Source organism: Peteryoungia wuzhouensis (assembly GCF_003205195.1).
Classification (GTDB): Bacteria; Pseudomonadota; Alphaproteobacteria; order Rhizobiales; family Rhizobiaceae; genus Allorhizobium; species Allorhizobium wuzhouense.
This window is the reverse complement of the sequence record NZ_QJRY01000002.1, coordinates 57,032-168,540: the sequence shown is the minus strand read 5'-3', so window position 1 is coordinate 168,540 and position 111,509 is coordinate 57,032. Positions and strand designations below refer to the sequence as shown.

The following is a 111,509-nucleotide window of genomic DNA, read 5'->3' as shown; positions in this document are numbered from 1 at the left end:
CCACCCGCTGACCCGGGCCGTGATAGGTGTATTCGCCGCCCCGACCGGTCGCGAAGACCGGAAACCGATCCGGCTCGATGAGATCCTTCGCATCGGCACTGGTGCCAGCCGTATAAAGCGGGGGGTGTTCGACCAGCCAGACCAGTTCGTCGGCCTGTCCATCCGCGATCAAGCCCACCTGCCGCTCCATCTCCGCGACCGCGTCCTCGTAAGCCACGAGTCCATCCGACACCCGCCAGCGAATGGGGGGACAGCCCTCGCGGGCGAACATGTGGTGGTCGAGCTCGGTGCGCTGCATGGGAAAACCCGCCTTCACGGACAAAGGGCGAAAAGCCTTGTTTTCCTTTTACTTGGCAAGAAACAGCCGGCAGTTCAAGGGTGTCTGACCAGCGCCCTCCCTGGGGTTATCCACCGCCCCTGACGAATTTTCAAAAATCTGTCATGGCGGGCTTGTGGACCCGGAATCCTTTTGCTACATGCACCCCCGCCGGAGCAATTCGGCAACTACCACGATGCGGTCGTGGCGGAATTGGTAGACGCGCAGCGTTGAGGTCGCTGTGGGGCAACCCGTGGAAGTTCGAGTCTTCTCGACCGCACCAAAAAAACCCGGCGCTTGCGTCGGGTTTTTTGTTTTTGCTCAGCATTTTGCTTCGATCCCTCAATCCCCGTCGTCAGGAATGTGGCTATCCACGCCGAGCGTCGTGATGAAGTTCTTCACTTTGCTCACACCTGCGACGCCGAGCACCTTGAGCTCGATCGCGCGGCTTTCCTCCGGTGTGTCGACGGCGCCGAGAAGCGTGACGGTGTGGCCGTCGACATGGATGTCGAGGCCGTTGAGGAGATCGTCGTCGAAGGTTTCCAGGGCGGTGGCGATATCCGATTCGAGCTGGTCGTCGTCCTCGCGGCCATCCGTGGTGGGGAGCACCGGATTTGCCGGCTGCGGTTCGAAACCGTCTGCATTGACCTCGTCGACGCGAAAGCCACCATTGCGCTCCTGATCGAAATTGGCGCTCGTCTCGCCATAGCCGCGATTGCCAACGGGAGCGGCTGTTGCGCCTTCGCCGTCGGCATAAGGCCAGCCGTCAACGATATTGCGCTGATCGTCGTCGCGGAATTCTTCTTCGGTGGAAAAATTGGTCTTGCGGTCGTCCTTGGCCATGGAATGGCTCCTTCATCATCAAAGATGCAGGTCAACGCCTTGGCCGGAGTTTTGTTCGCTTGGAGGCGAGGCTCAGCGGCCGGCCTTGTCCCATTTCTTTAGCAGGCGCTCGCGTTTCATGCGGGACAGCCGCTGGATCCAGAAGATGCCGTTCAACTGGTCGACTTCGTGCTGCAGGCAGATGGCGGCAAATCCGTCGAAGTTCTCGGTGAGCAGGCTCCCGTCGGCCGTCTGGTAGCGCAGCGTAATCCGGCGCGGGCGAGTCACCTCTTCGGTGAAGCCCGGCATGGAAACGCTGCCTTCGACATGGGTCATGGTCTCCTCGGACGCCTGCAGGATCTCCGGATTGACGAAATCGCGCCGTCCGCCGAGCTCCGGCAGGTCGAGCACCACGAGGCGGTCGAACATGCCGCAATGGGCCGCCGTGATGCCGACGCCCGGGGCTGCTTTCATCGTTTGGTAGAGATCGTCGAGCTTCGCTGTCAACGCTTCATCGAAGGTCGTGACAGGGGCGCAGGGCGTCTTGAGGGCGGGGTCGGGATATCTGCGGATGGCGAGCAATGTCACGTTTCAGGCTTTCGGCGGTTGGCTCTGCCCGGTCGGCTGGACCGGCTGCATGTCTCACGCTATCAGCAAGCGGCGGGCTTTGCACAGGCATTGCGTCTTTCGGCTATCTGATTGTTGACATGAGTATTTTTGCCGCCATTCTCCCGAACGGCGAACCGAGGCTTCAAAGCAGGCGAGGGCGGGCAGATGACTGAGACCGAAGGGGATATCCTCGACCGCCCGGTGGCCGATGAGGTCCAGGCCGACATTTATGACGACGAAGGCTATATCCGTCACGACTTCCTGACGATGGTCGGAGCGGCAATTGCCGATCGCGACGTGCTGTTTCTGCGGCAGCACGTGTCGAAGCTGCACGAATCGGAACTCGGTGACCTGATCGAGGCGATCCAGCCGGACCAGCGTCTGGCGATGATCCGCCTGCTCGGCGACGATTTCGACATGACGGCGCTGACCGAGGTCGACGAAGCGATCCGCATGCAGATCGTCGACCAGATGCCGAACGAGCAGATCGCCGCTGCCATCGGCGATCTCGATTCGGACGATGCCGTCTACATTCTCGAAGACCTCGACGACGAGGACCGGGAAGAGATCCTCGCGCAGCTGCCGTTTACCGAGCGGGTGCGCCTGCGCCGTGCGCTCGACTATCCGGAAAGCTCCGCCGGTCGCCGCATGCAGACGGAATTCGTCGCGGTGCCACCGTTCTGGACGGTCGGCCAGACGATCGACTACATGCGCGACGAAGAGGATCTGCCGGAGAGTTTTACCCAGATCTTCGTCATCGATCCGACCTTCAAGCTGCTCGGGGCGGTAAAGCTCGATGCCATCCTGCGCACCAAGCGGCAGGTGAAGATCGAGTCGATCATGCACGAGACGAACCACCCGATCCCGGCCGAAATGGACCAGGAGGAGGCGGCGCAGGTCTTCGAGCAATACGACCTTCTGTCAGCTGCGGTCGTTGATGAAAACGAACGCCTCGTCGGCGTACTCACCATCGACGACGTGGTCGACGTGATCCAGGAAGAGGCGGAGGAAGACTTGCTGCGCCTCGGTGGCGTCGGTGACGAAGAGCTGTCGGACAGCGTGTTCGCGATCTCGCGTTCGCGCGTGCCATGGCTTGCCATCAACCTTGTCACGGCCTTCATGGCGGCCTCGGTCATCTCGCTGTTCGAGGCGACCATCGAGCAGATCGTCGCCCTTGCGATCCTGATGCCGATTGTCGCCGGCATGGGGGGCAATGCCGGCTCGCAGACCATGACCGTCACCGTCAGGGCGCTTGCCACCCGCGATCTCGACATTCACAACGCGTTTCGCGTCGTGCGCCGCGAAGCGGGTGTCGGTCTGATCAACGGCATCCTGTTCGGCTGTACGGTCGGCCTGGTCGCGGGTCTCTGGTTTCAGGACGTCTCGATCGGCGGGCTGATCACCACGGCTATGCTCATCAATATGTTCGCAGCCGCCATGGCCGGCATCACGATCCCGATGATCCTGAGCCGCGCCGGCGCGGATCCGGCCGTGTCTTCAGCGGTCTTCGTCACGGCCATCACGGACACCACGGGCTTCTTCTCGTTCCTTGGTCTGGCCACCTGGTGGTTCATGTAACCACGGCTAAAATTGACTTGTACGTAAAAGTCAATAATATGTCCCCTCGCATAGGGACGGACGAGACGTGAAGAAGTATTATAGCATTACAGAACTGACACGGGAATTCGGCGTTTCCACGCGCACGCTCCGCTTCTACGAAGACGAAGGTCTCATTCATCCGGAGCGGCGCGGCCGCACGCGTCTCTACCGGGCCGCCGACCGGCGCCTGCTGCAGGAAATCCTGCGTGGCCGACGTATCGGCTTCACGATCAACGAAATCCGCGAGATCGTCCACGTCTACAAGGAGCCGCCCGGCGAGATCGGTCAGCTCAAGCTGATGATGAAGAAGATCGATGAGAAGCGCGAAGACCTGCGTCAGAAGCGCCGCGACATCGACGAAACCCTGACCGAACTCGACCAGGCCGAAGAAGCGTGTCTGACGCGGCTTGTCGAAATCGGCGTCGGCACCTGACCCTGGCGACCGGATGCTGACGCGTGTGCGTCAGATCCAGCGGCGCGTCCGCTTGCAATAACACTCGTAGTCGAAACCGAAGCGTTGTTCGAGGTGCTGTTCCTCGCAACGGATGATCGACCATTGTGCCGTCATTGCCGCGATAAGGGCTGCGGGCAGGAACCAGGCGCTGGAGATGATCAGGCCGAGCGACAGCGTCAGCAGCGTATATCCGAGATAGATCGGATTGCGCGAGAAGCGGAACGGCCCGCAGGTGACCAGGTGACGGGCACAGCCCGTGCCGAGCACCGCCGTCTGTCGCTCCATCAGCGTCTTCACCGCCCAGATGTCGAGGCTGACGGCCAGCAGCGCCAAGGCGAAACCGATGATCGGCAGAAGCACCGGGTTGGGCGCGACGAGTGGCATCGGTGCCACCAGCCGGTCTGCGGCCAGGGCCAGGGCGATGGCGGCGCCGTAGATCAGCGGCGGCCAGGGATAACGTAGTGGTTTCGCACGGTAGGCATTCATGATGAATTTCCCCGTCACGGTGTGGTCTGGACCTTGGCCGTGCATTCGGAGGCCAGTGCCAGGATACGTTCATCCTGATCCGGCAAGATTGCGCCAGACTGGAGCGGATCGAGGAGGTTCTGGCTCTGCAGCTTGTCCAGTGTGCAGGCGCAGAAGGCCTGGCAGATGGCAGCCGTGTTGCCCTGTTGCCGGCAGGCTGGTTCGCAGCTGCCGATATAGGATTCGATCGGATCCGGCGCCGGCGGCGGAATGATGTGGCTCGCAGCAAAGACCAATGCGATCAGCACCGGCTGGTGCAGCAGATAGACGGTCAGCGAATGCCGACCGGCCCAACGCAGCCAGGCGGGACCATCCGGCAGGCGCGACAGGCGCGGCAGCAGGCCCTGATCGACCAGCAGACGGGCAATCGCAATCCCGATCAGCAGCGCCCCGATCCAGGGAAAGAGCGGGACATAATCATTCGAACGCGGCAAATTCTCCGACAAGCCTGCAAACCAGAGGAACGGTGTGTCGAAGGCTGTCGACCGGAAGAAACCCGGCAGCAGCAGTGCTGCCCCTGCGACAAGCAGTGTCACGATCACCGGAAGTCTCAGGAACAAGAGCCCGATAAGGCTTGCGAGCGCGATGCAATGCAGGATGCCGAAGAAAATCCATCCCTCCGGCGTGAACCAAAAAGTGGCTGCGGAAATCGCGAGAGCCGCACCGAGGATGACCGCGAAGCGGCGCAGGAAAGCGTTCAGCCGCAGCGTTGGATAATGGGCAAGCACCAGGCTGAAGCCCGCCAGAAAGAGGAATGTCGAAGCGATCGAGCGGGCGTAGATCCGCAAGAAGCCTTCGGTCGATGTGCCCGGCGCCAGATAGCCGAAGAATTCAAGATCCCAGCTGAAGTGATAGGTCGCCATGGCGATGAGCGCCAGACCACGCAAGGCGTCGAGCCAGAGCAAGCGATGCTTCGGGCGAGGGCTGTCCGAGGCTGGAGTGGCGTTGTCCGGAATGCTGTCTGGCACGCGTCATCCTCTCTGGTCGTCGGTCGCCGCGTCTGATGCGGGCTGCGTTCGAGGCGGTGCCTCATCGCCAAAGGCGGCGATTTCATGGCCGCAAAGCCATTGTCCCCGTTCTCCCCAGCAGGCTTACCCTCTCAATCGGCTGGGTCGGCCAGCAGCGCGAGGCGAGCCTCGGAGAAGAACTGGCGTCTGATCAGCACGACAAAGACGGTGGCCGATGACAGCATGAAGATCCACGGGCTGACGAACCAGCCGAGATAACCGATCGAGTAGAAGATCGCCCGCAGTCCCATGTTGAAATGGCTGGCTGCGATGATGTTCATCCGGATGGTGCGTTCTGCTGCGGCGCGCGCGCGGGCGGGATGCTGGCGGGCCTCTTCCGCCATCGGGATCGCACCGAATAGAATGGTGCAATAGTTGAACAGCCGGTAGGACCAGCCGAACTTGAAGAAGGAATAGGCAAAGAGCGCGATCAGACCGCAGACCTTGAGTTCGAAGATCGCCCGACCGCCCTGCATGATGAAGGGGATGTCCTTGAGGATCGCGTCCACCTGTTCGGTCGCGCGCAGCAGGGCAAAGCAGCCGCCAATGGCGAAGATGGTGGTCGAGGCGAAAAATGCCGTGCCGTTCTGCAATCCGCCCATGATCTGTGTGTCGATCATTTTCAGGTCGCGGTTAAGCGAATTGAGGATCCATTCCTGTCGCCGCTCTGCCATGGCTTTGGTCAGGCTGGTGCGCGACAGGATGCGTCGGCTGCCGGTGATCCAGGAATAGGAGATCCACAGCAGGGCAAACAGCGCCAAGGCGGCATAGTCGGCGACGGTCATGGAAACGAATCCCCTTTCTGATCGTAGGCGGCATTATCCCGTCCTTCTCCCAGTCCACAACGGAAATTAACCAAGGCCCAAGGCTTTGGACCGAATTGGGGCGGGGTGGGGCGTGTTGCTGTTAACATTTGGCAGCGTTATCCCATTGAAATATCACATATCCATGCGCACAGCGCATGCCTGGGTCGCAATATGCGCCATGCTTTTGCCATTTTTGCAGTTGCGAAGCCGGCCGAATTTTAATAGATGATGGGCCATAAAGCGGTCGGGGGACGGCTTTAAACACCACGTGGCTTCATCTGGAGTTTCCATGGAAAGCAGTTTCCAGAAGTCGTGTTGGGGTGTCACATTTCGTGCTCTGATGGGGTTCGCCGGCGTTCTTTGCCTGGCCTATCTGTTCGGCAGCATCTGATACCTCGCATGCAAGAATCCCAAACAGCGCGATCGTCTCGGTCGCGCTGTTTGCGTTTGAGGACCACCGACACCATCTCAGTCATGTCGCGGCCATGAAAGCCGATGTCGATTGCAAGGCGCATTCGTGCTAGGCGATGCTCTAGCCTTTGCGCTTTCATGACCGCATGCGAGGAGCCCCATGTTTCTTTCGGTTTTCGACGTGTTCAAGATCGGCGTCGGCCCCTCGAGTTCCCACACCATGGGTCCGATGACGGCCGCCAACCGGTTTCTCGACCTGATCCTCTCCGACCAGTGGCCGCGCCCGGCGGGTGCCCATGTGGCGGCGCTGAAAGCCAGCCTGCACGGCTCGCTTGCCTATACCGGCATTGGCCACGGAACCGGCAATGCGGTGATCATCGGGCTGATGGGGGAGGCGCCCGACAGCATCGATCCCGATCGCATGGACGGCATCATCGCCGAGGTCGAACGTTCAGGCCGCGTCACGCCATCAGGCCATCCCGCCTATCACTTCCAGCCGAAAGACGATCTCGTCTACGACAAGAAGACGCCGCTCTCCGGCCATGCCAACGGCATGCGGCTCTCGGCGCTCGACAAGGACGGCCGCGTCCTGCTCACCCAGATCTACTATTCGATCGGCGGCGGTTTCGTGGTGACGGACACCGAATTGCTGGCCCTGCAGAAGCAGAAGAAGCAGGCGTCGAGCCAGAAGGTGCCCTATCCCTTCGCTTCGGCGAAGGAAATGCTGGCCATGGCCGCATCCTCTGGCCTGACCATCGCCCAGATGAAACGGGCGAACGAGGAAGCCGTGCGCTCGCGCGAAGAACTCGATGCCGGTCTCGACCGGATCTGGGATGCGATGCTGAGCTGCATCGACCGGGGCCTGCGCCAGGACGGCCAGCTTCCGGGTGGGTTGAAGGTGCGCCGCCGCGCCAAGTCGATCCACGACCAGCTGCAGGAGGAATGGCGCTCCAACCGGCTCAATCCGGTTCTCGCCAATGACTGGCTGTCTGTCTATGCCATGGCCGTCAACGAGGAAAATGCGGCCGGTGGCCGTGTCGTGACTTCGCCGACCAATGGAGCGGCCGGCGTCGTACCTGCCACCATCCGCTATTATCTGCATTTCCATCCCGATGCCGATCAACAAGGCATTCGCGACTACCTGCTGACGGCCGCCGCCATCGGCGGGATCATCAAGCACAATGCCTCGATTTCGGGTGCGGAAGTCGGCTGTCAGGGTGAGGTGGGCTCGGCCTCGGCCATGGCCGCCGCCGGTCTCGCCGCCGTCATGGGCGGCACGCCGGAGCAGATCGAGAATGCCGCGGAAATCGCGCTTGAGCACCATCTCGGCATGACCTGCGATCCGGTCGCCGGCCTCGTCCAGGTGCCGTGTATCGAGCGCAACGCGCTCGGCGCCGTGAAAGCCGTCACCGCCGCCTCGCTGGCGCTGAAGGGGGACGGCCAGCATTTCGTGCCGCTCGACGCCGCCATCGAGACCATGCGCCAGACCGGCAATGACATGAACGAGAAATACAAGGAAACCTCGCTCGGCGGGCTGGCCGTCAACGTCGTGGAGTGTTGACGCGGGCAGGGGCTTTGCACCTGTCCTGAAACGCCTCCGTCGTCATCCTCGGGCTTGTCCCGAGGATCTACAGCGTCGGCCACTGGCTCGACGTCGGACGTCGCATACCCAGCCGTCGTCCTGCGAATGGCCGCCCTCCGCGGATCCTCGGGACAAGCCCGAGGATGACGAACAGCCGCCCTTTCTCCCTCTAAACTGTTGAGCACCGCTCGCCTGCGACACCCTTGCCCTTGACCCTGAGGTCAGACCCGCTATCCCGGAGGGCATGGCATTGCATCTCCTCAAGCTCTGTGTCGGAGCCGACTCCATCGACGACCTGCGCGACTGGGTCGCCGAACGCTGCCTCGTCGCGGTTGCGGCGGGCATGGAGCCGCATTCCTCGCATGTCACCCGCATGGTGCCGAAGCGCATGGACGAATTGCTCGATGGCGGTTCGCTCTACTGGATCATCAAGGGCCAGCTCTCTGCTCGGCAGAAGCTCCTCGACATCAAGACCTTCACCGGCGGCGACGGCATCTCGCGTTGCGAGCTTATCCTCGGCCCCGAGGTCATCGAAGTGGCGCCTGCACCGCGTCGGCCCTTCCAGGGCTGGCGTTATCTCGATGCCGATGTCGCCCCGCGCGACCTCTCGGCGTCGGGCGCCAATATCGAGGATATGCCCGACGACCTGAAGCGGGAACTGGCCGAACTCGGACTGCTGTGAGTTCACACACACGCGGTCCGCTCCGGCACATCGTGTGATGCGCCAGCCTCCGGGGCTACCGTCTCAGGACCTCGGGGGGGATCGCAGACAGATACACTGCTGTTGTGTTCCTTCTGTAGCGTCTTGCCGGCCGCTGTCGTTTGCAGCGGCTGAGGGCGGCCTTTGCAGATAAGTGGGTCGGGCCATCGGCCATCGAAAGGTCCGAATTCAGCGTCATGGCCGATCGCGGGAGAGGCTGTTGGGGTGTTGGGGATTTTGATGGGCAGACGTGACGATATTGGCCAGACCGCCGAGGGATCCGTGCGGCCGCGGCCGCGCTGGCAAAAGATCGTGTTGCGCGTCGGTCTTTCGGTCGCCGGTGCTGCCGCTCTCTTTGGCGCCTATGTCGGCATTCTCATTTTCTCGGGCAATTTTCACGAAGTCATCCCAGGGCGCTTCTACCGGTCTGCCCAGCTGTCTGGCGCGCGCCTGGGCGAGGAGATCGACCGCTACAAGATCAAGACTGTGATCAACCTGCGCGGCGCAAGCACGGGCAAGAGCTGGTATGACGACGAATTGCGGGCGACCGAAGCGCATGGCGCGACGCATGTCGATTTCGGCATGTCGGCGCGCAAGGACCTGACGCCGGAGCGGACCCAGGAGCTGCTGACTTTGCTCAAGACCGCCGAGCAGCCGATCCTCGTCCACTGCATGTCCGGCGCCGATCGCACCGGTCTCGCCTCCGTCATCTTTTTGCAGCAGGTCGCGGGTGTCGACGAGGAGGTGGCCGAATGGCAGCTCTCGCCGATCTACGGCCACATCAATCTCCCCTTCCTCGCGGCGTATGCGATGGACGACACCTGGGAGAGGCTGGAAAAGGTCATCGGCCTGGACAGTTGATCAGGAGATCTGCGCTTTTCAGCTGGCAAGTCCTGCGGTTCGCACTCCGATGTCTTTTTCCGGCAAAGCCTGGATTTGGCCCGGCCATGACGACAAGTCGCGTCACGGATCCATGCCGTCAAACCATCTCTTTTAGTTTCGCGGACAAAACGACCGCAGCCATCCGAATATCCTCTTCGATGTAGGTTCGAACAGCGAATCCGTCGCCTTGCTCCAGTGCTGCAACGATTTTGCGATGCGCGTCATTCGATTGCGGGATGTAGGCATCGGATTGCATCAGCAAGTTCAGGTATGGCCCGACACGGCCCCAGAGATCCTGGATGATGTTGAGCATGATCGGCGCTTTGGCATGGTTGTAAATGGCGAAATGAAAGGCTTCGTTCATCGCCAGGTAAGACGCGGAATCACCGGCTCTCACGGCGCGATCCATTCCCGACAGCAAGACTTGAATTTCTGCCAGACCCGCCGCCGGCATGCGAGAGGCCGCTCTTTCGCCGGCGGTGCCCTCGACCGCGATGCGGAGATCGGTCAGTTCGCCAAAGGCGGCGTCAGAAAGCAGGGGCACGATAATCGAGCGATTGTCTTTCATCTCGAGCGCACGCTCTGCAACCAGCCGCTGCAAGGCCTCCCGAATCGGCGTTGTCGAGATCCCGTACAGGTCTGCCAGTTTTCGGATCACCAGCGTTTGCCCGGGATTGAAGGTTCCCGAGATCAGCCCCTGCCGTAGCGCGGCATACGCCCTGTCGTTCAGTGTTTCGTGGGTGAGTTTCAGCATTCAGTTCTTCCGACGAGACCCAAAAGAGGGACAACTTGAACTAAAGATGCCGGTCCATCAACTCCGAAGAGTTCAATCCATGGCATACGGAGCGAACCAGCCGGAGAACTTTGGCCGACACAGGTCGATCCGTTCATCGTCTCCGGCCGGCATGTCCGTGATCGACATGGCCCAAACCCGCATTTTCTAAGCGACTGGTATGGTCTGGAGGACGCTGTCAAGCGTGCTGAGCAACAGGTCGGCCTCGGCAATACCGAATGGCAGAGGTGGCCGGATTTTCAAGACATTGGCATTGGGCCCCGATGCGCTGATCAGAATGTTGCGCTCCCTGAGGCCGTTCACCACGGCCGCTGTCTCCTGCGAGGCGGGCCTGTCGAAGGCACCGCCCCGAAGCAATTCGACGCCAATGAAAAGACCTGCGCCGCGAACTGAACCTATGATCGGATGGCTCTGCGACAAGGCGATGAGCCCGTTGCGGAGATGGTCTCCTGTTGTCCTGGCGTTTTCCACCAGTCCTTCATCCCGGATAATGTCAAGAACCGCCGTGGCTGCGGCCATCGCGACGTTGCTGCCGCCAAAGGTGTTGAAGTAGCGCGACTTTTTGCCGAAATCGTCCAGCAGGTCGCGGCGCGACACCATGGCTGCGACAGGATATCCATTTCCCATCGGCTTGCCCATCGTGACGATATCCGGGGTTAGTTCGTGGCGCTGAAAGCCCCAGAAACGGTCGCCGGTTCGGCCAAAACCCGCCTGAACTTCGTCGGCGATGAAGAGGCCCCCCGCCTCACGAAACAGCTGGACTGCCGGGGCGAGGAAGCCCGGCGGGTCCGAGAATATGCCGTCGCTGGAAAAGATGGTGTCAACCAAAAGCGCCGCAGGGCGCACGCCCTGGCGCCGCATCTCGGCCAGGGCACCTTCCACGCCCAAGGCAAAGGCTGCGGCGACATCGCCGCCTTGCCGCGGATCAAGGGGAGCGTCGACTGCAAAGACATCACGACCGGGCGGCACGCCCGACCCGAGAGACGGCGACAGGCCGGCGATCGTTTCGGTGACCCCATGGTAGGCCAACCGGGTGATGATGATGCCGCTGCCGCCTGTGGCACTCTTGGCGACACGAATGGCCAGATCATTTGCCTCGCTTCCGGTGCAGGTGAACATGACCCTGTCGAGCGCTGAGGGGAAGAGATCCAGAAGCCGTTCGGCAAAGTCCAGAACGCCGTCACTGAGATAACGCGTATGCGTGTTCAGGATCGACATCTGCTTCGTCACGGCCTCGATCACGCGGGTGTGGCAGTGTCCGACGGACGGCACATTGTTGTAGGCGTCGAGAAAGCGCCGACCTTCCGCATCGTGCAGCCAGACCCCTTGCGCAGAAACCGGGTGAAATGGCTGGTCGTAGAAGAGGCGGTACGAAGGCCCGAGCAGCCTGTCCCGTTTCTCGACGGTTTCGCGGTCACGGTCATCCAGCCTTTCGGCCTTCGACGGGTCGAATGCATTGATCATTGCTTGAGATCCACTCATGCCAGTTCTCCCTGTGACGCGCGCTGGAATTTCTCATCGACCTGATCGGCGGGCAGGGCGGCGAGAGCCAGCAGACCCGCCACAGCGCTTTTCTGGTTTCGCAAGATATAGTCCCGGTTTTCGGGGTATTGGGAGGCGCGCCAGTTTGTGATGATGACCGTCATCGCCAGGCGGGTTGCAAGCAGCACAGGAAGCGCTGCAACCTCGTCTGGGCGCAGGGGCATCACCGACCGGTAGGCGGCCAGAAACCGGCACAACGGCGCAAGTGGTTCGGAGCCGTTCGCAAAAAGATAGGAACACGCTACCGCGATATCGCAGGCCAGCGGGCTCTCTACCATGTCACCGAAATCGATCACGCCCGCGATGGCGCCCGTTTCGGGCGAGACGAGCACATTGTGCGGATTGAGGTCATTGTGAATGACCTGGTGACGGAGTGGAGCGAGCGCGATCGACTCAAAACGATCAAGCGCGTCGGAGGCGAGGCTCCGGTGGAGGGGGTCTTCGGTCATAGGGAGATAGGCACGCAATTTCGCCGCGTGTTTGAGGTCCCAGAGCAATTCGTGGCCGGCGCCCGGGTGGCGGAAGCCGGACAGCGCCTGGCCCATCTTCGCGGCCGTCAGGCCCAGGCCGGTCTGCTGTTCGGCGCTTGTCACATCCCCGGTCATGGGGACGCCGTCGAGATAACTCAGCATGTAGCAAAAGCGTGTTTGACCCTCGACATCGCTCCACGGGAAAATATCTGTTCCGTCAAGGGTGCGGATGACCCGCTGGATCGGAAGGTCGGGCGCGACCTGTTCCAGGTGTCGCATGGCGCCGACGCGGAAGTCGATTGTGGATCGGGCTTCGGCCGCATTGGCGACCTTGAGCAGAAATTTCGGGCGACCATCGATCATCAGCATAAAGTTCTGATCTCGTTCGCTTTTGAGCGCCTTGGCGGCAACCTTGAGGCCGTAATGCTCTGAACTGACGGAAACCGCTTCGTCGAGGGTCATCGCAACGGATGTGGTTGTCAGAGAGTCCCTGGGACGCAACACGCGCTCAAGGTCATTCATGTTTCGTACTCCTGTCTCTGGGTGAACCAATCGTCAAGTAAAGATGATATATCATATATCATGACACACCTGCAAGGCGGCCTGTATGGCGCCCGTTTGGGTGTCGCGATGGAGTAAAACCACCAAAAAGGTTAGGGTGAAGTCATCGGCAAAGGCAGTTGACGCCCGACGGAAATTATGTTCGGTATACCATATCACAAAATAAGCTGCTCGAAATTAACGGCGGCACGCAGACTCTTGGGGATCTTATGCAGGGAATTCATTCCGAACCTGGAAGTGCAGTGGGAGCGTCAGCGGCGGTTGCGGCGCAGGCTGGTCAGTCAGTGCCAATGCGTCGTGAGGGGCAGGCTCCGGGCAAAGGGGCAGAGCTTGTTCGGCTCGTCGACGTCTCGAAGACCTTTGGCACGAAGGAGGCGTCTCATACGGTCCTTCAGGACGTGAACTTCAGCATCGTCTCGGGAGAATTCTTCATTCTCCTCGGTCCGTCCGGTTGCGGCAAGACGACCCTGCTGCGTTTGCTTGGGGGCTTTGAATATCCCACAACAGGTATCATCGCCCTTGACGGGGTTGATCTATCGAATGTGGCGCCGCATCGGCGACCGATCAACACGGTATTCCAGTCTTACGCGCTCTTTCCGCACATGACGGTCCGCCAGAACGTTGCCTATGGGCTGCGTATGCTGAAGTGGCCGACCGACAAGCTGAATGCCAGGGTCAGCGAGGTGTTGGAACTCGTGCGGCTCAGTCAATTTGAAGGCCGGCGACCGGCGCAGTTGTCGGGTGGCCAGCAGCAGCGCGTTGCACTCGCACGGGCTCTTGCGCCTTCGCCGCGGCTGCTTCTGCTCGACGAGCCGCTGTCTGCTCTGGATCTGAAGCTTCGCAAGGGAATGCAGGCTGAGCTGAAGCGGCTGCAGCGCGAGACGGGGATCACGTTTGTCCTCGTGACGCATGACCAGGAAGAAGCGCTGGCGATGGCGGATCGTGTCGCCGTCGTGGATGGTGGTCGGGTTCTGCAAATCGGGCCCCCTGAAGACGTCTATACCAAGCCAACGAACCCGTTCGTCGCTGATTTCATCGGGGAAGCAAACCTCGTTGCCGGCGAGCTGTTTGGTCGCCCGGGCATGGTTCTCGCGCTGCGGCAGGAAAGCCTGACCTTCTCGCCCGGTCCGGGTCGGATGCGTGGTGTCGTGTCTGCGATTACTTTCCTCGGCAGCGATATCCTGTACGAGGTGAAGGTCGGCGAGGGGCAGACCGATTTGCGCATGCGTGGACGTCGGGAAACCACGCCAAAGCTGGATGTCGGCGCGGAAGTTTTTGTCGATTGGGCCGAGGCATCTGAGTGGTGGATGTCCAAATGAGCCTCATTCGTCCTCGATCTGCCGCGCTGCTTCTCGCCCCTGCGGTTCTTGCGATTGTCGTTTTCATGGCGCTGCCATTGTTGCTGGCGCTCGCGGTATCCTTCATGACGGCGGATACCTATGGTGGCGCCCATCTTCCCCTGACATTCTCCGCCTATGTGCAATTGTTGTTCGAACAGGATTTTGATGAGTCGTGGGCATTCACGGCGAGTTATCTTCAGATTTTCGTCCGTTCGACACTGCTTGCCATCGCCGCCACATTGCTGACGTTGCTGTTTGCGCTACCGGTCGCATGGCACATCGTTTGCCAAAGACCTGAAGTCCGAAGCTTGATGCTCTTTGCGATCACGCTTCCCTTCTGGACCAATCTTCTGATCCGGACGTATTGCTGGGTCCTGATTTTGCGCGACCACGGGCTTGTCAACCAATTGCTTGTCGGAAGCGGTGTCGTGTCGGCGCCTGTCGCCCTTTTGTACAATAATGGCGCTGTCTTGCTGGGGCTGGTCTATTCATTCCTGCCCTTCATGGTCTTGCCGATTTACTCGACGCTCGAGCGCATGGACACCCGCCTCATCGAGGCATCTCACGATCTCTATGCCGGCAGGATCCAGACACTTCTAAACGTGGTCTGGCCGGCCGCAAAACCTGGCGCAGCAGCCGGCGCCATCTTGGTCTTCGCCCCCGCCCTCGGCGCATTTGTCACGCCGGACCTGCTCGGTGGCGGCAAGGTGATGTTGATCGGAAATCTCATCCAAAACCAGTTTTCCTCGGCCCGAAACTGGCCGTTCGGAGCGGCGGTGGCGATCATTTTGACGGCAATCGTGCTTGCCGCAATTTGGGTACAGACAAAGCGCGAAAGCCGCATGGGGGAGGAAAGAACATGAGTGCGGGCGATAATGTCCTCCAGGCAAAGGCGCTTTTGGCCAAGACCTCGACCAAAGCTCCGTTTGATTGGCGTCGAACGCCGGGCCTTGGCGTGGCAACCGGTTCTGTTTTCGCGTTCCTTTATCTGCCGTTGATCGTCCTTTCGATCTATTCCTTCAACGGCGGTGACCAGGTGACGGTTTGGAGCCATGTCAGTTTGCGCTGGTTTCGGGAGATCTTTCGAAATGACGCCATTCAGCTGGCGACCTGGAACAGCCTGATCGTCGCGACGGCGGCGACAATCATCAGCACGATTTGTGCAATCTGCGCGGCGATGGCTCTTGAGCGCGGTGCGCGCTTGGCGGGGCGGAACCTGTCGATTTCCCTCATTGCGATGCCGCTCGTGGTCCCGGAAATTGTGACCGCGGTGGCGACGCTGATCTTCTTCACGTCCATTGGGCTGAAACTGGGCATCGGCAACCTGATCGTCGCCCATACGGTTTTCTGCATTCCGTTCGCGATGCTGCCCATCCGGGCCCGGTTGCGGGAGATGGGTGAGGCCGCAGAAACGGCAGCGCGCGATCTTTACGCCAGTGAGTGGAAGGTCTTTTGGACCGTCACGCTGCCGCTTCTTATGCCGGCCGTTCTTTCCGGCGTCATGCTCGCATTCGTCACCTCGCTGGATGACTTCATTATCAGTCAGATGGTTGCCGATCCCGGCATGACGACTTTGCCAATGTACATCTACGGGATGATTAGGCTTGGCGTGAAGCCGGAGGTCAATGCGGTGTCGACGCTTCTCCTGCTGGCGTCCATGACGCTGGTCGGCGGTGCCTATCTGCTTTCGAAATACAAAAAATAACCAACATAAAAGGAGAACGCGATGAAATTGGGATTTGTAGTCAAGTCGGCAGCAGCACTGTTTCTGCTGTCTACAACGGCAGCTTTTGCGCAGGAGGAGCTGTATTTCTTCAACTGGTCCAATGCGACCTCGCCCGAACTGCTGGAGAAATTCGAGAAGGAAACCGGGATCAAGGTGATTGTCGATGTCTTCGACAATAACGAAACGGCACTTGCAAAACTGAAGTCCGGCACTGGCGGCTACGACGTCCTTGACGCCACCAGCGATTTCCTTCCGATCTACATCAAGGAAGGCTTGCTTCGGGAAATCGACGTCGCGGGCATGCCAGGCTTCGACAACATTGATGACAAGTGGAAGAAACCTGTCTGGGACCCGGAGGCCAAGTACTCGCTCAGCTGGTATTGGGGCACCACCTCGTTTGCGGTCGACACAGCCGTTTATAAAGGACCGACTGACAGCCTGTCGATTTTGTTCGAGCCCCCGGCAGAACTCGTCGGTAAAATCGGGATGTTTTCATCGCCCACCGAGGTGATGTCGCTGGCGCTGACCTATCTTGGCAAGGATCAGTGCAACACCAATCCGGCTGACCTGAAGGAGCTGCAGGCCTTGCTTGAGAAGCAGAGGCCAGCTGTCAAACTCTACAACTCAGACGCCGTTGTCGAGCGGATGTCTTCGGGCGAGACGGCTGCAAGCCAGGACTGGAACGGGGACGCGATGCGCGGGCGCCTGGCGCGTCCGACGGTCAAATTCGTTTACCCGAAAGAGGGGATGGTCGCCTGGGCTGAGACGCTGTCGATCCCGAAGACCGCCCCGCATCCGGAAAATGCAATGAAGTTCATCCAGTTTCTGATGAAGCCGGAGAACTCGGCCTTGCAGGCGAACTTTGTCCGGTATGCCAGCACCATCAAGGGAGCCGAACAATACTACATTCCCGAACTGCAAGGTGCCCCTGAACTGACCATTCCGGAAGGAACCCGGCTTGTGTTCTCCGAGCCCTGCGGTGAGCAGGCGATCAAGTACTACGACAAGATCTGGACCAAGCTGAAGAACTGACGCGAAAGTGCTGCCGCGACCGGCCCGCCACTCCCGAGGCCGGTCGCGACTGCCTGCTTGAGCAGTATTTTGCGGGGACGCAATCGACGCAATTGCATCGAAAGCCTGAGAGCCTGCCCCCGACGAACTCTCGATACGCAGTGCCCGAGGCCAACCGTTTCCCCAGATCAAGGGGAACCGGAGCGGCGCGCTGTGCGCAAACCATGAACGGAGGCATTCGAATGCACCCCCATCTGTCTAACGCGTCATCCTCGCTGCTTGACAATCTTCAGCCCCCCGCTGTGCCGCTTGACGTCCTCATGTCTTTCGCCAAGTCCCACTATGGCTTAAGCGGGACCTGGAGTGAGCTGTCTGGCGAGCGTGACCAGAACTTCCGCGTCAGCGATGACCAGGGTGGCGTCTGGCTCTTCAAGCTCTGCAGTCCGCGAGAAGCCGATGGGGTGTTCGAGGGCCAAGTCCTGGCACTGGAACATATCGCGCGCACAGACCCCGGCCTTCCGGTTCCGCGCGTCAGGCACACCAATGATGGCTTGTTATTGGCAAAGCTCCATCATGCCGGCTTGGATCATTGCGTGATCGTGCTGTCTTATCTGCCAGGCAGCGTTTTGGGAGCAGCACCGCTTTCGAGCGAGCGGCTGTATGAGGTGGGCCAGCTGGTGGCGCGGTTGGGCCGGGCCTTGCGCGGTTTCATTCATGCTGGTCCGGCGACGCGCCATCTGGCTTGGGATCATCGCCACCTGGCAGATCTGTTGCCCCATGTGGGCGTGTTGCCTAAGGAGCAACAGGCCCGTTCGGCACGGCTCATCTCCGCATTCTGCAAAGACCGGTTGCCGATCCTCGAAACACTGCGCTCCCAGATTATCCATGGTGACGCGCATCCCTTCAATACCTTGACGGATGGGGAAGGCATCGTTGGCGTGATTGATTTCGGCGACATGATTGCCGGTGCACTCATTCAGGATCTGTCCAACACCCTTGCGGACTATCTGATACCCGGCGCCGACAATCAGCGCATCATGTTGGAAATTACCAAGGGCTATCATTCGATTACGCCCCTCGAAGAGCAGGAGCTGGAGGTCTTGCTGCCCCTGGTGGAAACCAGGATCTTGATGAACCCATTGATCCTGGGTCTTCGTTCACAAGGTGGGGCCCCGGAGTCGATCTTCGAGGATTACTGCCGACGCGCATTTCCCTTGCTGGATGAACTTGAAGCTCAGCGCACGGTGTTTGTGAATGTCCTGCGGCGCGGTGCTGCCCTTCCGCCCCTTTCGACCTTGGTTTCGGACAGCGTCGAGGGCATGCTGGAACGTCGCAAGAGTGTGATGGGCAAGAAGCTCTACATGTTCTACGACACGCCGCTGCATCTGGTGAAGGGGCAGGGCGTTTGGCTGACGGCCAAAGACGGAAAGTCCTACCTCGACTGCTACAACAACGTGCCGCATGTTGGCCATTGCCACCCCTATGTGATCGGGGCAATCGAGCGCCAGATGCGCCAACTGAACACCAATACGCGTTATCTGTCTGAGCAGTCGATCGCCTATGCCGAACGGTTGACGGCCACGCTGGATAAAAGCCTGAGTGCCGTCATCTACGTCAATTCCGGCAGCGAAGCGAATGACATTGCGTGGCGCATGGCGAAGGCGTGGACGGGACGCTCCGGCGGCCTGGCGATGGATTTTGCCTATCACGGCGTCACCGACGCCATTGATCCCTTTTCCCCGTCCAATGACATGGAAAACTGGAAGTTCCCGCATATGCGGGTCATCACACCGCCGGACGACTATCGGGGGCCGTTCAAGCGGGGAGACAATAACATCGCTCAGCGCTATGCCGATCTGGCGGATGCGCCGATCAGCGACCTTGCGCAATCCTCCTATGGTGTCGCCGCCGGCATGGTCGATTCAGCCTTCATGACCAATGGCATGCTGGATGTGCCACAGGGCTATCTCTCTGCGGTTGCCAGCAAGATCAGGGCCGCAGGCGGACTGTTTATCGCTGATGAGGTTCAGTCCGGCTTTGGACGCATGGGGACGGCCATGTGGGGCCATCAGCACCACGGTGTCGTGCCGGATTTCGTGACGATCGGAAAACCTGCGGGCAACGGGCATCCCATCGGAGTCCTTATCACCCGGCCGGAGATCCTCGACCACTTCACGAAAACGGCTCCCTTCTTCTCCACCTTCGGGGGAAACAACGTTTCATGTGCCGCGGGCATCGCGGTCTTGGATGTCATCCGGGACGAGAATCTGGTCGAGAACTGCAAGACCACCGGTGCCTATATGAAGGCGCGCTTGCTTGAGTTGAAAAACAAGTTCGATCTGATTGGCGATGTGCGCGGGGTCGGTTTGGCGCTGGGCGTCGAACTTGTTCGCGATCGGCACACTCTGGAGCCGGCCAAGGCAGAAACCAAGCGCGTGGTGGACTTGATGCGCGAGCAAGGCGTTCTGATCGGTTCAGAAGGTGTGCTTGGCAACATTCTGAAGATCAGGCCGCCTGCCGTGCTCCAGCCCGCCCATGTCGACATCGCCGTGGCAGCGCTGGAACAGGCACTGCTCAAAATCTAGCAATCGGAAAAGGGTCTGGTCCGGCAAGACCGCTGGGCAGGCCTTGCCGCGATCATCACGCTGAGCCTCACCATAAGGGCTGCCTTTGACGTGTTGATCATTTCAATGGCCGAAAGGCGCAGCAGAATACTCAATGACCAACGAGATTGGATGGCATGACATGAAAGCGGACTTGATCATTCTCGACGGAAACGTCCTGACGATGGATGACGAAGCTCCGAGAGCCGAGGCTGTGGCCGTGGCAAACGGCAAGATTGTCGCTGTCGGTTCGAATGCCGACATCGGCGCGTGGCAGACACAGTCGACCAGAGTGATCTCGGCGCGCGGCGGAACTGTCTTGCCCGGGTTCGTCGAGGCCCATATGCATCTCTTTGGCGGAGGCTCCCAGCTGGCGCATCTTGACCTGTCGGGTGTGCTCGGATTCGAAAACGTCGCTGCAGCAGTCAGAGATTATGCTGCGAAAAATCCAGAGACGAAGCTCCTGACCTGCAAGATGGCCAGCTACATGATGTTGGGGGAGGGGATCCGTCTCGACAGACACCATTTGGATCGGATCCTTCCGGATCGGCCACTTGCCTTCATCTCGTTCGACAATCACACCATGTGGGGCAACACGCTCGCGCTTGAAAAGGCAGGGTTGCTGCACGGTCTCAAGCTGAGCCCTGGCAATTCCGTCGTCATGGGTGACGATGGCCTCGCCAATGGCGAGCTCAATGAAGCGGAAGCCTATGGGCCGCTTCTTGTCTTCGGCGGTCTTGACAGAGCGATGCTCGGCTTGACCACCGGCGGCGAACCCGATCCGAAGCCGAGCGCGGCCGAGTTCGCCGCCGATGTCCGAACGGTGAAGGAGGCGTTGAAATGGTGTGCCCAGCACGGGATCACATCGATCCACAACATGGATGGCAACCTTTACACCTTCGAGATCCTCGAGGAAATTCAGCGTGATGGCGATCTCCTGTGCCGTGTGAAAGTGCCGTTCCACTACAAGAACTTCATGAAACTGGATGACCTCAAAAAGGCGTCATTCATGACGGAGCGTTACAACTCCGAATGGCTGTCCAGCGGTCTTGTGAAAATGTTCTATGACGGCATTCTGGATGGGCACACGGCCTATATGGTTGACGGATATGCCGATCAGCCTAGTTTCAAGGGCGAACCGCTTTTCTCGCAGGAACAGTTCAACGAGGTCGCGATCGAGGCTGACAGACTGGGGCTGCAAATTGCCGTCCACGCCGTCGGCAGCGGGGCGGTTCACTCTGTGCTGAACGGCTATGAAGCCGTTGCTCGCGCCAACGGACCCAGAGACCGGCGTCATCGGGTAGAACATATCGAGGTCATCCATCCTGACGACCTGCCCCGTATTGCAGAACTCGGCGCGATCGCCTCGGTGCAGCCGCCGCATCCGCCCGGCGTCATGGGCATTCCGTTGGAACCAACGCTCACGGTGGTTGGTGAGGATCGGTGGGAGTATTTCTACGCCTTCCGCACCATCAAGGAGACAGGGGCGCACGTTGTCTTTTCCTCAGACTGGCCTGTTGCCGATCTGAATGTGATGCGGGGAGTGCACGCCTCCATGGATCGCACGCCCTATCTCCCGCATTTGCCTGACCAGCGTTTCTCGCTTCATGAGGCACTTCGGGGCTATACCGTCGAGGGTGCCTATGCGGAACACGCTGAAGATCTCAAAGGCAAGCTCAAGGCTGGCATGCTTGCCGATATCGTCGTGCTGTCTGCCGATATTGAGGCTGTGGCGAAAAATGACATTCCCGCCATTCGGCCCCTTGTTACTATATGCGGTGGAAGGATAACCTTCGAGGCCACGCAGTAGTGCCTATGTCGTCACGGGGCGCTCGAAAGGGCGGCCATCAAATTGCTGGCTTTATCGGGTCGGACATCTGTTTCTGCCCTAAGTTGATCAAGAGGGGAATCGTTTGCGCTACATTCGTCCGAGTTCATTAGAAGATGCCATAGGGCTGTTGAATGAGGCCCCGGGCAAGGCCGCCATTCTGGCCGGCGGAAGCGATCTGCTGGTGAGAATGAAAGGCGGCTTTACCGAGCCCGACCTTATCATCGACATCAAGAGCATCGATGGATTGAGCCGCATCACGGAAGGCGACGATGGTTTCGTCATCGGTGCCGCAGTCTCCTGCGCAGTCCTCGGCGAGACTGTCGGTCTTCGGCGCGCGTGGCCCGGCGTTGTCGAAGGGGCGAACCTGATCGGCTCCAAGCAGGTGCAGGGACGTTGCACGATCGTCGGCAACCTCTGCAATGCATCACCTGCGGCCGACAGTGTGCCGGCGCTGGTGGCGGCCGGTGCCAAGGCCCTGATCAGGGGACCAGCCGGCTCCCGCACGATCCCGGTCGAACAGGTGCCCGTGGCCCCTGGCAGGACGTCGCTCGCCAAGGGCGAGATCATCGAAGCCATTTTGCTTGGCAAGCGCCAGCCGAATTCAGGCGATGCCTACCAGCGGTTCACGCCGCGCACGGAGATGGACATCGCTGTTGTCAGTGCTGCCGTCAACCTGACACTCGACGATCAGGGTGTGGTCCAGTTTGCGCGCGTCGCCCTTGGGGCTGCGGCACCGACCGTGCTTCTCGTCGAAGCGGCAGCCGAGATTCTTGTCGGTTCGCGTGTCGATGAGGAGACGTTGGAGCGCCTCGCCGAGACGTGCTCTGCCGCCTGTCGCCCGATCGACGACAAGCGTGGCACGATCGAATTCCGGAAAAAAGTTGCGGGTGTGCTGGCCAAGCGGGTCGCGCTCACCGCCTATCAACGTGCGGGACAGAAGTGATGGCAGGCATAGCAGTTTCCACGACAATCAATGGCGACAACGCCGAATTCCTCTGTCATCCCGACGAAACGCTCCTTGACGTGTTGCGTGATCGCCTGGGCCTCATGGGGGTGAAGGAAGGATGCGGCACCGGCGATTGCGGCGCTTGCAGCGTCATTCTCGATGACCGTCTGGTCTGTTCCTGTCTGGTGCTTGGCGCCGAGGCAGAAGGCCGGAAAATCGAGACCGTCGAGGGCATGGCCCAGGGTGACAAGCTCCATCCGCTGCAGCAGAAATTCCTCGAGCATGCCGCGCTTCAATGCGGGATCTGCACACCGGGCTTTCTGATTGCGGCGAAGGATCTTCTCGCCAAGAACCCGGATCCGACGGAAGAGGAAATCCGGTTCGGCCTTGCCGGAAATCTCTGCCGTTGCACCGGCTATGACAAGATCGTGCGCGCCGTCCAGGACGCCGCCAGCGTGATGAGAGGAGCATGACCATGGATTTTGATCCCAGCCACGCCAAACGCAGCTTCTCCTCCGTTGGCACCCGCCCCATCCGACCGGATGGGGTCGACAAGGTGACGGGCCGCGCCCGCTATGGCGCAGATTTCAATATGCCGGGTCAACTGGTCGGGCGCATCCTGCGCAGCCCCCATGCCCATGCGATCATTCGCAAGATCGACACATCGAAGGCCGAGCAGCTTGCCGGCGTCAAGGCTGTGCTGACAGCGGCGGATCTGCCCGACTTCACCGATGGTGACGCGGCGATGTATGACATTCTCGACAACTGCATGGCCCGCAGGAAGGCGCTCTACGACGGGCATGCCGTCGCCGCCGTGGCCGCAGTCGATGCGCGCGTCGCCAAACAGGCGCTCAAGCTGATCGAGATCGAATACGAAATCCTGCCGCATGTCACCGACGTTGACGAAGCGTTTGCGGATGGCGCCCCTCTGATCAATGACACGATCATAACCGCGGGTGTTGAGCCCAGGCCCGAGCGCGCGTCGAATGTCTCGATGCGAAGCCAGTTCGGCCACGGCGATGTCGATGCCGGCATGGCAAAGGCCGACGTCGTGGTTGAGCGGACCTTCAAGACCGAACAGACGCATCAGGGCTATATCGAGCCGCACGCCTGCGTCGCCAATTTCAACGCCGATGGCACGGCGGAACTCTGGGTTTGTACGCAGGGGCACTTCGTCTATCGCCAGCATTGCGCCCAGTTGCTGGGGATCGCGGCCTCCAAGCTGCGCGTGACGTCGTCCGAAATCGGCGGTGGCTTTGGCGGCAAGACCCATGTCTGGGCCGAACCGGTCGCGCTGGCGCTTTCGCGCAAGGCTGGCAGGCCGGTCAAGCTGGTCATGACGCGCGACGAGGTGTTTCGCGCATCGGGTCCCACGAGTGCCACGTCGATCGACGTGAAAATCGGCGCCATGAAGGACGGAACGATTGTGGCTGCCGACGCGACGCTCCGCTATTCTTGCGGTCCCTATACCGGCGCCTGGGCCGAGACCGGGGCGATGACGGCATTTGCCTGCTACAAACTCGAAAATGTCCGGACGGTCGGCTACGAAGTGCTGGTCAACCGGCCAAAGACCGCCGCCTACCGCGCACCGTCAGCGCCGATGGCAGCTTTCGCGGTGGAAAGCGCCATCGACGAACTTGCCAAGAAACTCGGCATGGATGCGGTCGACTTCCGGATCCAGAACGCGGCAAAGGAAGGGACCAGGTCGTCTTACGGCCCGGTTTACGGCCCGATCGGAATCGGCCCGACGCTGGAGGCGGTGAAGAACCACCCGCATATGAAGGCACCCCTGGGCGAGAACCAGGGGCGTGGCATGGCCTGTGGCTTCTGGTTCAACTTTGGCGGCCAGACCTGCGTTGATCTCAACATCGGCATGGACGGCACGGTTTCGCTGGCGGTTGGCACTGTCGATGTCGGCGGCTCGCGCGCCTCGCTGTCGCTGGTCGCGGCAGAAGAACTCGGGATCGATTACGGTCAGGTCAGAGCGGTGATCGCCGACACGTCCAGTCTCGGCTACAATGACATGACCGACGGCAGCCGGGGAACCTTCTCATCCTCGATGGCCACCATTTCCGCCGCGCGCAACGCCATGAAGACCCTGCGCGAGCGCGCCGCGCAAATGTGGGATATTCCCGTCGAGGAGGTGGCCTGGGAACGCGGGCATGCGGTCGCCACGGGGAGCAGTCACGGCAATCTTCCGCCTCTCTCCCTCAAGGAGATTGCAGCGGCCTCCGGCAACACGGGTGGGCCAATCGCCGGTCACAGCGAACTCGTGGCCGATGGCGCCGGCGTGTCCTTTGCCACGCACATCTGCGATGTCGAGGTCGACCCCGAAACGGGCGGCACCAGGGTCCTGCGTTACACCGTGGTGCAGGATGCCGGCAAAGCCGTGCATCCGACCTATGTCGAAGGACAGTATCAGGGCGGCGCGGCGCAAGGCATCGGCTGGGCGCTCAACGAGGAATATATCTACGGCAAGGACGGCAGGCTGCAGAATGCCGGCTTCCTTGACTATCGTATTCCCGTCTGCTCGGATCTGCCCATGATCGATACGCAAATTCTGGAGATCCCCAATCCCAACCATCCCTATGGGGTTCGCGGCGTCGGGGAGACCTCCATCGTCCCGCCGCTCGCAGCGGTGGCCAATGCCGTGTCCAACGCCGTGGGTGTGCGAATGGAGCATATTCCAATGTCGCCGCCGCGGATCCTGGCGGCGCTCGATGCCTGAGGAGGCCAGATGGTCGAGGTAACGTTGTGGGGCTCGCTCGCGGCAGCGGCCGACAACAACAGCAAGGTCGAGATCGAGGCAAGAAATATCCGGGAACTGTTCAAACGGTTGGCTGAACGGTTCCCGGCGCTCGAACCTCTCATGGACCGAGGCATCGCGGTGGCCATCGACGGAACGATCTATCGCGACACCTGGTCGAAGGAACTGCCGACGGGAGTGGAAATCTATCTGCTGCCAAGGCTGGCCGGCGGCTGAGGGTTCGCCGCGCTTTGATCGGCAAGCAGCACCCTTCACCAGCTTGCTGTTCTGATGTAGACGGGTTGGCAATTGCGGATCAAGGCGGATCGCTGTACGCGATACCAAGTGTCGGTAGCCGGTGGAGCGCATTGCCCGGATTGCGCGTGAGGCGCGTGACAAGTCACGCCATCCCGCCTGACCCGTCCTTGCGCCAATCAACCGTCCTTGCGCTTGCGTGCTGCATTATGGAAAACGATATTTGGGACGTTGCGCCAAGTCTGGTGCCAAAATCGGCGAAACTGGTGCCGACCAAGCGTAAAACGAGGCGAAGCAGAGAGTGCCGGAAGTGTCTGTTAAGCAGAAAAATGCCAATTATTTCAGAGCTCCGGTGTTTGCTGTCGCGCCGATGATCGACTGGACGGATCGGCATTGCCGGTATTTTCATCGCCAGCTGTCTTCCAACGCGCTGCTCTACACCGAGATGGTGGTGGCGGATGCGATCATTCATGGGCCGCGTGAGAAGCTGCTGTCGTTCAATGAGGCAGAGCATCCGGTCGCGCTGCAGCTTGGCGGGTCGGATCCGGGAAAGCTGGTCGAGGCGGTCCGGATCGCTTCGGATTACGGCTATGACGAGATCAACCTCAACGTCGGCTGTCCCTCGGACCGGGTGCAGTCGGGGACGTTCGGGGCCTGTCTGATGCAGACGCCCGAGGTGGTCGAGGCCTGTGTTGCCGCGATGAAACAGGTGGCGACGGTGCCGGTTACCGTCAAGTGCCGGATCGGGGTGGATGATCAGGAGCCGGCCGAGGTGCTTCCCGATTTCCTCGCCCGGATGGTCGGGGCAGGGGCCGACGCGATCTGGATCCATGCGCGGAAGGCCTGGCTGAAGGGCCTGTCGCCGAAGGAGAACCGGGAAATTCCGCCGCTGGATTATGAGCTGGTCTACCGGATGAAGCGGGAGAACCCTGATGTCTTTCTCGGGATCAATGGCGGGATTTCCGACCTGGATCAGGCACTTGCGCATCTCTCCGTGATGGATGGCGTCATGCTTGGGCGGGCGGGTTATCACAATGCCACCCTGCTCACCGAGGTCGACCGGCGGATCTATGGCGACGCGTCCAATCCGGTCGACTGGGACCGGGTGCGGGATGTCATGATCGCCTATGCCGAGCGGGTGATCGCGTCGGGCGGGCGGCTCAACCATGTCACGCGGCATATGGTCGGGCTGTTCCAGGGCTTTGCCGGCGCCCGGCGTTACCGGCAGATCCTGTCGTCGGAGGCTACGAAGCCGGGTGTTTCGCCGGACCTGATCGCCGAGGCCTTTGCGGCGGTCGACATATCCGGTGGGCCGAAGACACAGGGCGCATCCGGTAGCTCCGAAGCTGCGGAATAAGCTAGCGCGGCATCCTGGCGTTTTTCGGGCCGGCGTATTTCAGAGCGGGTTTTTCAGGCCCCAAAAGCGAGAATGGCGCCCCGGGGGACGCCATTCGAAACTTTTGATCAGGCAGCCTGGATGTTGACGGCCTTGGGGCCCTTGCCCATGCGATCCGGCTCGGTGTCGAAGGTGACCTGCTGGCCATCCTGCAGGGTCTGCAGGCCCGAGGCCTGGAGCGCGGAGATGTGGACGAACACGTCCTTTGCGCCGCCTTCCGGGGTGATGAAGCCGAAGCCCTTGTCCTGGTTGAAGAATTTAACAGTGCCCTTGGTGGCCATGGGGATAGTCCTTGTTCCCGTGTTGTCGTCTGCGCCACGGCCGGCGAACCGGAAGCGGCAGGGTTGAAGTTCCGCCGAAACGGAACCGTCGAGGGATCGCGATAACGGGGAAAGAACGTCTACCGGCGGGAGAAAGCCCCCAAGGACCGCCTGGGCGGTCGATACAAATCGGTCCAGTCTCCGGGATCATTGCTGCCCGAACGCCAAAAGAGGTAGGGGCATTTCCGAACCTTGGCAAGTACGAAAAGTCACACTTGCGCGCGCAAATTTTTGTCAACGGCCTGAATTCCTTGAGATTTGATGGGTGGTAACGATGCCATGTCAGCGCTTGCCGTCCGGCCGAGCGCCGCCGGGCGGCTGCGTCACGACCGGGGACGACGCGGTGTTCCGTCTTGAAGCGGCCTCCATCCGGGTTTAGGGGAAGGGGGATCGGGCCTGGGGCGGGGCCGGTCGGACGCGGGAGTGAATGAGTATGGCGAAAACGGGTGCCGCGGTGATCGATCCTTACGAGCTTCTGGGCGTGGCGCGCGATGCCGACGATGCCGCGATCAAGGCGGCCTATCGCAAGGTGGCAAAGACCGCCCATCCGGATGCCGGCGGCGATGCCGAGGCCTTTGCGAAAATCTCCGTCTGCTACGAACTGCTGAAGGATCCCGTGCGCCGCCGCGTGTTCGACGATACCGGCTACGATCCGCAGCTTGCCGAGCCCGCCGACCTCAAGGGTCTGATCGTCTTGGAAACGCTGATCAACGACATGATCCTCGACGAGCGGGAGCCCGGCAGTTTCGATCCGGTCGCGGGGCTGCGCCGCAAGCTCACCGACGACATCCTGAAATGCCGCTTCCATATTCTCGAGCTGGAGCGCCACCGGGCGCGGGTGCGCAAACATCTCGACCGGCTTGGCCGGCGGCCCGACACCGACGTGCTCGGCTCGATGCTCAGGGCGCGGGCGCAATCGATCACCGATGCCATCAAGGCGTCGGAGGTGCAGATCGGCGCGATCGAGCGGGCCTATTCCATGCTCGAGGGCTATTCCTATGAGATGGAGCCGCTGGCGCCCGAAGTCGAGGCCGAGGATCTGCCGAAGGCGGCGGAGTAGGGGCTCCGTCTTTCCCCTCCCAAACCCTCCCCACAAGGGGGAGGGCTTGACCCGGCGGCACTGTCCGCAGGTGTCCTTGCCTGCGGCATACCCCCCTCTGTCGGCTGCGCCGACATCTCCCCCACAGGTGGGGAGAGTGGAGGTCGGGGCCTCGTGCTTCGAGGGGCGCAATCGCGCCCACCTCAGCATGAGGGGGTGCGTGACGGGGCGCATTTTCTGCACGGCGGGGAGAAGGTGGCGCGACAGCGCCGGATGCGGGGGCCACCCTCCCCTTGAGGGGGAGGGTCGGACCGCAGGTCCGGGGTGGGGTGTCCGCTTCTCCGGATATCTGCTGGCGACCAGCCTGGTGTCACCCCTACCCGCCGCTCTGCGGCGACCTCCCCCCTCAAGGGGGAGGTGGGTGGGCGCCCTCATGCCGCGGTGCCCGGACTGGCGGAGGGGCGTTTTTCCGGTTTTATGTGGTGCCAGCCGCAGCGGTAAAGGGCAGTGGCCTGCGGGTTGGGATCGCTGGCAGCCCAGGCGGCGAGGGCGGCCCGTTCGTGTTCCGGATGTGGGCCGGGGCGGGTGTGGATGCGGTGGAGCCTGGCGAGCGCCAGTCGAAGCTTGGCGGCTGCCTCCGCGTCTTCGGGCCATTGGCGGGGCTCGATTCCGGGGCTGACATGCGGGTGCAGCTGGCCGGCCATGTCCCGGAGCTCCTGGTGCACGATGGGTTTGGCCTTTGCCGCGCAGGGCGGGAGAGATACGCCCGAGGCCAGCGGCAGATGCGCGCGAGGCGCCTGACCGCTGCAGTGCCGGCTGCGCCGGCATTGGCGCCGCGGGCAGCGGAGTGGGGTTGCGTGTTCGTCGAGAAGGTCGCGCAGCAGGCGCAGTTCCAGCGGTTCGGGGACGGGGGCTTCGGTGGTCTGATGGTCTGGCATGTCGGGCTCCTTTCTGTGTTTTGGCAATTCGCGAAATTGGGAGGGCGAGGGCGGGGCGCTGATGCGACGTCCTCATGCTGAGGTGCCCGCGTGAAGCGCGGGCCTCGAAGCATCCCTCTTGGTTGCTGTATCGGTGGCCTCGCCCTTCGAGGCCGGGCGTTGCCCGGCACCTCAGGATGAGGGGAAATCATCTGGCCAAGCTTCGCCGCCGGTCGGGATCATCTCCCTCCGGGTGGGCTGAAACTTGTCTCGGACGAGGCGCCAGAAGCAACCTGTCTAAGTAGTTTTATGTGGCTCCTTCCGGCGCCTCGTTCGGCGTCTATTCCCGCTGCATGCGTCTCTCTGGCAAGGCGGCGACGGTCCTCGTCATCCTCGGGCTTGACCCGAGGACCGAGGATTGACCGGGCGCGGGTCCGGCTGCGGCGGCACACGAGGTGCCGCTTCAGCCTGGCCGGTGGCCCGGGAGGTTCCCGCCGGATGGTGCACCATTCCGACCGGGACCCTCGCCCGGGGGATGATCGTCTGGCCATTTGCGGCTTAGGCCGTCATCCCCGCCGTTTGTTTCGCCCCGCTGTCTGGGTGTTCGCGACAGCGCGGGCGCCTTGTCTGTGTGCCTCTGAGGCACGTCCTTCCGATCAGGGTATCCAGGCTTTGGGGCATCCAACCCCATCACCCTCGTCAAGCCCTTCGTCCGGAGGGAGACCGTTGCAGCGGGCCGGGGATTTGTGCCTGCGACAGCACTCGCCCCCGGCGCCGGCCCCGCCTCGCCTGACATCGCATCGTCAGGTGTATCCGAGGGCGGGACGGGGATGAGTCTACGGGAGGAAAAAGGGTGGGGGATGAAAAAATGTTTCGGGGTTTGATTTTGTTGGGAAATCGCTGCGGGGCATCCCCCTTTTTTCGGCAGTTAGCTGAGGTTGAGTTGGCGAGCCATTCTTTCGCGGGTGCTATCAACAAGTGATCGCCGTGCATTTAGCAGTCAACGTCAACGGTACACTGGTAGCCGATCCGATCAGGGGTTGTCATCTTTATGAATTGCACTCTAATATTCAAAATAGTAGCGACTTCAGCCAGGGTATTTCATGCGAAGATTGAATAATCAGTGGCCAAATACAGATAACGCCAAGCTGTATAAATTCTTTGCGGAAATTTGTCTTGAACTTGTCGATGATCGCTCATGGGAGAGTTACAAGGCGTATAGTCTTTCGACGATATCCAAACTTATCGAGTTATCGAAAGCTTGTGAATCTGTAAAATCTGGTTCCTTTGGCAAGCCGGCTTTAAAAGTGATGATCGAGGAGTGCAATGAGTCACTCCACAGTGATCCTATTGCATCATCGATAGTTTCGAAAAACATGAGAGTTATTCCAAGCTTCGAGCTTTCATACGACTCAACCTTGGAGGAAATTCGTTCGAATTGTAGGATGTTGATATCCATCCTAGAGCCAGAATTTAAGAAAAAAGCTGAAGCACTTATAACTGAAGAGATCGCATCTGGTGGAAGCAAAATAAAAATATTCAAATATACAAAATTATATATATCGCACCTGGTTAATTCAGGTAATAGCAAGAAATACGTCCGTAGCTGCTTGGAGCGGATTTTCTTAGATCGCGACATACAGCGATGCAGCTCCTCTCTGTTGTTAGGCCTTTTTCAAAATTTCTCTGAAACTGAGTTCAGCTACAGCGTCTATTGTTCGGTGAATTCAAATTTTGCTCGCATGGTTTCCCGTAGTTTATCGGCAGAAATTCTTTCTCTAAATGGTGGGGAATACAAAAAGATTGAGATTCATCTTCCTGTTGCATTCAATACGACTAAGAACTCTTCCATTATACGTTTTGATAAAGTACCCGGTAATAACCCCTATGCAGCAGCGGAACTAATCTTCAATGTCTTGCGGCAGTTAGAGTCAATAGTTTTCCTTTATCCTGGTGCAGTGCGTGCTCATTGGGCCTCGGACGCTTACGTGGTTCAAAGCAAACAAAATCGGGGTGTCATCTGCTCGGCAGATTCAAGCTTTCTTAGTCACCGTCGAAATGTTGCTTCAGTGCGCAAGACGACCACATATGTGGAGAACCTGTTTGAGGTTATGTATAAACACGTGAGGCGTCGAGATTCTTTTGCTCCTAAACTATTTAGATCCATAACTACGGCTGCACTGGCTGAAAAAACAGAAAGCAAACAAGCGCAACTCGTAACAATATGGGCTGGATTTGAAGCAATTCTTCCTGAGCTTGTTTCTGAAGATAGCGTAAGAATAAATCACTTCATAAAATACATTGTCCCATCTGTTGTTTTAAGTTATCCTATTGACAATATAATAGAGTGCTATTCGAATTTCGGAAAGATATTTGGTAGGCAGTTCAGGGATTTTGTTTCGGATAACGGAGTCGGCAGCGATCAAGCGTCGAAGTTTTTATCGATCATAGTTCTTGGTTCCCCTGTGATGAAGAAGGATATGTGTGAGCTAGTCTCGACTAGTCCACTTGCGTTGAACAGGCTCTGGTTTCTTGAGTCTAAATTCAGCGACCCAAAAACCTTCTCAGAATACATATTTTCCCATGAACGCCGGGTCTCATGGCAGATTCACCGGATTTACAGGGAACGCAATTTGATTGTGCATTCTGGAGCAACCAGTCCTTTTCTTGGGCCACTCACAGAGAATGCCTATAACTATTACTCGAAGATGATAAGTTCAATTGAATCAGCGTCAACTATTTTTAATAACTTGGGCGTGCAGGAACGCCTGACTCTCATCCGTCATTTCAAAGACGAGAATGATAGATTGCTGAAGGTTGGAATAAATACGCAAAGCTCGGAAGCTAAAAAGAAGTTTGTTTTTGAATATGTTCAAAATCGTAGATTTATCAATTCGAAATAGTTTTGAGGGGCGCCTAAATTTATATAATCCAAGTGCAGCCCCTCTCTTGGAATTTCTAGCACTTAGCTGCGCTAAGATGCTGAAATTCCGTTCTCCCCCGCAAGGGGGGAGATAACGTCACCGCCCCGGTCTCCCCGTTTTCCCCTTCGTCCTGGCCTTGCGCTTGCCGTCTGCCGGATCCTCGTAGGAGCCGGCGCCAGCGCGGGCGCGGATGATCGGGCGGGGGTCGTCGGGATTCCCCTCCCCAACCCTCCCCACAGGGGGGAGGGAGCTGGTTGTGCCTGCCGGTTTCTCCGGCAACTTTCCCGTCACCGGCTTTTCGGTGCGGCCGACGGTCATTTCGTCGAGGGTGTTTTTGCGGAAATAGGAGCTTTCCGGGCCGGATTTCGGCAGGGGGACGGCGCCGTCGGTGCCGGGGCCCATGTCGTCGATATGGGGTTTGGAGAAATAGCTGCCCTTGCCCTGCGGGGTGCCGGATTTGTTGCGGCCGGAGGGGGAGATGCGGGGTTGGGTTGAGTCTGGGGTACCCCCCTCTGTCGCCTGCGGCGACATCTCCCCCACAGGGGGGGAGAGTGGGCCGCTGCTGCTTCGGCTCTTGCCGCTCTTCGGGCTTTCGCCGGCCTCCTGCCTCGCCATCGGATCGTCCATGGTGGCGAGTTCGGCGGCCTTCAGGCGTTTGATTTCGTCGCGGAGGCGCGCGGCTTTTTCGAAGTCGAGGTCGGCGGCGGCGTCGCGCATGCTCTTTTCCAGCGCGTTGAGATGGGCCTGGAGATTGTTGCCGACGAGGTGGCCGCCGTCTGCGAAACCCTTGCCGCCGGTTGCGCCCGAGATGTCGGCGCGGACGTGGTCGCGTTCGTAGACCGAGTCGAGGATGTCGGAGATGCGGGCCTTGACGGATTCGGGCGTGATGCCGTGTTCGATGTTGTAGGCCATCTGCTTTTCGCGGCGGCGGGACGTCTCGTCCATGGCGCGCTGCATCGAGCCGGTGATCTGGTCGGCATAGAGGATGACCTTGCCGTCGACGTTTCGGGCCGCACGTCCAATTGTCTGAACAAGGGACGTTTCCGAGCGCAAAAAGCCTTCCTTGTCGGCATCGAGGATGGCGACGAAGCCGCATTCGGGGATGTCGAGGCCTTCGCGCAGCAGGTTGATGCCGACGAGCACGTCGAAGGCGCCGAGGCGCAGATCGCGGATGATCTCGATGCGCTCCAGCGTGTCGATGTCCGAGTGCATGTAGCGGACGCGCACGCCCTGTTCATGCAGGTATTCGGTGAGGTCTTCGGCCATGCGCTTGGTGAGCACGGTGACGAGGGTGCGGTAGCCCTTTTGCGCGGTTTCGCGGATCTCGCCGAGCACGTCGTCGACCTGGGATTTGGCCGGGCGGATTTCGACCGGCGGGTCGATGAGGCCGGTGGGTCGGATGACCTGTTCGGCGAAGACGCCGCCGGATTCTTCCATTTCCCAGCTGCCGGGGGTGGCGGAGACGGCGATGGTCTGGGGGCGCATGGCGTCCCATTCCTCGAAGCGCAGCGGACGGTTGTCCATGCAGGAGGGCAGGCGGAAGCCGTATTCGGCCAGCGTCGCCTTGCGGCGGAAGTCGCCCCGGTACATGCCGCCGATCTGGGAGACGGAGACGTGGCTCTCGTCGATGAAGAGCAGGGCGTTGTCGGGGATGTATTCGAAGAGCGTCGGTGGCGGTTCGCCGGGCTTGCGGCCGGTGAGGTAGCGCGAATAGTTCTCGATGCCGGCGCAGGAGCCGGTGGCTTCGAGCATTTCGATGTCGTAGCGGGTGCGCTGTTCCAGGCGCTGCGCTTCGAGCAGGCGGCCGCCCTTTTCGAGCTCGGCGAGGCGGGTCTTCAGCTCTTCCTTGATCGACTTGATGGCGCCGTTGAGGGCGGGGCGCGGCGTGACATAGTGGCTGTTGGCGTAGATCTTGACCGACTTCATGTCGCCGGTCTTCTTGCCGGTGAGCGGGTCGAATTCGGTGATGCTCTCGATCTCGTCACCGAAGAGGGTGATGCGCCAGGCGGCATCTTCCAGGTGGGCGGGGAAGAGTTCGATCGTGTCGCCGCGGACGCGGAACGAGCCGCGGACGAAGTTGATGTCCTGGCGCTTGTATTGCTGGGCGACGAGGTCGGCCAGGAGCTGGCGCTGGTCGATGCGGTCGCCGACCGACATCTGGAAGGTCATGGCGGTGTAGGTTTCGACCGAGCCGATACCGTAAATGCAGGAGACGGAGGCGACGATGATGCAGTCGTCGCGCTCGAGGATGGCGCGGGTGGCGGCGTGGCGCATGCGGTCGATCTGTTCGTTGATCGACGATTCCTTCTCGATGAAGGTATCCGAGCGCGGCACATAGGCTTCCGGCTGGTAGTAGTCGTAATAGGAGACGAAATATTCGACGGCGTTGTCGGGGAAGAAGTTCTTGAACTCGGAATAGAGCTGCGCAGCGAGCGTCTTGTTCGGCGCGAGGATGACGGCGGGGCGCTGGGTCGCCTCGATCACCTTGGCCATCGTAAACGTCTTGCCGGAGCCGGTGACACCGAGCAGGACCTGGGTGCGGTCGTCGCTCTTCAGGCCTTCGACGAGGTCCTTGATGGCGGTCGGCTGGTCGCCGGCGGGTTCGAAATCGGAGGCCATGCGGATCGGCACGCCGCCTTCGGATTTCGCCGGGCGGGCCGGGCGGTGGGGCATCCAGAGTTCGCCGTTCTTGAACAGCGGGTTGCCGCTTTCGATCAGGGCGGAGAGGGCCTCGACGGTGGCCGTGACGGCGCCAGGGGCGAGGGATTCGGCTTCCTCGAGCGAGACATCCATGCCGGCGATCGGATTGAGGCCGGCAGCGGCGCGGGTCTTCGGATCGGAGGAGGCGCCTATCGAGACGCCGCGGGAGGTTTTGGTCGAGGTGGTGTTCTTGGCGGTGACTTGTTTTGCGCTCACGCTGTCGTCGCTTTGCGACTTCGCTCCGCGGGGGCCTCGCATTGGCTCGGACGCCCGTTCGGGCTTGCGGCCTGCGGCCGACTGCTGCGCCTTTTCCAGCGCCACCTTTTCGGCGTGGCGGCGGGCTTCCACCTCGATCTTCTTGCGGTGCTTGCCGGCCTTGGAGGCGAGCTCCCGCTGGCTTTCGACCGTCGAGGCTTCCGCCTCGGCCTCCAGCTGCTTCACCCAGTCCGACACCGAGCCGGACAAAGGTGCGCCTTCGAACGAGGCTTGCGGGGCTTCCTCGAATCCGGTCGAGGGGGCGGAGGATTTGGGAGATTTGGCCATGGCCGGAATATGGAGAAGCCTGTTGGCAAAGGGAAGGGGCGGGGCGGGATAATCAGAACGAAAACGCAACGGGTGGCGCGGGTTATTGCCAGGGTGGTGGCAGGAGGGTGTGCCATCGACAGGAGCCGGGTGTCAGTGCCTAAAGATGTTGTCGCGATGCCAGGCAAGGTAATGCGGATGAGGGCGCAGATGGGCCGGAGAGGGCACACGCGCCCTGCCGTCGCGGACCAGCAGATGCGAAACGTCTTCGTTCAGCTGCCGTGACTGAAGGATGCTAAAGTCGTCTGCCAGCGACAAGAGACCGCGATCAAACATCCAGTGCACTGTGCCCGACAGGGCAATGCCGTTCTGGACCGAGTCATTGCCACCACGTTCGACGGGCACGATATGCGCAGCCTCCACTTCCGGACGCCCGCCGCCGTTGATCAACCGCAGTCCGGTGAAGGCGCAGGTTCGGTCGTAAACACGGCGAATATGTTGGCGGAACTTGGCGTCTCGAAACGGCCGATTGATGGTCTGGGCGATGATCGGGCGGATGAAACCGTCGACGCTGTAGTCGGCCTGCGCGTTTTCCTCAACAGCAAGGATGGCGAGCGGGTGATGCAGCAGAGAATTGCCGTCTGGCTGATCCGTGCGTTGCGGCCATTCATCCGGCTCGGACAGACCTGCCTGAACCAGCGCCACAAATTCTTGTTCGCTGATCACGCGCACCGCCTGCACGCTTCGGCCAGGATTGACGCTGCCGTCCGGTGCCACAAGCTGCCGTTCGAAGCCTCCATTCAGGCGGTAATCCAAGGGGCTATCGAAGTCGATGTAGTCGGCAAGTCTCGCGTAGTAATGCTCCGGAAGATCACCGTCTGGTTCAACGGCCGTGACTCGAGCAAGGCCGGAATAGTAGCGACCGAAACTGCCTGGCAGCGGACCATAGTAGACGATCCAGTCTCCCAGAGCCTGCTGCACACGCGACAGGTACATCTTTGGGAAATGATACTGCCTGCCACGGATGTCTTTATAGGTGCTGTCGTCCTTGTGATAGAAGATCGCCTTGGCCATCAGATGCCCGAGTCCTGCTGAGTGAACCGCAGTATGCGCGGTGTGGCGGGGGTAGCAAGCGGCGATGCGATGGCCTCTTCTTACGCCACCGACAGATGACCCGTCTTGCGCTTGCGCTTGATGGCGGTGGTCTGGTGTTCGGCGATCCAGGTGGCGAGTGCCCTGGGTGGCATGGGGCGGGCGAAGAGGTAGCCTTGCGCGACCGTGCAGCCGAGGCGGGCGAGGACTGCGGCGTCCTCGTTGGTTTCGACACCTTCGACGACGATGTCGAGATCCAGCGAGTGGCCGAGGCTGACCATGGCTGTCACCAGTTTCTGGTTGGTCTCGCAGCGGGCGACGTCCTTGACGAAGCTGCGGTCGATCTTCAGGCGGTCCACCTTCAGGCTGATCAGATAGGCCAGCGAGGAATGTCCCATACCGAAATCGTCGACGGCGAGCTTGTAGCCGGCTTCTTCCAGCCGCTTCAGCTGGGCATCGGCGAGCGCCGGATCGAGGATGGCTTCCTCGGTGATTTCGATTTCCAGCGCTGACGGCCAGACCCCATGGTCGGCCGTGACCTTCTCCAGCATGTCGGCAACGGAATAGAGGGCGAATTCGCGCGGCGAGACGTTCAGCGCGACGCTGGCGTTCTTCAGGCCGAAGTCGGGCAGCTGGCGCGCCAGCACGCAGGCGTCGGCCGCGATCCGGGCGGTCAGGCGTTCCGATAGATGCATGGCCTGGGCGGCATTGACGATATCGGGCGGAGCGATGAAGCCGAGCTGCGGATGCTGCCAGCGGACCAGCGCCTCGAAGCCGGTGATGCGACGGGTGGCGAGGTCGAGCTGAGGCTGGAACCAGGCTCCGACGGCGCCGCTGTCGATGGCGGCGCAGAGATCCTGTTCGATCCGACGCTTTCTATCGGCATTGAGACGCAGTTCGGGATCGAACTCGCCGGGCTTGCGCCGGTCGCCGCGCTTGGCCTCATAGAGGGCCATATCGGCGCAGATCAGCAATTCCTCGGCGGTGCCGGCATGATCCGGATAGGTGGCCAGTCCGACGCTGAGGCCAATGATGGCGCGGTGCTGGCCCCAGCCGATCGGGGTGCGGCTCGCCTCGATGACGCGGTTGGCATGGGCGCGGGCCCGTTCGATCGCATCGTTTCCGGAGACGATGACGGCAAATTCGTCGCCGCCGAGGCGGGCGATCAGGCTGCCGTCTCCGATCAGCGCTTCGAGCCTGGCGCCGATCTCGCGCAGCAGCGCGTCACCGGCGCTGTGGCCGAGCGTGTCGTTGATCGCCTGGAAGCGCTCGACGTCGAAGATCAGCAGGGCGACGGCCTCTGAAAGCACCGCAGCGCGGGCGATGTCGCCGGTCAGACGTCCATGGAAGAACATCCGGTTGGAGAGGCCGGTGAGCGTGTCACGATTGGCGAGAGCCTCGAGACGGGTATTCTGTCGCAGGATGTCGCTGTTGGCGCGGGTCAGACTGTCTGCGAGCGTCGTTGCTTCGTGGCGGGCAATCTGGCTGTTGACGAAGATGCGCTCGGCCCAGAGGCTGCGGCGGATAAAGACGATCATCAGAATGGCGAGGCATGCGCCAACGATAAGGTCGCTGCTGCCGCCATGGTGCGCGAGGCTCAAGAGCTGCGACAGCAGGATCGGCACGGCATAGGCGAGTGCCAGCGGGGTATAGCCGAATTGCCGGACAATCGAGCCCGTCGCCATGCCGCCCATGATCATCATGATCGGCGTGTGCTGACCGAGCGGCTCGAAATCGGCAATGGCCAAAGGGAGGCCGGCCCAGATCATGCCATGGAGGAAGGCGCCGAGGGCCAGAATTGACAGGCATCGGCTCGGATCGGAGATGTGAAGTCCAGCCCGGCGGATGCGGCTCAGCGAGATCTCGCGGAAGATGATCGCCGCCATCGAGAAGGCAAACCAGAGCGCCGACGCCCAGTGAATTCCGCCGTTGATATGGAGTAGCAGCAGGACAGCGAGATGCGCTGCCACATTGGCCGTGAGGATGGAGCGATAACCGCGTTCGATATCCGCGACCTGCGCTTGCAGGATTGCAAGGGGAAATCCACCATTCCTGCGCAATCGGGAATCCATGCTCAAATATCCAGCTTAATCGCAATAATGCAGCAATATCAGCAGTGTTTTAACGGTCTGTTACAGCCCGAGGGTTGGATCTATTAAAAGGCGCGAGACTATCGGAGGTTGATCGGTCTGCCTCTCATTGCCATCATGCGCGAAATCCGGGCGTTGCGAACGCAACTTCGGGCGGGATGCAAGGCGGTGCCGGCATGCAGTTGATCTTGGCCTTGTGGGCAAAACGGTCGATGATGGCGGCAGATTCGGCGGTCGCCGTTTCGTTCCTTTTGCTCCGTCCCCCGGTGTTTCCATGCCCACATTTACCCCTGCCGCCTTGTGGCCGATCCTGCTTCTTTCGGCGTCCAACATCTTCATGACCTTCGCCTGGTATGGCCATCTCAAATACAAGACCTCGGCCCTGTGGATCGCCATCGTTGCGAGTTGGGGGATCGCCTTCTTCGAATACTGCCTGGCCGTGCCCGCCAACCGCATCGGCTCGGAGGTCTATTCCGCTGCCCAGCTGAAGACGATGCAGGAAGTGATCACGCTGATCGTGTTCTCCGGTTTCTCGGTGTTCTTCCTGAAGGAGAGCCTGACAATCAACCACGCCATCGGTTTTGCGCTGATCGCGGCCGGCGCGGCCTTCGTGTTTCGCGGATGACAGCCCGGCCCGGCTTGTCGGACGAAACATGACCCAGAAGCGCCCGGCGTCCATGGTGTGGAGCCGGGTTGCTTGCGCCGGATATTTGCCTGCGGTGTGATCGCTGAGATCACCCCTGCCTGATGACGAGGAGTACGCATTGACCCGTCTTCCGAGCCTTGCCGAGATCCGTTCGCTGGAAGAGAGCCTGCATCGTGCCGAGACACGAGGCTCGCGCGCTGCGCTTGAAACGCTGCTGGCGGAGGGATTTGTCGAGATTGGCGCGTCCGGTTCAGTCTACGACAGGACGGCGATCATCCAGCTGCTGCTCGCCGAAGAGGCAGGCGGTCTTTCACAGCTCCGAAGTGCCAACTACGTTCTGAGGCCGATCTCGGACGATGCCGTGCTTCTGACCTACGAGACCGAGCGCTTGTTTGCCGATGGCAGCGCGCGCTCGGCCTTGCGCAGTTCCATCTGGAAACATGACGGAACGGCGTGGCGGATGTTTTTCCATCAGGGCACCGTCAGGGCCTAGATCCGGCGAAAACGGCTTCGCCTTCCATGCTCCCTCTGCGTCCTTGCGCAATCCCGGACGCAGAACCGCTTCGCCCTTTTGCTGAACTTGCTCCGGGTCCGGCGTCAACCGGTGGGTTCAGGCCGCCGGAACTGGCGTCGGTTTGCCATCGGCATCGAGAGCGACCATGACAAAAGTGGCTTCCGTGACCTTTTCCATCACATGAGTCAGATAACGCTGGGCCCAGGTTTCGACCTTCAGCGTCATGGATGTGCGGCCGACGCGGCTGATCTCGGTATAGACGCAGAGTGTGTCGCCGATCTTGACCGGCATGGCGAAGGCCATTTCCTGGACGGCGGCGGTGACGACGCGGCCATGGGCGCGCTCGGCGGCGCGGATGCCGCAGGCCAGGTCCATCTGAGCCATGACCCAGCCGCCGAAAATGTCGCCTGCCGCATTGGCATCTGCCGGCATGGCCAGCGTGCGGAGCGTGAGTTCTCCTTGAGGGGCAGAGCTTGGCTGATGAGGCATGGCGGTAAACGACTCCTGTGTTTCGCGGGCAAGGGCAACAGAGCGCGCCGGCTTGGGTGGCGCCATCTGTCATTTTTGGGGGATGAAAAACCACCCATCATAATTGACATTCGCAAATTTAGAAAATTGGAAGGGGCAAATATCAAAATTTACGCAATTCTGACACAAGCCCGAGGTCCTCATGAAATCCATGTCCCTGTCGGTCCGCCTGTATGCGCTCGTCGCCATTGCGTTGGCCGTGCTGGTTGCGACGCTGACCTACAGCCTGTTCAATGCCTATGACGCGCTGACCCAGGAACGGCGGGCAGGGCTGGCCCAGATCAATGACAACGCTATCGCCATCTTCAACAAATACTACAAGATGGAGCAGGAAGGCAGCCTGACGCGGGCCGAGGCGCAGGAGCGGGCAAAGGACGTGGTATCCGCCATGCGCTATGCCCCGGACGGCTATCTCTGGATCAACGACATGCAGCCGGTGATGATCATGCATCCGATCAAGCCGGAGCTGAATGGCAAGAATCTCAGCGAGAACAAGGATACGAACGGCAAGCACCTGTTCGTCGAATTCGTCAACACGGTGAAGGCCCACAAGGAAGGTTTCGTCGACTATTACTGGCCGAAGCCGGGCTTCGATGCGCCGGTCGAGAAGTTCAGCCATGTCGTCGGTTTCGAGCCCTGGGGCTGGATTGTCGGCACCGGCGTCTATTCGGATGACCTGGCGGCGCTGTTTCGCCGGACGGCGACGGAATATGCCGTCATCATCGGTGTTGCCATTCTCGCCATCCTCTTCTGTGCCACCATGGTTGTGCGCAGCGTGGTTTCCCCGATCAACCGGCTGAAATCGGCGATGAGCGACATTGCCGACGAGCGGGTCGATACCGCAATCACCGATGCCGACCGGCGCGACGAGATCGGCCGGATGGCACAGACACTGCAGGTTCTGCGCGACAGCGTGCGCGACCGGATCGATATGCGCAGCCGCGAAGCCGAGCAGCAGGAGAGCCTGAACGGCGAACGGGCGCGCAACGAGACGCAGCTCAGGACCTCCGCCGAACGGCAGAGCCATGCGATCGGCGCGATCGGTGCGGCGCTGGAGCAGCTGGCCGAGGGGGATCTGACGGTGCAGATCGACGCGATCGGGGCCGACTACGAAAAGCTGCGCCATGATTTCAACCGGGCCGTCCAGTCGCTTGCCGGCGTGATTGCGGCGATCAACCAGACGAGCGAGGTCGTGACCTCTTCGGCCGGCAATATCAGCGAGGCGACCAACAATCTGTCGAAGCGCACGGAGCAGCAGGCGGCGGCCCTGGAAGAGACGGCGGCGGCGCTGGACGAGATTACCGCAACCGTGCGCACGGCGGCGGAGCGGGCCAACGAGGCGCGCCAGATGGTGGCCGAGACGAAGACGAGCGCCAACCGTTCCGGCGAGATCGTGCGCAATGCGGTCGATGCCATGGGCCGGATCGAGGGCTCGTCGCAGAAGATCAGCCAGATCATTTCCGTGATCGACGAGATCGCCTTCCAGACGAACCTTCTGGCGCTCAATGCCGGCGTCGAGGCGGCGCGGGCAGGCGAGGCGGGTCGCGGCTTTGCGGTCGTGGCGCAGGAGGTGCGCGAGCTGGCGCAGCGTTCCGCCAATGCGGCGAAGGAGATCAAGACGCTGATCAGCGCGTCGGCGGCCGAAGTCGACACCGGCGTCGGCCTGGTGCGCTCGACGGGGGATGCGCTGCTCGAGATCGAGGCGCTGGTCAACCGCGTGAACGACAGCGTCAACACGATTGCCACGGCAGCGAAGGAGCAGGCCACGGGTCTGGCGGAGATCAACACCTCGGTCAACCACATGGACCAGATGACGCAGCAGAATGCGGCCATGGTGGAGGAAACCTCGGCGGCCGGACAATCGCTGGCGGAAGAGAGCTACAATCTGCGCCAGCTGCTGTCGCGCCTCAAGGTCCATGGGAGCCCGGCGGCGGGCCATCGACGGGCGGCCTGACGGTCAGTCCAGACGCACGCACAAGGGCCGGCGGCGCGATCCGCCGGCCCTTCATTTTTGCCCCGGATTTCTGGCGGCGGTCGTTCATGGCGCATTAAGCCGGAATGGCTTATGCTGCCTGAAGTTGTCCCATAACGGGCCATCGAGGGTGAAATGAGTTTTGTGTTTTCGTCCCTTGGCAGCCGGCTCACGATCGCTGCCTTTTCGGCCCTGCTCCTGTCAGGCTGTTCCGGCAGTGACCGCATTCCGCTTGCCGATGTCGGCGGCGGCCCAAGGGCCGGCGATCAGATGATCGGCAAGGTGGAGCGGACGCGGGACGGGCGGGTGCTTGTCGGGCGCGTCGGCGATCCCCAGGCGGAGGCCGCGGCCTATGCGCCGCCCGCAGGTCAGCAGAATGCCGGCAGCGAAGGCATCGACTATCTCAACACCCCCAATCTGGCCGGCAACGGCGCGGTTCAGGGTGCATCCCGGATGGCGTCGGCATCGTCCGATGCAGGGGCGGGCCAGACGATGAGCGCCATGGCGATCCCGGAAGGCGGTGTCAATATTGACGGTGAGCTCGGGGTCGGGGTTTCCGATGCGAGTTATGCCGATGCGGCGAGCCCGGTCGGCGTGCAGCCGCAGCTCGTGACGCAGGATGGAGCCATGGCGATCGCCGAGGGCAATACGAGCCAGCCGGTGGTGGACGGCATCGGGTTCGACGAGCCGACGCAGATCGTGACGGGGCCGACAGGACCGCAGCCGGCAGTGCAGGAAACACAGGTGGCCGAGCAGATGGCGGACGAGGGCGGGATCCTGCCGCTTTCGGCGGACAGCGGCAATTCGGGCATGAACGATCCGGGACCGGTGTCGAGCCGGCGGGTTGCGGCCTCAGCCCTGCCGCGACGGGCGCCGGCGGGCAAGGACTGCTCGCTCTATCTCGACAAGCGGAACTGCCGTTAGCGCGCGTCTACCTAATTCTCCAATTAGGGAATTGCCTTATTATTTTTATATTGAATGGCGGTTGCGCCTGGGCGCTGCTGTGGGCTTTGCGCCCTGGGCGGATCATGGGGATGGCCGTCCCCACTGTTTTCTGGGCGCATCCCAGGTTTGGCAGTCTGGCTTTCGCAAAACTTTGCGGCTTCCTGCTTTCTGCTGAGAGACCGGGTGCGCCCATGCGAGAGCCGTACCGCCGCGGCCGCAGGCGGCCTTGCGGGCGGTGCGGGCAGGGCCTAGAGGCTTGAGGTGCCGGCTCTGCCATACCCCCAGATCGAAAGGGGTGGCGGGCGCCGCATCCTGCCGCCCAAGGTCTCCCTTACCGGGAGGGCCTGCGTCTTCCGGAGCCAGCCATGCCGCCGATTGCCGATATCCTGATGTTTGCCGCGATGCTCGCTGTCGCCGGTGCCGTGGCAGGGCTGCTGGCCGGCGTGTTCGGGATTGGCGGGGGTGCGGTGCTGGTGCCGGTGTTTTACCAGGTCTTCGGTTATGCCGGGATCCCCGAACACGTGATCATGCATCTCGCCGTCGGCACCTCGACGGCGCTGATCGTACCGACCTCGATCCGGTCGTTCCGGGCGCATCAGGCGCGCGGGGCGGTCGATATGGACCTGCTGAAGGGGTGGATGATCGCGGTGCCCTTGGGTGCGCTCGCGGCGACCGTGGTTGCGGCTTACGTCTCGAGTGCGGGGCTTCGGCTCTTCTTCGCGGTGATGGGGCTGGTGCTCGCCGCCCGCATGCTCTTTCTCTCCAACCGGCTGCATCTCGGCACGGAGCTGCCGGGCCAGCCCTGGCGCTTCCTGACGGGTTCGGCGATCGGACTGTTTTCCGGGCTGATGGGGGTCGGGGGCGGGGTGTTCAACAACACCTTCATGACGCTTTACGGACGGCCGATCCACCAGGCGGTGGCGACCTCCTCGGGTGTGGGCGTGCTGATCTCGATCCCGGCCGTTTTCGGCTTCATCTATGCCGGCTGGGGCGAGGCGGGCCTGCCGCCGTTTTCGACCGGCTTCGTCAACTGGATCGCCTTTGCCGTGATCTTTCCCATCACCATGGTGGTCGCACCCTATGGGGTGAAACTCGCCCACAGCCTCAACAAGCGGCAGCTGGAAGTGGGGTTCGCGGTGTTTCTGCTGTTCGTTTCGGCGCGGTTTTTCTGGAGCCTGGTGGGGGCCTGAGACCGGCACACGGCGTTCGGTTCGGGATTTCCAGCAGCAGCGCGGGCGCGGATCAGCGGACCGAGACGCGATTGCGGCCTGATCGTTTGGAGAAATATAGGCCCTCATCAGCCCGCTTCAGGATATCGCTGGAAAACCGGTCCGGCTGGCTGAACTCGCTGACGCCGCCGCTGATGGTGGATTCGTAGCTCAGGCTCTTTCGCAACACATCCGGGACCCGCTCGCGCAATCGGTCTGCAATCTCGAGCGCATCGTTGCGATGCAGGTCCGGCATCACGATGACGAATTCGTCGCCGCCGAAGCGGGCGATCACGTCATCCTGGCGCAAATTCTCGCGGCAGAGCCGGGCGATCTCGATCAGGGCCGAATCGCCGGCGTGGTGGCCGCGCTCGTCGTTCAGGCTCTTGAAATTGTCGAGGTCGAAAACCAGGACCGAGGTCTGGGATTGTTCGCGGGCAAAGATCTGCATGCGGTGATCCAGGGTTTCGATCAGTTTGCGGCGGTTGTAGAGGCCGGTCAGTGCATCGGTTTCGCTTTGTTCGCGAAGTTTGCGTTGCACGTCGTTTTTCTCGGTGATGTTGCTCGCCACCCAGACGACGGCATCCTCGCCGTCCACCTTGAAGGGAAGCGCCTGCACGCGCCCCTCGAACCAGATCGGCGCCGAGGGGCCTTCGCCGGCGCCTTTGACGTCGCTGCCGGACAATTCATATTCGACGATATGCAGAACGCCGCAATCCAGCGCCTTGCCGATCTCGGCGGCAAACCAGCGGGCCTTGTCTTCCTTCAGCACGTCGAAGATGCTGAGCCCGATCAGGGCGCTGCCATCGTGATAGTGACGGGCGTCCTTGCCGCCGAAGATCTCGGAGTAACGGCCGCTGCGCGTGAGGATGAAGGCGGGATCGGGAAGCGATGACAGGATTGCCGTCAATTGCTGCTGCGTAAACACGACACCGCTCTCCACCTGTATTCATGTGATCCCGAGCCGATGCGTCGAATGCAGAAATCGGCGCCATCTTCCGCTTCGGGTTCCCTTGGCTTCGACACTGTCACGGATGCATTTCAACTTCCTAAATGAAGCCGCACGTCATTTGCCGCGAATGTCCCGGTCGCCGTGGTGGGGGCGGTGTCTCTGGAGACTGCTGAGCTGAGGGCGCGGTCACTTCGGGGGAAGATGAAGGTCCAGGTAATTCAGTGTCTGGGCCAAGGCGCTGTCGCGTGTGACCGAGGCGGGATCAAGACCCATTCTGAGCCACAAGCCGTCGATCAAGGCGCTGATGCCGAGGGCCAGTCGTTGAGCGTCGGGGCGATCGACAAGCTCTTTCAGGGCCGACAGCAGGTTCGAGCGCATTCTGGCGTGAAAGGCTGCCTGAAGGCGGGCCAGCTGCGGTTCACGCGGGACTTCGGCGCAGAGCGACAGCCAGGCGTGGCTGATCGAGGGTTTGAAGAATTCCTCTTCGAAATTGCCGAGAATGATGGCCTCGACCCTTTCCCGCGGGTTGCGCGCCTGGCGCAAGCGGTCGACCACCGCCAGCCGCAAGGCGGCATTGGCCTCGCGCATGGCATGCTCGAACAGCTCTTCCTTATTGCGGAAATAGTGGAGGACGATGCCTTTCGATGCGCCTGCATAGGCTGCCACTTTTTCCAGCGTCGTTCCGGCGAGCCCTTCCGTCTGCAGAACGCTATAGGCCGCCTGGCGCAATTCCTTGCGGCGGATTTCGCTGATCCTCGACAGTTTTACCATGGCCCCACCTCTCCGACGCTTGCCTCTCATTGACAGGTCAACTGAAAAGATCAAGAGTTGACCGACTGGTCAACTCTATGACCAACGGTACAATACAAGGGGAGCCGCAATGAGGACAACACGCATATTCACGCCGAGGCATGCCGCCTTTGCCGCATTTTTGTCGATGACGGTCTTTGGCGGCAGCGTCCGGGCCGCAGAGCCTGAGAGCTGTCAGACGGTTCGGCTGGCCGAACCAGGCTGGAACGACCTTGCCTTTACCACCGGCGTTGGAATGACGCTGTTGAAGCAGCTCGGCTACGCGCCGCAGTCCTCCCTGCTGGGGATCGACGTGATCTATCTCAGCTTGAAGAACAAGGATCTCGATGTCTTCCTTGGTTACTGGGATCCGGCCATGATCACCTATGCCAAGTCCTATCTGGAGGAGGGCTCGGTTGAACCGGTTACGGTCAATCTCGAAGGTGCCAAATACACGTTTGCGGTCCCGTCCTATGTCTACGAGGCTGGCGTCAAGGATTTCGCCGATCTGCAGAAATTTGCCGACAAGTTCGACCACAAGCTTTACGGCATCGAGCCCGGCTCCAACCAGCTGATGCTCGATGCCCTGGATGATCCGTCTCTGGGGCTTTCCAGTTGGGAAGTGGTGGAATCGAGCGAACAGGGCATGCTTGCCGAAGTTCAGCGGCACGTGAAGGAGAACAGCTTCATCGTTTTCCAGGGCTGGGCGCCGCATCCGATGAACACGCAATTCGACATGAAATATCTGACCGGCGGGGACAAATTCTACGGACCGAATTTCGGTGCCGCGACGGTTTCGACGCAGGTGCGCAAGGGATATGCCCAGGAATGCCCGAATGTGGCGCGCCTGCTGCAAAACCTCAAATTCGACATCGAATTCGAAAACAAGGGCATGGGATATCTGATGGAGGACGGATTGGCGCCGGAGGATGCGGCCGCCAAGGCGATCACCGAGGAGCCGAAGAGGCTGGAGGCCTGGCTGTCAGGCGTCACCACCTTCGACGGCAAGCCGGGGCTCGACGCTGTGCGTCAGGGTCTCAAACTTTGAGCTCAACCACCATGGATGCCTGGCGCCTTGGCAAACGGACTGTTTGCCTGGCGTCGGGTCGAAACCTCGCTGTCGTCGATACCGGCGGCGAGGGCGATGTTGCCCTGCTGTTGCACGGCTATACCGACACAAGCCGCAGCTATCAGGCGCTGGCGCCGCATCTGGCCGGGCTTCGCCTTGTCATTCCCGATCTTCCCGGGCATGGCGACAGCGCCGAGGATGAAAGGGCCGATCTTTCGACGCTGGTCGAGGATATGGTGGCGGTCTCGCGTGCCCTTGATGTGGTGCCGTCGCTGGTCGTCGGGCATTCCTTCGGCTCACTGCTTGCGCTCGAGATCGCAAGACGGGAGGTCTGGCCGGGGGCGAAGTTCGTGATTCTGGCGGGGACGCCGTATCCCAATCTCGGGGGGCTGTCATCGCTGGCGCCGATCCGCCATTTCGCCGACCCGGTCGCCATGTCTGATCCCTTTCTGACGCAGTGGTATGCCGGACCCGTGGCACTCGATCCGCAATTTCTCGAGACGGTGAAGGCCGAGGCTGTGTGCATGCCGGCACGGATCTGGCGACATTATCTCGACATGCTGGAGAGCCTGGATCTGCGCGAGGGGCTCGGCGGCATCCGCGCGCCACTGCTCTCGATCGCCGGAGACCTCGACCACTTGTTCGATGCCCGCCATGGGGATGCGATCTGCCAGGTATTGCCGGACGCCCGGATTGTGAGGCTGCCCGACAGCGGGCACAATCCGCACTGGGAGGCGCCGGAGCGGGTCGCAGGCCTGATCAGGCGGTGGCTGACCGCGCGGGATGGCGACGCTCAGGTCCTCGACGTTGCCGTCTAACGGGTCCACAGAGCCGGTCCTGATCGCTGCCGTCGACGCGGAAACGACCATCCCTTGTCGTAAGGTGGACGGGTCGGCGACCCTTGATGGATTGTGGGGGTGTGTGGCCTCGTCCTTCGAGGCCCGCTTGGGCGGGCACCTCAGGATGAGGGGTGACGTTGTTTTTTGCGGCCGTTTCTTTATTGAGCGGGCGTGGGTGCTCGGGGAAAGACCCCTCCCAAACCCTCCCCACAAGGGGGAGGGCTTAACCTGGACGCGGCACCGTCCTCTGCCGTGTGATACCCCCTCTGGCCTCCTGAGCTTGTCGAAGGGCGGCCATCTCCCCCTCAAGGGGGGAGATCGGACCCCGCGAGGGGCATAGGGTGTAACCGGTGGCCTTACACCACCACGCCCGTCCGGTTGCTCGACATGGTCAGCTTGCGTTCCGCGCGCTCCTGCTGGGGGGAGCGGTTGTAGAGTTCGCGGTAACACTTGGAGAAATGGGAGGCGGAGACGAAGCCGCAGGCGACGGCGACTTCGACGACGGGCATGGAGGACTGGACCAGCAGGTGGCGGGCGCGGTCGAGGCGGATTTCGAGATAGTAGCGGGCGGGGGAGCGGCCCATCTCTTGTCTGAAGAGGCGCTCGATCTGGCGGCGGGAGAGGCCGGCGTCGTCGGCGATTTCGAGGAGCGACAGGGGTTCCGCGAGATTGGCTTCCATCAGCTCGATGATCTGCAGCACCTTGGAATTCTGCACGCCGAGGCGAGCGCGGAGCGGCAGGCGTTGGCGGTCGTTGGCGGAGCGGACGCGGTCGGTCAGGTGCTGTTCGCAGACGCGATTGACGAGGCCTTCGCCGAAATCCTGGCCGATCAGGTTCAGCATCATGTCGAGCGAGGCGGTGCCGCCGGCGCAGGTGTAGAGATTGCCGTCGACTTCATAGAGGTCGGCATAGACTTCCGCCTGGGGGAAGGTCTCAGAAAAGCCGGGCAGGTTTTCCCAGTGGATGGCGCAGCGCTTGCCATTCAACAGACCGGCCTGGGCCAGTACATGGGCGCCCGTACAGAGCGAGCCGACGGCGACATTGCGGTTATAGGCTTCGCGCAGCCAGGCATTGACCGACTTGTTGTTGAACTCCTCGACATAGATGCCGGAACAGACGATCGCCATGTTCGGACGGTTTTCGCCGCCGAGAAAACGGCGCTCGTCGGCGAGCGAGGAGTTCACCTCGATGCCGATGCCGGAGGAGGAATAGACCTTCTGGCCATCGACCGAGGCGAGGCGCCACTCATAGGCGGCGTAACCCAACATGCGGTTGGCGATGCGCAGCGTCTCGATGGCGCCGGCAAAGGGCAAAAGCGTGAAATGCGGTACGAGGAAGAAGACGAGCGAACGCTTCTTGGTCTGCGTCGGTTGCTTGCTCATGGATGTGCCCGGTGTCCTTGCTGCCGTTCCCTTGTTTTCTGGCATGCTCGGCTGGAAACGGTCGAGGGGATGTTCGTTTCGCGACATTGTCATGAAATCGCGCGCCGTGGAAGCGTCCGGGCTTGCTGCGGCGCGACATTTTCCTGCGATTTTCAGGCTGCGACGCCGTGAACCAGGGCTTGATGATCGTCAGGACGGCAGATCGTTGAAATGCAATGGCTTCGCAGGCTGACGGCGGCAGGCGGACGGGTCCGGGCTTTCGCCCATTTGCGACGCGGCGGGGCGGCCGCGTCGCAAAGGGCCTCGCGGTGGATCGGGGTCAGCGGGCGGTGTCGCCGGCAGGCCAGCCCAGGTCCTTGCGCAGATCGAAAGGCAGGGCTTCGAGGGCCGCCCGGTCGCGACGCGCGCGGTGGTGTTCGGCGATGGTGCGGGCGAGACCATTCAGTTTCGTCGCGAGGCGGCCGGCCGCGCGGCGCGCCATGGCGCCCAGGGTGGCGGCGGGGGCGGTGCGGGTGATCGGGGTATCGCAGCAAACCATGGTCATGGTCTTCATCCTTTTCGGTTCCTGGCGGCCCTGTCTTCATCCTTGTTTCGGGGCCGGAGTGAGGTATCGCTCAGGTTGATGCATCAATCCAACGAATGTTTCTGATGCCTGTCATTCTGAAACGTGATCAATTGCCGGAGGCGGGTGAGGCCGAGATCATCCCGCAGGGCCGGCGTCAGCGGCGCCAATTCGCGCTTCGTGGCGCGCAGGGTCGCCTGATTGCGGGTGTGGGCGATGGCCTTGGTAAGGCTCGCGCCGAGAGCGGTGAAGGCTGGTTGCGGCATGGGGCGGCTCCTCTATTCCTGGACTGTGCGGAGAAGCATGCGCCCCGATTGACATTCAATCAAACGCAATAGTATCGTCTTCAAGTTCAATTTTGTTGAAGGTAAATCGCCATGACGCTCATGCTGCGCCAGCCGCTTCCGCTTCTCGACAACGACGTTCTCCGGACATTTGTCGCGATCGCCGAAACCGGCAGTTTCACCACGGCTGCCGACCGGGTGTTTCGCACGCCCTCGGCGGTGTCGATGCAGATCAAGAAGCTGGAGGAGCAGCTGAACGTGACGCTCTTCCTGCGCGATGCGCGCTCGGTGACGCTGACGGAAAGCGGCGAGGTGCTGCTTCCCTATGCGCGGCGGATGCTGGCCTTGTCCAACGAGGCGGTCGGACGGTTTCGCATGCCGGAGATGAAGGGCGTCGTCAGGCTCGGGGCGCCCGACGATATCGGCGAGCGTTTCATGCCGACGATCCTCAGGCGGTTTGCCGAGCTTTATCCGCTGATCATGGTGGACCTGACGGTGGATACCTCGGGCGCGCTTCGGCGCAGGCTGGCCGAGCAGCGGCTGGATCTGACGCTGGTCAATTGCGCGCCGGGTGCCGTGGTGCATGACGGCGAGGTGATCCACCAGGAGCAGCTGGTCTGGGCGGGGGCGAAATGCGGGACGGCGCATTTGCGCGATCCGCTGCCCGTGTCGATCTGGGAGGATGGCTGCTGCTGGCGGGCGGATGCGCTGGCCAGGCTCGACAAGGACCGGCGGCCTTATCGCATCGCCTATCTCTCGGCCCATACAATGGCGCAGCGCGCGGCCGTGATTGCCGATCTGGCGGTGGCGCCGCTCCCGCGCAGCTATCTGACCGACGACATGACGGCGCTGGGCGCCAAACACGGGTTGCCGGAGCTCGGATCCTTCGAGGTCAGGCTTTTGACCGGCAAGGAGACGTCAGAGACGATCCAGGCGGTGGCCGACAGCGTGCGTTATGCCTTTTCCGAGATGATCGGCATGGCGGCGTGAGGGGGTGGGATTGGTAAGCGGTTGGCGATTTCTGAAATTAGGGAAATGCCGAAATGGATGATGGCCAGTAGGCAGTAGGCAGTAGGATTTGCGTGCGCATGGTGGATGAGACGAAGGTGGTCAGGCTCGAGGATTTTGTCGGCCAGGCTTACGACAAGCTGCGTTATGGCGACACGGACCGGCAGGGGCATGTCAACAATGCCGTCTTTGCGACCTTCATGGAAACGGGGCGTGTGGAGCTGATCTACAATCCAGAGGATCCGCTGCTGGAGGACGGCTTTTCCTTTGTGCTCGCCAAGCTGGACATTGATTATGTCGCGGAGGTCTTGTGGCCGGGCACGGTCGAGATCGGCACGCGGGTGACGCGTGTCGGGCGGTCGTCGGTGACCATGAGCCAAGCGGTGTTTCAGGCGGGCAGGCTCTGTGCGTCTGCCGAGACGGTGGTGGTGCATTTCGACCAGGCGACGCGCAAGTCGCATGCGTTTTCTGACGCGCAGCGGGCGAAACTCGCAGGGTGGATGCGGGCGGAATAGGGCCGCAGGACTCTCGCTAAGGTTCCAGGGCGGGCATCGGTCGATGCGCCGCCCCATTTTATGCCCTTGTCAAAATAATAAGTCCATGCTTATGATAAGTTATGGCTTATCATTTAAGGACCCTTCAGGCTTTGGCCGACGATACGCGGCGCGATCTCTTCGAGAAGATCGCGGCGCGGCCGCAGACCGTTGCGGATCTCGCGCGTGTCGTTCCGGTGTCGCAGCCGGCCGTGTCGCAGCATCTGAAGGTGTTGAAGGAGGCGGGGCTGGTCACAGATCGCGCGGAGGGGCGGCGGCGGATCTATGCGATCGACCCGAACGGGCTCGGGCCGTTGCGCGCCTGGCTTGACCAATTCTGGGATCAGCAACTGGCGGCCTTTCAGCGCGCCGTCGAGGAAGGGGACGACGTATGAACGAGCATTTGCAGATCAAGCCCGCGCCGATCGTCAAACGATTCACCGTCAGGGCAAGCCGCGAGCGGGCCTTCGACGTGTTTTCCGCCGGCATGGGCGACTGGTGGCTGAAGACGCATTCGCTGACCAAGAGCGGGGCGAAGACTGTTGTCATCGAGCCCTTTGCCGGCGGGCGTTGGTACGAAATCGGCAATGGCGGCGAGGAGTGCGACTGGGGCCGGGTGCTGGTGTTCGACCGACCGGGGCGGCTGGTGCTGTCCTGGCAGCTCAATGGCGACTGGGTCTTCGATCCAGACCTGTTGACCGAGGTGGAGGTGGTGTTCACCGCTCTGTCAGAGACGGAGACGCAGGTCGATTTCGAACACCGGCTGATCGAGAACTTCGGCGCTGCCGCGGAGCGGACACGGTCGATCCTCGAGGCCGAAGGCGGTTGGACGGGGCTGCTGGCTATTTATGCGGAATTTGCCGGCCGTGGCTGATTTCAATCTGATGAGACATGGCGGCCGTGCTTGCCGCCATGTCTGGCTCCATCAGGAGCGTTCCAGGGCCTTTTCGTAGAGCTGCTGGCTCTCCGTCAAGACCTCGTCGAGACGACGGCCCTCTTGAAAATGGGCGAGGTGGTCGGGATAGCCCACACCTGCGGGCACCTTGGGGCAGATTTCGGGCGTGCCGAGACGGGTTTCGACCGGGATGACGCCGGCCCAGACCGCAGCGTCGACATCGGCCGGGTCGTCGGAGACGCCGCCTGAGCGGATCTTGGCCGAGGCTTCCTCGATGCGCATGCCGATGACCATGGTGCCCTTGGCCTCCTGCGGATCGTTGTCGCGCAGAATATCGGCGCGGCCGGGATAGAAGCGGTCGACGACGGATTTCAGGGCGTCCGCCTTTTCCTGCGGGTCGTCGATGATCCGGGCCGTGCCAAAACACATGGCGGAGCGGTAATTGGCCGAATGGTGGAAGCCGGAGCGGGCGAGGATGAGGCCGTCGAGATGGGCGACGGTGAGACAGACGGGCAAACCCGCCTTCTGGGTCTTCAGCATGCGGCTGGCCGAGGAGCCGTGCCAGAACAGCCAGTCGCCCTCGCGCCAGTGGATGGTCGGCGTGCAATAGGGCTGGCCGTCGATGACATAGGCGACGTGACAGAGGAGGGCGGCATCGAGCACGGCATAGACGGCGTCGCGGTCATAGGCCGCGCGTTCATGCAGGCGCTTTGCCCGGTTGCGCGGGGTGACGGGGAAGGTTTCGGGTGCTGGACGTTCGTTCATGCTTGCCTCCTGGATGCGGATGGCGCAGGGATAAGCGACATGATTGGTCCAAAGAAGATCCATGATGATGCAAAAACCTCGAACCAATTCCGACTGGTCGGCCAATACCCCCATCCTGCCGGCGCAGGGGCCGCGGCGGCTGGCGCTGTACCGGTCGCTGCGCGACCTGATCGAGAGCGGCCAGATGCGGCCCGGCGACAAGCTGCCGACGACGCGGGACATTTCCAGCCGCTTCCGCGTGTCGCGCGGGGCAGCTGTCGCGGCTTACGAGATGCTGGTGGCGGACGGCTTTGCCGAGGCGCGGGTGGGGGCCGGGACCTATGTGGCCGACGCCGTGCCGCTCCGGCAAGCCGCGCTGCCGGCGAAGCCGATCCTGGTGGAGGAGGCGCGGGCGCCTTTGCCCGGGGCACTCGGCTGTTCGACGGCGGACGAGACGACGCTTCGGATTTTCCGCATGCTGATGAACCGGCATCTGACGCAGCCTTCGGCGCGGCATTTTCACTACAATGATCCGGCGGGCAGCCTGGCGCTCAGAGTGGAAATCGCCGCCTATCTGAAGGCTGCGCGCGGGGTTGTGTGTGAACCGGACCAGGTGATCATGACGGCGGGCACGCAGCAGGGGCTGGATCTGGCGGTGCGGACGCTGTTGAAACCGGGCGACCCCGTCTGGATCGAGGATCCCTGTTATGTCGCGGCAAGGGACGTGTTCGAAGCCTCCGGTCTCGCCATCACCCCGGTGCCCGTGGATGGGGAGGGGATCGACGTCTCCGCCGGCATGGCTGCGGCATCGGCTGCCAAGGCCGTTTATGTGACGCCGTCGCATCAATATCCGCTCGGGGTCACGCTTTCGATGGCCCGGCGGCTGTCCCTGATCGACTGGGCGCGGCGGGCGGGTGCCTATATCATCGAGGACGACTATGACAGCGAGTTCCGCTTTGCCGGCCCGCCGCTCAGCGCCCTGCAGGGCATTGATGGCTCGGGCCGGGTGATCTATGTCGGCACCTTCTCCAAGACCCTGCTGCCGGGGTTCCGGATCGGCTATCTCGTCGTACCCTGCGCCTTGCGTGAGCGCATCCTGACCATTCGCCGGCTCACGGATCGTTTTCCCTCGACGCTGGCAGAGGATGCGCTGACCGAATTTCTGCGCGACGGGCATTTTTCGGCGCATATCAAGCGGGCGCGCAAGCGGGTGAAGGCGGCGCGGGATGCGCTGGTGGAGGCGCTGCGCTGCGATCGGCTGACGGTGACCGTGCCGGAGCAGGGGCTGCATCTGGTTGCGGAACTCGACGGCGCGGAAGACGATTGCGCGCTGGCGCATCAGGCCCGGGCCGTCGGCTTCGGGGTCAAGGCGCTGTCGCCGCTTTATGCCGGGCCGACCGAGCGGCGGGGGCTGGTGGTGGGGTTTTCGGGGTTTCAGCCGGAGGTGCTGGCTGAGGCGGCGCGGCGGTTCGTGAGCGGGCTTTGAGGCGGTGTCGGTGATCGCGGCAGGGTGACTGGAGCAGGACTTTTGCCGTGCGTTACCCCCCTCTGTCGGCTGCGCCGACATCTCCCCCACAAGGGGGGAGAGTGGGGCGTCGCGTCTGCCGCTCTGTCGATGGCATGATGGATGCGGGCGAGAGGCCGACGTTTCTGCCGGTCTCCCCCCTTGTGGGGAAGATGTCCGGCAGGACAGAGGGGGGGTAACCCTCACACGCAGTAGCTTCCGTGCGGCTACGATCGCCGAAATTTTTCCTCAAATGGATCTGCGGCAATGGCTGTGTGAAGGTGCTGCGGCGTCAGATTTTGGCGTTTTGCGGGTTCAAGGATTTGAAGGTCAAGTATTTCAGCCCGGTGCGTGGGGCAAAGCAGGAGGCGCTGGCGAAGATGGTAGAGGATGCGGCGGGGATTTTGGGGTGAGGGGGTATTTTAGCCGTGACCAAATTGGTCGCATTCAGTGCGGACACGGTAAAGCAGATCGGCATTAGGCGCCATTTCCAAACAAAAATAGGAGATAGCTTTCGTATTTCCGGCGCGCATTCAGCGATTGACTGCAATCTAACGTGGATGTTGACTGTTCTTCTTCGATATAGGCTTTGGAGATCTGATAGCAGTGGTTTGCGCCTACTGGCCGCCAAAAACCGAGCCAACCGAAGACATTCTTGGGAGAGCAAATGCCAATGCTGCAGAAAATTATCGACATCCAGAAGATAGGCCGCTTTGAAAAACTGACGGCGCCGGGCGCGCTGCGCTTCTCGAAGGTTACGCTCATCTTCGGCGAGAATGGCTGGGGCAAATCTACATTGGCCGACATCCTGCGCTCGCTGACACGTAACCATCCTGATATTATCAAAGGTCGCAAAACGCTGGCGACCGGCGGTAGTCAGAAGGTCCTGCTGCTCGTAGACGGACAGCAGTGTGCCTTCGATGGTGCAGTTTGGACCGGCACGCGCCCGCGCATTGCCATATTCGATCAGGCCTTCATCAACGAGAATGTCTTTTCCGGCGATTCTGTCTCACTCGATCACATGAAGCGCCAGTACGGACTTGTCGTCGGCGCGGAAGGTGTCGCGCTCATTGGGCAGGCTGTTGATATCGACCGGCAACTGAAGGAAGTGGGTCAGGAACTGGCGGAAAAGGACCAGTACCTCACTACCATCTCAGCTGCGCTCAATTTGCGTATGACGACCGACGCTTTTTCCGACCTTGCAGTACTCGACGCGGCGGATGAACAGATCGCTTCGAAGGAAGTTGAAGTCCGGCGCGCGACCGAAAAGGAGCAAATCAGGCTCGCGGCACTACCGCACATAGTTCCTGTGCCGACTTCGGCCGCCGAACTGACCGCCGTTTTCCGCCAAACTCCCGATCAGGTCACTACCGATCTGCACCGCACACTGCAAGATCACGTCGCGCGGCATGCCACGGGGCATCCCACACCAGTCGCGCAGGAGACATGGCTTGAAATGGGCCTTGCCTTCGACGCGGCGTACGAGTGCCCCTATTGTGGACAGAAACTGCAAGACCGCAGTTTGCTCGACCTCTATGCCGCCTATTTCAGCGAAGCCTATAAGAGTCTTGCTGGCTCAGTGCAACAGCGCCGCAAGACGCTGGAACGCTACGGGCGCGGTGATTTTCGCCAGGCGCTCGCCGGAACGACGGACTCCAACCGCGCGGTGATCGCAAACCTCAAGGCCCTAACCGGTGAGGGCAGCGATGCAGTGCTCGACGTCACGGAGATCGCGACCCGTATGGAGGACGCGGCTGCGGGCCTCGATCTGGTCTTCCAGAGCAAACAGGAAGACCTAGTCTCGCAGATCGAGGAGAGCGTCTACGAGACGCTGGCGCGCCAGTGGGATGAAGGGCGAGCTGCTGTTGTCGCCTATAATGAAGAAATAGCCGCCTTTGGCCAGCGGATCGACAATATCCGGCGCGTCCAGGAAAGCGCTAATCTCGGCTCCCTGAGAAACGAGTTAGCCGTGTTGCAGGCGCGCCGTAAACGACATGAAGCTGCAGTGGCGACGATCGTCGATGAGCGCAGGACACTTCTCAGCAAACAAAAGAAGCTTAGGGCGCAGAAAGAAGACCTGCGCGGAAAGCTGACCGCTCACACCAGCCGCGTAACTTCAACGCTCGGGGCGACAATCAACGCTTATCTCGATCGCCTCGGGGCCGGTTTCCAGATCGACTATCAACCGCCCAACTACAAGGGAAAGGAGCCCGCCGCCGACTATTCTATTCTAATCAACCGTACCGCTGTGCCACCGCGCGCTGATGACATTGCTGCGCCCAGCTTTAAAAACACCCTTTCGAGCGCCGACAAGTCGGTGCTCGCGCTCGCGCTGTTTCTCGCAACTGTCAATTCGGATAGGAATCTTGCCGAGACCATCGTCGTGCTCGATGACCCGTTCACGAGCATGGACGAATTCCGTCGCACCTTCACCGTCAACGAGATCAACAAACTTACCGACCGTGCCGCGCAGGTGATCGTGCTGTCTCACGAACTGGGCTTCCTACGTCTGCTGTGGGATCGTATCGATCAGGGCAAGATCACATCGTGCGCCATCCAGACGGGTGCGCCGGGCATCGCAAGCCTTGCTGCCTTCGATCTTGAGAAAGCAACCCAGCCCCGCCATGAAACCGAGCGGATGAAGATGATCAATTTCATAGATGCCACCGAAGGCGAGCCGGGGGAAATCCGGGCGTTATTGCGCAAGGTACTGGAGCATTTCTACCGTAACGGCGACTCCGAAATATTCGCGCCGGATGAATTGCTCGACGGCATTATTCGTAAGCTGGAGACACTGCCCGCCGACTATCGCTACAAGGGCGCGCTGGAAGAGCTAAGGGAAATCAACTTCTATACGCGCAATTTCCACCATGCGCCCGTCGCCGGCAGCGTGAGCGAGAGTACTTCCATCGAAGAACTAAGGACCTATTGCCGTCGCGTACGCGAATTGACCCGCGGAAGCCCCTGAAGTAGCGCCGAGTCGGCATCACTCCCGTTCAATGGTTTAGTGAATGGATGTCAGCTCATGGTCGGCGACCATGCTAAGTTCAACTACCAGCACGGAGGCACTAAACGGCCTCTCAAAACAGGAACGCACCCACCCCACTACTCCCTACTTCTCCTTCTCCTCCGCCCGCCACCTTCGCCATCCCCCTCCGCCAGAACCTTCCGCTCCGGCAGCGTCACTGCCGCCGAGAGCTTCGGAAACGGATCGACCTTGTTCGGCAGCGCCATGGCGTCGATGAAGAGTTGCTGGAAGTGGGGCTCCAGCGCCGTTTCGATCTTTTCGATGCGGGTGACGGTGTCCTCGATCTCGCGGCGGTAGTCGCGGTTGAGGAGGGCCATCAGGGCGCCGGTGCCGGCGGCGTTGCCGACGGCTTTGACTTCCGAGAGCTCGCAATCGGGGATGAGGCCGAGCACCATCGCGTATTTCGGATCGATGAAGGAGCCGAAGGCGCCGGCGAAGCGGATGGTGTCGACGGTTTCGACTTCGAGCTTTTCCATCAGGAGCTTGATGCCGGCATAAAGCGCGGCTTTCGCGAGCTGGATGGCGCGCACGTCGTTTTGCGTCACCGTGATCTTCTGGGCGCCGTCATGCAGCAGGTAGGAGAAGGTGCGGCCGTTTTCGAGGATGCGGGGGCTTTTGGCCGCCATGCCGCCATCGACGACGCCGTCGGTGGAGATGACGCCGGAGAGATACATTTCGGCGACGACCTCGATGATGGCCGAGCCGCAGATGCCGGTGATGCCGGTCTTTTCGGCGGCTTCTGCAAAACCGTCCTCGTTCGACCACTGCTCGACGCCGATGACCTTGAAGCGAGGTTCGAGTGTTTCAGGGTCGATGCGGACGCGCTCGATGGCGCCGGGGGCGGCGCGCTGGCCGCAGGAAATTTCCGCCCCTTCGAAGGCGGGGCCAGTGGGCGAGGAGGCGGCAACGGTGCGCTCGCGGTTACCGAGCACGATCTCGGCGTTTGTGCCGACATCGACGAGCAGCATCATCTTGTCCTGGCGGTGCGGGCCTTCCGAGAGCGTCGCACCGGCGGCGTCAGCCCCGACATGGCCGGCGATGCAGGGCAGGCAGTAGACGCGGGCGCCGTGGTTGATGGCGAGATCGATCTCGCGCGACCAGGTGTGCACGGCGCCCGAGACGGCGAGCGCAAAGGGCGCCTGGCCGAGTTCGGTCGGGTCGATGCCGAGGAAGAGGTGGTGCATGATCGGATTGGCGACGAAGACGGCATCGAGGATGTCGTTTGCATGGACGCCGGCTTCCGCACAGACCTTGATGGTCAGATCGTTGATCGCCTGACGGACCGCCTTGGTCATGGCCTCGCGGCCATCGGGGTTCATCATCACATAGGAGACGCGGCTCATCAGGTCTTCGCCGAAGCGGATCTGCGGGTTCGACGTGCCGGAGGAGGCGATGACGCGGCCTGATAGCAGCGAGACGAGATGCATGGCGATCGTCGTCGAGCCGATGTCGCAGGCGATGCCATAGGCCTCGTTATGGAGGCCCGGCCAGAGCGCGATCATGTTGGGGCGCGAGGTGTCGAGGTCGCGGTGGATGGCGGCGGTGACGCCCCAGTTGCCCTTGCGGAGCGTCTTCTGGACATCGGGCAGGAGGTGCTGGGCAACGAGGATGTCGTGGAAACCCCAATCCTTTTCCAGCATCAGGTTCAGCCGGTCGAGATCGCCTAGCGGCTTGTGCATATCGGGTTCGTCAACCTCGACATAACACAGCTGGATCGCCGGATTGCGCGGGAAGGTGCGGTCGGTCGCGGCCTTGCGGATGACCTGGGCGTTGACGACGGTATCCGGGGGAACGTCGACGACGAGATCGCCCTGAATGGTGGCCGAGCAGGAGAGGCGGCGGCCCTCCGGAATGGTGCGGACTTCGGCGTAGCGCTTTTCCTTTGGCCCGACGGGCGAGATGTGATCGTTCGACGAGGTGATGCCGTGTTTGGCGAACTGGCCTTCCTGGACCTCGATCTGGCAGCGCCCGCAGGTGGCGCGGCCGCCGCAGACGCTTTCGACATAGACGCCGAGCGTGCGGGCGGCTTCGAGCACCGTGGTGCCGACGGGGAAACGGCCACGCTTGCCGGAGGGCATGAAGAGGACGAGGGGATCGGTGGTCTCGGTCATCAGGGTCTTTCAGTTTCGAGGGACGTCTCCCTCATCTGTTGCGAGGGGGGTACCCCCCTCTGTCACTTCGTGACATCTCCCCCACAAGGGGGGAGAGTGGTGCGCAACCTCACTCCGTTGCAGCGCCGGAACCGGCCCGCGCCGCGCGGCCGCCGCGGCGGCCGGAGGCCGCACCCGGGGCGGTGGTGGAGGCGGGGGCGCCGGCTTCGGCGGGTTTGTGGTCGCGGTAGGTCATGATCCAGTTGCCGCAGTTCGGGTCGGTGCCGTTCAGGACGTTTGCGGCGCGCACGGCTTCCATTTCCTGCGGGCGGCAGGGGTTCATGATGGCGGATGTCATGCCGGCGCCGATGACCATGGGGATGAAGCCGGCATTGATGCCGTGGCGATGCGGCAGACCGAAGGAGATGTTGGAGAGGCCGCAGGTGGTGTTGACCTTCAGCTCGTTGCGCAGGCGGTGCAGCAGGGCGAAGACCTGGCGGCCGGCATCACCGAGCGCGCCGATCGGCATCACCAGCGGGTCAACGACGACGTCTTCCGGCTTGATGCCATAATCCATGGCGCGTTCGACGATCTTCTTGGCGACGGCGAAGCGCACATCCGGATCCATGGAAATGCCGGTCTCGTCGTTGGAGATGGCGACCACGGGCACGTTGTATTTGGCGCAGAGCGGCAGGATGGCCTCGAGCTTTTCTTCCTCGCCGGTGACGGAATTGACCAGCGGGCGGCCCTTGGCGACCTTGAGGGCGGCCTCGATGGCGGCGGTGACGGATGAGTCGATCGAGAGCGGCACGTCGACCAGGCCCTGGACGATTTCCATGGTCTTGACCAGGAGGCCCGGCTCTGTCTCGTTCGGGTTGACCGAGGTGACGCCGGCATTGACGTCGAGCATGGTGGCGCCGGCGGCGACCTGTTCCAGCGCATCCTTGATGACGGTGTCGAAATTGCCTTCGATCATCTCGGCGGCGAGCTTCTTGCGGCCCGTCGGGTTGATGCGCTCGCCGATCACGCAGAAGGGCTGGTCGAAGCCGATGATGATTTCGCGGGTTGCGGATGCGACGATGGTGCGGGTCATTTCAGTCCTCCGGTCGGTGCCGGCTGTTGCGCGGCTTGAATGGGATGTGCCGGCAGGTGCCGGGAAAAAGCAATGGGGTGTCGTCAGTGCGGCTGGGGCTGGGCGGCCTTGGCAGCCATTTCCTGCTGGTCCTGCACCGGATCGGCGCCGATTTCGCGCATGCGCAAGGCCGCGATGTCATCGGCACGGGCATGCTCGCGTTTCCACGGCTGGCGGCCCTTCAGCACGCCGGATTCATGGACGATCTCGGCGACATATTCTTCCTGGCGATAGGCCATGACATGCACGCCGGAGACGCCCTCGATCTCCTTCACCTCGTTGATGATGTCGATGCAGAGCTGCTTGCCTTCCTTCTTCTGATCCTGCGCGCCTTCCAGGCGGGCGATCACATGGTCCGGAATGTGGATGCCGGGCACGTTGGAGCGGATCCATTTGGCGGTCTTGGCCGAGGCGAGCGGACCGACGCCGACGAGGATGTAGCATTTCTCGTGGAAGCCGAGATCGCGGACCTTCGCCATGTAATCGCGGAACATCGGCACGTCGAAGCAATACTGGCTCTGGACGAATTGCGCGCCGGCCTCGATCTTCTTGCCGAGACGATAGGGGCGGAAATCATAGGGCGGGGCGAAGGGGTTGATCGCGGCGCCGAGGAAGACTTTTGGCGGGGTGGTCAGCTTGCGGCCGGAGAGGAATTTCGACTCGTCGCGCATGGTGCGCACGGTTTCCAGAAGCGACATGCAGTCGAGGTCGAAGACCGGTTTGGCACCGGGCTGGTCGCCGGCCTGCACGCCGTCGCCGGTCAGGCACATGATGTTCGCGACACCCATGGCGGCCGCACCCAGCACGTCGCCCTGGATGGCGATGCGGTTCTTGTCGCGGCAGGCGATCTGCATAATCGGGGCGTAACCCATGCGGGTGAGCAGCGCGCAGATGCCGACGGAGGACATGTGGCAATTGGCGCCTGACGCGTCGACCGCGTTGATGCCATCGACCCAGCCGTCGAAGACTTTGGCACGCTCATAGACGTCTTCCGGATCGGCACTGTCGGGCGGGTTGAGTTCCGCCGTGACGGCGAATTCGCCACGCCGCAAGACACGTTCCAGGCGCCCCAGGGATGAATGACCGGGCAGAGGATCGAGTGGGAGATGGGCGCCGAGCGGGTTTTCGTCGATATGGGCCATGGCTCAGGCTTCCTTTGCCGAATACTTTTCCCGCCCTTCGGCGGCTTCTGCCGTCACCCGCAGCCAGGAGGATGTTTCGCGCAGCGACTGGTTGACCGGCTTTTGCACCTTCAGGATCGCATCGCCCGCGACCATGTTGCGCGAGCCGCTCCAGGCCTGGACCCAGACGCAGGGCATGTCGGGTTCGACTTCGCAATTGCCATTGGCGCGCACGCCGCCGCAAGGGCCGTTGCGCAGCTGTTTCGGACAGTTCATCGGGCAGGACATGCCGGTCGAGGACAAGACGCACTGGCCGCACATGCGACAGTCGAACAGCAGGCCCTTCACATTGCGCTCGACAAAGGTGACCGGGGTTTCGACCCTGTTGTAGCCGAGCTTTTTCCAGACCGGATGGAGGAAGAGGAAGGCGCTGGCGAAATTGCGGTAGAACCATTCGAGAAAGCGCGAATGGCGCACGGCCCAGAGGCGGATGGTATAGGAGCGGCGGGCGCGGCGGTTGGGCGATACGCCCGAGGGCGTGAAGGCACCGGTTGCGGCCTTGGCAGCCGGGGCGGCGTTGCCCTTCTTCGGCGGACCGGGATCGACAAGTTTGGGTTCACCCATTGTCGCGGCCCCCGGCATGGACCAGCGCCACGAGGCGCGCCTTGTCGTAAGCGGCTTCGATCTCGGCGGCAGCGGCCTCGGCCTCGGCTTCGAGGTCGTCGCCGACGGGAACCGGATCGGCCTTGCGCCAGTCGGCGAGATAGGCGTCGGTTTCAGCGGCGCCCGTGCGCATCGCGGCCATGTCGATGGCCTCGGTGAAGCGCAGCGAGAGCTCGCGTTTGGCCGATTTACGCCCCTGCTTGACGATCACCTGCGCTGGAATATCGCGCCAATAAACGACGATCCTGTCTGCCATGCCACTCTCTCCCTTTGCAGGCCAGAATGCACGGGGGGCATTCGCCGGACTGCGCTTTTCACGACGTCGCAAGTCGCCAAAAACGACTTGGGTCCGTTTTACCAGATTCGGCTGACGATGCCGTGTCCGATCCACGACCAGAGGGTCGGGGGAAAGCGCAGTGCCGAGGGGCCGGAGGGCGGGTAAGGACGGAGCGTGCCGTTCAGGGCATCGCTGACCGATTGGGCGGTGATATCGAGGGCGGCGAGGGTGAGAACGAGCGGATAAGTCGAGATGAAATCGCCCTTGGACGGACGTGTCCGTACCTCGTAGAGCGTGCCGCCGGTGTCGGTGCCGGCATCAACGAGATGGAGGGTCGCGCCGAAATTCGCGGTGTCGTTTTCGCGCAGCGACCAGTAGCCGCCCATCTGGCCGCGATAGCCTGGATTGATGCCGGCATGCAGGTTGATGACGGGGCAGGGCATTACGGCAAGCTGGCGCGGCGACATCAGGCGGGTGGAGACGAGCAGGACGGCGGCGGGCTTCAGGTCCGCGACAAGGCTTGCCGTCTCCTCGGCATTGATCGAGGTGACGGGATGGATCGGGATCGTATCGGGCAGTGTTCGATCGAGGCCATGTTCAGCGAGCAGTGCGGCAACGCGGCGATCGGCGAGGCGGCGAAGCAGGCGGGCGGCGATCATGGTGCCGAGCTGGCCAAGCGCCGTGATCCAGCCGAGTTTGCGGGCGCGGCGGCGGGTAATCTCGCCCTTTCCTTCCGGCTGTTCCAGAAGGACATGGATGTCGAAGCCCCGCCGCGCGAGGTCGGCTGCGACGATGGTCGGGTTGAGGCCGCCGGCGGTCATCAACAGGACCGGGCGGCTCTCAGGTCTGGAATGCCTGACACGCATCAGATGACGAATGCGACGACGGCAAAGGCGGTGTAGACGACGAAGCCGGCGACTGCGAGCGACAGGAGGCCGATGATGCCGCCGACGAGTACGCCGAGACCGTCGCGCTGCGAATGGGCAAAACCGAGGACGGCGAGCGCAAAGGCCGGCGGCCAGTTGCCAAGTGGGATGGGCAGGAAAACGACAATCGCGAGGATCAGCGCGAGGAGGCCGATCAGGCGCTCGGCAAAACGGCTTTCGAACAGCCAGAAGCGGGGGATGACGAGCTTTTCGGCCCAGCGCATCCAGGGGACGAGGCGGTTGACGATGGCCTCGAAAGTTTCCGGCTGCACGCCGTAGTCGCCGATGCGCGCGGGGAAGAAAACGCGGCCACCGGGGGAGGCGGCCATCTGCCACGCGATGAAGATCAGCGGAAGGCCGAGGATGAAGGTGCTGCCGGGCGGCAGCGGCACGAGGTTGGGAAGGGCAAAGACCAGGAGGAAGGCACCGAAGGAGCGGTCCTGCAGGGCAATCGCGATGTCGCGGATCGTAACCTTGCGGTCCCGGGTGCGGGCGAGCCGCACGAGAAGGTCCGAGAGATTTTCCGGCTGATAATGGTCACGTGCAGTGGCGAGACCTGCCACCCATGTTTCTGCCCTGTCGGTCATATCTGCTTCTCTTGGTTTTTGTTGACCTAGCCCCGAGTGTGGCGGGAGGTGATTACGGGTCAATTAAGGTGGAGGCGGCGCAGACGGGGATATGGGCGGATGGTGAAGGGATCGTGAAGGAATGCTGCAGGGACGATGCAGGGGCGCTGGATCTATATGCGAACGGTCGAGGCTATGAGATGAGAGGGGTAGGCTGGGTGAATGCCGTAACCCTAGAACCTCAGTCGACCCGAGGTTGCTCTTCAGATCCCTACGTGGCTGCTGACCAGTCCATCGGCAGCGAACCGATGGATCATAATCATAGGTGGATCATTCACGGTAGGAATGCTGGGTCCTCCGAACCAAAGGGGGTTTGCCGCGCAGATCGAACCGCAGATGTGAGCAGGAATTGGCCCCAGCATCGCGCTCATAGGTCTGTGTACGTGACCCGACGAGATTGCCAACTGCCCGCGCGATCGCTGTTCCAACAGCCCACCTAACTCCTTTCGCCCGTGCGCGATCACCGCGTCAATCGGCGGAATCCCGCATGGCACGACATGGTGGTGGGTGAAGATGAGCGTAGATTGTGCTCCGGGCAAATCCAGAACTTGTTTTAACCAGTCCAGATGTTGGGCGACGTCACCAGCCGCCGATCCAGAGAGGCTAGTGTCTAATCCTACCAATCGAATTGCGCCAAACTCCGCCATGAAATGGACCGCTTCGCAGTTGTCGACCTGACCGTGGCGATGCGTGAAAGCCGAGCTAAGCGCACGTCGATCGTCTGAGTTTCCTGGCACCACCAGAACAGGACAATTCAGCGCATTAAGGCAACTTTCGATTTGAGCATATCCTTCCGTCCATCCTCCATCGATAAGGTCTCCCGATACGACCACGACATCGGGTTTGACTTCTGCAAGCCATGATACTGCACACGTCAGACGCGACATGTTATCGTTGCCCGGTGCAGCGTGAACATCAGAAATCTGCGCGACGATCATTATGCACCTCCAAAACTTGTTGTTAGACCATAACGCCGCGTCGCTTTCTTCGAAACATCCTGGTGAACCTATCGATCCAGCTACATGGCGTGAAACGACTGTTAGCAGCAATTCGGTCCATGTCCGCAATTGGCCCATTCCAGCCAAGACGTCGTCGCCCAAGCGACGGGGACACGTCTAAGCTTTCGGTTCGAGCCGGTATCGCCACGCTGAGATATCAGCCTACCACCCTGCCTTGATTTCTCCCTGATCCTTTGCGAGCGATTTTGGTTCCATTGCCGCTTGATCGGGGAGATTCGTCATGGCCTATCCGTCTTTGAACCTCTGTGCGCGCGCCATCTTGGCGCTTTCTCTGCTGCTCGGGCTCTCTGCCTGCGGCAATACCATCCGCGGTGTGGGCAAGGATATCGGCGGCGTGGTCGATGCGACGCAGGATGCCGGGCGCAATGTTGCCAATTCGGTGAAGTGAGGCGGTTCAGGCGGCGGCGGGAGCCGTGTTGCGGGCTGCGGCCGTCAGCTCGGGGGCGAGGTCGCCATAGCCGGTGAAGCGGTATTCGTAATCCAGCTTCAGATAGTCGGCCGCCCATTTGGCCTTGGCCTGCAGTTCGGCGTCTTCCGTCTGGGCGAGGTAGACGATCTTCGTATAGTTGCCGAAGACCATGTCGCGCAGTTCGGGATGGCGGTCGAGCTTCAAGGGTTCGATGACGAAGGCTTCGAACTGGCGCGTGATGAGATCCGTCAGGTAGAAGGCGGTGAACTCCGTTTCGCATTCGGCGAGGAATTTTTCCGTGCCGGTGAAGAAGGCGTAACAGTGCGGGCCGGAGAGGCGGGTGATGCCTTCCTCGGCGCAGATCGTGTCGATCTCGCCCTGTGTGCCGCATTCGGCATAACCCAGGAAGATGTTGTCATGACCGGACGCACGGGCCTCGGCGATCTTGTCGCGAAGCGCAGGCGCGATCTTCTGCGGGGTGACGTGCCAGATGGCGGGCAGGCATTCGAGCGTCAGATGATCAAGGCCGTTCAGGGCTTTGACCGCAAGAATCTCACGCGCGATCGCACCGCATGCGATCACGTGAACTTTTTCGGATTTCGCGCGTTGTTCCATCGCAATCCACTCGTTACCCTTACAGAAGGTACACCAACATGATGGCGAAAAAACTGACAGCCGGCGCAGCCCTCGTTCTCACCGTCTTCGCGCTCTCGTCTTGCGGCAATACGATCCGCGGCGTCGGCCAGGATGCTGCCAATACCGTCAACGCGACGCAGTCCGCTGCGAACAACGTGGACGCCGCAGCCTCCCGCTAACCGCGATCGCGCGGGGGACCCGCTTTGAGCGCATCTAATACAGGAGAGGGAGCATGACGCTCACCGCTATCGCCAAGGCCAGTGCTATCTATATGTTGGCGGCCATCCTGATTGCAGGCGGGCAGGTTGCGTTCGAAACGTTCGCACCCGCCCGCCATGCAGGCCTGATCACGGAAGCCGGCCTTTAGGGGCCGGCTTCGTCACATTTCCCGTAAAGCGGTCAGGCGCGAGCGCCCATGCTGTTGTGCCGGCGGCTGATGAAATCCTTGGCGGTTTCGACCGCGACGGCGGCATCGCGACAATAGGCGTCGGCGCCGACCGCCTTGCCGAATTCCTCATTGAGCGGCGCGCCGCCAACGAGCACGACGTAGTCGTCGCGGATACCCTTTTCCTTCATCGTGTCGATGACGACCTTCATGTAGGGCATCGTCGTGGTCAGCAGCGCCGACATGCCGAGGATGTCAGGCTTTTCGCGTTCCAGCGCTTCCAGATAGTTTTCGACCGGATTGTTGATGCCGAGGTCGATGACATCGAAGCCGGCACCTTCCATCATCATGCCGACGAGGTTCTTGCCGATGTCGTGGATGTCGCCCTTGACGGTGCCGATCACCATCTTGCCCTGCTTGGGCGCGCCGGTGGCGGCCAGAAGCGGGCGCAGGATCGTCATGCCGGCCTTCATCGCATTGGCCGAGAGCAGAACTTCCGGCACGAAGAGAATGCCGTCGCGGAAGTCGATGCCGACGATGCGCATGCCCTCGACGAGCGCCTGGGTTAGAATGTCATAAGGCGCCCAGCCGCGCTCCAGGAGGATATTCGTAGCTTCCTCGATCTCCTCCTTCAGGCCGTCATACAGGTCGTCATGCATCTGCTGCACGAGCTCTTCATCGGAGAGTTCGGAAAGAATGATGTCGTCGTCGGCCATGATGGTGCTTCCCGCTTGGATTTCAACGCGATTCCGATCGCGCCGGGCAAGAGACTGCCTGATTGAAAGTTAAACCTCAAGTTCGTGAAAAACTCTTTTCGAAAGCGACGCGGCGGCCCTGAAAAGCGACGGGGACAGACAAGAGCCTTCCTCGGCGATGTCTGTGAGACACAAGCCGTTGGCGCATAAAGGATGGTTTCACAAGCGGATTGGAATAGCATAATGCAGGAGAGAAGCAGCGCGGATGAGCGCTCGAGCGAGGAAACAGACATGGACGAGATTACGGCAGAACCGGGCGCAGGCCGCCGCCAACGCGGCGAAGGACGGGGGGCTGCGGCCCGCAGGGCATCGCGCAGCGGCGGTGGTGCCGGGCCTGCCATGCCTTACATCACCCGCAAGATCAAGGCTTACGAGGTCCTGGACGAGGAGGGCCTGGAGCTCATCGAGCGCAATGCCGACATCGTGCTTGAGGAAATCGGCATCGAATTCCGCGACGATGCGGAAGCCTTGGAACTCTGGAAGAATGCCGGCGCCGATGTGCGTGGCCAGCGTGTGCATTTCCCCAAGGGCCTCTGCCGCGAACTCCTGAAAACGGCACCCTCGGAATTTACATGGCATGCCCGCAATCCGGAGCGCAGCGTGCGCATCGGCGGCAATGCCACCGTGTTTGCGCCGGTCTACGGCTCGCCTTTCGTGCGCGACCTCGAAGGCGTCAGGCGCTATGCGACGCTTGAGGATTTCCGCAATTTCGTGAAGCTCGCCTATATGGCGCCGTCGATCCATTCGTCGGGCGGCACTGTCTGCGAGCCGGTCGATATTCCGGTCAACAAGCGTCACCTCGATATGGTCTACAGCCATATCAAATATTCCGACAAGCCGTTCATGGGTTCGGTGACGGCACCGGAACGGGCGGAAGATTCAGTTGCGATGGCGAAGCTCGTCTTCGGCGACGAGTTTGTCGAAAACAACTGCGTCATGCTGAACCTGATCAATGCCAACTCGCCGATGGTGTTCGACGAGACCATGCTCGGCGCTTCCAAGGTCTATGCGCGTCACAACCAGGCGTCCGTCATTTCGCCCTTCATCCTGTCGGGTGCGATGAGCCCTGTCACGGTTGCCGGCACACTGACGCAAATCCTGGCGGAAGTGCTGGCGGGGGCCTCGTTTACCCAGCTGATCCGCAAGGGCGCGCCGGTTCTCTTCGGCACATTCGCCGCCTCGATCTCCATGCAGTCCGGCGCGCCGACCTTCGGCACGCCGGAACCGGCGCTCGTCTCCTATGGGGCGGCCCAGCTCGCACGCCGCATGGGGCTGCCGTTCCGTACCGGTGGCTCGCTCTGTGCCTCCAAGGTGCCGGATGCGCAGGCGGCGCACGAGAGCGCCAATACGCTCAACATGACGCTGCTGGCCGGCGCCAACTTCGTACTGCATGCGGCCGGATGGCTCGAAGGCGGCCTTGCCGCCTGCTACGAGAAGTTCATGATCGACCAGGATCAGCTCGGCATGATGCAGAAGATGGCGGAAGGCGTCGATCTCTCGGAAAGCGGCCAGGCGATGGACGCGATCCGGGAAGTCGGTCCCGGCGCACATTACCTCGGCTGTGCGCATACGCAGGCCAATTTCCAGACGGCCTTCTATCGTTCGGCGCTTGCCGACAACAACTCCTTCGAGCAGTGGGAAATCGAAGGCCGCAAGCGGATCGAAGATCGTGCCAATGCGCTCTGCCGGTCCTGGCTCGACAGTTACGAGGCACCGGCGCTCGATCCTGCCATTGATGAGGCGCTCTTGGCCTATATCGCAGATCGCAAGAACTCGATGGCGGATGCCTTCACCTGAAAGGGTCCCGTTGCCAGGGAGCAAGGCGGAAGTCATCGGGTGGCCGACATGATCCAGGAAGAAGTCTGGCGCCCGCACTACAAGTTCGAGGGGCCGCGATGAGCGGCCCTTCTGCTGTTCTGGACAGGCTGGATGCGCTGCTCGCAGCCCAAGGGCTGATGCGGCTGGGCGTGGTGCAGTTCGATGCCGGAGACACGACACCGGCGTTTGGCGATGGTCGCCGGGCGGCGGCTGTTGTGCTGGTCGGGGTGACGGGGCAGGCCATGTGGCCGGTGTTTTCGGCCTGGCGGGCGGCGACGGTCCACGGGGGTGGAGAAAATCCGCTCGATCGGTGGTCCGAGACGGTTCTTGACCCGATCGCTGCCGAGATGGGAGCGCTGGCGCTCTACCCGTCACGGGCGCCTTACCAACCGTTCCAGTCCTGGGCGATGCGGGCGGAAGGGCTGAAGGGTTCGCCATTGGGGCTTTTGATCCATCCGGTGTTTGGCCTGTGGCACAGTTTTCGCGGGGCTCTGGCGTTTGTCGAATGGGACGACTGGAGTGGTGATGGAGCGGATGTCCTGCCAGCAATCCCGCATCCCTGCGACGACTGTGCGGAAAAACCCTGTCTTTCGGCCTGTCCCGTGGGTGCCGTCAGCCTTGATCGGTTTGATGTCACCGGCTGCCGAGGCCATCTCGCCAGTGGTGAGGGGCAGGCGGGTTGCATGCGTGGTGGATGCCTGGCGCGCAATGCCTGTCCGGTTGGTGTCGCTTACCGTTATCCGGAAGCGCAGGTGCGGTTTCATATGCAGGCTTTAAAACTGCCGGCACTCTGACCGTAGGATTTGCCCTGCAATTGCCGGGAATCGGCATCAAGCAGGGTTTCTGACAAAGGATGACCGGTGCGCTTTCTGTTGCGAATGCTTTCCCCGCTTGCGGGCCTGTTGCTGGGTGGCCTTGTGGGCTTTGCGCCTGCGGACGCGGCTGAGAGCAGCTGTGCGGATATCCAGGGGCAGGCTGGGCTTTACACGGCCTGCCGGTTCGATCCCAAGGAGGTCGATATCCGGCTGCATCTGGCGGATCCCGATGGAAACATCTTTGGCGGCTTCGATCCGCTCAGGCGGCAGCTCTGGGCGGAGCGGCGGGTGCTGTTGTTTGCGATGAATGCGGGGATGTATCACGACGACCGCTCGCCGGTCGGGCTGTTTGTCGACTATGGGCGCGTGGTGAAGCCGGCCGTCACGGGTGGCGGATGGGGCAATTTCCATCTGCTGCCGAACGGCGTCTTCCTGATGAATGACGGGCGTGCTGAGGTGATGGAGACGCTCGCCTATCAGAAAAGCGGGATGGCGCCGGATTTCGCCACACAGTCCGGGCCGATGCTCGTCATCAATGGACAACTGCATCCGCGTTTTCTGCCCGACAGCGACAGCCTGAAGATCCGCAACGGGGTGGGCGTCGATGCGCAGGGCCGGGTGCATATGGTGATCTCGAAGGTGCCGGTGCGCTTCTACGACTTCGCCACCTTGTTTCGCGATCGGCTGGGGTGCCGCAATGCACTTTATCTCGACGGGTCGATTTCCAGCGTCTTCATCGCGGATCAGAACCGCGATGACCGGCTGTTTCCGATGGGGCCGATCCTCTCGGTCAGCATGCCGATCCCGCAGTAAGGATCAGACGGAGGCCTTGGGATAGGCGCGCTCCAGGCCGCCGGAGCGGGTGAGGCCGGCGCGGAAGGCCGCGTAAGCCGGATGCTGGCTGGATTTTGCGGTTTCGGTGAGGCGGATCTGCAGACGAGCAGGGGCGTTCAAGCCGATCCATTCGCCGGCCTTTTCAAGCTTCAGCGTATTCAGGAATCGGGCTTCGGCAGCGCGTTCGAGATAGAGGTAGAGGCCTTCGAGCAGGACCGCATCCTGGGCCGGGTTTTCGAGCAAAAGCTTCACATAGTCCTGGTCGGTCGCCTGCAGGCTTGCAAGCTTCTCGGCGACGGTTTCGCGGTCGATGGCGGACATGGAGGCACTCCTCGGTTTGGCGCAGGCTGGACATGGATGTCTGACGGATGCGACGCCTGCCGCATCCATTAGGCGTGTCTACAGCATGGCAAGATTGCCCGAGGCTGGTTTGGGGCGAATGACTTTGGAGGAACGGGCTTCGGGCCCGCCTCTGCGTTCGGTCTCAGCCTCGGCGGCGGCTGCGGCGGCCGCTGTCCTGGGCGCTCGATTCGGTCGCGGTCTTGTTGCGAAGCGGGCCGATGCGCTCGACGATGGTTTCGATCGTCGGGCGTGGGCCGGGGGTGTAATCGTCGAGTGCGGCGCGCATGGCGGCGAGGTGGCCGCAGGAGGTGCCGCAGCAGCCGCCGATGATTTTGGCACCAGCATCGCGGGCGAGGCGGGCATAATCGGCCATCAGCGGCGGAGTGCCGGAATAGAAGATTTCCGTGCCACGGAATTCCGGGATGCCGCAATTGCCCTTAACGATAACGGTGGCGTGGGGGTCCGCTTCAGTCATGTCGAGAAGGCTTGCGAGAATATCGGAGGCGCCGACGCCGCAATTGGCGCCGACGGCAAGCGGGCCTGCGCCGATATCGGGCGCGACGCCGTGGATGTTCTTCGGGTCGAGGCCCATCATGGTCTTGCCGGCCGTGTCGAAGGAGCCGGTGAAGGTGTAGGGCAGGCCGACCTTGACGGCGGCTTCGGCAGCGGCCCGGATCTCATCCGGCGAGGACATGGTTTCGATCCAGGCGACATCAACGCCGCCGGCTTTCAGCCCTTCCATCTGCTCGACGAAGGCTGCGACCGCCTCGTCATAACTCATGGCGCCGAGCGGGATCAGCAGCTCGCCGGTCGGGCCGACGGAGCCCGCGACGATCACCTTGCGGGGGGCCTTGTCGGCGACGCCACGAGCAATCTCGGCGGCCTTCTTGTTGAGTTCATGCACCCGGTCCTGGGCATTGTGCAGCTTCAGCCGATGGCGTGTGCCGCCGAAGGAATTGGTGAGGATAATGTCCGCGCCGGCATCGACGAAATCCTGATGCAGCTTGACGATCTTGTGCGGCTCGGCCTCGTTCCACAGTTCCGGCGCTTCGCCGGCCTCGAGCCCCTGGGCAAAGAGATTGGTACCGGTCGCGCCATCGGCGAGCAGGACGCCCTTTTCGGCCAGAAGTTCGGAGAGCGGATTGGACGCGGTTGCCATGGTGGATCCTCTGATGGTTTCCTCAATCATATAAAGAAGTCTTTATGTGATTTCAATTGCGGTTTTGCAGCCGACAGCAGAAAGCGAAACGGCCCCGCCGATGGCGAGGCCGCTGTCGTCCTGATCGGGCCGCGACTATTCGGCGGCAATCTGGTTGTCTTCGTGGCTCTTCGGCGTGACCATGGCGCCGATGATCTGCTGGAGATCGACATGGCCGACGGGCTTGCCGGCTTCGTCGACGACATTGGCGCTGGTCTGGCGGGCTTCCGTCATCACACGGGCTGCGGTTTCCAGGACCATCTCGCTTGGCAATTGCAGGCCTTCGCCTGCAGCTGTCGAGGGCGACATGATGGTGCCCAGCATGATGACGCGGCCACGGTTCACTTCCTTGACGAAGGCGGAGATATAGTCGTCAGCCGGCTGCAGGACGATGTCCTGACCGGAGCCCTGCTGGATGACCTGACCATCGCGAAGGATGGCGATCTTGTCGCCGAGCCGAAGCGCCTCATCGAGATCGTGGGTGATGAAGACGACCGTTTTCTTCAATTCCTGCTGCAGGTCGAGAAGCACAGTCTGCATGTCGACCCGGATCAGCGGATCAAGCGCCGAATAGGCTTCGTCCATCAGGAGGATATCGGCATCGTTGGACAGAGCGCGGGCCAGCCCGACGCGCTGCTGCATGCCGCCCGAGAGCTGGTTGGGATAGTGACCTTCGAAGCCGGCAAGCCCCACACGATCAATCCAGCGGCGGCCGATCTCCTCGCTTTTCGCGCGCGGCATGCCCTGGATGTCGAGGCCGTAGACGGTGTTTTCGAGCACCGTGCGATGGGGCAGCAGTGCGAACTTCTGGAAGACCATCGCCGTCTTGTGGCGGCGGAATTCGCGCAGCTCCAGCTGGTTCATCCGACAGACGTCGACGCCGTCATAGAGGACTTCGCCTGACGTCGGTTCGATGAGCCGGTTGATGTGGCGGATCAGCGTCGACTTTCCCGAGCCTGACAGCCCCATGACGACGGTAATGCCTCCGGCGGGCATGGAGATGTTGATATCCTTGAGGCCCAGCACATGGCCGTGCTTCTCGTTCAGCTCCGACTTCGAGATGCCGGCCTTGACCGCGTCGATATAGGCGCCGCCGTTGGGGCCGAAGATCTTGTAAAGGTTCTTGATTTCGATGCCGTGACTAGCCATGGACTACCTCCGTGTGGCGCTGAAGGCGCTTGCCATATGCCTGGCTGGTGCGGTCGAAGATGATGGCGATCGCGACAAGCGCGAAGCCGTTGAGGAAGCCGATGGTCAGGAACTGGTTGGAGATCGCCTGCAGCACGTTCTTGCCGAGGCCGCCGACCCCGATCATCGAGGCGACGACGACCATGGCGAGCGACATCATGATGGTCTGGTTGATGCCGGCCATGACAGTGGGCAATGCCAGCGGGATCTGCACGTTCATCAGCTTCTGGCCCGGTGACGAGCCGAAGGCGTCGGCGGCTTCGAGAACCTCGCGGTCGACGAGGCGGATGCCGAGATTGGTGAGGCGGATCATCGGCGGCACGGCATAGATGACGACGGCGATGACGCCCGGGACCTTGCCGATGCCGAAGATCATCACGACCGGGATCAGGTAGACGAAGCTCGGCAGCGTCTGCATGACGTCGAGGATCGGATTGACCACGGATTGCGCGCGGTCGGAGCGGGCCATCAGGATGCCGATCGGGATGCCGATGACGATGGCGAGGAGGGTGGAGACGGTGACGATCGCGAGCGTGATCATCGTGTCTTCCCACAGGCCGACAAGGCCGATGAACAGCATGCCGATCACGGTGACCGCGACGATGCGCATGTTTCGGCTGGCAAAATAGACCACCAGCACCATGACGGCGAGGATGATGAACCAGGGTGTATTGACGAAGAGTGATTCCAGCCCGTTGAGGAAGTGCTGAAGCGGCGTCGTCAGCGCGTCGATGACGTTGCCATAGGCGCGCACAAAGCTTTTGAAGCTGTCATCGACGGTCTTGCGCACGCCGCGCATCAAGGTCTGGTCGATGGATGGGAACTTGCAGAGCAGTTCCGGCAGGTAATTGCATAACGTCGAAGCCATTTTGGTCCCCTTATCGACCCTTGCTCGTTCAAGACACCCGGGGGTGCGGCGAGGGCGTTTGCGGCGTTGCGTCTGTCGCCTCGGTCCGCATCACGGACGACAGGCTAGCCGAGTTCCGCCTGGGAATTCATGCCGTCTGCGACGTCGGGAGCTTTCGAATGGCGCAATGCGGCACGCCGCTTCGTGAAACGTGCGGCGGGTGAGACACCCGCCGCATTCTGTCGATAGACCCTGAGGTCAGAGGGCAGCCTTGACCTTTTCGGCAACGTCCGGAGCGACCCAGGCGCTCCACATGTCCGGATAGGTTTCGAGGAAGTGCTTGGCGCCGTCTTCGTTGGTGCCCTGGTTTTCTTCCATCCAGGCGAGAACCTTGCCGACGGTCGCGTTGTCCCACTTGCGGGTCTTCACATAGTCCATGGCAACGCCGGCCTTTTCGGCAAAGCCCTTGGTGACGACGGTGTAGACATCCGAGACCGGATAGGCGTTCACCTTCGGATCCGGGCAATCCGGCACGGCGGTGCAGGCATCCCAGGACGCCTTGTCATGGTCGACGCCGAAGGAGAGCTTGACCATTTCGTACTTGCCAAGAATGGCGGTCGGAGCCCAGTAGTAGCCGAGCCAGCCCTTCTTGTTTTCGAAGGCATTGGCGATCGAGCCGTCGAGGCCGGCTGCCGAGCCGGTGTCGACCAGCTCGAAGCCCTTGTCCTTGGCGCCGAGCGCGCGGTAGAGGTTGGCGGTCGAGACCTGGCAGTTCCAGCCCGACGGGCAGTTGGTCACGGCGCCCTTGGACGGATCTTCCGGAGCCGGGAACAGTTCCGGATGCTTCAGGGCATCTTCGACAGTCTTGATATCCGGATGTTCATCGGCGATGAACTTCGGAATCCACCAGCCTTCGACGCCACCATCGGACAGCAGCGGAGCGGCCTGGATGAGGCGGCCTTCGGCAATCGCTTGGTCGAGTGCGGTGCGCACGGCATTGACCCAGAATTCCGGCGCGATATCAGGCTGGCCCTTTTCGTTCATCGAGGCGAAGGTCGGCATGGTGTCACCGGTGACGACGGTCACGGTGCAGCCATAGCCGCTTTCCAGGATGATCTTGTCGACATAGGCGGCAACGCCGGCCGAGGCCCAGTTCATTTCGGCAATCGAGACATCACCGCATTCGGCAGCCTGGGCGGACCCGGCAACTGCGTAAAGGCCAGCGGCGAAAAGCGTGGAAGCGAGGAGCTTCTTCATGGAGTTAAGACCTCCCAGTCTTATCTAGCAGCGTTCATCGGAACGGGCGGCGACGGCTACTGCTGACCGCTCCGCCAATGGTTTTCCAGTGCGGAATGCCCCGGTCCGATCGCGTCTGGCCGGCCGCTGCATCCCCGGCGATCGGATCTTGTCGTAGGAGCGTCTGCACCCGGCCGACCACGTATCGCGCCCACAGCCTACGTCTTTGATTTCAGAAATCAACCACCCGCCACGGGGCGCCAGTGCGCGTGCGAACATGGCAAACCATTGCAGCGACTTAATTTGCCGCATTTTAGCATGTTACAAGGGATGGAACGCACAAGGGGGAGGCAGGTGGGACCGGCGGAGCGAAGTTGCCAGCCAGCCGCGCTCCCAGATGAGACGTCCATTGTCCCAACTGCGGCAATCGCGATGATGGTGCCGCGAGGCGGCACACGGAAAAAAATTCAAAAAAAGTTGGAGACAGGTGCGGCGATAACCATCCGGTAACGCCTGTAACGGTAGATGGAGGTGCCGGCGGCGTATTTCGCTGGCTGCGCCCCGGATCCTGTACTGCGTCCCGGGGCGTTTGTTTTTCCGGACGGTCGCTAAGGCGACCGGGCAGCCCAAGGCTTGCCCGAACCGGATGTCAGCCCTTCTTCAGAACCAGCGGCTTGCGCGGATCACGCACTTCCCAGCGGGCGACGGGTGCGCTCGACGGAGCGCGGCCGTTCCAGGCGATGGCGAGGCTATTGCGATTGTGAAGGACGTAGAGCATGGGTGTTTCCTCAAGGGTGCCGCGTTCTCTTCCGGAGCGCCGGTCTTGATGTCGCAGATAATCCTTCCGTCGCGATTGCGCCAGAGCACAAACCGTCATCGTTTGTCGCAAATCGACGATTGAGATAAGGACCTGCGCGACAGGCTGTCGCAGTGTCGCTTCTGCGGCCTCCTTCGTGGCAAAACCACGGCAAAAGCAGCCAAACCAAGGCAAATAGCACGCGGCGCAGACGGGACAGGATGGCATGACGAAAGCGATAATGCTGCAGGGAACGGGTTCGGATGTCGGAAAGACGATATTGGTCGCCGGGCTGTGCCGACTGGCCTCCAACCGCGGGCTGAACGTCGCGCCGTTCAAGCCGCAGAACATGTCGAACAATGCGGCCGTCTCCGACGATGGCGGGGAAATCGGGCGGGCGCAGTGGCTGCAGGCGCTGGCCGCGCGCATTCCGACCAGCGTGCACATGAACCCGGTGCTGCTGAAGCCGCAGACGGAAACCGGCAGCCAGATCATCGTGCAGGGCAAGGTGTTCGGCCAGGCCAAGGGGCGGGATTACCAGCGCCTGAAGCCGCAGCTCATGGCCGCCGTGCTCGACAGCTTTCGCCAGGTGTCCGAAGGTCGGGATCTTGTGATCGTCGAGGGGGCGGGGTCTCCGGCGGAGATCAATCTCAGAGCCGGCGACATTGCCAATATGGGTTTTGCGACACGGGCTGAGGTGCCCGTCGTTCTCGTCGGAGATATCGACCGGGGCGGGGTGATCGCCTCGCTGGTGGGCACCCATACGATCCTGCCGGAAGAAGACCGGCGGCAGATCACCGGTTATATCATCAACAAGTTTCGCGGCGACGTGACGCTGTTCGACGACGGCCTTTCGGCGATCGAGGGTTTTACCGGCTGGCCCTGTATCGGGGTGGTGCCGTGGCTGAAAGCCGCGAGCCGGCTGCCGGCGGAGGATTCGGTCGTGCTGGAGCGTTTGGTGCAGGGCAAGGGCGGGGCGCTGAAGATCGCGGTGCCGGTTTTGTCGCGCATTGCCAATTTCGACGATCTCGATCCGCTCAGGCTCGAACCCGAGGTCGATATCGTCTTCGTGCGCGGCGGCGAGCGTCTGCCCCTTGATGCCGGGCTCGTCATTCTGCCGGGCTCGAAGTCGACCATCGGCGATCTGGCGGAATTCAGGGACAATGGCTGGGACCGCGATCTTGGCCGCCATGTCAAACGCGGCGGGCGGGTCATCGGGATTTGCGGCGGTTATCAGATGCTCGGGCGCACGGTTTCCGATCCGCTGGGGCTCGAAGGTGCCCCCGTGACGGTCGCGGGGCTTGGCCTGCTCGAGGTCGATACGGTGATGGCGGCGGAAAAGACGGTGCGCAACAGCCGGGCGCATTGCCTCGATTACGACGTCCCGCTTTCCGGCTACGAGATCCATCTCGGCGTGACGGACGGGCCTGACCGGGCACGGGCGCCGGTTGTGATCGACGGGCGCGCGGACGGGGCGGGCTCCCCGGACGGGCGGATCAAGGGCACCTATCTGCACGGCTTGTTTTCCAGCGACGCCTATCGCCGGGGACTGCTTCAGAGCTTCGGAATCTCAGGTGGCGGGGGCGACTATCGCGCAGCGGTCGATTCAGCACTCGATGACGTGGCAGCCGAGCTCGAGACGCATCTCTCCAGCCGCTGGCTTGCGGCCTTGCTCGGCTGAGCAATCGCCTCGCAGATCACGATGCCTGTGCCGCATCCATCGGCGAGGCCATCAGCTCGCCGCCACCCATGGAATTGTTGGCATATTTGAACGCGAGAATGCTGAGCACCGAAGCGACCAGCAGGACGAAGATTATTTTCATTGTTTTTGCTCCTGCTTTGTTTCGACAACGCAATTGCGGCGAAAGCAGTTCCGGGTCGGCGGGTCAGAGGGCGTTGCCGCCATTGTAATCGCAGGACTGTTGCAGCACTGCAACATTTGGGCTTGGGATCAGCCGAGTGCAATCTCACGGGGCGATGCCATCAGACGGCCGCCGCCGAGCGAATTGTCGACGAGCTTAATCGCCAGAATACTGAATACCGCGGCAATCATCACCAGGACCATCACGCGCATCTTTGACCCCATTCTCTCTTGCGGGTCCCAGTTATAAGCGCGCATCGGTTGGAGCGCCGCTAAGTCGATTGCTCGCATTTTATGGATCGGGCGAATTTGCTTTTGCATCCGAAGGGTTCGGAGGACGCTTGGGGAGGTGCAGTCATCGATTCTGGATCCGTTCAAATGATCCCTTTGGCGCGGAACCAGGCGACCTCGTCTCCAAGGGTTTCTTCGACGGGACGGAAGCGCAAGCCAAGCTCGCGTTCGCTCTTGCTGGAATCGTAGCGCGAGCGTTCGTTTTCTCGAGCGACTGTCCGTGCCATTGCCCAACTGATCAATACCGGACGTCCCGTCAGCCGGGCGTAGACCTCGTATCCGGCCGCAAGCACATGCATGAGCCAGAGCGGAATGGATCGAACCGGCGCACGAGCGCCGGTTTCACGTGCGATCAACGGCAGCAGCTCACTCATCGTCATGTGGCGACCAGCCGCCAGATAAAGTTCGCCGCGCCGCCCTTTTTCGTTGGCGTGCAGCATGGCTCTCGCAACGTCACGGGCATCGACCACAGAGAACGAACCGGGCGGCACTCCGGGTAGGCGCTGCAGGGCCACATCAATGACGGTTTGGCCTGCGGCGGTCGGGCCGACATCACCCGGGCCGTGCATCCACCCTGGAAGCACCAGCGAGGCCCAGAAATCCGGGTGTGAATCGAGAAATGCCAGGACTGCTCGATCCGCCAGGATTTTGCTGCGGTAGTAGTCATCCGCATTGCGCTCGTCGCGCAGCATGGTTTCGTCGATCAGCACGCCTCGTGCTCCATGCAACACGGCGACCGAGCTGGTGTGAACGAAGCGACGCACACCTTCTCGGTAGGCGGCATGGAGCAGATGCTCCGTGCCCGTGACATTGGCGGCATAGAGCGCATCCCAATGCCGACCGCCTTTATAGGAATCGCGGAAATAGGCAGCGGTGTGAAAAACCGTGTCGACGCCTGAAAGAGCTTTTGCAAACCCCTGCACGTCGGCCATATCTCCATGCACGGTTTCCACGTCCAGGTTTTCGAACTGGTGGCGCGCCTTGTCGAGCGAACGGGCCAGAGCGCGGACTCGCCAGCCCGCAGCGATCAGTTCGCGCACCAGATTGTTTCCAAGGAGCCCGGTCGCGCCTGTCACGAAAGCGAGCGGCGCTGGCCTTGTGTTGAAATCATCTGCCATGAAAAACTACTCCACACATGAGGGAGCCAGTTCTATAAGGCTGGAGCATGGTCCATGGTCAAGGGTGAATCACATGCAGATCGGAGAATTCTCCAGGCGCACCGGGCTTAGCCAGGACACTGTCCGTTTCTATGTGCGAAAAGGCCTGCTTGCGCCGGAAACAGGAAATCTTGGTGGACGTAATCCCTACCAGCTCTTTTCCGAGCGGGATGTTTCGACGGCGCTAATGATCCGGTTCGCGCAAGCTCTTGGAATGTCATTGAAAGAAATTGCGGAAATTGCGCAAGAACTCGTGAAAGGCGGACTTTCAGCGGAACGGGAGCTGGAGATCATCGACGCCCAGGTGGCCAAGCTTGAGGAGAAGGCGGCCGATCTCACAAGACTTCTTGATTATCTTCGTGCCAAACGTGGCTGGATGGAGCGCGGCAAGCCCGGAGACGAACCGCGTTTTGCGGGTGCCGAATTGTGTTTGGCCGACATCACGGTGACGCCGAAATAATGTCTGGATGCCGGCAAAGGCTCGCGTGCCAAGTGCTCTTGAACCCAGATATTTTTGGCGTGCACAACAGGGGTCTGGCGGAAGAGGTGGGATTCGAACCCACGGTACGGTTTCCCGCACGCCGGTTTTCAAGACCGGTTCCTTAAACCACTCGGACACTCTTCCCCGTGGACGGCGTTATGCGCAAAGGCTTCGGATTTGGCAAGGGCTGTTATTCGGGACTTCGCAGGCGTCATTAATCGGATGGCTGCGGCGAGGGCGGCCCTTGCGTTAACCGTGCGCTAACCATGAAAACACTTGGTTTCCTGCCGGGCCGCCACATTTCCCATTTTGGCCACTTTTCCACAGCCTTCTGCCTGGCGCAGGCGTACGGGTGGGGACTTTTCCCGGGATGACAGGGGATGTCGTCCGGCCCGTCTGATCAGAAGTGGGACATATGCATTCGAGCACAGGCGGCCGGCTGGCCATGGGTGGAAAATGGTTGGGCGTGGCGCTGATGTGTGCCTTTACCGCCTCCTGTTCGACCACCAAGGAGACCGCGGACAAGCCGAAACGTTCGAAGGAGTATTTCGCCGAATCCGTCTATGGTGTGAAGGCGAGCCCGCGACTGGTCGCTGGCGGTCCGGTGCCCAAGGGCGGCGGGCGCTACATGGTCGGCAAGCCCTATGTCGTGAAGGGCGAGACCTTCGTGCCCAAGGAAAATCCGCGCTACAATGCCGTCGGGATCGCGTCCTGGTATGGCGACGCCTTTCATGGCCGGCTGACGGCCAATGGCGAGCTTTACGACAAGGACTATCTGTCGGCCGCCCATCCGACGCTGCCGCTTCCAAGCTATGCGCGCGTGACCAATCTCACCAATGGCAGTTCGGTCATCGTGCGGATCAACGATCGCGGTCCGTTCCATCAGGGGCGGCTGATCGACCTTTCGAACAAGACGGCCGACATGCTGGATATGGCGCATAGCGGCACCGGCAAGGTTCGGGTGCAATATATCGGGCCCGCGCGCATGGATGGGCACGACATGCCCTATCTGATGGCCTCCTATGTGAAGAAGGGCGAACGCGGACCGGTGGTCGAGCCGCAGGGCGAAATTGCATCTGGTGTGATGGTCGCTTCCAACGATGCTGCCGTGCCGCAATACCGGCCGCAGCCCGATCCGGTCTACCAGACGGCGTTGTCAGGCTCGACGCCGAGCGGCGGGATGGCACCGCATACGCTCGATGCACAGCTGCTGATGACCCAGTCGGCCGCATCGCAGGGCATGGCACAGGCGGGATCAGAGATGTTTGCCGCGCTTCCGGAGATTGGTCCGCTGCCCGGACAGCGGCCACATCACGTCCCCGGCTATGATGGCTCCGGCTATGCGGCGGCTTATGCCGAAGTCCAGACGGCGCCGGGCGCGCTTGCCTTCGACGCCATTCTCGTGCGCAATGGCGACCTCACCGAGAGCTCGATTCTCTCTTCGGTTGCCAAAGGCGGGATCACCCTCTCCAAAGGGCTCTGACTGCGGCGGCCGGGGGTGAGCTGACCCGTCGTTCCCTAGCCGAAATGTGATCATGCGTCTTCGCTCCCTCTTTCCCGCCCTGTTGGTTGCGCTCTGCGTCGTGGCGGAGCTCTGGCTGCCGGCACAGGCCCAGGATGCCCCAAAGCCCGCGGGCATGGAGACCAAGGCGGGGCAGGCCTATCTGATCGAGGCCTCGACCGGCACGGTGCTTCTGGCGAAGAACGAGCGGCAGAGCTTTGCGCCAGCGTCGCTTGCCAAGCTGATGACGCTGGAGATCGTCTTCCGGGCGCTGAACGCGGGCGAGATCCGGCCCGACACGACCTATCCGGTTTCCGAATTTGCCTGGCGGACGGGCGGGGCGCCCTCGCGGACCTCGACGATGTTTGCGGCGCTGAAAAGCCAGGTGCCCGTCGCGGATCTCGTCAAGGGGATCGCGGTGCAGACGGCCAATGACGGCTGCCTGATCGTGGCCGAGGGCATGGCGGGTTCGGAGGCGAAATTCGTCGAGCGGATGAATGCACGCGCCGCCGAACTGGGCCTGAAGGACAGCCATTTCGGCAATGCCACCGGCTTGCCGCATCCCGACAATCGCTCGACGCTGGTTGATCTTGTCAAGCTCGCCCAGCATTTGCAGAGCGCCTATCCGGAACTCTACAAGACATTTTCCCTGCCGGAATTCGAGTGGAACAAGATCCTGCAGCGCAACCGCAATCCGCTGCTCAGCATCGGGGCGGACGGGCTTGGGACGGGATTTGCCGATGGCAGCGGTTTTGCCATTGTCGCCTCCGTCGAACGAAACGGGCGGCGACTGTTTCTCGGTCTCGGCGGGCTTGCGACCGACAAGGAACGGACGGAAGAGGCGACGCGGCTGATCAACTGGGGCTTTGACGGTTTCGAGATGCGTCAGCTGTTCAAACAGGGCGAGGTGATCGGCGAGGCGAGCGTCTATGGCGGGGCGCAGTCGAGCGTCTCGCTTGTGGCGAAAACGCCCGTCGAGGTCTATGTGCCGGTCAACAATCCCGAGCGGCTGCAGGCGCGCATCGTCTATCGCTGGCCGCTTCGCCCGCCGGTTTCGGCCGGCGCCGAGATCGCGCAGCTGAACCTGTTGTCGGGCGACCGTCCGCTGTTGTCGGTGCCGCTGCAAAGTGCCGCATCTGTGGACGTCGGGACGCTGCGCCAAAGGGCGGTCGATGCATTGATCGAACTGTTGTTCTTCTGGCTCTGAGCGCAAAAAGGCGACCCGAAATGGGCTCGACGGTTTCGTTTGACGCAATCTTGCGGTAGAGCCACTGGGAGTGCCCTCGGGCAGATTGCGATACGCGCTCGCGCGGCGCGGAAAGAAGGCAAGGCATTGGCGACCGGTCCCGGATTGTTCGTGAGTTTCGAAGGAGGCGAGGGGGCCGGCAAGTCGACCCAGATCCGCCTGCTGGCCGAAGCCTTGCGCGAGCGCGGCCATGATGTGGTGGTCACGCGCGAGCCGGGTGGCTCTCCGGGAGCAGAAGCGCTCCGGCATGTGCTGCTGTCCGGCGCGGCGGAACCCTTCGGCATCCGGATGGAGGCGCTCCTGTTTGCGGCGGCGCGGGCCGATCATCTCGCCTGTTTCGTTCGGCCGGCGCTTGCGCGGGGGCAGATCGTGCTCTGCGACCGATTCGTCGATTCCTCGCGCGTCTATCAGGGTGTGACCGGAAATCTGGAGCCGAAGCTGATGGCGGCGCTGGAGCGCGTCTCTGTTGCGGGAACCATGCCGGATCTGACATTGATCCTCGATCTGCCGGCTGAAATGGGGCTTGATCGCGCCAGACGTCGGGCAGGGGCGACAGCTTCGGCGGCACAGCCGGACCGGTTCGAAAAGGAGCGGACGGAAGTGCATGAGAAGCGCCGCCAGGGCTTTCTCGACATTGCGGCGCGCGAGCCTTTGCGCTGCCGGGTGATCGATGCCAGCCTCGATATGGACCGCATTGCCCGCGACATTCTCGCGGATGTAACGCTGGTTCTGGCGCAGCGCCGGGGACAGCTTGCCGAGCAGGCGGCGCACCGATGAGCGACGAGAGGGCAGGGCTGCTCGACGGCGCGATCGCACCCGCGCTCAACACGCGGATTTTCGGCCATGCGGAGGCGGAAGAGTTTCTGGCGCGCAGCTATCAATCCGGCAAGGGTCACCATGCGGTGCTGATCGAAGGGCCGGAGGGGATCGGCAAGGCGACGCTTGCCTTCCGCTTTGCCAATCACATCCTGCGTTACCCCGACCCCCTGTCCGCGCCTGATGCGATCGAGGATCCCGATCCCGAGCATCCGATCAGCCGACAGATTGCGTCGGGTGCCAGCCACAATCTCTTGCATCTGTCGCGGCCGGTGGACGACAAGACGGGCCGCGTGAAGCAGGCGATCACCGTCGACGAGGTGCGCAAGGCCGGGCATTTCTTCAGCCAGACGTCGGGTACCGGCAATTGGCGGATTGTCATCATCGATCAGGCCGATGACCTGAACCGCAATGCGGCGAATGCCATCCTGAAGATCCTTGAAGAGCCGCCGAAGCGGGCGATGTTCCTCGTGCTCTCCCATGCGCCGGGCAAGCTCTTGCCGACCATCCGGTCGCGCTGCCTGCCGCTTCGGCTGCATGAACTCAATCCCAACGCGATGGATCAGGCGCTCGGCCAACTGGGTTTGGCGATCCCGGCGGAAAAGCGCGAGGCGGTGCTTTCGTTGGCCAAGGGAAGCGTGGCGCGGGCGCTGAAACTGGTGAATTACGGCGGCGCTGACATTCTTGAGGCCTTCGAGCAGATGCTGGCCGCTTCAGGGCCGGCACAGCGGCGAATGATGTTCAAGATCGCCGATGCGCTCTCGGGCAAGGACAGCGATGTCGCCTTCGGCTTTTTCATCGAGCATCTGGGGGATCATCTGGCCGATACGGCGCGGCAGTTTGCCCATGCGGGGAACCTGTCGGCCGCCGAGCATTATGCGCGACTGACGTCCACCATCGGGGAGCAGCTGACCGTGGCCGGCGCGTACAATCTCGACCGCAAGCAGACGATCCTAGACGTGCTTTCGGCCGTGGCGCCCTGACGGGGCTGTGCAACGGCAGCGGGCGCTGTGCCAACTGCCTTTGCCTCAGCTCGGTCTACGTTCAGTTTTTCGTGCCGAGGGCGAGGCGGCAGGCCAGCCCGGCAAAGACTGTTGCGAGCAGGTATTGCGGGAGCTTTCGGAACCGGCCCAGGCCCGTCATCCGGTTGCGGATATGGCCACTCAGCACGATGACCGCGCCGTTGACTACAAAGCCGATGAGGTTCAGCACCGTTGCAAGAACCAGGATCTGCAGGGTGAGGGCACCCTTCGCCGGATCGAGGAACTGCGGGAACAGGGCCAGCACAAACAGGGCCATCTTCGGATTGAGAAGGTTCGTCGCCAGGCCTTCACCGAGAATCCGCTGCAGGGAATAGCGCTTCAGGCCGGCGGTCGGCGCAAATTGCTTGGCTTCGGAGCGCAGTGTTTTCCAGGCGAGATAGAGCAGATAGGCGCAGCCGGCCCAACGGACGACCTCGTAGGCGGCCGGGACGGCGAGAAACAGCTGTGACAGGCCCAGCGCTGCGGCAAGGGCATGGCAGTATGTGCCGAGCGCGATGCCCAGATAGGTCAAAAAGCCTGCTGCGCGCCCCTGGCTGATGCTGCGCGAGGCAATCAGCAGCATGTCGGGGCCTGGTGTCGCTGTGAGCACCAGGGCGGCGGCAGAAAAAAGCATGAGAGTAGAGAGATCCGGCATATCGGTTTCCTTCGAGTTGGCCGGAATTCCGGTTTATCAGGATCGGCGGCCTTGGCAAGCCCGGTCTTGCAGGCCCGATTGCCGCCCAAGCGGGCGTGTTCGTGGCGCCGCAGCAAAACGGATGTTCCTAAAGGCGCCGGAATGTTTTAAGAGCGTTCGACCCCATTTGTCGTCGCCGTTCCTGGCCGGCCTTCCTGTGCCGCCATTGTCCGGCCCCAAGACAATCGCAACCGACGAAAAGACACCAGCAAACCATGAGCGATCCCTTCTACATCACCACTGCCATCTCCTATCCGAACGGCAAGCCGCATATCGGCCATGCCTATGAGCTGATCGCCACCGACGCCATGGCGCGGTTCCAGCGGCTCGACGGGAAGGATGTGTTCTTCCTGACAGGTACGGACGAACACGGGCAGAAGATGCAGCAGACGGCGCGTGCGGAAGGCATTTCGCCGGAGGCGCTGGCCGAGCGGAACTCCAACGAATTCCGCCAAATGGGCAAGCTCTTGAATTCGTCGAATGACGACTTCATCCGCACGACCGAAAAGCGCCATCACGAGACGGTGCAGGAAGTCTGGCGCCGGATGGAGAAGAACGGCGACATCTACAAGGGCGGGTATGCCGGATGGTATTCGGTGCGCGACGAGGCCTATTACCAGGAAGAAGAGACGGAAGTGCGCCCTGACGGCGTGCGCTACGGGCCGCAGGGCACGCCGGTCGAATGGGTGGAAGAGGAAAGCTATTTCTTCAAGCTCTCGGCCTATGAAGACAAGCTCCTGAAGCTCTATGAGGATGAGCCTGACTTTATCGGCCCGAACGAGCGCCGCAACGAGGTGATTTCCTTCGTCAAGTCGGGCCTGAAGGACCTGTCGATCTCGCGCACGACCTTCGACTGGGGCATCAAGGTGCCTGGTGACGACAAACATGTGATGTATGTCTGGGTGGATGCCTTGACCAACTACATCACCGCCACGGGTTATGTTGAAGACACCAACGGTCCGCGTGCGAAATACTGGCCGGCGGACGTGCACATCATCGGCAAAGACATCATTCGCTTCCACGCCGTCTACTGGCCGGCCTTCCTGATGTCGGCGGGCCTGCCTTTGCCGAAGCGGGTCTATGCCCATGGCTTCCTGCTCAACAAGGGCGAGAAGATGTCGAAGTCGCTCGGCAATGTCGTCGATCCGGTCAATCTGGTGAACCATTTCGGCCTCGACCAGGTGCGCTATTTCTTCCTGCGCGAAGTCTCCTTCGGCCAGGACGGCAGCTATTCGGAAGAGGGCATCGGCACACGCATCAATGCCGATCTGGCCAATGGTATCGGCAATCTGGCCTCGCGCTCGCTGTCGATGATCAACAAGAACTGCGAGGGCAGGGTGCCGACTCCGGGTCCGCTCACCGCAGAGGATGAGGCGATCCTGAAGATTGCCGACGAGGCGATCGATATCTGCCGCGAGGAGATGAGCCGCCAGCAGATCCACAAGGCGGTCGCGGCGATCATCAACATCGTCAACGAGGCCGACCGCTATTTTGCAGCCCAGGCGCCGTGGGTGTTGAAGAAGACCGACGAGGCGCGCATGGGCACTGTGCTCTATGTGACCGCTGACGTCGTGCGCCAGATCGCGCTTCTGTTCCAGCCGATCATGCCTGAAACCTCGGCGAAGATCCTCGATCTTGTCGCCGTCGCGAAGGAAGATCGCGTCTTCGCCAAGCTCGGGGCCGCCGGACGCCTGCAGCCGGGCACGGAACTGCCGGCGCCGTCGCCGGTCTATCCGCGTTACGTCGCACCGGACGCGAGCAAGGCCTGAGCCGATGCTGATCGATACCCATTGCCATCTCGACTTCGCCGATTTCGACGCAGAGCGCGACGAACTGGTCACGCGGGCGCATCAGGCAGGCGTGAAGCAGATGGTGACGATTTCGACGCGAGTCCGGAAGCTCGAGACTCTGCTGGCACTCACCGAACGGTATCCGAGCGTCTTCTGTTCGGTCGGCACCCATCCGAACAATGCCGGCGACGAACTCGACGTCACGGCGGACGAACTCGTGCGGCTGGCAGATAGCCATGCGAAGATCGTGGCGATCGGCGAGGCGGGGCTCGACTATTTCTACGACACGCAGACGCCCGAGGACCAGAAGACGGGGCTGATCCGCCATATCGAGGCGGCGCGGCGCACGGGTCTGCCGCTTGTCATCCACAGCCGCAGCGCCGACGAGGACATGGCGGCGATTTTGACCGAAGAGACGGGGAAGGGCGCCTTCCCCTTCATCCTGCACTGCTTCTCATCGGGACAGGCGCTGGCCGATACCGGTGTTGAACTCGGTGGTTTTGTCTCGTTCTCGGGTATCGTGACGTTTCCGAAGTCCGAGGAGCTGCGCGCGATTGCGAAGACCGTGCCGATGGACCGGCTGCTGGTCGAAACCGATGCGCCGTATCTGGCGCCGAAGCGCTGGCGTGGAAAACGCAACGAACCGTCCTATGTGGTGAACACGGCGGAAGTGCTCGCCGAGGTCAAGGGTGTGAGTTACGCGGAGATGGCGGAGATCACGACGGCAAACGCCTTCCGCTGCTTCGCCAAGATGCCAAGACTTGGCTGAGGAAGTTCGGATGAAGGTCACGCGACGGTTCACGCTGCTTGGATGTTCGTCGTCTCCCGGCGTACCCCGGATCAACGGCGACTGGGGCAATTGCGACCCTGACAATCCAAAGAACCGGCGCAGCCGCGCGTCCTTCCTGATCGAGCAGATCGGCCCGGATGGCGGCAAGACGGTGGTTGTGGTCGATACCGGGCCGGATTTTCGCGAACAGATGATCCGTTCGAAGGTGGATCTCATCGACGCTGTTTTCTACAGCCATGCGCATGCCGATCATCTGCATGGCATCGATGACCTGCGTGGCTATTTTCACAACCAGCACAAGCGCATTCCGATCTATGCCGAACCCTATACGATGGCCCGTATCGAGGAAGGCTTCGGATACTGCCTGAAGACGCCCGAGGGCAGCAATTACCCGCCGATCGTCGAACCTGTCATCATCGAAGACATGGACCGGTCGGTCGTCATCGAAGGCGCGGGAGGACCGATCGAGCTTCTGCCGCTCGTGCAGCAGCACGGCGACATCATCTCGCTGGGGCTGCGGATCGGTGACGTGGCCTATTGCTGCGACGTCTCGGACTTTCCCGCCGAAACGGTCGAAAAACTGTCCGGCCTCGATCTGCTGTTCATCGACGCACTGCAGTACCGGCCGCATCCGAGCCATCTGTCGCTCGAACAGGCCCTGGGTTGGATCGAGCGTTTCGGGCCGAGACACAGCGTGCTGACGCATATGCATACGCCGCTCGACTACGACACGGTAATGCGTGAGACACCTGACAACGTGGAACCAGGCCACGACCAATTCATCGTGGAATTTGAACTGGATATCTGAGGGTCTTCACAAACGGAATCCGGCTTTTCGCGCCGTCGGATCGAGGTCTGCATAGCCAAATTGCTCTTTCGGCGATGCGCTTTGGTTCCATAATCTATCTTATGCGATATTCGTTTGTAGGCGGCGCGCTCGTGTCTACTCTCCCTCCGTTCAGAGATCCGCCACATGCAGGATCGTCTTTGCCGAGATCTCCGTCTCCGACGGATAGCCATATGCATTGTTGATATAGGTGACGCCGTCGATCACCTTGTTCCTGTTCAGGTGGCTATGGCCGTAGAAATGTTTCTGCGAACCCAGCCGGCGGATCTGCGTTTCCAGGCGATCGGTGCCGAGGACGGGAAACAGCGCCTTGTGTTTTTCCGGGTAGCGCGCCGGCATGAGATCGATGCGCGGGACGAAATGCGAGGCGCTGTAGACGGCATCGAAGCCTGATGTGTCCGGGATCACGTTCATCGCTTCGAACCGAAATGCAACCTCGGCCGGCTGCAAACCTTCCCAATTGCATTTGTAGAAATCCATCCAGCCGCGGCGGATTGTTGGTCCAGGCTGGCCGAAGGAATAATCATACCAGGCGAGCAGCGGGACGATCAGGGCCTTGCCGATGGCGAGCGGCCCGGTCTCGATGCCTTCCTCCCGGCAGAGAGACAGGATCGCATCGAACTTGCCGAAGGATGGCCCCTTCCCGCTTCGCGACGTCCAGAGATCGTGATTGCCGGGAATGAAGACCACGTGGCGAAAGCGTGCTTTGACAACGCGCAGGACCCGCTCGATGAGGTGCATCTCGTCGGAAATGTCGCCTGCAAGCAGCAACACGTCATCGACATAGTCGATCTCTGAGACCGATTCGATCCAGTGCAGGTTTTCGGGATAGTCGACATGGAGGTCGGATGCCAGGAAGAGACGCATGAGGTCCTTGTCGTAACGCCGAATGAGTTTCGTCAGATTTGGCAGGTTCGGAGCAAGACAACAAGGGTGGAGGCGTTATGTGCGGCTCCTTAGGCTTCCCTTGCCCCAGACTCGGCTGATCGCCGGGGAATAACCGAGCAGCGGCCTGGATGTGATTCTCCATCTGAAGATATCCGCGGCCAGCGGGACTATGGAGGTATTTGTGATCGCCGATCACCAGGCCTGTCTTTTTTTGGGCGTCGAGATCCGGCGCATCTGACCGGCTTGGCGATCGCGGTCCAGGCGTGTGTGGCGGATGCATGATGGCCGGATGCGTCCGAGGTGGAATGAGAGACTTTGATCCACAAGCGGTCGCAAAGACCTGTGATTGGCAAAATTCGTCACGCTGGTGGGAGCGGTTTTGTCCCCTCCTCCGCAACGATCCGGATCGCCGGTTTCTGGCCATGCGGCCCCGCGAGGATTGATCGCAAACCGCCCTAGGCTTTTCAGAAGTCGTATGCATAACATACGAGGCAAGCCGGGCATGGCCAGGCTTGGGGCGGTGAAAACCTGGGATACATCAGGTCGCCGTCGGGGCTCGAGGGTGTCCATTTTTCGAAAACTGGGAGTGAATTTATATGTTTGGGCATTTATCCCGAAATCCGTGGCAGTCGATGTCAGGGATGGTCTTGTCGCTGTCGGTCATCGCTGGCCTTTCCGCTCCGGCTACGGCTACGGCTACGGAACCGGCTGACACGGTTTTTCGCAACGGTGTTGTCTATACCGTGAATGCGAAGGACGAGCTTGCCGAAGCCGTCGCGGTGCGTGGTGGCAAGATCGTGGCGGTCGGCACATCTGCCAGCATGGAAGACTGGATCGGCGATGGAACACAGGTGATCGATCTCGGGGGCAAGGTGCTGATGCCGGGCCTCATCGACGGCCATATGCATCCTCTCGGTGGCGGGGCCCAGCTCACCAGCTGCAACCTGAATTATCAGCCTCTGTCCGTCGACCAGATCCTTGCCGTCATCTCGCAGTGCCTGAAGGACGAGGCGGATGCTCCGGCCGACCGCTGGCTTGAAGTGCGCGGCTGGTATCGCCAGGCGATGACGCCGCCCGGGGCCGACCTCTCGGCCGAGATCCTCGACCGACTGCCGACCGAGCGGCCGGTGATCGTGGTTGCGACCGATTTCCATTCGATGGCCGCCAGCAGCAAGGCGATGAAACAGGCCGGCATCACCGCAGACACACCGGATCCTGCGGGCGGCAAGATCGACCGGAAAGCCGATGGCGCGCTCAGCGGCATCTTCCTCGATGCGGCGATGTGGCAGGTATCCGGGGCCGCCCCGCCTCTCCCGGCAGAGGTGCAAGCCAAGGAGAATCTCGAAAACGCCGCTGCGGCCTCGGCACTCGTCAACAGCCAGGGTGTGACGACCATTTTCGATGCGGCCGCCTCCGAAGACTCCGTCGTCGCATTCGACACCTTGCGGCAGCAGGGCAAGCTCACGGTTCGCGGTGAATTCGCGCCGGTCATTTCCGCCGAAGAGACGGCCAAACCGACAGAGACCATCAATCGGATCAAGGCGCTGTCGGCAAAATACAGCATGCCTCGCGACAGCGTCGAGCCGTTCATTTCGGTGCGTACCGCCAAGGTCTTCATGGACGGCGTGATCCAGGCGCCGGCGCAGACAGGGGCCTTGCGGCAACCCTATCTGCACAATACCGGCTCAGAAACCCATCCGCATTGGACGCCGAGCGACAGCAGCGGCAAACTGTATGTTTCGGAAGAGCAACTGGCGGGCGTGATCAAGGAACTGGCCGCCGCCGATTTCAACATGCATCTCCATACGGATGGCGATCATGCCGTCCATATCGCCCTCAATGCCATCGAGCAGGCGAAGAAGGCGGGGGTGTCGCTTGAGAATATCCGTCTGGCTCTTGCCCATAACGAGTTGGTCGAAGCGGCGGACTATGCCCGTTTCCCTGCCCTCAATGCCCTGCCGATCCTTTCCTTCCAATGGGGCAAACCGGCGCCCGATACGCTCGATTCCGTGCAGGACTACATTGGCGAGGAACGCTTCCGCTATCTTGAGACCAGCGGGAAATTCAAGCAGGCGGGGGCACGGATTGCATTCGGCAGCGACTGGCCGATCGATCCCCTCAACGAATGGTTTGCGATGAAGGTCGCGGTTACCCGGACCAATACGCCTGATGTCGCCGACAAATACAAAGGACGCCTTGGCGACGATCCCGGCCTCGACATCAAGACGGCGATCCGGGCCTTCACGATAAATGCGGCCTATTCGCTGCGGCTGGAAAACGTGACCGGTTCAATCGAGGTCGGCAAGGTGGCCGACCTGATTGTGATCGACCGGAATCTGCTGACGATCCCAGGCGAGGAGATTGCCGACACCAAGGTGTTGCTGACCGTGCTGGGCGGCAAGCAGGTCTATGGGACGGGCGACATCAAACTGAACTGAGCCACACCGCAAGACTGACCTCCGGCGGCGCTTGCCGTCGGAGGTCACGAAATCGAGAACGCGCACAAGAAATGCATCACCCACCTTCCCGTTCGGTCGAATCGTCCTATTCTTTCATTCGAGACGACTTAAACATGAGGGGAATCATGATGCGCATGCGGATTGCAATGGCCCTTTATCTCGTGGCGGGCCTGACAGGCGGCCCGGCTTTGGCCGAGGATGCGGTACCGGCTGATCCTGCCGGGCTGGCGAAAGGGGTGATCGAACAACAGATCACGGCCTTCCTCAACGACGATGCTGCGGCGGCCTATTCCTTCGCCTCTCCTGAAATCAAATCCGTCTTTCCCAATCCCGAACGCTTTTTCGAGATGGTGAAGAAGAGCTATGGACCCGTCTATCGGCCTGGCAATTATGCCTTCGGCCGCAACCAGGTGTCGCCCGATGGCAAGGTCGCCTTTCAGGAGGTGCTGATCTCCTCACCTGACGGCAAGGATTGGGCGGTCTATTACGAGCTCAAGCGCCAGAGCGACGGCAAATTCGCCATCAACGGCGTGCGCATCAAGCGCGAGACGACGAGCCAGGGGATCTGAAGCGGGGTTGTTGGCAGCGCAGGCGCCCTGCCCTTCACCCCGTGATCCTGGGTATGATCAGACCGGATCGATGTCGCCGCGCGCCCAGGTCTCGATGGTCTCGGCCTTGAAATCCTCAAACCGGTCTTCGGCGATCGCCTGGCGGATGCCCTGCATCAGTTCCTGATAATAGCTGAGGTTGTTCCAGGACAAGAGCATGCCGCCGAGCGCTTCGTTGGAGCGCACGAGGTGGTGCAGATAGGCGCGCGAATAGTCACGCGTCGCCGGGCAGGACGACTGTTCGTCGAGCGGGCGCATGTCTTCGGCATGGCGCGCGTTGCGGATATTGACCTTGCCTCGGCGGGTGAAGGCGAGGCCATGGCGGCCGGAGCGGGTCGGCATGACGCAGTCGAACATGTCGATGCCTTCTGCAACCGATTTCAGCATGTCATCGGGCGTGCCGACGCCCATCAGGTAGCGCGGCTTTTCGGTGGGCAGCACCGGCAGCGTGATGCGCAGCATGTCGAGCATGACCGCCTGGGGTTCGCCAACGGCGAGGCCGCCCACGGCATAACCCTTGAGATCCAGTTGTTTCAGGCCTTCGGCCGAGCGGATGCGAAGATTGGGCTGGTCGCCACCCTGGACGATGCCGAACATCGCCTTGCCCGGCTGATTGCCGAAGGCAGCGCGGCAGCGTTCAGCCCAGCGCAGCGACATTTCCATGGCGCGTTCGATTTCGCGCGGTTCCGCCGGCAGCGCCACGCATTCGTCGAGCTGCATCTGGATGTCGCTGTCGAGCAGGCCCTGGATCTCGATCGAGCGTTCCGGCGACATGTGGTGGAGCGAACCATCGACATGGCTCTTGAAGGTGACTCCCTGCTCGTCGAGCTTGCGGAGGCCCGACAGCGACATGACCTGGAACCCGCCCGAATCGGTCAGGATCGGGCCGGGCCAGCGGATCAGCTCATGCAGGCCGCCGAGGCGGGCGACGCGTTCCGGGCCGGGACGCAGCATCAGGTGGTAGGTATTGCCGAGGATGATGTCGGCGCCGCCTTCCTTGACCTGGTCGAGATACATGGCCTTGACGGTGCCGACGGTGCCGACGGGCATGAAGGCCGGTGTGCGGATCGTGCCGCGCGGCATGGTGATCTCGCCGAGGCGGGCCTTGCCGCTGGTGGCCCTCAGATTGAACGTGAAATTCTCAGTCATCGGTCAGTCGTCTTTCCGGAAGAGCAGGCTGGAATCGCCGTAGGAGTAGAAGCGGTAGCCGGTCTCGATTGCGTGGGCATAGGCACCCCGCATCGTGTCGAGACCGGCAAAGGCGGATACCAGCATGAAGAGCGTGGATTTGGGCAGGTGGAAATTGGTCATCAGCATGTCCACCGCCTTGAAGCGGTAGCCGGGCGTGATGAAGATGCCGGTCGCACCGGACCAGGCGGGGATGGTGCCATCGTCGAGGGCCGCACTTTCGAGCAGGCGCAGCGAGGTCGTGCCGACGGCGATCACGCGGTTGCCGCGCGCATGCACGGCGTTGAGGGCCGCCGCCGTCTTTGCGTCGATATGGCCGATTTCCTGGTGCATCTTGTGGTCGGCGGTGTCGTCCGCCTTGACGGGCAGGAAGGTGCCGGCGCCGACATGCAGCGTGACGAAATGGCGCTCGATGCCGGCCGCGTCGAGCTTGGCAAACAGGTCGGGCGTGAAATGCAGGCCGGCGGTCGGGGCAGCAACCGCCCCTTCTTCACGTGCGTAGATGGTCTGATAGTCGGTGCGATCCTGCCCGTCTTCCGGCCGCTTGGCGGCGATATAGGGCGGGAGCGGAATATGGCCGACGGTGGCGATCGCCTGGTCGAGATCGGGACCGGAGAGGTCGAAAGCGAGGTCGATTTCACCGGCTTCCCCCTTTTCCGCCACGGTCGCGACGAGCGAGCCGAGCATGCAGGCGGCGCTGTCGCCCTGCCCCATCCCGAAATCGATGCGGTCACCCTGCTTGATGCGCTTGCCGGGCTTGGCAAAGGCCTTCCAGCGATTGGCGGCCACACGCATATGCAGCGTGCAGGAGACGGCGATTTCTTCGGCGCCGTCACGATGGCGGATGCCTTCGAGCTGGGCCGGGATGACCTTGGTGTCGTTGAAGACCAAGGCATCGCCGGGATTCAGGAACGACGGCAGGTCGTAGACGTGGCGGTCTTCGAGTTCGGGATCGGCATCCGGGCGCACCACCAGGAAACGCGCATGGTCGCGTGGGCTTGCGGGCCTCAGCGCAATGTTGTCGTCCGGCAGATCGAAGTCGAAGAGGTCTACACGCATTGCTGTTCGTTCGGGATTGGGATGGCGGATCTAAACGCGAAAACCCGCCCGGGTGCTGCGCACCGAGGCGGGCTTCGTGTGGCTTTAAGCCGATCAGGCGTCGGCGGCAACCTTCATCGACAGGATCGAGTCGGGATCGCTGACGGGCTCACCCTTCTTGATCAGGTCGATGATGTCCATGCCTTCGATGACCTGGCCCCAGACGGAATACTGCTTGTTCAGCCACGGTGCATCGGTGAAGCAGATGAAGAACTGCGAGTTGGCCGAGTTCGGGCTCTGCGAGCGTGCCATGGAGCAGGTGCCGCGAACATGCGGCGTGGCCGAGAATTCTGCCTTCAGGTCCGGCTTGTCGGAGCCGCCCATGCCGGCACGGCCGGGGTTGAAGTCGGCGCCACCCTTCTTGCCGAACTTCACGTCGCCGGTCTGGGCCATGAAATCGGCGATGACGCGGTGGAAGACGACGCCATCATAGGCGCCTTCGCGCGACAGTTCCTTGATGCGGGCGACATGGCCGGGTGCCAGGTCGGGGAAGAGCGCGATGACGACCTTACCCTTGGTGGTTTCCATCAGGATGGTGTTTTCCGGATCCTTGATCTCGGCCATGGGGGTTCTCCTTGGTTGGGGCTTTTCGCCCGGTAGATATCAGTTGCGGCCGACCGTCACCTTGATCATGCGATCGGGATCGGTCACTTCGCCGTTGCCGCCTTCGCCGCGCTTGATCTTGTCGACATATTCCATGCCGGCCACGACCTTGCCGACGACCGTGTACTGGCCGTTCAGGAAGCCGCCTTCGGCGAACATGATGAAGAACTGCGAGTTGGCGGAGTTCGGATCCTGGCTGCGGGCCATGCCGACGGTGCCCTTTTCAAAGGGGACATTCGAGAATTCGGCCGGGAGGTCCGGCAGATTCGATCCGCCGGTGCCGGCGCGCTGGGCGTCATAGCCGTTTTCCATGTCGCCATACTGCACGTCACCGGTCTGGGCCATGAAGCCTTCGATCACGCGGTGGAAGGCAACGTTGTCGTATTCGCCTGCTGCGGCCAGCTTCTTGATCTGGGCAACATGCTTCGGCGCGACCTCAGGCATGAGCTGGATGACGACCGGGCCATCCTTCAGCTGGATGGTCAGGTAGTCATCGTTCGACTGGGCCTGGGCGGCGCCGAAACCGACAACGGCGAGAAAAAACGCGGTGGCAATATGGACGAGCTTCATGATCACTCCAGTTCGGGACTTGCGGGCTCAGCGCCCGCTCTTGGACTTGAGGGCGGCCAGCACCGGACCGGGCACGAAGGCGCGCACATCGCCCCCCATGGCGGCGATCTGGCGGACCAATGTGGCGGTTATGGGCCGGGATGCGGTGGCAGCCGGCAGAAAGACGGTCTGCAGATCCGGCGCCATCTGCGCATTCATACCTGCCATCTGCATTTCGTAATTGAAATCGGTGCCGTCACGCAGGCCGCGCACCAGGATTTTCGCGCCGGCCCGCCGTGCGGCATCGATGGCAAGATCGGAGAAAGAGACGACGTCGAGGTCCCCTGCCCGGTCCGGCAGCACGGCTTCCAGGGAGGCGCGGATGAGGGCTGCGCGTTCATCATAGGAAAAGAGCGGCGTCTTGCCGGGATGGGTCCCAATCGCGACGACAAGGCGATCGACGAGGTTCAGCGCCTGCACGAGCACATCCAGATGACCATTGGTCATCGGATCGAAGGAGCCAGGATAGAACGCGGTTGCCATGGATGCCCGATCTTTGGTTTCGACGCCTTTTGTCATGGAAGGCTTTTCATCGCAAGCGTCTAAGCCATCTTCTATCGGGCTTTGCCTTGCGCTTTTCTACCGCTCCTTCGCCGTGAACGGCAGATGAATGGCATGTTCAAGGCCGCTTCAGGGCGCGGAAGCTATTCCTTGATCGTGCCTGAAACCAACACCACGACAAGGACGTTCCCATGCTCGTTCTCCTGATCACCTCCGCACTCGCCGCCTCGCTTCTGGTCGAGCTCGGTCTTTCGGTCGCTCGCGACCTGATGGAGGCCCATGATCGCGAGTTCGAAGATGAACGCCAGATGAACAAGGTGTTCAAGAGCACTTCAGGCAGGGTTTGGTAAACCACTTCCTACACTGCACGGGGAACCATTTCCGCGCACAACCATTTACCGGCAGCGAATGCCGGATTTTGAAGGACTATCGCAATGCATGACAAAGTTACCCTGATCAACCTCGTCTGGATGATGATGATGACTGCCATGGTTGCTACATCCGCAACCTTCTACGTCAAGGATAGCAACGACGCCAAGTTTTACGGCCCTCCGATGACCGCCCGCTACCACAGCTTCGGCCATTAATCGGACATCAAATCTTCGCCGCTAGAAACGTAACGTCACGCTGAAGAAGAAAGGGAAGACCATGTTTGTAACGCTCACGGTACTCGCCGCTCTGATCAGTGGCATGTTCGTCGCCTCGGTCGCATCGGCGATCACGGCTCTGAAGCGCGAAGACGAAGATTTCCGGGCCATGGTGGAGCGCCGCAAGGCCTTCTGAGCCCCAATATAAAGCGGTCAAGCCGGTGGATCCACACGCCTGGTCTTACAGAAAACCGCATCGAACTTGATGCCATACCTCCGTCAAAAAGCCCGCTCGGACATCGTCCGGCGGGCTTTTCGTTTGTTCCAGCGCTGCCTTGTCGCCATTGAGGCGGGGTGGCCGGCCCGATCAAGGCCGGCCTTCTGTCTTACTCGGCGGTGGGTTCGCCCTCGCCTGCAGCCTCTCCTGCGGCCGGGGTTTCGACACCCGCATCGACGCCGGCCTCTGCGACGGCTTCGCCTTCAACCACTTCATCCTCGCCTTCCGGCTCGCTGATGCGTTCGACGGAGACGACCTTCTCGTCCTTGGCTGTGGAGAAGATGGTGACACCCTTCGTCGCGCGGCTGGCGATGCGGATGCCGTTGACCGGCACGCGGATCAGCTGGCCGCCGTCGGAGACCAGCATCAGCTGGTCCTTTTCTTCGACCGGGAAGGCGGCGACCAGTTCGCCGATTTCCGCCGTCTTCGAGGTGTCGGTGGCACGGATGCCCTTGCCGCCACGGCCCGAGGTGCGGAAATCGTAGGACGACGAGCGCTTGCCGAAACCCTTGACCGAGACGGTGAGCACGAACTGCTCGCGGGCCTTGAGTTCCTGATAGCGGTCTTCCGAGAGCTCGCCCTCTTCGACGACTTCCTCGCCGACCAGCGCGATATCGTCTTCATCAACGCCGCTCGCGCGACGTTCGACGGCAGAGCGCTTCAGGTAGGCTGCACGCTCCCACGGCTCGGCATCGACATGGCCGAGAATGGTCATCGAGATCAGACGGTCGGTTTCGGCGAGCGTCAGACCACGGACACCGATCGAGTTGCGGCCGGCAAAGACGCGGACCTCATCGACCGGGAAGCGGATTGCCTGGCCGAGGGCCGTCGTCAGCAACACGTCGTCATGCTCGGTGCAGGTTTCGACGCCGAGGATCTCGTCGCCCTCTTCCTCGAGCTTCATCGCGATCTTGCCGTTGCGGTTGACCTGGATGAAGTCGGACAGCTTGTTGCGGCGCACCGTGCCGCGGGTCGTCGAGAACATGACGTCGAGGTTCTGCCAGCTCGTCTCGTCCTCGGGCAGCGGCATGATCGAGGTGATGCGCTCGCCGGGTTCCAGCGGGAACATGTTGATCATCGCCTTGCCGCGCGAGGTCGGCGTGCCGATCGGCAGGCGCCAGACCTTTTCCTTGTAGACGATGCCACGCGAGGAGAAGAACAGCACCGGAGTATGGGTGTTGGCGACGAACAGACGGGTGGCGAAATCCTCGTCCTTCATCGTCATGCCGGAGCGGCCCTTGCCGCCGCGACGCTGGGCGCGATAGGTGGTGAGCGGGACGCGCTTGATATAGCCGGCATGGGACACGGTGACGACCATGTCTTCGCGGGCGATCAGATCCTCGTCGTCCATGTCAGGACCGCCTTCGACGATCTGGGTGCGGCGCGGGGTGCCGAATTCGTCGCGGATCGCGGCAAACTCGTCCTTGACGATGGTCTGGATGCGGACGCGCGACGACAGGATGTCGAGATAATCCGAAATCTCGGCGCCGATCTTGTTCAGTTCCTCGTCGATTTCATCGCGACCGAGAGCGGTCAGGCGAGCAAGACGCAGTTCGAGGATGGCGCGGGCCTGCTCTTCCGAGAGATTGTAGGTCAGGTCCTCGTTGATCCGGTGGCGCGGGTCGTCGATCAGGCGGATCAGCGCTTCCACGTCATGGGCCGGCCAGCGGCGCGTCATCAGCTGCTCGCGGGCGGTTGCCGGATCCGGCGCCTTGCGGATCAGCGCAATGACTTCATCGATATTGGCGACGGCGATCGCCAGACCCACCAAGACATGGGCGCGTTCGCGCGCCTTGCGCAGTAGGTATTTCGTGCGGCGGCTGACCACTTCCTCGCGGAAGGTGACAAAGGCCCTGAGCATGTCGAGCAGGGTCAGCTGTTCCGGCTTGCCGCCGTTCAGCGCCACCATATTGCAGCCGAAGGAGGTCTGCAGCGGCGTGTAGCGATAAAGCTGGTTCAGGATGACATCGGCATTGGCATCGCGCTTCAACTCGATGACGACGCGGTAGCCGTCACGGTCGGACTCGTCACGCAGGTCGGAGATGCCTTCGATGCGCTTTTCACGCACCAGCTCGGCCATCTTCTCGATCATCGTCGCCTTGTTCACCTGATAGGGGATCTCGGTGATGATGATCTGCTCGCGGTCGCCGCGCATCGGCTCGACGCGGGCGACGCCGCGCTGGATGACAGAGCCTCGGCCTGTCTCGTAAGCCGAGCGGATGCCCGAGCGGCCCAGGATCATCGCGCCGGTCGGGAAGTCGGGACCGGGGATGATCTGCATCAGTTCCGGCAGTTCGATCGCCGGGTTGTCGATGAGGGCCGTGCAGCCGTCGAGGACTTCAACGAGATTGTGCGGCGGAATGTTCGTCGCCATGCCGACCGCGATGCCACCGGCGCCGTTGACCAGCAGGTTCGGGAACTTGGCAGGAACGACCACCGGCTCCGACATCGTGCCGTCGTAGTTGTCGCGGAAGTCGACGGTTTCCTTGTCCAGGTCGTCGAGCAGTGCATGCGACACCTTCTGCAGGCGGCATTCCGTGTAACGCTGGGCGGCCGGCGGATCACCATCAACCGAACCGAAATTGCCCTGGCCGTCGATCAGCGGCATACGCAGCGACCACGGCTGCGCCATACGGGCGAGCGCGTCGTAGATCGCGGCATCGCCATGCGGGTGATACTTACCCATGACGTCACCGGTGACGCGGGCGCTCTTGACGTATTTCTTGTTCCAGTCGAGGCCCAGCTCGTTCATCCCGTAAAGGATGCGTCGATGCACCGGTTTCAATCCGTCACGGACGTCCGGAAGGGCGCGGCTCACGATGACGCTCATGGCGTAATCGAGATACGACCGCTGCATTTCCTCCATGATGGAAATCGGCTGGATGTCGGACGGGAACTTGCCGCCGCCGGGAGTGCTTTGCTCAGTCAAATCAGGTCACGATCTCTGTTCGGAATCACTGGGGATTTTATAGCGGAACAGGCGCGAATGCGCCAATTTTGACCCGGGTTATAAACAGGCTTTTGCGGCCACGCAAAGGCATTCGGCATATTAGGGCAAGCCGGTCTCTTGCCAGCCGGAGCCGGCTTTGCCTTTATGGTCGCCAATCTGCAAGGAGACCCATGATGGCCGGTACCGAAACCATGATCAGCGCGCTCACCACCCTGCTGGTCACCGTCGACCCGCCGGGGCTGGCGCCGCTATTCCTCGGACTGACCCAGGGCATGAACCAGGCGCAGCGCCAGCAGGTGGCCGTGCGCGGCGCGGTGATGGGGTTTGCCATCCTGACGGTCTTTGCGCTGTTCGGCGCCAGCATCCTCGGCGCGCTCGGGATCTCGATGGGCGCCTTCCGGATTGCCGGCGGCCTGATGCTGTTTGCCATCGCCTTCGAGATGATTTTCGAGAAGCGCAACGAACGCAAGGAAAAGACGACCGGTGACGCCATTACCAAGGATCACATTCACAATCTCGCGGTTTTCCCGCTCGCCATTCCCTTGATCGCCGGCCCGGGGGCCATTTCAGCGACCGTGCTGATCTCCGGGACCATGGAGGGATGGCTCGGAAAACTGCAGCTGATCATGGTGATCGGCGCCGTCCTTGGACTGGTTTTCGTCTCGCTCTTCCTCGCAGACCGGCTCAATCGCTTCCTCGGCGTTACCGGCCGCGCCTTGCTCACCCGCCTGCTCGGCGTGCTTCTGGCCGCCCTTTCCGTCCAGTTCGTCGTCGACGGGATCAAATCGGCCTTCGGCGCCTGAAGCTCCGAGGAGAGGCGCCCCTTTCGGCAATTGCCTAATTCCAGAATTACGACAGGACCATGCTTCTCCTGCCGGCAGCCGGCATGATCATTCCGGCACGAAAAAGGGAGCCGAAGCTCCCTTGGAAAATGCCGATCGGCTCAGATCAGAACGGGATGTCGTCATCCAGGTCGCGCGAAAAGCCACCCGATGGGGCGCTGCCGCCACGGCTTGCGCCGCCAGCCGAGCCGCCGCGCGAGGGGGCCGGAGCGCCGTAGCCACCGTCATATCCGCCACCGCTGCCGTAATCGGCGCCGCCGAAGTCGTTCCCGCCACGCGCGCCTCCAGCGCCGTCGCCACGGCCGCCGAGCATGGTCAGGTTGCCGTTGAAGCCCTGCAGGACGACTTCGGTCGAATACCGATCATTGCCGTTCTGGTCCTGCCACTTGCGGGTCTGAAGCTGGCCCTCGACATACACCGTCGATCCCTTCTTCAGATACTGTTCGGCAACCTTGCACAGGCCTTCGTTGAAGATGACGACCTGGTGCCACTCGGTCTTTTCCTTGCGCTCGCCGCTGTTCTTGTCGCGCCAGCTTTCCGACGTCGCGATGCGCAGATTGGCGATCGGCCGGCCGTCCTGGGTCCGGCGAATTTCGGGATCGGCACCGAGATTGCCGATCAGAATGACCTTGTTGACGCTACCTGCCATGACACTCACCTTACTGCCGCGCCGCCGCGGCGTTCAAACTTCAATCAATTTGCACCTTATCCCATCGCTGGCGCGAATGGGCGCTTCGGGACTGTAATCCACAGAATGTGGGTCGCTGAAAAATGTTCTTTATTTGTTCTAGTATTTCCGTATGATCCTGTCAACAGAATCGAAATTCCGCAGTGACTGCCTCTTCCGCCTCGACTCGGGGCCATCGTTGACTACATAAGGACAGTTCTCCCAGGAACAGTCCCCTTCCCTTTGCCGATCAGAGCCTGACATGAGCGAACTCAAGACCATTTCCATCCGTGGCGCGCGCGAGCACAATCTGAAGGGCATCGACCTCGATCTGCCGCGCAACAGCCTGATCGTGATGACGGGGCTTTCCGGCTCCGGCAAGTCGTCGCTCGCCTTCGACACGATCTATGCCGAAGGGCAGCGGCGTTATGTAGAGAGCCTGTCGGCCTATGCGCGGCAGTTCCTCGAAATGATGCAGAAGCCCGACGTCGACCAGATCGAGGGTCTGTCGCCTGCGATCTCGATCGAGCAGAAGACGACCTCGCGCAACCCGCGCTCGACGGTTGGCACGGTCACCGAGATCTACGACTATATGCGCCTGCTGTTCGCGCGCGTTGGCGTGCCCTATTCGCCGGCAACGGGCCTGCCGATCGAGAGCCAGACGGTCAGCCAGATGGTCGACCGGATCCTGGCGCTGGAGGAAGGCACGCGCCTTTATATTCTTGCGCCGATGATCCGCGGCCGCAAGGGCGAGTACAAAAAAGAACTCGCCGAGCTGATGAAGAAGGGTTTCCAGCGCGTCAAGATCGACGGGCAGTTCTACGAGATCGCCGAAGCGCCGACGCTCGACAAGAAATACAAGCATGATATCGACGTGGTCGTGGATCGTGTGGTGGTGCGTCCGGATATCGCCAGCCGTCTGGCGGACAGTCTGGAGACGTGTTTGCGGCTCGCCGATGGGTTGGCGGTTGCCGAATATGCCGACAAGCCGCTGCCGCCGGAGGAGACTTCGGCCGGTGGCTCCGCCAACAAGTCACTCAACGAGACGCATGAGCGGGTTCTCTTCTCGGAGAAATTCGCCTGCCCGGTCTCCGGCTTCACCATTCCGGAAATCGAGCCGCGGCTCTTTTCCTTCAACAATCCCTTCGGCGCTTGCCCGACCTGCGACGGTCTCGGCAGTCAGCAGAAGATCGACGAGGCGCTGATCGTGCCGGAAGTGCATCGCAAGCTGAATGACGGGGCCATCGCGCCCTGGGCCAAGTCCAGCTCGCCCTACTACAACCAGACGCTCGAGGCACTCGGCAAGGCCTTCGGATTCAAGCTGACGAACAAGTGGTCGGAGCTGTCGGACGCCGCACAGAAGGCAATCCTGCACGGCACCGAGGAGAAGATCGACTTCCATTACGCCGACGGCGCGCGCTCCTACACCACGACCAAGACCTTCGAGGGCATCGTGCCGAACCTCGAGCGGCGCTGGAAGGAGACCGACAGCGCCTGGGCGCGCGAGGAGATCGAGCGCTTCATGTCGGCGGCCCCCTGCCCGGCCTGCAACGGTTTTCGCCTGAAGCCCGAGGCGCTGGCGGTCAAGATCAACGGCCTGCATATCGGCCAGGTCACCGAGATGGCGATCCGCAATGCGGGTTCGTGGTTCGAAGACCTGCCGGCGAAGCTCACCGACAAGCAGAACGAGATCGCGGTCCGCATCCTGAAGGAGATCCGCGAGCGCCTGCGCTTCCTCAACGATGTTGGGCTCGACTATCTCTCGATGTCGCGCAATTCCGGCACGCTGTCGGGCGGCGAGAGCCAGCGCATTCGTCTCGCATCGCAGATCGGCTCGGGCCTGACGGGTGTTCTCTACGTGCTCGACGAACCATCGATCGGCCTGCATCAGCGTGACAATGCGCGGCTGCTTGAGACGCTGAAGCACCTGCGCGACATCGGCAATACCGTGATCGTTGTCGAACATGACGAAGATGCGATCCTGACGGCCGACTATGTCGTCGATATCGGGCCGGCGGCCGGCATTCATGGTGGCCAGGTGATCGCGCAGGGTTCGCCGCAGGATATCATGGCCAATCCGAAATCACTGACCGGCAGGTACCTGACGGGCGAGATGGGGGTCAGTGTTCCCGCCCAGCGGCGCAAGCCGAAGAAGGGCCAGCAGATCAAGGTGGTCGGGGCCAAGGGCAACAACCTGAAAAACGTCACGGCGGCCATTCCGCTTGGCGTGTTCACGGCAGTGACGGGTGTGTCGGGCGGCGGCAAGTCGACCTTCCTGATCGAGACGCTCTACAAGGCGGCCGCCCGCCGCGTCATGGGGGCTCGCGAAAACCCGGCCGAACACGAGCGCATCGACGGTTTCGAATTCATCGACAAGGTGATCGATATCGACCAGTCGCCGATCGGGCGCACGCCGCGCTCCAACCCGGCGACGTATACGGGTGCGTTTACGCCGATCCGCGACTGGTTCACCGGGCTTCCGGAGGCCAAGGCACGCGGCTATCAGGCCGGTCGCTTCTCGTTCAACGTCAAGGGTGGCCGCTGCGAAGCCTGCCAGGGCGATGGCGTGATCAAGATCGAGATGCACTTCCTGCCGGATGTCTATGTCACCTGCGACGTCTGCCACGGCAAGCGCTACAATCGCGAGACGCTCGACGTCACCTTCAAGGGCAAGTCGATTGCCGACGTGCTCGACATGACGGTCGAGGAAGGTGTCGAGTTCTTCCAGGCGGTGCCGGCGGTGCGCGACAAGCTGCAGGCTCTGTTCGATGTCGGCCTTGGCTATATCAAGGTCGGCCAGCAGGCGAATACGCTGTCGGGCGGCGAGGCGCAGCGCGTCAAGCTTGCAAAGGAACTGTCGAAGCGCTCGACCGGCCGCACGCTCTACATTCTCGACGAGCCGACGACGGGGCTGCATTTCCATGACGTCGCCAAGCTTCTGGAAATGCTGCAGGAACTGGTGAACCAGGGGAACAGTGTCGTCGTCATCGAACACAATCTCGAGGTCATCAAGACGGCCGACTATATCCTCGACTTCGGCCCTGAGGGCGGCGATGGCGGCGGCCAGATCGTGGCCCAGGGTACGCCGGAAGAGGTGGTGAAGGTCGAGGCGTCCTATACCGGGCAGTTCCTCAAGGAGCTGTTGCAGCGGCGGCCGGTGAAGAAGGTTCAGGCGGCGGAGTGAAGATATGAGCGGAACACTTCAGCGAATTGTCCGCCTGATCGGCGACAAGAAGCTAAGGGTTTCCGCTCATGCGTTACAGAAGCTGGTCAATGATGGTATTTTGATTGAGCCGCTGATTGACGGAATTTCTGGAGCTGTGCTGGTCGAAGATTACCCTGATTACTTCAAAGGACCTGCGGTACTCGTGTTGCAGCTCGATGAAAATGGAATGCCGATCCATCTGGTTTGGGGCCTTCCTGCAGCAGCGCAAGAGCCTGCCGTCTTGGTGACGGCCTATCGTCCTGATCCCAGTCGATGGACGGATCATTTCTCGCGGAGGATTGTGAAATGACGACGACGTTGCAAATGGTCCGGGAGGGAGATCTCGCTGTTGAGGTGTCGGTTGCTCTGGATGACGTTGCCGGGTCTTGGGGTCCCTCTGTTGGTCTTGACGATATCCGGAAACTAGACCGCGCAAGAGAGGCGTTACGACGTGGGGACCTGCCAGCTGCCGCCCGTGAAGGACGGGTCTACCGGTTGGTGCTTCAAGATCTCAGCCAGGCGACAGGTTTCGGTGAAACAGAACAGGATGAATTGAAACCATGAGCAAATCCGGCACGATCCGCTGCGGCATCGGGGGATGGACCTTCGATCCCTGGGACGACAGTTTTTACCCCTCCGATCTGGCGAAGAAGCGGCAGCTGGAATATGCGAGCCGTCAGTTGACGGCGATCGAGGTGAACGGCACCTATTATTCGAGCCAGAAGCCGGCGACCTTTGCCAAATGGGCCTCCGAAGTGCCCGATGATTTCGTCTTTTCCCTCAAGGCCAGCCGCTTCTGCACCAACCGCAAGATTCTCGCCGAGGCTGGGCCGTCGGTGGAGAAATTCCTGCACCAGGGCATCGAGGAACTCGGCTCCCATCTGGGGCCGATCCTCTGGCAGTTCATGGGTACGAAGAAATTCGATGCTGATGATTTCGAGGCGTTCCTCGGCCTTTTGCCGAAGACGCTCAATGGGCTGCCGCTCCGTCACGTCGTCGAGCCCCGGCATGAGAGTTTCCTCGTGCCCGAGTTCACCGAGATGCTGCGGCGGCACGAGGTTGCGGCGGTCTGCGCCGACCATCACGATTACCCGATGTTTGCGGATGCGACCGCTGATTTCGTCTATGCCCGCCTGCAGAAGGGAGCCGACGAGACGCCAACCTGCTATCCACCCAAGGAGATCGACCACTGGGGCGAGCGGTTCAAGACCTATGCTGCGGGCGGCGTGCCCGACGATCTGCCCTTGGTCGCCAAGGATGCTCCAGCGGCCAAGACGCCGCGCGATGTCTTTGCCTTCTTCATTTCCGGCGGAAAGGTGAATGCACCGAAGGGGGCAATGGCGCTGCAGAAGCGCGTCGGGTGAGCTCCAGCCGATTGCTGGCATCCGTCAATTTGTGACATTGGCGAAACTGGACTAGGCTCGGTCGCAGAGTCGCGGTCACGACCGCGATCTGGCCGGCATGCTCCCGCTTTTGGACGTGCGCGTCCAGACGTTTCGGGTTCGGGGCAAAGCCATGTCGGGTATCGCCGTCTTCATCCACCTCGCGGGCGCCGTCGCGCTGCTGCTCTGGGCAACCCGCCTGGTGCGCACTGGGATCGAACGCGCCTATGGCGGCGTGTTGAAGGACAAGCTCCGGCTTGCCATCGGCAATCGTTTTTCGGCAGCCCTTGCCGGTTTTCTGTTTGCCGTGGCGTTGCAGAGCGCGACGGCGGTTGCGCTGATCGTCGCGTCGTTTACGGCCGCCGGTTACGTCACCTCCGCGATCGGGATCGCGACGCTGCTGGGTGCGGACTTCGGTTCGGCCTTTGTCGTGCGGATCCTGCGCTACGACCTCTCGCTGCTCATGCCTATTCTGCTTCTTGCCGGCACGGTCGCCTTTCGCGCCACTAATGCGCGGCACTGGCGCCAGCTTGGCCGCATCCTGTTCGGCCTCGGGCTTCTGCTTCTGTCGCTGCGGCTTATCGGCGAAGCGTCTGCGCCGCTGCGTGAGAGCCAGATCCTGCCCGTGCTGTTCAACTATCTCGCCGGTGACTGGATCAGTGCTTTCCTGCTGGCCGCCCTGCTCGCCTGGGCCTTCCATTCGAGCGTGGCAGCCGTGCTGCTGACCGCTTCCCTGGCTGACCAGCATCTGATCCCGGATGCGCTGATCATTCCGCTGGTGCTCGGCATCAATTTTGGGGCGGCCGTGATCGCCGCCCTGCTGACCAAGGCTTCCGATCCGCTGACGCGCGTGGTGCCGCTCGGCAATGTGGTTATCCGGGGCTTGATGACCCTGCTGGCGCTGGCACTGCAGTTCGCGGTGGTGGCCAGCCCCTCGCTGTTTTCGGCGCATCCCGGCGAAGCCGTGGTGCTGGTGCATCTGGCGATGAACGGCGCCGTGCTCGTGCTGGGCTTGCCGTTTGCCGGGGTGGTGGCGACCATGCTGGAACGCTTCGTCTCGGTGAGCCAGGGGCCTGCCGCCAATGACGATCGACTCTCGGCGCTGAACCCGAGCGATCTCGGCAATCCCACACAAGCGATCAGCAATGCGACCCGCGAAGTGCTGACGGTCTGCGACAAGACGGAGATCATGCTGAACGGCATCTTCGAGCTGTTCGAGCAATGGGATCCCAAAAAGACCCAGCGGATCGAAACGCTGGACGACCAGATCGACGCGATCCATCGCGACATCAAATTCTATCTGGCGAAGATATCGGAAACGGCGCTCGACCAAACGTCCGCCGCGCAATGCCAGAACCTGCTCGGTGCGACGATCAAGATCGAACAGGCCGCCGACATCATCTCGCAGAACATGCTGACGCGAGCACGCAAGAAGAGCGAACGCAAGGCCTCCTTCTCGGCCGAAGGCTGGGCGGAACTTTGCGCGATGCACCACGAGGTGCTGCAGAACGCCCACCTCGCCTTCAATCTCCTGGTCACCCGTGATGTCGAGCATGCCCGCCAGCTGGTGGCGCGCAAGGAAGCAATCCGCAATCTCGTCAAGGCGAGCGAGGAGAAGCATCTGCAGAGGCTGCGCCAGGGTAATGCGGCAAGCTTCGATTCCAGTTCGCTGCATATCGACACGATGCGCGATCTCAAGGAGATCAACTCGCTCTTCGTCTCGATCGGCTATCCGCTGCTCGAGGGCGAAGGTCTGTTGCGGCGGAGCCGTCTGGTGCAGCCGGCCGAGCTGTAGCGAAAATCCCCTTATTCGGAGCCGGATCAGAGGGGCAGGACTGCACGCGCCAGATCTTCTGCCGTCAATCCCCGGCCAGCGCGCAGCGCCGCCTGACCATGCAGGTGCACGCCGGCACAAGCAGCCTCGAATGCCGGCAGACCCTGGGTCATCAGTGCGCCGATGATCCCGGCCAGCACATCACCGGAACCGGCGGTGGCAAGGGTCGGGGGCGCGTGCTCCTCGATTGCCGCGCGGCCATCCGGGGCGGCAATGACCGTGTCGGCACCTTTGTAGACGACCACCCCGCCGAGAGCGGATGCTGCGGCCAGAGCCTTGTCCGGTTTGCCTGCGGTTGCGTCTTTCGCGATTTCCGGGAAGAGCCTTGCGAATTCCCCTTCATGCGGCGTCACGACCAGCCGGGTTGCCTTGCCATCGAAGGCGGCGGCAAGCCTGTCGCGCCGCTCCCGGAAGGCGGTGATGCCGTCGGCGTCGAGGACCAGGCATCGACCGGCATGGCCGAGACGCAGTGCAAAGTCGCATGCCCTTTCGGGATCACCAAAGCCGGGGCCAAGCACGAAGTTCTGACGGCGCGGATCCTGCAGATAGGCCTCAACGTCATCTGCCGTGTCGAGCCGCGCCAGCATGATGGCGGTCAGATGAACGCCATTGGCTGCGAGGGCGGCTGCGGGCGAGGCCATGGTGACAAGCCCTGCCCCGGCCTTCAGTCCGGCCATGGCGCTGAGGCGGGCCGCACCGGTTGCGATATCCGGCCCGGAGAAGACCGTGAGATGGCCGCGCCGGTATTTGTGGTCGGCTGCATCCAGTGCGCGATGACGGTCGTGCCAGAGAGCCGCGCCGTTGACGCAAAGCGGGCCGGCCTCGGCCGCGACCTGGCGCCAGGGAATGCCGATGTCAAAAACTTCGACCTCTCCGCACAGGTCGCGCCCCGGCAGCAGAACATGCCCAGGTTTGCGCGCCATGAAGGTGACCGTGCGGGCGGCACGGAATGCGGCGCCGCGCACCTGCCCTGTCGCCCCGTCGAGGCCCGACGGCAGGTCGACGGCGATGACAGCAATCCGGGCGCTGCTCACGCGATGGATTACCTCGGCGACCTCTGAGGGCACGTCGCGTGCCAGCCCGGCACCGAACAAGGCGTCTATGACGACATCCCCGTCAGCTGGGAGATAGTTGGCGATATCCTGCGAGACACCAGAATAGGCAGCACGGGCCACCGCCGCATCCCCGCTCAATCTTGAGGGGTCGCCGCAGTGAAAGACGGCAATGGCTGTGCCTGACCGTGCCAGCGCCTCTGCGCAGACATACCCATCGCCGCCATTGTTGCCTGGCCCGCACAAGACGACATAGCGCATGGCCTGCGGGTAGAGGCGCAGTGCCGCAGCCGCGACCGCCTCGCCCGCCCGAAGCATCAGTCCGAAGCTGTCCTGCCCAGTTGCTGCTGCGGCCGCATCCACGCGTGCCATGGCAATGGGTGTCAACAAGAGGGAGTGTTTCGCGGGGATCATGGGCAAAGTTAGATCAGAAAACCGGAAAAATTCAAACAGGCACGATTTTGTGCATATGCACATGCCTTAATAATATTCATTTGCTTATTTGATAGCCACCACGGGCGCGAATTGCGGATCGGCGGCAAGGACTTAGCGCGCGCGGCCATTCTGAAAAAAGATCGGCGAAAATCCATATTTTCACACGGCTGGGCTGGCTTTTCAGGCGGAATTGACAGAGATTTGGGCCGCCGGATGGGCGAAGCGAGGAATTTTGCGGTTTTTTGGCGAAAGACTGGCACGTTCCATGCATTCAATCCGGCGAACGGGGCTCATCCTGTTCATTGAGGGAAGCGGAGAGAAATTTTCTCATGAAAAAGATCGAAGCGATCATAAAGCCTTTCAAGCTCGACGAAGTGAAGGAAGCCCTTCAGGAAGTCGGCCTGCAAGGTATCACCGTGACGGAAGCCAAGGGTTTCGGTCGCCAGAAGGGCCACACCGAGCTCTATCGCGGCGCGGAATACGTGGTTGACTTCCTGCCGAAGGTGAAGGTCGAAGTGGTGCTGGCGGACGAAAACGTGGAAGCGGTGATCGACGCCATCCGCAACGCGGCCCAGACTGGCCGCATCGGAGACGGCAAGATCTTCGTCTCCAACGTCGAGGAAGTGGTCCGTATCCGGACCGGCGAGACCGGCATCGACGCCATCTAGCCAGACCCGGCACCTAGGGAGGCCGGGTTCATATCGTCAGCTCTTGCGAGGAAGAAAACAACATGACGACCGCAAACGATATTCTGAAACAGATCAAGGACAACGACG

General features: G+C 61.6%; 110 protein-coding genes and 2 tRNA genes (2 of these 112 running past the window's edge). 61 read left to right on the top strand and 51 right to left on the bottom strand.

Going from position 1 to position 111,509, the window contains the following annotated elements:
• Window positions 1-298: the start of a lipoyl(octanoyl) transferase LipB gene (lipB, locus tag DMY87_RS06700; protein ID WP_110790985.1), read on the bottom strand. It extends 419 nt beyond the left edge of the window; only the first 298 of its 717 coding nucleotides appear in the window; its start codon is at window positions 296-298; its stop codon lies off the left edge, out of view.
• Between the two features lie 216 nt (window positions 299-514).
• Between lipB and DMY87_RS06695 the strand changes: the two genes are divergently transcribed.
• Window positions 515-599: transfer RNA gene (locus DMY87_RS06695), tRNA-Leu, on the top strand.
• A gap of 59 nt (window positions 600-658) precedes the next feature.
• Here DMY87_RS06695 and DMY87_RS06690 read toward each other — a convergent pair.
• Window positions 659-1,159 (bottom strand): BON domain-containing protein, encoded by a 501-nt coding sequence (locus DMY87_RS06690; protein ID WP_110790532.1) that lies wholly within the window; start codon window positions 1,157-1,159, stop codon window positions 659-661.
• Window positions 1,160-1,231: 72 nt separating this feature from the next.
• A complete protein-coding gene (locus DMY87_RS06685) occupies window positions 1,232-1,726 on the bottom strand; it encodes a peptide deformylase (protein WP_110790531.1) in 495 nt (164 codons plus the stop codon).
• A 186-nt stretch (window positions 1,727-1,912) separates the two neighbouring features.
• On the opposite strand from DMY87_RS06685, the gene mgtE reads away from it, so the two are divergent.
• Both mgtE and DMY87_RS06675 read left to right on the top strand, forming a co-directional pair.
• Window positions 1,913-3,325 (top strand): magnesium transporter, encoded by a 1,413-nt coding sequence (gene mgtE, locus DMY87_RS06680; RefSeq protein ID WP_110790530.1) that lies wholly within the window; start codon window positions 1,913-1,915, stop codon window positions 3,323-3,325.
• Window positions 3,326-3,392: 67 nt separating this feature from the next.
• Window positions 3,393-3,779 (top strand): MerR family transcriptional regulator, encoded by a 387-nt coding sequence (locus DMY87_RS06675; protein ID WP_110790529.1) that lies wholly within the window; start codon window positions 3,393-3,395, stop codon window positions 3,777-3,779.
• Window positions 3,780-3,809: 30 nt separating this feature from the next.
• On the opposite strand, the gene DMY87_RS06670 is transcribed toward DMY87_RS06675, so the two are convergent.
• The 3 genes from DMY87_RS06670 to DMY87_RS06660 form a co-directional block, all read right to left on the bottom strand.
• Window positions 3,810-4,286 (bottom strand): methyltransferase family protein, encoded by a 477-nt coding sequence (locus DMY87_RS06670; RefSeq protein ID WP_110790528.1) that lies wholly within the window; start codon window positions 4,284-4,286, stop codon window positions 3,810-3,812.
• Window positions 4,287-4,300: 14 nt separating this feature from the next.
• Entirely contained in the window at window positions 4,301-5,293 is a 993-nt protein-coding gene (locus DMY87_RS06665) for a heparan-alpha-glucosaminide N-acetyltransferase (RefSeq protein ID WP_245408844.1), read from the bottom strand.
• 131 nt (window positions 5,294-5,424) lie between these two features.
• Complete coding sequence (locus tag DMY87_RS06660) at window positions 5,425-6,117, bottom strand: DUF599 domain-containing protein (RefSeq protein WP_110790527.1); 693 nt, start codon at window positions 6,115-6,117, stop codon at window positions 5,425-5,427.
• 592 nt (window positions 6,118-6,709) lie between these two features.
• Here DMY87_RS06660 and DMY87_RS06655 point away from each other — a divergent pair.
• The 3 genes from DMY87_RS06655 to DMY87_RS06645 all read left to right on the top strand — a co-directional run bounded on the left by DMY87_RS06655 (window position 6,710) and on the right by DMY87_RS06645 (window position 9,692).
• Window positions 6,710-8,110, top strand: coding sequence for an L-serine ammonia-lyase (locus tag DMY87_RS06655; protein ID WP_110790526.1), 1,401 nt, complete (start codon window positions 6,710-6,712; stop codon window positions 8,108-8,110).
• 265 nt (window positions 8,111-8,375) lie between these two features.
• On the top strand, window positions 8,376-8,813 hold the full coding sequence (locus DMY87_RS06650) for a DUF1489 family protein (protein ID WP_110790525.1): 438 nt from the start codon (window positions 8,376-8,378) through the stop codon (window positions 8,811-8,813).
• A 258-nt stretch (window positions 8,814-9,071) separates the two neighbouring features.
• Entirely contained in the window at window positions 9,072-9,692 is a 621-nt protein-coding gene (locus DMY87_RS06645; protein ID WP_110790524.1) for a tyrosine-protein phosphatase, read from the top strand.
• 118 nt (window positions 9,693-9,810) lie between these two features.
• On the opposite strand, the gene DMY87_RS06640 is transcribed toward DMY87_RS06645, so the two are convergent.
• The 3 genes from DMY87_RS06640 to DMY87_RS06630 form a co-directional block, all read right to left on the bottom strand.
• Window positions 9,811-10,467 (bottom strand): GntR family transcriptional regulator, encoded by a 657-nt coding sequence (locus DMY87_RS06640; RefSeq protein ID WP_110790523.1) that lies wholly within the window; start codon window positions 10,465-10,467, stop codon window positions 9,811-9,813.
• Between the two features lie 186 nt (window positions 10,468-10,653).
• Complete coding sequence (locus DMY87_RS06635; protein WP_110790522.1) at window positions 10,654-11,988, bottom strand: aspartate aminotransferase family protein; 1,335 nt, start codon at window positions 11,986-11,988, stop codon at window positions 10,654-10,656.
• Window positions 11,985-13,040 (bottom strand): phosphotransferase, encoded by a 1,056-nt coding sequence (locus DMY87_RS06630; RefSeq protein WP_110790521.1) that lies wholly within the window; start codon window positions 13,038-13,040, stop codon window positions 11,985-11,987. Before DMY87_RS06630 ends, DMY87_RS06635 begins: the two co-directional genes overlap by 4 nt.
• Before the next feature lie 158 nt (window positions 13,041-13,198).
• Between DMY87_RS06630 and DMY87_RS06625 the strand changes: the two genes are divergently transcribed.
• The 11 genes from DMY87_RS06625 to dusA all read left to right on the top strand — a co-directional run bounded on the left by DMY87_RS06625 (window position 13,199) and on the right by dusA (window position 26,894).
• Complete coding sequence (locus DMY87_RS06625; RefSeq protein WP_425353472.1) at window positions 13,199-14,398, top strand: ABC transporter ATP-binding protein; 1,200 nt, start codon at window positions 13,199-13,201, stop codon at window positions 14,396-14,398.
• Window positions 14,395-15,282 carry an ABC transporter permease gene (locus DMY87_RS06620; RefSeq protein ID WP_110790519.1) on the top strand — a complete coding sequence of 296 codons (888 nt, stop codon included), beginning with the start codon at window positions 14,395-14,397 and terminating at the stop codon, window positions 15,280-15,282. The genes DMY87_RS06625 and DMY87_RS06620 overlap by 4 nt, the downstream gene beginning before the upstream one ends.
• Window positions 15,279-16,124: an ABC transporter permease gene (locus DMY87_RS06615; protein ID WP_110790518.1), complete on the top strand. Its 846-nt coding sequence runs from the start codon at window positions 15,279-15,281 to the stop codon at window positions 16,122-16,124. The genes DMY87_RS06620 and DMY87_RS06615 overlap by 4 nt, the downstream gene beginning before the upstream one ends.
• Window positions 16,125-16,145: 21 nt before the next feature.
• Window positions 16,146-17,177 carry an extracellular solute-binding protein gene (locus tag DMY87_RS06610; protein WP_110790517.1) on the top strand — a complete coding sequence of 344 codons (1,032 nt, stop codon included), beginning with the start codon at window positions 16,146-16,148 and terminating at the stop codon, window positions 17,175-17,177.
• A gap of 299 nt (window positions 17,178-17,476) precedes the next feature.
• Window positions 17,477-19,741: an aminotransferase class III-fold pyridoxal phosphate-dependent enzyme gene (locus tag DMY87_RS06605; protein ID WP_165826166.1), complete on the top strand. Its 2,265-nt coding sequence runs from the start codon at window positions 17,477-17,479 to the stop codon at window positions 19,739-19,741.
• A 160-nt stretch (window positions 19,742-19,901) separates the two neighbouring features.
• Window positions 19,902-21,569 carry an amidohydrolase gene (locus DMY87_RS06600; RefSeq protein WP_110790983.1) on the top strand — a complete coding sequence of 556 codons (1,668 nt, stop codon included), beginning with the start codon at window positions 19,902-19,904 and terminating at the stop codon, window positions 21,567-21,569.
• A gap of 103 nt (window positions 21,570-21,672) precedes the next feature.
• Window positions 21,673-22,533, top strand: coding sequence for an FAD binding domain-containing protein (locus tag DMY87_RS06595; protein ID WP_110790515.1), 861 nt, complete (start codon window positions 21,673-21,675; stop codon window positions 22,531-22,533).
• Window positions 22,533-23,009 (top strand): (2Fe-2S)-binding protein, encoded by a 477-nt coding sequence (locus DMY87_RS06590; protein ID WP_110790514.1) that lies wholly within the window; start codon window positions 22,533-22,535, stop codon window positions 23,007-23,009. The genes DMY87_RS06595 and DMY87_RS06590 overlap by 1 nt, the downstream gene beginning before the upstream one ends.
• Window positions 23,010-23,011: 2 nt before the next feature.
• The gene (locus DMY87_RS06585; RefSeq protein ID WP_110790982.1) at window positions 23,012-25,264 is read left to right on the top strand and encodes a xanthine dehydrogenase family protein molybdopterin-binding subunit; all 2,253 of its coding nucleotides are present in this window, start codon (window positions 23,012-23,014) and stop codon (window positions 25,262-25,264) included.
• A gap of 9 nt (window positions 25,265-25,273) precedes the next feature.
• Window positions 25,274-25,519, top strand: a complete 246-nt coding sequence (locus tag DMY87_RS06580) for a MoaD/ThiS family protein (RefSeq protein WP_110790513.1) — start codon at window positions 25,274-25,276, stop codon at window positions 25,517-25,519.
• Between the two features lie 388 nt (window positions 25,520-25,907).
• A complete protein-coding gene (gene dusA / locus DMY87_RS06575) occupies window positions 25,908-26,894 on the top strand; it encodes a tRNA dihydrouridine(20/20a) synthase DusA (protein ID WP_245408861.1) in 987 nt (328 codons plus the stop codon).
• 107 nt (window positions 26,895-27,001) lie between these two features.
• On the opposite strand, the gene DMY87_RS06570 is transcribed toward dusA, so the two are convergent.
• Window positions 27,002-27,214 (bottom strand): cold-shock protein, encoded by a 213-nt coding sequence (locus DMY87_RS06570; RefSeq protein ID WP_006724570.1) that lies wholly within the window; start codon window positions 27,212-27,214, stop codon window positions 27,002-27,004.
• 472 nt (window positions 27,215-27,686) lie between these two features.
• Between DMY87_RS06570 and DMY87_RS06565 the strand changes: the two genes are divergently transcribed.
• Window positions 27,687-28,313, top strand: coding sequence for a DnaJ domain-containing protein (locus DMY87_RS06565; protein ID WP_425353485.1), 627 nt, complete (start codon window positions 27,687-27,689; stop codon window positions 28,311-28,313).
• A gap of 410 nt (window positions 28,314-28,723) precedes the next feature.
• Here the strand turns inward: DMY87_RS06565 and DMY87_RS24015 are convergent, their stop codons facing one another.
• A complete protein-coding gene (locus DMY87_RS24015) occupies window positions 28,724-29,230 on the bottom strand; it encodes a hypothetical protein (RefSeq protein WP_133253005.1) in 507 nt (168 codons plus the stop codon).
• A gap of 1,082 nt (window positions 29,231-30,312) precedes the next feature.
• Between DMY87_RS24015 and DMY87_RS24010 the strand changes: the two genes are divergently transcribed.
• A complete protein-coding gene (locus tag DMY87_RS24010; protein WP_133253004.1) occupies window positions 30,313-32,112 on the top strand; it encodes a hypothetical protein in 1,800 nt (599 codons plus the stop codon).
• Between the two features lie 117 nt (window positions 32,113-32,229).
• Here the strand turns inward: DMY87_RS24010 and uvrB are convergent, their stop codons facing one another.
• The 3 genes from uvrB to DMY87_RS06545 form a co-directional block, all read right to left on the bottom strand.
• Window positions 32,230-35,376 carry an excinuclease ABC subunit UvrB gene (gene uvrB, locus DMY87_RS06555; protein ID WP_110790511.1) on the bottom strand — a complete coding sequence of 1,049 codons (3,147 nt, stop codon included), beginning with the start codon at window positions 35,374-35,376 and terminating at the stop codon, window positions 32,230-32,232.
• A gap of 132 nt (window positions 35,377-35,508) precedes the next feature.
• Window positions 35,509-36,429, bottom strand: a complete 921-nt coding sequence (locus tag DMY87_RS06550; RefSeq protein WP_110790510.1) for an HNH endonuclease — start codon at window positions 36,427-36,429, stop codon at window positions 35,509-35,511.
• Window positions 36,430-36,509: 80 nt separating this feature from the next.
• Window positions 36,510-38,519 (bottom strand): putative bifunctional diguanylate cyclase/phosphodiesterase, encoded by a 2,010-nt coding sequence (locus DMY87_RS06545; RefSeq protein ID WP_110790509.1) that lies wholly within the window; start codon window positions 38,517-38,519, stop codon window positions 36,510-36,512.
• A 292-nt stretch (window positions 38,520-38,811) separates the two neighbouring features.
• Here DMY87_RS06545 and DMY87_RS06540 point away from each other — a divergent pair, with 292 nt between their 5' ends.
• Both DMY87_RS06540 and DMY87_RS06535 read left to right on the top strand, forming a co-directional pair.
• Complete coding sequence (locus DMY87_RS06540) at window positions 38,812-39,162, top strand: DMT family protein (protein WP_110790979.1); 351 nt, start codon at window positions 38,812-38,814, stop codon at window positions 39,160-39,162.
• A gap of 139 nt (window positions 39,163-39,301) precedes the next feature.
• A complete protein-coding gene (locus DMY87_RS06535; protein WP_245408843.1) occupies window positions 39,302-39,676 on the top strand; it encodes a nuclear transport factor 2 family protein in 375 nt (124 codons plus the stop codon).
• 117 nt (window positions 39,677-39,793) lie between these two features.
• Here DMY87_RS06535 and DMY87_RS06530 read toward each other — a convergent pair whose 3' ends face one another.
• On the bottom strand, window positions 39,794-40,186 hold the full coding sequence (locus DMY87_RS06530) for an acyl-CoA thioesterase (protein WP_110790977.1): 393 nt from the start codon (window positions 40,184-40,186) through the stop codon (window positions 39,794-39,796).
• A gap of 181 nt (window positions 40,187-40,367) precedes the next feature.
• Here DMY87_RS06530 and DMY87_RS06525 point away from each other — a divergent pair, with 181 nt between their 5' ends.
• The 3 genes from DMY87_RS06525 (at window position 40,368) to DMY87_RS06515 (ending at window position 44,332) form a co-directional block, all read left to right on the top strand.
• Window positions 40,368-42,179, top strand: a complete 1,812-nt coding sequence (locus tag DMY87_RS06525; protein ID WP_110790508.1) for a methyl-accepting chemotaxis protein — start codon at window positions 40,368-40,370, stop codon at window positions 42,177-42,179.
• A gap of 153 nt (window positions 42,180-42,332) precedes the next feature.
• Window positions 42,333-43,121, top strand: a complete 789-nt coding sequence (locus tag DMY87_RS06520) for a hypothetical protein (protein WP_110790507.1) — start codon at window positions 42,333-42,335, stop codon at window positions 43,119-43,121.
• Between the two features lie 386 nt (window positions 43,122-43,507).
• Window positions 43,508-44,332, top strand: a complete 825-nt coding sequence (locus DMY87_RS06515) for a sulfite exporter TauE/SafE family protein (RefSeq protein WP_110790506.1) — start codon at window positions 43,508-43,510, stop codon at window positions 44,330-44,332.
• Window positions 44,333-44,384: 52 nt separating this feature from the next.
• Here DMY87_RS06515 and DMY87_RS06510 read toward each other — a convergent pair whose 3' ends face one another.
• Window positions 44,385-45,278, bottom strand: coding sequence for a sensor domain-containing diguanylate cyclase (locus DMY87_RS06510; protein WP_110790505.1), 894 nt, complete (start codon window positions 45,276-45,278; stop codon window positions 44,385-44,387).
• Window positions 45,279-45,488: 210 nt separating this feature from the next.
• Window positions 45,489-46,073 (bottom strand): choline-binding transcriptional repressor BetI, encoded by a 585-nt coding sequence (gene betI / locus DMY87_RS06505; RefSeq protein ID WP_110790504.1) that lies wholly within the window; start codon window positions 46,071-46,073, stop codon window positions 45,489-45,491.
• Between the two features lie 166 nt (window positions 46,074-46,239).
• Between betI and choX the strand changes: the two genes are divergently transcribed.
• On the top strand, window positions 46,240-47,139 hold the full coding sequence (gene choX, locus DMY87_RS06500) for a choline ABC transporter substrate-binding protein (RefSeq protein ID WP_110790976.1): 900 nt from the start codon (window positions 46,240-46,242) through the stop codon (window positions 47,137-47,139).
• Entirely contained in the window at window positions 47,136-47,978 is an 843-nt protein-coding gene (locus tag DMY87_RS06495; RefSeq protein WP_133253003.1) for an alpha/beta fold hydrolase, read from the top strand. Before choX ends, DMY87_RS06495 begins: the two co-directional genes overlap by 4 nt.
• 377 nt (window positions 47,979-48,355) lie before the next feature.
• On the opposite strand, the gene DMY87_RS06490 is transcribed toward DMY87_RS06495, so the two are convergent.
• The 3 genes from DMY87_RS06490 to DMY87_RS06480 form a co-directional block, all read right to left on the bottom strand.
• Complete coding sequence (locus tag DMY87_RS06490; RefSeq protein ID WP_110790502.1) at window positions 48,356-49,381, bottom strand: GlxA family transcriptional regulator; 1,026 nt, start codon at window positions 49,379-49,381, stop codon at window positions 48,356-48,358.
• Window positions 49,382-49,700: 319 nt separating this feature from the next.
• Window positions 49,701-49,934, bottom strand: a complete 234-nt coding sequence (locus DMY87_RS06485; protein ID WP_110790501.1) for a hypothetical protein — start codon at window positions 49,932-49,934, stop codon at window positions 49,701-49,703.
• Window positions 49,935-50,008: 74 nt separating this feature from the next.
• The gene (locus DMY87_RS06480) at window positions 50,009-50,209 is read right to left on the bottom strand and encodes a hypothetical protein (RefSeq protein ID WP_110790500.1); all 201 of its coding nucleotides are present in this window, start codon (window positions 50,207-50,209) and stop codon (window positions 50,009-50,011) included.
• Between the two features lie 111 nt (window positions 50,210-50,320).
• On the opposite strand from DMY87_RS06480, the gene DMY87_RS06475 reads away from it, so the two are divergent.
• The 4 genes from DMY87_RS06475 to DMY87_RS06460 all read left to right on the top strand — a co-directional run bounded on the left by DMY87_RS06475 (window position 50,321) and on the right by DMY87_RS06460 (window position 52,642).
• Entirely contained in the window at window positions 50,321-51,217 is an 897-nt protein-coding gene (locus DMY87_RS06475; protein ID WP_110790499.1) for a LysR family transcriptional regulator, read from the top strand.
• 98 nt (window positions 51,218-51,315) lie between these two features.
• Window positions 51,316-51,750 carry an acyl-CoA thioesterase gene (locus tag DMY87_RS06470; RefSeq protein WP_110790498.1) on the top strand — a complete coding sequence of 145 codons (435 nt, stop codon included), beginning with the start codon at window positions 51,316-51,318 and terminating at the stop codon, window positions 51,748-51,750.
• 101 nt (window positions 51,751-51,851) lie between these two features.
• Window positions 51,852-52,163: an ArsR/SmtB family transcription factor gene (locus DMY87_RS06465; RefSeq protein ID WP_110790497.1), complete on the top strand. Its 312-nt coding sequence runs from the start codon at window positions 51,852-51,854 to the stop codon at window positions 52,161-52,163.
• Window positions 52,160-52,642 carry an SRPBCC family protein gene (locus DMY87_RS06460; RefSeq protein ID WP_110790496.1) on the top strand — a complete coding sequence of 161 codons (483 nt, stop codon included), beginning with the start codon at window positions 52,160-52,162 and terminating at the stop codon, window positions 52,640-52,642. Before DMY87_RS06465 ends, DMY87_RS06460 begins: the two co-directional genes overlap by 4 nt.
• Before the next feature lie 51 nt (window positions 52,643-52,693).
• On the opposite strand, the gene DMY87_RS06455 is transcribed toward DMY87_RS06460, so the two are convergent.
• Entirely contained in the window at window positions 52,694-53,428 is a 735-nt protein-coding gene (locus DMY87_RS06455) for a pyridoxamine 5'-phosphate oxidase family protein (RefSeq protein WP_245408842.1), read from the bottom strand.
• Window positions 53,429-53,492: 64 nt separating this feature from the next.
• Here DMY87_RS06455 and pdxR point away from each other — a divergent pair, with 64 nt between their 5' ends.
• From pdxR to DMY87_RS06440, 3 genes are all read left to right on the top strand, one after another.
• The gene (pdxR, locus tag DMY87_RS06450) at window positions 53,493-54,893 is read left to right on the top strand and encodes a MocR-like pyridoxine biosynthesis transcription factor PdxR (protein WP_245408841.1); all 1,401 of its coding nucleotides are present in this window, start codon (window positions 53,493-53,495) and stop codon (window positions 54,891-54,893) included.
• 239 nt (window positions 54,894-55,132) lie between these two features.
• Window positions 55,133-55,324 (top strand): NADPH-dependent FMN reductase family protein, encoded by a 192-nt coding sequence (locus DMY87_RS06445; RefSeq protein WP_205908149.1) that lies wholly within the window; start codon window positions 55,133-55,135, stop codon window positions 55,322-55,324.
• 260 nt (window positions 55,325-55,584) lie between these two features.
• The gene (locus DMY87_RS06440) at window positions 55,585-57,879 is read left to right on the top strand and encodes an AAA family ATPase (RefSeq protein ID WP_165826165.1); all 2,295 of its coding nucleotides are present in this window, start codon (window positions 55,585-55,587) and stop codon (window positions 57,877-57,879) included.
• Window positions 57,880-58,016: 137 nt separating this feature from the next.
• On the opposite strand, the gene DMY87_RS06435 is transcribed toward DMY87_RS06440, so the two are convergent.
• The 8 genes from DMY87_RS06435 to DMY87_RS06400 all read right to left on the bottom strand — a co-directional run bounded on the left by DMY87_RS06435 (window position 58,017) and on the right by DMY87_RS06400 (window position 65,712).
• Window positions 58,017-60,050: an ASKHA domain-containing protein gene (locus DMY87_RS06435; RefSeq protein ID WP_110790492.1), complete on the bottom strand. Its 2,034-nt coding sequence runs from the start codon at window positions 60,048-60,050 to the stop codon at window positions 58,017-58,019.
• Between the two features lie 109 nt (window positions 60,051-60,159).
• Window positions 60,160-61,122 (bottom strand): methyltetrahydrofolate cobalamin methyltransferase, encoded by a 963-nt coding sequence (locus DMY87_RS06430; protein ID WP_110790491.1) that lies wholly within the window; start codon window positions 61,120-61,122, stop codon window positions 60,160-60,162.
• 83 nt (window positions 61,123-61,205) lie between these two features.
• A complete protein-coding gene (locus DMY87_RS06425) occupies window positions 61,206-62,303 on the bottom strand; it encodes a methylenetetrahydrofolate reductase (protein WP_110790490.1) in 1,098 nt (365 codons plus the stop codon).
• Between the two features lie 3 nt (window positions 62,304-62,306).
• Window positions 62,307-62,906, bottom strand: a complete 600-nt coding sequence (locus tag DMY87_RS06420; protein WP_110790489.1) for a methylenetetrahydrofolate reductase C-terminal domain-containing protein — start codon at window positions 62,904-62,906, stop codon at window positions 62,307-62,309.
• Entirely contained in the window at window positions 62,899-63,201 is a 303-nt protein-coding gene (locus DMY87_RS06415) for a virulence factor (protein WP_110790488.1), read from the bottom strand. The genes DMY87_RS06420 and DMY87_RS06415 overlap by 8 nt, the downstream gene beginning before the upstream one ends.
• 98 nt (window positions 63,202-63,299) lie before the next feature.
• A complete protein-coding gene (locus tag DMY87_RS06410) occupies window positions 63,300-64,043 on the bottom strand; it encodes a formyl transferase (protein WP_110790487.1) in 744 nt (247 codons plus the stop codon).
• Between the two features lie 44 nt (window positions 64,044-64,087).
• Window positions 64,088-64,735 carry an exopolysaccharide biosynthesis protein gene (locus DMY87_RS06405; protein ID WP_110790486.1) on the bottom strand — a complete coding sequence of 216 codons (648 nt, stop codon included), beginning with the start codon at window positions 64,733-64,735 and terminating at the stop codon, window positions 64,088-64,090.
• A 242-nt stretch (window positions 64,736-64,977) separates the two neighbouring features.
• The gene (locus DMY87_RS06400) at window positions 64,978-65,712 is read right to left on the bottom strand and encodes a metallophosphoesterase (protein WP_165826164.1); all 735 of its coding nucleotides are present in this window, start codon (window positions 65,710-65,712) and stop codon (window positions 64,978-64,980) included.
• Window positions 65,713-66,028: 316 nt separating this feature from the next.
• On the opposite strand from DMY87_RS06400, the gene DMY87_RS06395 reads away from it, so the two are divergent.
• A complete protein-coding gene (locus DMY87_RS06395; protein WP_425353484.1) occupies window positions 66,029-66,181 on the top strand; it encodes an entericidin domain-containing protein in 153 nt (50 codons plus the stop codon).
• 6 nt (window positions 66,182-66,187) lie between these two features.
• On the opposite strand, the gene DMY87_RS06390 is transcribed toward DMY87_RS06395, so the two are convergent.
• Window positions 66,188-66,817 (bottom strand): DUF1638 domain-containing protein, encoded by a 630-nt coding sequence (locus DMY87_RS06390; RefSeq protein WP_110790483.1) that lies wholly within the window; start codon window positions 66,815-66,817, stop codon window positions 66,188-66,190.
• 38 nt (window positions 66,818-66,855) lie between these two features.
• Between DMY87_RS06390 and DMY87_RS06385 the strand changes: the two genes are divergently transcribed.
• Entirely contained in the window at window positions 66,856-67,017 is a 162-nt protein-coding gene (locus DMY87_RS06385) for an entericidin domain-containing protein (protein ID WP_110790482.1), read from the top strand.
• A 53-nt stretch (window positions 67,018-67,070) separates the two neighbouring features.
• On the top strand, window positions 67,071-67,205 hold the full coding sequence (locus DMY87_RS24540; protein WP_280953039.1) for a hypothetical protein: 135 nt from the start codon (window positions 67,071-67,073) through the stop codon (window positions 67,203-67,205).
• Between the two features lie 32 nt (window positions 67,206-67,237).
• On the opposite strand, the gene DMY87_RS06380 is transcribed toward DMY87_RS24540, so the two are convergent.
• A complete protein-coding gene (locus DMY87_RS06380; RefSeq protein ID WP_110790481.1) occupies window positions 67,238-67,939 on the bottom strand; it encodes a corrinoid protein in 702 nt (233 codons plus the stop codon).
• Between the two features lie 270 nt (window positions 67,940-68,209).
• Here DMY87_RS06380 and DMY87_RS06375 point away from each other — a divergent pair, with 270 nt between their 5' ends.
• The 3 genes from DMY87_RS06375 (at window position 68,210) to DMY87_RS06365 (ending at window position 71,424) form a co-directional block, all read left to right on the top strand.
• A complete protein-coding gene (locus tag DMY87_RS06375; RefSeq protein ID WP_110790480.1) occupies window positions 68,210-69,775 on the top strand; it encodes a trimethylamine methyltransferase family protein in 1,566 nt (521 codons plus the stop codon).
• A gap of 98 nt (window positions 69,776-69,873) precedes the next feature.
• On the top strand, window positions 69,874-70,590 hold the full coding sequence (locus tag DMY87_RS06370; RefSeq protein ID WP_110790479.1) for a 4Fe-4S dicluster domain-containing protein: 717 nt from the start codon (window positions 69,874-69,876) through the stop codon (window positions 70,588-70,590).
• Between the two features lie 84 nt (window positions 70,591-70,674).
• Complete coding sequence (locus tag DMY87_RS06365) at window positions 70,675-71,424, top strand: phosphodiester glycosidase family protein (RefSeq protein ID WP_110790478.1); 750 nt, start codon at window positions 70,675-70,677, stop codon at window positions 71,422-71,424.
• A gap of 3 nt (window positions 71,425-71,427) precedes the next feature.
• Here the strand turns inward: DMY87_RS06365 and DMY87_RS06360 are convergent, their stop codons facing one another.
• The 6 genes from DMY87_RS06360 to DMY87_RS24535 form a co-directional block, all read right to left on the bottom strand.
• Window positions 71,428-71,766 carry a hypothetical protein gene (locus tag DMY87_RS06360; RefSeq protein WP_110790477.1) on the bottom strand — a complete coding sequence of 113 codons (339 nt, stop codon included), beginning with the start codon at window positions 71,764-71,766 and terminating at the stop codon, window positions 71,428-71,430.
• A 163-nt stretch (window positions 71,767-71,929) separates the two neighbouring features.
• Entirely contained in the window at window positions 71,930-72,946 is a 1,017-nt protein-coding gene (bmt, locus tag DMY87_RS06355; protein WP_110790476.1) for a betaine--homocysteine S-methyltransferase, read from the bottom strand.
• 135 nt (window positions 72,947-73,081) lie between these two features.
• The gene (locus DMY87_RS06350; protein WP_110790475.1) at window positions 73,082-74,134 is read right to left on the bottom strand and encodes a quaternary amine ABC transporter ATP-binding protein; all 1,053 of its coding nucleotides are present in this window, start codon (window positions 74,132-74,134) and stop codon (window positions 73,082-73,084) included.
• Window positions 74,127-75,041 (bottom strand): ABC transporter permease, encoded by a 915-nt coding sequence (locus DMY87_RS06345; protein WP_110790474.1) that lies wholly within the window; start codon window positions 75,039-75,041, stop codon window positions 74,127-74,129. Before DMY87_RS06345 ends, DMY87_RS06350 begins: the two co-directional genes overlap by 8 nt.
• Before the next feature lie 237 nt (window positions 75,042-75,278).
• Window positions 75,279-76,277, bottom strand: coding sequence for an ABC transporter substrate-binding protein (locus DMY87_RS06340; protein ID WP_110790473.1), 999 nt, complete (start codon window positions 76,275-76,277; stop codon window positions 75,279-75,281).
• A gap of 628 nt (window positions 76,278-76,905) precedes the next feature.
• Window positions 76,906-77,034, bottom strand: coding sequence for a hypothetical protein (locus DMY87_RS24535; protein WP_280953038.1), 129 nt, complete (start codon window positions 77,032-77,034; stop codon window positions 76,906-76,908).
• Window positions 77,035-77,278: 244 nt separating this feature from the next.
• Here DMY87_RS24535 and DMY87_RS06335 point away from each other — a divergent pair, with 244 nt between their 5' ends.
• Entirely contained in the window at window positions 77,279-78,733 is a 1,455-nt protein-coding gene (locus DMY87_RS06335; protein WP_110790472.1) for a cobyric acid synthase, read from the top strand.
• 16 nt (window positions 78,734-78,749) lie between these two features.
• Here DMY87_RS06335 and DMY87_RS24530 read toward each other — a convergent pair whose 3' ends face one another.
• From DMY87_RS24530 to DMY87_RS06325, 3 genes are all read right to left on the bottom strand, one after another.
• Window positions 78,750-78,875 (bottom strand): hypothetical protein, encoded by a 126-nt coding sequence (locus tag DMY87_RS24530; protein ID WP_280953037.1) that lies wholly within the window; start codon window positions 78,873-78,875, stop codon window positions 78,750-78,752.
• A 128-nt stretch (window positions 78,876-79,003) separates the two neighbouring features.
• Window positions 79,004-79,234, bottom strand: coding sequence for a hypothetical protein (locus tag DMY87_RS06330; protein ID WP_110790471.1), 231 nt, complete (start codon window positions 79,232-79,234; stop codon window positions 79,004-79,006).
• A 53-nt stretch (window positions 79,235-79,287) separates the two neighbouring features.
• Window positions 79,288-80,322 carry an SDR family oxidoreductase gene (locus tag DMY87_RS06325; RefSeq protein WP_110790470.1) on the bottom strand — a complete coding sequence of 345 codons (1,035 nt, stop codon included), beginning with the start codon at window positions 80,320-80,322 and terminating at the stop codon, window positions 79,288-79,290.
• Window positions 80,323-80,395: 73 nt separating this feature from the next.
• Between DMY87_RS06325 and DMY87_RS06320 the strand changes: the two genes are divergently transcribed.
• The gene (locus DMY87_RS06320; protein WP_110790469.1) at window positions 80,396-80,821 is read left to right on the top strand and encodes a MerR family transcriptional regulator; all 426 of its coding nucleotides are present in this window, start codon (window positions 80,396-80,398) and stop codon (window positions 80,819-80,821) included.
• A gap of 75 nt (window positions 80,822-80,896) precedes the next feature.
• Here the strand turns inward: DMY87_RS06320 and DMY87_RS06315 are convergent.
• Window positions 80,897-80,986: transfer RNA gene (locus DMY87_RS06315), tRNA-Ser, on the bottom strand.
• Window positions 80,987-81,257: 271 nt separating this feature from the next.
• On the opposite strand from DMY87_RS06315, the gene DMY87_RS06310 reads away from it, so the two are divergent.
• From DMY87_RS06310 to DMY87_RS06295, 4 genes are all read left to right on the top strand, one after another.
• Window positions 81,258-82,325 carry a septal ring lytic transglycosylase RlpA family protein gene (locus tag DMY87_RS06310; protein ID WP_110790468.1) on the top strand — a complete coding sequence of 356 codons (1,068 nt, stop codon included), beginning with the start codon at window positions 81,258-81,260 and terminating at the stop codon, window positions 82,323-82,325.
• Window positions 82,326-82,377: 52 nt separating this feature from the next.
• Window positions 82,378-83,550 carry a D-alanyl-D-alanine carboxypeptidase family protein gene (locus tag DMY87_RS06305; RefSeq protein ID WP_110790467.1) on the top strand — a complete coding sequence of 391 codons (1,173 nt, stop codon included), beginning with the start codon at window positions 82,378-82,380 and terminating at the stop codon, window positions 83,548-83,550.
• Between the two features lie 126 nt (window positions 83,551-83,676).
• Complete coding sequence (tmk, locus tag DMY87_RS06300; protein ID WP_110790466.1) at window positions 83,677-84,366, top strand: dTMP kinase; 690 nt, start codon at window positions 83,677-83,679, stop codon at window positions 84,364-84,366.
• Window positions 84,363-85,388 (top strand): DNA polymerase III subunit delta', encoded by a 1,026-nt coding sequence (locus DMY87_RS06295; RefSeq protein ID WP_110790465.1) that lies wholly within the window; start codon window positions 84,363-84,365, stop codon window positions 85,386-85,388. The genes tmk and DMY87_RS06295 overlap by 4 nt, the downstream gene beginning before the upstream one ends.
• A 61-nt stretch (window positions 85,389-85,449) precedes the next feature.
• On the opposite strand, the gene DMY87_RS06290 is transcribed toward DMY87_RS06295, so the two are convergent.
• Window positions 85,450-86,082, bottom strand: coding sequence for a LysE family translocator (locus tag DMY87_RS06290; protein ID WP_110790464.1), 633 nt, complete (start codon window positions 86,080-86,082; stop codon window positions 85,450-85,452).
• A 194-nt stretch (window positions 86,083-86,276) separates the two neighbouring features.
• On the opposite strand from DMY87_RS06290, the gene metG reads away from it, so the two are divergent.
• From metG to DMY87_RS06275, 3 genes are read left to right on the top strand one after another with little or no spacing between them, the layout of a single operon-like run.
• Complete coding sequence (gene metG / locus DMY87_RS06285) at window positions 86,277-87,890, top strand: methionine--tRNA ligase (protein ID WP_280953041.1); 1,614 nt, start codon at window positions 86,277-86,279, stop codon at window positions 87,888-87,890.
• 4 nt (window positions 87,891-87,894) lie between these two features.
• Window positions 87,895-88,680 (top strand): TatD family hydrolase, encoded by a 786-nt coding sequence (locus DMY87_RS06280; protein ID WP_110790462.1) that lies wholly within the window; start codon window positions 87,895-87,897, stop codon window positions 88,678-88,680.
• A 10-nt stretch (window positions 88,681-88,690) separates the two neighbouring features.
• The gene (locus tag DMY87_RS06275; protein WP_110790461.1) at window positions 88,691-89,509 is read left to right on the top strand and encodes an MBL fold metallo-hydrolase; all 819 of its coding nucleotides are present in this window, start codon (window positions 88,691-88,693) and stop codon (window positions 89,507-89,509) included.
• Window positions 89,510-89,659: 150 nt separating this feature from the next.
• Here the strand turns inward: DMY87_RS06275 and DMY87_RS06270 are convergent, their stop codons facing one another.
• Window positions 89,660-90,415, bottom strand: a complete 756-nt coding sequence (locus DMY87_RS06270) for a metallophosphoesterase (RefSeq protein WP_110790460.1) — start codon at window positions 90,413-90,415, stop codon at window positions 89,660-89,662.
• A 653-nt stretch (window positions 90,416-91,068) separates the two neighbouring features.
• On the opposite strand from DMY87_RS06270, the gene DMY87_RS06265 reads away from it, so the two are divergent.
• Together DMY87_RS06265 and DMY87_RS06260 are read left to right on the top strand one after the other, a co-directional pair.
• Window positions 91,069-92,874: an amidohydrolase gene (locus tag DMY87_RS06265; RefSeq protein ID WP_205908148.1), complete on the top strand. Its 1,806-nt coding sequence runs from the start codon at window positions 91,069-91,071 to the stop codon at window positions 92,872-92,874.
• 149 nt (window positions 92,875-93,023) lie between these two features.
• Complete coding sequence (locus tag DMY87_RS06260) at window positions 93,024-93,464, top strand: DUF4864 domain-containing protein (protein ID WP_183041927.1); 441 nt, start codon at window positions 93,024-93,026, stop codon at window positions 93,462-93,464.
• Window positions 93,465-93,521: 57 nt separating this feature from the next.
• On the opposite strand, the gene tgt is transcribed toward DMY87_RS06260, so the two are convergent.
• The 5 genes from tgt to coaD form a co-directional block, all read right to left on the bottom strand.
• Window positions 93,522-94,652 carry a tRNA guanosine(34) transglycosylase Tgt gene (tgt, locus tag DMY87_RS06255; RefSeq protein WP_110790457.1) on the bottom strand — a complete coding sequence of 377 codons (1,131 nt, stop codon included), beginning with the start codon at window positions 94,650-94,652 and terminating at the stop codon, window positions 93,522-93,524.
• A gap of 3 nt (window positions 94,653-94,655) precedes the next feature.
• On the bottom strand, window positions 94,656-95,750 hold the full coding sequence (queA, locus tag DMY87_RS06250; protein WP_110790456.1) for a tRNA preQ1(34) S-adenosylmethionine ribosyltransferase-isomerase QueA: 1,095 nt from the start codon (window positions 95,748-95,750) through the stop codon (window positions 94,656-94,658).
• Between the two features lie 93 nt (window positions 95,751-95,843).
• Window positions 95,844-96,353, bottom strand: coding sequence for a peptidylprolyl isomerase (locus DMY87_RS06245; protein ID WP_110790455.1), 510 nt, complete (start codon window positions 96,351-96,353; stop codon window positions 95,844-95,846).
• A gap of 39 nt (window positions 96,354-96,392) precedes the next feature.
• Window positions 96,393-96,962, bottom strand: a complete 570-nt coding sequence (locus DMY87_RS06240) for a peptidylprolyl isomerase (protein ID WP_110790454.1) — start codon at window positions 96,960-96,962, stop codon at window positions 96,393-96,395.
• Window positions 96,963-96,989: 27 nt separating this feature from the next.
• Window positions 96,990-97,484, bottom strand: a complete 495-nt coding sequence (gene coaD, locus DMY87_RS06235; protein WP_110790975.1) for a pantetheine-phosphate adenylyltransferase — start codon at window positions 97,482-97,484, stop codon at window positions 96,990-96,992.
• Between the two features lie 209 nt (window positions 97,485-97,693).
• Between coaD and DMY87_RS24130 the strand changes: the two genes are divergently transcribed.
• The 3 genes from DMY87_RS24130 to DMY87_RS24525 all read left to right on the top strand — a co-directional run bounded on the left by DMY87_RS24130 (window position 97,694) and on the right by DMY87_RS24525 (window position 98,285).
• Complete coding sequence (locus DMY87_RS24130) at window positions 97,694-97,852, top strand: hypothetical protein (protein ID WP_165826162.1); 159 nt, start codon at window positions 97,694-97,696, stop codon at window positions 97,850-97,852.
• 84 nt (window positions 97,853-97,936) lie between these two features.
• Complete coding sequence (locus DMY87_RS24125) at window positions 97,937-98,089, top strand: hypothetical protein (protein WP_160143175.1); 153 nt, start codon at window positions 97,937-97,939, stop codon at window positions 98,087-98,089.
• A gap of 61 nt (window positions 98,090-98,150) precedes the next feature.
• Window positions 98,151-98,285 (top strand): hypothetical protein, encoded by a 135-nt coding sequence (locus DMY87_RS24525; RefSeq protein WP_280953036.1) that lies wholly within the window; start codon window positions 98,151-98,153, stop codon window positions 98,283-98,285.
• A gap of 190 nt (window positions 98,286-98,475) precedes the next feature.
• Here the strand turns inward: DMY87_RS24525 and gyrA are convergent, their stop codons facing one another.
• Window positions 98,476-101,295 carry a DNA gyrase subunit A gene (gene gyrA / locus DMY87_RS06230; RefSeq protein WP_110790453.1) on the bottom strand — a complete coding sequence of 940 codons (2,820 nt, stop codon included), beginning with the start codon at window positions 101,293-101,295 and terminating at the stop codon, window positions 98,476-98,478.
• Window positions 101,296-101,489: 194 nt separating this feature from the next.
• Here gyrA and DMY87_RS06225 point away from each other — a divergent pair, with 194 nt between their 5' ends.
• Window positions 101,490-102,119: a MarC family protein gene (locus DMY87_RS06225; protein WP_110790452.1), complete on the top strand. Its 630-nt coding sequence runs from the start codon at window positions 101,490-101,492 to the stop codon at window positions 102,117-102,119.
• Between the two features lie 145 nt (window positions 102,120-102,264).
• Here the strand turns inward: DMY87_RS06225 and DMY87_RS06220 are convergent, their stop codons facing one another.
• On the bottom strand, window positions 102,265-102,807 hold the full coding sequence (locus DMY87_RS06220; protein ID WP_110790451.1) for a single-stranded DNA-binding protein: 543 nt from the start codon (window positions 102,805-102,807) through the stop codon (window positions 102,265-102,267).
• Between the two features lie 280 nt (window positions 102,808-103,087).
• Between DMY87_RS06220 and uvrA the strand changes: the two genes are divergently transcribed.
• From uvrA to DMY87_RS06195, 5 genes are all read left to right on the top strand, one after another.
• Window positions 103,088-106,009, top strand: a complete 2,922-nt coding sequence (gene uvrA, locus DMY87_RS06215; RefSeq protein WP_110790450.1) for an excinuclease ABC subunit UvrA — start codon at window positions 103,088-103,090, stop codon at window positions 106,007-106,009.
• Window positions 106,010-106,013: 4 nt separating this feature from the next.
• Window positions 106,014-106,340: a DUF4258 domain-containing protein gene (locus DMY87_RS06210; RefSeq protein WP_110790449.1), complete on the top strand. Its 327-nt coding sequence runs from the start codon at window positions 106,014-106,016 to the stop codon at window positions 106,338-106,340.
• Window positions 106,337-106,594, top strand: coding sequence for a hypothetical protein (locus tag DMY87_RS06205; protein ID WP_110790448.1), 258 nt, complete (start codon window positions 106,337-106,339; stop codon window positions 106,592-106,594). Before DMY87_RS06210 ends, DMY87_RS06205 begins: the two co-directional genes overlap by 4 nt.
• On the top strand, window positions 106,591-107,394 hold the full coding sequence (locus DMY87_RS06200) for a DUF72 domain-containing protein (protein ID WP_110790447.1): 804 nt from the start codon (window positions 106,591-106,593) through the stop codon (window positions 107,392-107,394). The genes DMY87_RS06205 and DMY87_RS06200 overlap by 4 nt, the downstream gene beginning before the upstream one ends.
• Before the next feature lie 151 nt (window positions 107,395-107,545).
• The gene (locus tag DMY87_RS06195) at window positions 107,546-109,207 is read left to right on the top strand and encodes a Na/Pi cotransporter family protein (protein WP_110790974.1); all 1,662 of its coding nucleotides are present in this window, start codon (window positions 107,546-107,548) and stop codon (window positions 109,205-109,207) included.
• Between the two features lie 26 nt (window positions 109,208-109,233).
• On the opposite strand, the gene DMY87_RS06190 is transcribed toward DMY87_RS06195, so the two are convergent.
• Window positions 109,234-110,712, bottom strand: a complete 1,479-nt coding sequence (locus DMY87_RS06190; RefSeq protein ID WP_245408840.1) for an NAD(P)H-hydrate dehydratase — start codon at window positions 110,710-110,712, stop codon at window positions 109,234-109,236.
• 350 nt (window positions 110,713-111,062) lie between these two features.
• On the opposite strand from DMY87_RS06190, the gene DMY87_RS06185 reads away from it, so the two are divergent.
• Window positions 111,063-111,401 (top strand): P-II family nitrogen regulator, encoded by a 339-nt coding sequence (locus tag DMY87_RS06185; protein ID WP_006727717.1) that lies wholly within the window; start codon window positions 111,063-111,065, stop codon window positions 111,399-111,401.
• A 62-nt stretch (window positions 111,402-111,463) separates the two neighbouring features.
• Window positions 111,464-111,509, top strand: the 5' end (the start) of a protein-coding gene (gene glnA / locus DMY87_RS06180) for a type I glutamate--ammonia ligase (protein WP_110790445.1). It continues 1,364 nt past the right edge of the window; only the first 46 of its 1,410 coding nucleotides appear in the window; the start codon lies at window positions 111,464-111,466; the stop codon falls past the right edge of the window.

Excerpts from the sequence above, each read along its gene's own strand:
- DMY87_RS06690 (WP_110790532.1), bottom strand. The coding sequence starts at position 1,159 with ATGGCCAAGGACGACCGCAAGACCAATTTTTCCACCGAAGAAGAATTC.
- mgtE (WP_110790530.1), top strand. The coding sequence starts at position 1,913 with ATGACTGAGACCGAAGGGGATATCCTCGACCGCCCGGTGGCCGATGAG.
- DMY87_RS06670 (WP_110790528.1), bottom strand. The coding sequence starts at position 4,286 with ATGAATGCCTACCGTGCGAAACCACTACGTTATCCCTGGCCGCCGCTG.
- DMY87_RS06660 (WP_110790527.1), bottom strand. The coding sequence starts at position 6,117 with ATGACCGTCGCCGACTATGCCGCCTTGGCGCTGTTTGCCCTGCTGTGG.
- DMY87_RS06655 (WP_110790526.1), top strand. The coding sequence starts at position 6,710 with ATGTTTCTTTCGGTTTTCGACGTGTTCAAGATCGGCGTCGGCCCCTCG.
- DMY87_RS06650 (WP_110790525.1), top strand. The coding sequence starts at position 8,376 with ATGGCATTGCATCTCCTCAAGCTCTGTGTCGGAGCCGACTCCATCGAC.
- DMY87_RS06645 (WP_110790524.1), top strand. The coding sequence starts at position 9,072 with ATGGGCAGACGTGACGATATTGGCCAGACCGCCGAGGGATCCGTGCGG.
- DMY87_RS06640 (WP_110790523.1), bottom strand. The coding sequence starts at position 10,467 with ATGCTGAAACTCACCCACGAAACACTGAACGACAGGGCGTATGCCGCG.
- DMY87_RS06635 (WP_110790522.1), bottom strand. The coding sequence starts at position 11,988 with ATGAGTGGATCTCAAGCAATGATCAATGCATTCGACCCGTCGAAGGCC.
- DMY87_RS06630 (WP_110790521.1), bottom strand. The coding sequence starts at position 13,040 with ATGAATGACCTTGAGCGCGTGTTGCGTCCCAGGGACTCTCTGACAACC.
- DMY87_RS06620 (WP_110790519.1), top strand. The coding sequence starts at position 14,395 with ATGAGCCTCATTCGTCCTCGATCTGCCGCGCTGCTTCTCGCCCCTGCG.
- DMY87_RS06615 (WP_110790518.1), top strand. The coding sequence starts at position 15,279 with ATGAGTGCGGGCGATAATGTCCTCCAGGCAAAGGCGCTTTTGGCCAAG.
- DMY87_RS06610 (WP_110790517.1), top strand. The coding sequence starts at position 16,146 with ATGAAATTGGGATTTGTAGTCAAGTCGGCAGCAGCACTGTTTCTGCTG.
- DMY87_RS06605 (WP_165826166.1), top strand. The coding sequence starts at position 17,477 with ATGTCTTTCGCCAAGTCCCACTATGGCTTAAGCGGGACCTGGAGTGAG.
- DMY87_RS06600 (WP_110790983.1), top strand. The coding sequence starts at position 19,902 with ATGAAAGCGGACTTGATCATTCTCGACGGAAACGTCCTGACGATGGAT.
- DMY87_RS06590 (WP_110790514.1), top strand. The coding sequence starts at position 22,533 with ATGGCAGGCATAGCAGTTTCCACGACAATCAATGGCGACAACGCCGAA.
- DMY87_RS06585 (WP_110790982.1), top strand. The coding sequence starts at position 23,012 with ATGGATTTTGATCCCAGCCACGCCAAACGCAGCTTCTCCTCCGTTGGC.
- DMY87_RS06580 (WP_110790513.1), top strand. The coding sequence starts at position 25,274 with ATGGTCGAGGTAACGTTGTGGGGCTCGCTCGCGGCAGCGGCCGACAAC.
- dusA (WP_245408861.1), top strand. The coding sequence starts at position 25,908 with ATGATCGACTGGACGGATCGGCATTGCCGGTATTTTCATCGCCAGCTG.
- DMY87_RS06570 (WP_006724570.1), bottom strand. The coding sequence starts at position 27,214 with ATGGCCACCAAGGGCACTGTTAAATTCTTCAACCAGGACAAGGGCTTC.
- DMY87_RS06565 (WP_425353485.1), top strand. The coding sequence starts at position 27,687 with ATGGCGAAAACGGGTGCCGCGGTGATCGATCCTTACGAGCTTCTGGGC.
- DMY87_RS24015 (WP_133253005.1), bottom strand. The coding sequence starts at position 29,230 with ATGCCAGACCATCAGACCACCGAAGCCCCCGTCCCCGAACCGCTGGAA.
- DMY87_RS24010 (WP_133253004.1), top strand. The coding sequence starts at position 30,313 with ATGCGAAGATTGAATAATCAGTGGCCAAATACAGATAACGCCAAGCTG.
- uvrB (WP_110790511.1), bottom strand. The coding sequence starts at position 35,376 with ATGGCCAAATCTCCCAAATCCTCCGCCCCCTCGACCGGATTCGAGGAA.
- DMY87_RS06550 (WP_110790510.1), bottom strand. The coding sequence starts at position 36,429 with ATGGCCAAGGCGATCTTCTATCACAAGGACGACAGCACCTATAAAGAC.
- DMY87_RS06545 (WP_110790509.1), bottom strand. The coding sequence starts at position 38,519 with ATGGATTCCCGATTGCGCAGGAATGGTGGATTTCCCCTTGCAATCCTG.
- DMY87_RS06540 (WP_110790979.1), top strand. The coding sequence starts at position 38,812 with ATGCCCACATTTACCCCTGCCGCCTTGTGGCCGATCCTGCTTCTTTCG.
- DMY87_RS06530 (WP_110790977.1), bottom strand. The coding sequence starts at position 40,186 with ATGCCTCATCAGCCAAGCTCTGCCCCTCAAGGAGAACTCACGCTCCGC.
- DMY87_RS06525 (WP_110790508.1), top strand. The coding sequence starts at position 40,368 with ATGAAATCCATGTCCCTGTCGGTCCGCCTGTATGCGCTCGTCGCCATT.
- DMY87_RS06520 (WP_110790507.1), top strand. The coding sequence starts at position 42,333 with ATGAGTTTTGTGTTTTCGTCCCTTGGCAGCCGGCTCACGATCGCTGCC.
- DMY87_RS06515 (WP_110790506.1), top strand. The coding sequence starts at position 43,508 with ATGCCGCCGATTGCCGATATCCTGATGTTTGCCGCGATGCTCGCTGTC.
- betI (WP_110790504.1), bottom strand. The coding sequence starts at position 46,073 with ATGGTAAAACTGTCGAGGATCAGCGAAATCCGCCGCAAGGAATTGCGC.
- choX (WP_110790976.1), top strand. The coding sequence starts at position 46,240 with ATGACGGTCTTTGGCGGCAGCGTCCGGGCCGCAGAGCCTGAGAGCTGT.
- DMY87_RS06490 (WP_110790502.1), bottom strand. The coding sequence starts at position 49,381 with ATGAGCAAGCAACCGACGCAGACCAAGAAGCGTTCGCTCGTCTTCTTC.
- DMY87_RS06485 (WP_110790501.1), bottom strand. The coding sequence starts at position 49,934 with ATGAAGACCATGACCATGGTTTGCTGCGATACCCCGATCACCCGCACC.
- DMY87_RS06480 (WP_110790500.1), bottom strand. The coding sequence starts at position 50,209 with ATGCCGCAACCAGCCTTCACCGCTCTCGGCGCGAGCCTTACCAAGGCC.
- DMY87_RS06475 (WP_110790499.1), top strand. The coding sequence starts at position 50,321 with ATGACGCTCATGCTGCGCCAGCCGCTTCCGCTTCTCGACAACGACGTT.
- DMY87_RS06470 (WP_110790498.1), top strand. The coding sequence starts at position 51,316 with ATGGTGGATGAGACGAAGGTGGTCAGGCTCGAGGATTTTGTCGGCCAG.
- DMY87_RS06465 (WP_110790497.1), top strand. The coding sequence starts at position 51,852 with ATGGCTTATCATTTAAGGACCCTTCAGGCTTTGGCCGACGATACGCGG.
- DMY87_RS06460 (WP_110790496.1), top strand. The coding sequence starts at position 52,160 with ATGAACGAGCATTTGCAGATCAAGCCCGCGCCGATCGTCAAACGATTC.
- DMY87_RS06455 (WP_245408842.1), bottom strand. The coding sequence starts at position 53,428 with ATGAACGAACGTCCAGCACCCGAAACCTTCCCCGTCACCCCGCGCAAC.
- pdxR (WP_245408841.1), top strand. The coding sequence starts at position 53,493 with ATGATGCAAAAACCTCGAACCAATTCCGACTGGTCGGCCAATACCCCC.
- DMY87_RS06440 (WP_165826165.1), top strand. The coding sequence starts at position 55,585 with ATGCTGCAGAAAATTATCGACATCCAGAAGATAGGCCGCTTTGAAAAA.
- DMY87_RS06435 (WP_110790492.1), bottom strand. The coding sequence starts at position 60,050 with ATGACCGAGACCACCGATCCCCTCGTCCTCTTCATGCCCTCCGGCAAG.
- DMY87_RS06430 (WP_110790491.1), bottom strand. The coding sequence starts at position 61,122 with ATGACCCGCACCATCGTCGCATCCGCAACCCGCGAAATCATCATCGGC.
- DMY87_RS06425 (WP_110790490.1), bottom strand. The coding sequence starts at position 62,303 with ATGGCCCATATCGACGAAAACCCGCTCGGCGCCCATCTCCCACTCGAT.
- DMY87_RS06420 (WP_110790489.1), bottom strand. The coding sequence starts at position 62,906 with ATGGGTGAACCCAAACTTGTCGATCCCGGTCCGCCGAAGAAGGGCAAC.
- DMY87_RS06415 (WP_110790488.1), bottom strand. The coding sequence starts at position 63,201 with ATGGCAGACAGGATCGTCGTTTATTGGCGCGATATTCCAGCGCAGGTG.
- DMY87_RS06410 (WP_110790487.1), bottom strand. The coding sequence starts at position 64,043 with ATGACCGCCGGCGGCCTCAACCCGACCATCGTCGCAGCCGACCTCGCG.
- DMY87_RS06405 (WP_110790486.1), bottom strand. The coding sequence starts at position 64,735 with ATGACCGACAGGGCAGAAACATGGGTGGCAGGTCTCGCCACTGCACGT.
- DMY87_RS06400 (WP_165826164.1), bottom strand. The coding sequence starts at position 65,712 with ATGATCGTCGCGCAGATTTCTGATGTTCACGCTGCACCGGGCAACGAT.
- DMY87_RS06390 (WP_110790483.1), bottom strand. The coding sequence starts at position 66,817 with ATGGAACAACGCGCGAAATCCGAAAAAGTTCACGTGATCGCATGCGGT.
- DMY87_RS06385 (WP_110790482.1), top strand. The coding sequence starts at position 66,856 with ATGATGGCGAAAAAACTGACAGCCGGCGCAGCCCTCGTTCTCACCGTC.
- DMY87_RS24540 (WP_280953039.1), top strand. The coding sequence starts at position 67,071 with ATGACGCTCACCGCTATCGCCAAGGCCAGTGCTATCTATATGTTGGCG.
- DMY87_RS06380 (WP_110790481.1), bottom strand. The coding sequence starts at position 67,939 with ATGGCCGACGACGACATCATTCTTTCCGAACTCTCCGATGAAGAGCTC.
- DMY87_RS06375 (WP_110790480.1), top strand. The coding sequence starts at position 68,210 with ATGGACGAGATTACGGCAGAACCGGGCGCAGGCCGCCGCCAACGCGGC.
- DMY87_RS06370 (WP_110790479.1), top strand. The coding sequence starts at position 69,874 with ATGAGCGGCCCTTCTGCTGTTCTGGACAGGCTGGATGCGCTGCTCGCA.
- DMY87_RS06365 (WP_110790478.1), top strand. The coding sequence starts at position 70,675 with ATGCTTTCCCCGCTTGCGGGCCTGTTGCTGGGTGGCCTTGTGGGCTTT.
- DMY87_RS06360 (WP_110790477.1), bottom strand. The coding sequence starts at position 71,766 with ATGTCCGCCATCGACCGCGAAACCGTCGCCGAGAAGCTTGCAAGCCTG.
- bmt (WP_110790476.1), bottom strand. The coding sequence starts at position 72,946 with ATGGCAACCGCGTCCAATCCGCTCTCCGAACTTCTGGCCGAAAAGGGC.
- DMY87_RS06350 (WP_110790475.1), bottom strand. The coding sequence starts at position 74,134 with ATGGCTAGTCACGGCATCGAAATCAAGAACCTTTACAAGATCTTCGGC.
- DMY87_RS06345 (WP_110790474.1), bottom strand. The coding sequence starts at position 75,041 with ATGGCTTCGACGTTATGCAATTACCTGCCGGAACTGCTCTGCAAGTTC.
- DMY87_RS06340 (WP_110790473.1), bottom strand. The coding sequence starts at position 76,277 with ATGAAGAAGCTCCTCGCTTCCACGCTTTTCGCCGCTGGCCTTTACGCA.
- DMY87_RS24535 (WP_280953038.1), bottom strand. The coding sequence starts at position 77,034 with ATGCTCTACGTCCTTCACAATCGCAATAGCCTCGCCATCGCCTGGAAC.
- DMY87_RS06335 (WP_110790472.1), top strand. The coding sequence starts at position 77,279 with ATGACGAAAGCGATAATGCTGCAGGGAACGGGTTCGGATGTCGGAAAG.
- DMY87_RS24530 (WP_280953037.1), bottom strand. The coding sequence starts at position 78,875 with ATGAAAATAATCTTCGTCCTGCTGGTCGCTTCGGTGCTCAGCATTCTC.
- DMY87_RS06330 (WP_110790471.1), bottom strand. The coding sequence starts at position 79,234 with ATGCAAAAGCAAATTCGCCCGATCCATAAAATGCGAGCAATCGACTTA.
- DMY87_RS06325 (WP_110790470.1), bottom strand. The coding sequence starts at position 80,322 with ATGGCAGATGATTTCAACACAAGGCCAGCGCCGCTCGCTTTCGTGACA.
- DMY87_RS06320 (WP_110790469.1), top strand. The coding sequence starts at position 80,396 with ATGCAGATCGGAGAATTCTCCAGGCGCACCGGGCTTAGCCAGGACACT.
- DMY87_RS06310 (WP_110790468.1), top strand. The coding sequence starts at position 81,258 with ATGCATTCGAGCACAGGCGGCCGGCTGGCCATGGGTGGAAAATGGTTG.
- DMY87_RS06305 (WP_110790467.1), top strand. The coding sequence starts at position 82,378 with ATGCGTCTTCGCTCCCTCTTTCCCGCCCTGTTGGTTGCGCTCTGCGTC.
- DMY87_RS06295 (WP_110790465.1), top strand. The coding sequence starts at position 84,363 with ATGAGCGACGAGAGGGCAGGGCTGCTCGACGGCGCGATCGCACCCGCG.
- DMY87_RS06290 (WP_110790464.1), bottom strand. The coding sequence starts at position 86,082 with ATGCCGGATCTCTCTACTCTCATGCTTTTTTCTGCCGCCGCCCTGGTG.
- DMY87_RS06280 (WP_110790462.1), top strand. The coding sequence starts at position 87,895 with ATGCTGATCGATACCCATTGCCATCTCGACTTCGCCGATTTCGACGCA.
- DMY87_RS06275 (WP_110790461.1), top strand. The coding sequence starts at position 88,691 with ATGAAGGTCACGCGACGGTTCACGCTGCTTGGATGTTCGTCGTCTCCC.
- DMY87_RS06270 (WP_110790460.1), bottom strand. The coding sequence starts at position 90,415 with ATGCGTCTCTTCCTGGCATCCGACCTCCATGTCGACTATCCCGAAAAC.
- DMY87_RS06265 (WP_205908148.1), top strand. The coding sequence starts at position 91,069 with ATGTCAGGGATGGTCTTGTCGCTGTCGGTCATCGCTGGCCTTTCCGCT.
- DMY87_RS06260 (WP_183041927.1), top strand. The coding sequence starts at position 93,024 with ATGCGCATGCGGATTGCAATGGCCCTTTATCTCGTGGCGGGCCTGACA.
- tgt (WP_110790457.1), bottom strand. The coding sequence starts at position 94,652 with ATGACTGAGAATTTCACGTTCAATCTGAGGGCCACCAGCGGCAAGGCC.
- queA (WP_110790456.1), bottom strand. The coding sequence starts at position 95,750 with ATGCGTGTAGACCTCTTCGACTTCGATCTGCCGGACGACAACATTGCG.
- DMY87_RS06245 (WP_110790455.1), bottom strand. The coding sequence starts at position 96,353 with ATGGCCGAGATCAAGGATCCGGAAAACACCATCCTGATGGAAACCACC.
- DMY87_RS06240 (WP_110790454.1), bottom strand. The coding sequence starts at position 96,962 with ATGAAGCTCGTCCATATTGCCACCGCGTTTTTTCTCGCCGTTGTCGGT.
- coaD (WP_110790975.1), bottom strand. The coding sequence starts at position 97,484 with ATGGCAACCGCGTTCTATCCTGGCTCCTTCGATCCGATGACCAATGGT.
- DMY87_RS24130 (WP_165826162.1), top strand. The coding sequence starts at position 97,694 with ATGCTCGTTCTCCTGATCACCTCCGCACTCGCCGCCTCGCTTCTGGTC.
- DMY87_RS24125 (WP_160143175.1), top strand. The coding sequence starts at position 97,937 with ATGCATGACAAAGTTACCCTGATCAACCTCGTCTGGATGATGATGATG.
- DMY87_RS24525 (WP_280953036.1), top strand. The coding sequence starts at position 98,151 with ATGTTTGTAACGCTCACGGTACTCGCCGCTCTGATCAGTGGCATGTTC.
- DMY87_RS06225 (WP_110790452.1), top strand. The coding sequence starts at position 101,490 with ATGGCCGGTACCGAAACCATGATCAGCGCGCTCACCACCCTGCTGGTC.
- DMY87_RS06220 (WP_110790451.1), bottom strand. The coding sequence starts at position 102,807 with ATGGCAGGTAGCGTCAACAAGGTCATTCTGATCGGCAATCTCGGTGCC.
- uvrA (WP_110790450.1), top strand. The coding sequence starts at position 103,088 with ATGAGCGAACTCAAGACCATTTCCATCCGTGGCGCGCGCGAGCACAAT.
- DMY87_RS06210 (WP_110790449.1), top strand. The coding sequence starts at position 106,014 with ATGAGCGGAACACTTCAGCGAATTGTCCGCCTGATCGGCGACAAGAAG.
- DMY87_RS06205 (WP_110790448.1), top strand. The coding sequence starts at position 106,337 with ATGACGACGACGTTGCAAATGGTCCGGGAGGGAGATCTCGCTGTTGAG.
- DMY87_RS06200 (WP_110790447.1), top strand. The coding sequence starts at position 106,591 with ATGAGCAAATCCGGCACGATCCGCTGCGGCATCGGGGGATGGACCTTC.
- DMY87_RS06195 (WP_110790974.1), top strand. The coding sequence starts at position 107,546 with ATGTCGGGTATCGCCGTCTTCATCCACCTCGCGGGCGCCGTCGCGCTG.
- DMY87_RS06190 (WP_245408840.1), bottom strand. The coding sequence starts at position 110,712 with ATGATCCCCGCGAAACACTCCCTCTTGTTGACACCCATTGCCATGGCA.
- DMY87_RS06185 (WP_006727717.1), top strand. The coding sequence starts at position 111,063 with ATGAAAAAGATCGAAGCGATCATAAAGCCTTTCAAGCTCGACGAAGTG.